Here is a 112,523-nt window from a genome sequence, read left to right on the forward strand (position 1 = left end):
GCCGCGCATTCTACAGCAGCCTTGTGTCTCGTCAAGCTGTTTTTGAAGAAGTTTTTCTTTCTTCTCAACCGCTTGCGCTTCCGATCAACCTAGCGCCTCTCGTTAGCGGGAGGCGAATCATACAGCGTCTAAAACCGCTGTCAACCACCTCTTTCAACCGCTTCCGATCAACCTGATCGAAGCCATCAACAGGACTCAACCACCACCCTGCCAACCCGGCGCATTCTACTCGAATTCACCATCCGTGCAACCCTTTATTTTCGCTAACTTCTTGATTTACAAGAGGTTTCGCTAAAGGCCTGCGCCGGAGAAGGTGCGCATTATAGGCACTCAGAAACTCAAGTCAACCTTTGTTTTGTCGTCTATTTGCCGCCGGCTCACCACGCCATACCGCGCTAATTCTGACCAACCGTTTTTCAACAGACGGCACACGTGCAGCGAGCAGAACCGCTGCGACTGTTGCGTAGAGGCTCCACTGGCCTGCATCGGACCTCACGACCCAAAGCATATGAAGCAATACGACTAGCAGCGTCGGATAGACGATGCGATGCAGCTTCTTCCAGCGCTTACCGAGTTTGCGCATGCTCCAGCGCGTCGAGGTCATTGCGAGCGTTAACAGGCCGACCAGCGCGATAGCACCCAAAGCGATATAAGGACGCTCAATCAGCTCAGCAGCAAACTCGCTGAATTCCAAACCCAACAGGAAATATAGATAAGCAGCTAAATGAAGCGCGGCGTAACCGAATGCCCACAGACCGATCTGCCGTCGAAGCGCGATCCAGCCAGACCATCCTGTCAGGGTTCGTAGAGGCGTCATCGCCAGTGAGGCTAGAAGAAGGACCAACGCGCCCTGCCCGAGATTATCAACCAACACTTTGCCGGGATCCGGACCCAACGCAGCGGCCGCGGCGAGATAGAGCCAATAGCACGGCACGCTGGCAACGGAGCAAAAAAGCAGCAACCTCAACCAGGGATAGCGCATTAATAGTTCTTTCTCAAATCCATCCCTGCATATAAGTGCGCGACTTCTTCCTCGTACCCATTGAACATCTGAGTCTCGCGTACATTCGGGCTAAACAGGCTCCCTGGCAAACGTCGCTCACGAGCTTGAGACCAGCGAGGGTGGGAAACGTTGGGATTGACGTTAGCGTAGAAACCATATTCTTGAGGAGCCATCGATTCCCACGTGTTCGCAGGCTGCTCACGAACGAAACTGATCCGAACGATAGACTTGATGCTTTTGAATCCATACTTCCAGGGCACTACAAGACGCAATGGCGCGCCATTCTGTTTTGGCAACACGCGTCCGTACATCCCAACAGCGATCAAGCTCAGCGGATGCATGGCCTCGTCCATTCTCAAACCTTCGACATAGGGCCAATCGATGAGGGAAAACCCAGTACGCATGCCAGGCATCTGTTCGGGGCGCGCCAAGGTTTCAAAACGAACATATTTAGCGTCGGAAGTGGGCTCCAACCGACTGATCAAGTCAGCCAGAGAAACGCCGAGCCAAGGTATAACCATCGACCAGGCTTCGACGCAACGCAGGCGGTAGATTCGCTCTTCAAGCGCGGCGTCTGAAACAAGGTCTTCGATCGAATACTTCCCCGGCTTCGCCACTTCTCCATCGACAGTTACTACCCAAGGCTCAGTAACAAGCTGTGACGCATGCCGCGCCGGATCGCCTTTATCCGGCCCGAACTCGTAGAAATTGTTGTAATGCGTAGCGTCTGGATAAGGGGTGATGGCTTCGTTTTTAACCGTGACCGCGCCCCAATTTGCTTGACGTAGCTTTTCGTCAAACCACGCGGGAGCATTAGCCGGCTCCACGTCTGCGTAGCGAGGGTCGGCTTGAGCGAACGCAGGCAGCCCAGCGGCCGCAGCGGAGAAAGCTGCTCCTTGCATGAACCGTCGACGGTTTAGATAGAGCGCTTCCGGGGTTACCTCTGATTCGAGACAATCACTGCGACGCGGCGTTCTGATAAGCATGATGTACTCCGCTGTCTGAGGCTGTATGAAGAAGCACTAGACAGCGGATCATTTCAAAAATCAACTTTCGGCGCGTTTGCGGCGACGCATCAGAAACTGTACCGGTCCAGAAATGGCATAGGCGAGGAAGATCAAAAGCAAAATACGCGGCGGATCACTGAACACCACGGCAAACACCAGGACTACGATCAGTATCGCCACAAAGGGCACCCGCCCTTTCAGATCGAGATCCTTGAAGCTGTAGTACTTGATATTGCTGACCATCAGCAGGCCCGCAGCAGCAACCAGCAGCGCAAACAACATGATCACCGCCAATGGCAGATCGAGACCGCGGACCCCTGGCTCATCAAGCGCCCAAACCGCCCAGACCGAGCCAGCCACGACCCCTGCAGCGGCAGGACTCGCCAAGCCAATGAACCACTTTTTATCAACCTTGCCTATTTGGGTGTTGAAGCGCGCAAGCCTTAAGGCTGCGCAGGCCACGTAAATGAAGGCGACGGTCAACCCGACATTTCCGAGACTGGAGAGTGCCCACTGATAGGCGAGTACGGCCGGAGCTAGCCCGAAAGCGACCATATCCGACAGCGAATCATACTCCGCACCGAATGCGCTCTGGGTGTTGGTCAGACGCGCGACTCGGCCGTCCAGGCTATCCAGCACCATCGCGACAAAGACGGTGGCAGCAGCGACATAGAAGTTGCCGTTGATTGCCGTGATGATGCAGAAAAAACCGGCAAACAGATTGGCCGTCGTGAACAAGTTGGGGAGCAGGTAGATACCACGATGGCGAACCTTACGACCTTCGGCGTCCTGGCTCTCTTCGATGTGCTCGTCAATTGGCAGAAGACTTTCCGGTTCGATGGGTTTGTTCGGCTCTTCGGGATGCTCACTCATGCAAATTCACCTTACAGCAGGTTTGAATAATTTCGACAGGCCCTGGCACAGCGGGTTCACCCCTCAGCCAAGCATCGGTTTATACCAGAGACACGCGCCATAACGAAAAAACGCGGCCTAGGCCGCGTTCTTTCAAGCAAAAACTAGGTATCAGTTCTTGCTCTTGTCGACAATCTTGTTCGCTGCGATCCACGGCATCATGGAACGCAGCTTCTCACCGACCACTTCGATGCCATGGGCAGCGTTGTTACGGCGATAGGCTGTCATCGACGGGTAGTTTGCAGCGCCTTCGGTGATGAACATTTTGGCGTACTCGCCGTCCTGAATACGCTTCAGCGCATTGCGCATCGCGGCGCGGGATTCGGCGTTGATGACTTCCGGGCCGGTCACATACTCGCCGTACTCCGCGTTGTTGGAGATGGAGTAGTTCATATTGGCGATACCGCCTTCGAACATGAGGTCGACGATCAGCTTCAGCTCATGCAAACACTCGAAATAAGCCATTTCCGGCGCGTAACCGGCTTCGACCAGTGTTTCGAAACCGGCCTTGACCAACTCGACGCAACCACCACACAGAACAGCCTGCTCACCGAACAGATCGGTTTCGGTCTCGTCCTTGAAGGTGGTTTCGATGATGCCGGTACGGCCGCCGCCGACGCCCGATGCGTACGAAAGAGCGACGTTCGTCGCGTTACCGGAAGCGTCCTGGTAGATCGCGATCAGATCAGGAATACCACCGCCCTTGACGAACTCGGAGCGAACGGTATGGCCCGGTGCCTTTGGTGCAATCATGATCACGTCGAGGTCGGCACGCGGTACGACCTGATTGTAGTGAATGGAGAAGCCGTGCGCGAAAGCAAGCGTAGCGCCCTTCTTCAGGTTCGGCTCGATCTCGTCGCGGTACAGGCGCCCCTGGAATTCGTCGGGTGTCAGAATCATAACGACGTCAGCAGCGGCAACAGCGGCGGCTACGTTATCCACTTTCAGGCCGTGGGCTTCGGCTTTGGCTACCGACGGGGAGCCGGCACGCAGGCCAACGGTTACATCTACACCGGAATCTTTAAGGTTGCATGCATGAGCATGGCCCTGGGAGCCGTAGCCGATAACAGCGACTTTCTTGCCCTGAATAATGGAAAGGTCGCAATCTTTATCGTAAAAAACTTTCATGGAATTACCCCTGTTGCTGGCCGGTTGGGCCATTCGATAAGTTGTATTAGATGCTCAGCACTTTGTCGCCGCGAGATATACCCGTAACACCGCTGCGCACCACTTCCAGAATCGATGTCGTACCGATGGCCTGGATGAAACTGTCCAGCTTGTCGGTCGTACCGGCCAGCTGGATGGTATAGACGTTGGAGGTCACGTCGACGATCTGCCCACGAAAGATGTCGGTCGTACGCTTGACTTCGGCGCGCTGGGCGCCGGTTGCCTTCACCTTGATCAACATGAGCTCGCGCTCGATGTGAGCGCTTTCGGATAGGTCGACCAGCTTGACGACCTCGACCAACTTGTTGAGGTTCTTGGTGATCTGCTCGATCACTTCCTCGTGGCCCGCCGTCGTCAGCGTTAGCCGGGACAGCGTTGGGTCTTCGGTTGGTGCTACGGTCAGGCTTTCGATGTTGTAGTTGCGCTGCGAGAACAGTCCGACCACGCGAGACAATGCACCTGGTTCGTTTTCCATCAGCAGAGAAATGATGTGTCTCATGATCAGGTCCGCTCCGTCTTGCTGAGCCACATATCGCGCATGGCGCCGTCTTTGATCTGCATCGGGTAGACGTGCTCGCTGGTATCGACCGCAATGTCCAAGAAGACCAAACGGTCTTTCAGGGCAAAGGCCTCTTCGATTTTTGGCTTTAGATCCTTCAGCTCAGTGATGCGCATCCCAACATGCCCATACGCCTCGACCAGCTTAACGAAGTCAGGCAGCGACTCCATGTAGGAGTGAGAGTAGCGGCTGTTGTACTGCATGTCCTGCCATTGGCGAACCATGCCCAACGCACCGTTGTTGAGATTGATGATCTTCACAGGAAGGTCGTATTGCAGGCAGGTCGACAGCTCCTGAATGTTCATCTGAATGCTGCCTTCACCCGTTACACAGGCGACATCGGCTTCAGGAAAGTTCAGCTTTGCGCCCATCGCAGCTGGAAATCCGAAGCCCATGGTTCCAAGGCCACCGGAGTTCAGCCAGCGGTTCGGCTTGTCGAACTTGTAGTACTGGCAGGCAAACATCTGGTGCTGACCCACGTCCGACGCCACGTAAGCGTCGCCCTTGGTTACGTCACACAGAGTTTCGATAACCGCCTGAGGCTTGATGATAGTGCCGTCGCCCTTGTCGTAGGGAAACAGGCCACGGCTGCCGCGCCATTCCTCGATCTGCTTCCACCAACTGGCGACCGTCTCGGCGTTTGGTGTCTGGCCGATCTCCTTGACGATAGCGACCATCTCGGTGAGCACGCTATCGACCGGACCGACGATCGGGATGTCGGCCTTGATGGTCTTGGAGATAGAAGCCGGATCGATGTCGATGTGAATAATTTTGGCGTTCGGGCAGAACTTGGTCGCGCCGTTGATCACGCGATCATCGAAGCGTGCACCCACGGCCAGGATGACATCGGAATGGTGCATCGCCAGGTTTGCCGTGTAGCTACCGTGCATACCCAGCATGCCGACGAACTGACGGTCGCTGCCTGGATAGCAGCCCAGCCCCATGAGCGTGTTGGTGACCGGAAGATTGAGCATCTTGGCCAGCTCAGTGAGCTGCGAAGATGCGCCACCCATGATTACGCCGCCACCGGCATAGATGATCGGTCGCTTGGCCGCCAGCAGGAGTTCGGCCGCCTTGCGAATCTGCCCTGAATGTCCACGAACCGCCGGGCTGTATGAGCGCAGCTTGGCTTTTTTCGGATAGACGTATTCGAACTTTTCGGCCGGGTTGGTCATGTCCTTAGGAATGTCGACAACGACAGGACCGGGACGGCCGGACTGAGCCAGGTAGAAGGCTTTCTTCATCACATCGGGAATTTCCGAAGGATGCTTGATCATGAAACTGTGCTTAACGATGGGGCGGGAAATACCGATCATGTCGGTTTCCTGGAACGCATCGGTGCCAACCATATTGCTGGCAACCTGCCCCGATATAACCACCATCGGGATCGAGTCCATATAGGCAGTTGCAATGCCGGTGATGGCATTGGTCGCGCCTGGACCAGAGGTAACCAGTACTACCCCGGCCTTACCAGTGGCACGCGCATAGCCATCGGCCATGTGAGTGGCAGCCTGCTCATGACGAACAAGGATATGCGTGACTTCCTTTTCCTTGAACAGCGCATCATAGATGTGCAGCAAGGCGCCGCCGGGATAACCGTAGATGTACTTAACGCCTTCGTCGCGCAAGAAGCGGACGACCATTTCAGCGCCGGATAAAAGTTCCACGTTGTTCACCTCTAGAACGCCAGATAGCCGCTCCGCGTCGGACCGGCCAGAATTAGGTTTACTGCCAAGCAGTGCGTGAGCGACGGTGGTCGCCGACTACGTCAGCTACTGTCAAAGCGAGTATTAGGGAAGCCCCAAAGTGTTGCGGGGCGCCCCTCCCAGCGCGAGGTAACGCGTTGCGGGTGTTGCAGGTCGGCGCGGGTATGCACCTCATAATTGAGCGAAGGGCTCGCTTGCGGCGGCCCCTCAGAACAGCAAGCATGGAATTGTTCGGATTAGGCTTGGCCAAGTCAAGTCTGCTGTTGCCCTTCGGCTGTATTCAGCTGTGATCCAGCGCAGAATGAAGCCCCCTATCTTTTGCGTATAGTACCGGCTTGGTTTTGCATCCACTGAAGGGAAAAGCATGCGTTTGACCATTCTCGCAGGCGGCCTGCTGCTTGCATTGAGCAGCAGCATCATGGCCGGCCAGGTTTACAAGTGGGTCGACGCTGAAGGCGTTACACATTTTGGAGCACAGCCGCCCCAAGGCCAGCCGGCCGAAACGCTCAATACGGCCGTCGCCCCGGCAAAGCCAGCCGTGACCGAAAGCGCCACGCTGGAACAATCAGGCGAGTCTGAACAGCGCGACATTGATCGCAAGGTGAAGCAACAGGTTGCAGAGCAGGAGGCCGAGCGGCAGCGATATTGCACTACGCTGCGCACCAACCTAGCGCAACTCCAGAACAATCCGCGCGTGCGTGTAGAAGAAGAAGGTGGCAATCGGCGCCTGAACGAAGAGGAGCGCCAGGCGCGCATTGGCGAAACAAAACAGAAAATTGCCGACAACTGCAACTGACCACAGCAATCAACGCCTGCCTATCAGCGGGCGTTGGTTAGCCTTCGCCCCCACTGATCAACCGATCGAAAGTTTCAAGCGCCTCAAACAACCCGACCACGCGCTGCGGCTGATCTTGATAAACCATTTCGGCCATCGCCAGAATCCCCGACACAGCCGGAAGCGGCTGGCCTTGCTCCAGAATGTGTTTCATGCGGGGCAGAAAAATCCACTGCAACCACTGATCGAACGCCAGTGTATCGACGCAGAACGGCTCCTGACTGGCGAGCGCCTCAGGCGCAGGCGGCGACGACGTCCAAACCCCAAGCACCCGAAGCTCGCGCTCGATCAGTAGCAACTGGTCAGCCAACGCCGGCACCCGATTGTCCATCACATCGAGACCTTGGCCCGCTCGCGCGCCTGAGCAGCACCAGCAGCATTTCCCTGACGCTCACGTGCCTGCGCGATCAGTTCCCAGAGACTGGCCTGCAGGGCTGGCCGGTCGCTCGCATAACTCAGCCCGCGCCGAGACAGCTGTTCAGCCTGAACGGCATCCCCTTGCGCCAGGCGTACCTGAGCCAGACGATAGAGCACCTGAGGTTCGCGCGGGGCGATTCGCTGAGCACGCTCGAGACTGGACGCAGCTCCGTTGAGGTCACCTCCGCCCTGTTGTTGCTGCGCAGTGGTGAGCAGTGCCAGCACCGGCCCATCAAGCTGCTCGTCTGCTGACAAGGTCCCACTGCTTGACGGGATTCCGCTGGGCATCGGCTGTCGCTGGACCGGGGCGGGCATCGGCGCGGACTGAGCGGGCGGCGTCCACTGGCCAGTCCCGCCTGCAGGCGGTTGCGCAGAGCCTCCAGAGAAGGCGCCATCAGGTGCACCAAAAGTTTGCAACGGCTCGGACCCTTGCTGCGGCACCATGACCATCACGCCCGAGTCCGCAGGGACAGATTGCGCGGTGGCCGCAGGTGCATTAGCCCGGCGGTGGGGCTGACGTGCAGAAGCCTCCTCCGATACCGGCGCCCCCGAATCAACGACGGGTATTGCGCCGCGCTTGACCGAGGCGCAGCCCGACAGTAGCACCGCCGCCGCCAAAACGATCATCCATTGCTTGTTCACAGTTCAAACCTCTTGATAAACCAACCGGCCAGCCGCCACCTATGGCAACCAGCCACGAACCCAATCCATGACCGATTCAGCCGGGGCCTGCATACCGCAACCCGGCCCCGGTGCAGGCTCGCTGCCGCGGATGTAGGGCATCTGTACGGCGCCCGGGCAGTTTTCCAACGTCCCCTCGCCGGTTTGTGCATCGACCCAAGCCATGGACACGTTATCCGGTACGGGCATTTGCAGGGGCAGTGGATCGGCACGACGCATGAAATCAGCCCACACCTGCAACGCGCCTGTGGCGCCGGTCAACGAGGTCTTGCCGTTGTCATCGCGCCCCAACCAGACTACCGCGAGCAAATCCTGACTGAAGCCCGCAAACCAGCTGTCACGCGAATCATTGGTGGTACCAGTCTTGCCTGCCAGTGCCAGCGATTTCGGGACCTGATTGTAGACAGAACGCCCTGTCCCTTCGAGCATCGTTCGCTGCATGGCGTATTGCGTCAGGTAGATAGCACCAGGATCGAATCGCTGTTCAATTTTGAACGGATAGCGGCTAAGGGGTTCGCCATCGGCCGCGACGACACTGCGAATAGCCCGCAACGGGGTGTTAAAGCCGCCGTTGGCTATCGTCTGGTAAACCCCGGCCACTTCGATCGGGCGCAATCCACCCGCGCCCAGCAACATCGAGGGGTAAGCCGGCCAGTCGGGCGACGCGCCCAGGCGCGCCAGCGTCTTGAGCACATGCGGCACGCCTAGATCCAAGCCAAGCCGCGCCGTCGATAGGTTGTAGGAGTTGGCCAGGGCCTGATAGAGATAGACCGTGCCATGAGCGGTACGCCCGTAATTCTGTGGTTTCCACACCTTGCCATCGGTTCCTTTGACCGAGAACGGCTCGTCCTCCAGCAGGCTAGTCAGGGTGTATTGGCTGGGCTTCTCCAGCGCAGCGAGATAGATCGCCGGCTTGATCAGCGAGCCAATCGGACGCGATGCGTCCAGCGCCCGATTGAAGCCGGCAAAGCCTGGATGGCGGCTACCCAGCATGGCCTGCAGCTCGCCGGTTTCCGGGTTGGTGACCAGCATCGCGCCTTCAACGCCCTCGGCTGCCTTGCCCAGACGCTTAAGCGTGTCCGTCATGGCCTTTTCAGCCTTGGATTGAATGATCGGATCAAAGCTGGTGAAAACCCTCAGCCCCTCCTCGGTAAGGTCCTCGTCGCGATAGTCCTCTCGCAATTGCCGCTTCACCAGATCGAGAAATGCCGGGTAGGAGCTGTCAGCCAGGCTGCCACGCTGCGTCACGCCAAGCGGCGCTTGCCGCGCTTGGGCAGCTTCATCCGGGCTGATTACCTGCTGCTCAGCCAACAGATCGATGATCAGATTACGCCGCTCCAAGGCACGCTCAGGATGGCGGCGAGGATTGTAGTAAGTCGGCCCCTTGACCATGCCGACCAACAGGGCCACATGTTGAAGCTTGAGCTCTGCCAGTGGCCTTCCAAAAAAATACTGGCTTGCCAAACCGAAGCCGTGAATGGCGCGACGACCATCCTGACCAAGAAAAACCTCGTTCAGATAGGCTTCGAGGATCTCTGGCTTGTCGTAGTGAAGCTCAAGCAGCACCGCCATCATGGCTTCGGTAGCCTTACGACTCAGGCTGCGCTCGTTGGTGAGATAGAAGTTCTTCACCAGCTGCTGTGTCAGTGTGCTGCCGCCCTGGCGAACCTCCCCAGCAGTAAGGTTTACCCAGACGGCACGCGCAATGGATTTAGGCGACACGCCTAAATGATCGAAGAACTCCCTGTCTTCGACAGCAACCAGCGTTTCAACCAGATATGGTGGCACTTGATCAAGCTTGATCAAAATGCGGTCTTCGTTGTGCGCGGGGTATAGCCCGCCCACGACCAGTGGTTCGAGACGTACTACCGGCAGCTCGCCACCGTCCATGTGCGCAAGCCCCGCGACGAAGTCTCCAGAAAACCGCACACGGATCCGCTGGGACTCTTCCGCCCCCTCATAGAAGCGGAAACCCCGTGTATGCATTTCGACCGCATTGCTGGCGACCGACACAGTTCCCGGTCCACTCACCGATTTCTCTCGGCGATAGCCCAGCGCATCGACCTCGTTGAGAAAGTCATCCTTGTCGAGTTTTTGCCCAACGAACAATTCCAGCGGCCTGGCATAAACCGTCGCCGGGATCGTCCAGCGCTTGCCGGAAAATTTCTCCTGCACCACCGCATCGAGATATACCGCGACGCCAGCCAGCAGTACCAGCGCGACGATGGAGAGTTTGATAATCCAGCCTAGCCAGGGGCGCGAAGCACCGGAACGGCGTTTGGAACGAGAGCGAGACGAGCGTGATTTAGTCATGGCGGCGCATTATACGCACTTTGATTTGCGCCGAAGACGGCCTCTTGGCGGTTTGCACGCTTACCGAGGATGGACATAATGGAGCGTTTTTTGACTGTGTGAACTGGCTCCCGAAGCGCTCACACGCCCGTCCAACAAACCTACAAGGAGTGACCGTGAGCCAAGCACTGATTGCTGCACTGCAGAATCCGGCCCTGTACCCCCACCCGGTCGACGGCTTTAAAGTCATCGAGACCCATATTTCCTGGGTCATCCTTACTGGCGCGTACGCATACAAGATGAAGAAGCCGGTTGACTTCGGCTTCCTCGACTTCACCAACCTCGCGGCACGCAAGCACTATTGCGAGGAAGAGCTGCGCCTGAACCAGCGTATGGCGCCCGATCTGTATCTCCAGGTTCTGCCTGTCACTGGCAGCGTCGAACAACCGGAAATCGGGGGGAATGGCGACCCCATCGAATACCTGTTGCAAATGCGTGAGTTCCCACAAACGCAGCTGATGGCGGAGGTACAGGCACGGGGTGAGCTGACGGACAATCACATTGATGCCCTCGCCGAGCAAATCGCCGGGTTCCACCTGAGCATTCCGCAGGTGGCTGCAGATCATGCGCTGAACAGCGCCGAAGGGATCGTCGCGCCGATGCGGCAGAACTTCGAGCAGATTCGCCCTTTGCTCACCGAGCAAGCAGACCTGCAGCAACTCGATGCCCTGCTGGACTGGACCGAAACCAGCATCACCCGCTTGCAGCCATTGCTCGAACAACGCAGCGAACAAGGCTTCATTCGTGAATGCCACGGCGATCTGCATTTGGGCAATGCCGCCATCATTAAAAACGAGGTGGTGCTGTTCGACTGCATCGAATTCAACGAGCCATTTCGCCTGATCGACATCGCTTCCGACGCCGCCTTCCTGGCGATGGACCTAGAAGATCGAGGGTTGAAGTGCCAGGCACGGCGCTTTATCAACGGCTGGCTGGAACGCACTGGCGACTACGCCGCGCTGCAACTGCTCAACCTCTATAAGGCTTACCGAGCGCTTGTTCGGGCGAAGGTCAGCCTATTTCGGCTGTACCAGGAAGAGGACGCCGTGCAGCGCCGGATCGTCCTGCGCCAGTATCGTAGTTACGCCAATCTGGCCGAAGGCTACAGCGCTATCCCCTCCCGCTTTCTCGCCATCACTCACGGCGTATCGGCGGTTGGCAAGAGCCAGGTTGCGCTGCGCCTGGTAGAGGCTCTGGGCGCTATCCGTATACGTTCAGATGTCGAACGCAAACGGCTCTACGGTCAGCAATCAGAGGCCCTGGCGTCCGAGGTAAATGCCGGCATCTACAATACCGAGGCTGGCGATGCCACCTATCAGCGTTTGCACTCGCTAGCCGAGACCGCGCTTAGCGCCGGCTTCTCGGTGGTCATTGATGCGACCTACCTGAAGCATCAGTATCGTCAAGCGGCCTGGCAAGTTGCAGAGTCTACCGGCGTACCCTTTATGATCCTGAGCTGCGAGGCGCCCGACGCCGTCATCGAACAGTGGCTCACCCAGCGCCAGGCCGAGGGCGGCGATCCGTCCGATGCCACGATGGCTGTGATCAAGGCTCAACAGTCATCTCGCGAGCCGCTGAGCGAGAGTGAGCAGTTGCTTAACCGGCAGATCAATACACCCGAAGCGGGGAGCCTTGACGCGTTGGTTAGCGCAATTCGGCAGCGCCTGCCGGGCCTCTGACACCCGGGAGGATAACGCTCCCTGTACGGAAAAGCGCCATCCAGGCACCACTGAAGGCAGAACCCAGCGGTGCTTCTATACTGAACATGTCTGTCAGCGGAAGTCGGCCATGTCTCACTGTGTTCTGCCATTGGTATCGCTGGACCGTTGCCATGGGTGATAGCGTCCAGCTCTTTTCAATTCGTTCTGACGACTACGCACAGTTCCGCCCCACGTATCCGAGCAGCCTGTTCAATTGGCTCGCCGAACAGTGCTCGGTACCCAGCTGCGCACTCGACGTTGCGTCTGGCACTGGCCAGGCTACACGGGGATTGATCGACCACTTCGACCGAGTTGTGGCGTGCGATGCCAGCCCTGGCCAACTGACCGGCAGTACCGACTGGCGATCTGCGGAGCGATTCGCTGCGCAAGCTGAGCAGTTGCCGCTGCGCGATAGCGTGGCCGACTTGATTGTGGTCGCACAGGCATTGCACTGGTTCGCTACTCCAGCCTTCTTTGACGAAGCGAAGCGAGTGCTGTCAGCAGATGGGCTGTTCTGCGCGTGGTGCTACAGCTTGCTTCGTATCGAACCGCCGCTTGATGCCATGATCGAGCAGCTGCATGGCGAAACCCTGAGCGGCTACTGGCCACCAGGACGCGCCAGCGTCGATGCGGGCTATCGAGATATCCAAGCACCATTCACAACCTTCCAACCTCCAGAATTTGCCCTCGAAGCCCACTGGAACCTGCCACAGCTGCTTGGCTACCTGCGCACTTGGTCGGCAGTGAAGCAGTGGCAGCAGATCCATGGCCAAGATCCGGTCACTTCACTCGAGTCTGAGTTCAAGCGTCTATGGGGGAATCCGGAACACCAGCGCCGGGTTCGCTGGCCGCTTCATTTCCTCGCCGGCTACCCAGGCCATTAGGAGCAATCATGCACGACGAACTGTTGACCTTGAGAAATCTTGGCAAGACATCCGCGCAATGGCTGCACGCCTCGGGCATCCACACGGCCGATGACCTGCGTCGACTCGGCGCGGTCAGTGCCTACCAGGCGGTTAAGTCACGGGGATTCAGCGCCTCGAGAGTGTTGCTCTATGCCATCGAAGGGGCCTTGCGAGACATTAATTGGAAGGAACTGCCGGACACCCTGAAAACCGAGCTGAACCAGCACCTGGCCCGGTGTGATTACCGAGACAAGAGCTAGCTCACAATGCCCGCTCGGCGCGATTTACTCTCGTCAGGCGCGGCCTTATGGTGAGCACGCGCATCGCTCCACCTCTGTGAGCCCGCTTGTCCAAGGATTGCCGACATGTATCTACTCGGGGAACAACCGGCCTATGCCGATCAACTGATCAACCGTTTGCAGGGGATCCCCGCGCAACTGCTTGAAGGGCTCACCCCTTCTGCACCACCTATCGAGATCAAGGGTTCCGACGACCTGGCGGAAGACCTACCCGAGCAGCACCTATTTGTCATCGAGAGCGGCCTGTTGCATGCACTGGTCGATGAAAGACCATTGTTCTACATGCAGGAAGGCGACCTTCTCGGACTACGCCAAGGAATCGAACTGCCGCTGTGCCGTTATCGCAGCGATGAATCGATTCGTCTGGTTCCCTATGCACGCAGTGCGGTGTTTCGCCATATTCATGCGGATCAGCGGCGGCAGGAGCTCTTCACCCAGTACCTGATTGGGCAGACAGCGCTGTTGTCAGATGCGTTGGCGCGACTGAAGCAACCCGAGATACACCCCACCACCGGCTTCCAGCATTTCGCCGCGGGCGAGGAATTGATTAGACAGGGCGATGATGCGGACAACGTGTTCATCATCATCGAAGGCCATGCCGACGCGCTTGTTGATGGACAGAAAGTCGGCGACGTACAGCGCGATGAGATCTTTGGGGCAATGGCCGTATTCACCCAAGAGAAGCGCAGCGCGACCGTCGTCGCCACTGTCGCCTGCACCGTTATGCTTATCCCCAAGGACCAGTTTCTCAGTCTGATGCAGAGCAACCCCAAGATTGCGCACAGCCTGATCGAAAGCATGGCCAGGCGCATCGATTTGCTGAACAAAGAGGTGACGCAGCTGCGCATGCCCCTCACCGCCAGCGCGTAGATCCCATTACCTTGGTAGAAAATTTTATTTGAGTTCGGCTGTTGACTAACGAATGAGAATTGTTATTATTAGCACCACTGATCGCGAGATCAGCCGGTAAGCTGAAAGGACGGGCAGTCGGCCTTTCAGGTTATCTCCTCATCAGGCTAATCACGGTTTTGACCCGGCTCTTGCCGGGTCTTTTTTTGCCCGCGAAACACTAGCTCCGCTGAGGCTTTATTCCCAGCTACTCGGTTGCCTTACGAAGTTCGGCGCAATGATCCTGCTGCGGCTGAGCCGGGGTAAACCAGACGAAATCGGCCTGATCGGCGGACACCCTGTCTCCCACGTCTGCGAACATCAATACCCGCGTCGCGGGATTGCCATCTCGACTCGAAAGATGCATAGGCACGCCGAGATCACGCCGGACATGAAAAGCACCTGCCACTAGCATTGCCGGCTTCGGCGCGGCATCCAGTTGCTCAGCCATTCGCAGGTCGCGTTGCTGCTGGACTGCCAGCATGGCGGGCAGCTGCTTCTCTGGCAGCAGGTCGCAGTGGGACGTTCGAATCTGTGCGAGCAAGACCCCCTGCACGTTCTTGTCAGCGGCCGGACCGGTGAGCGTGGGTATACGGCGGTAGACACGCATGATTTCCTCGCGGTCGAGATTGGCCGCCAGCAACGGATAGGGCTGCGCCAACGCATGCTTGACCAGCGGGGCGTACAACCTCCATTCCCAACCTTTTTGCCAGTCCAGCGCAGCAGGCAGGTCAGCTGGCCACTGCCCACGGTCAACCAATGCTCGCACCTTAGCGACCTTGTCCTGCTGATCCGGGTTGAGCATTTCCAGCAGCAAACTGCCCTGCGCCCGGCGCTGTGCCAATGCCTGGAGAAGCCAAAGCTGGAGCGCATGGTGGTCCGGGTTGTCATGGCGCTCCCCCACCAATACCTGATCGACCTTGGCTAGCTTGTCGAGCAATCGCCTCGGCGAAATCTGTTCGCCGCTTCGCAGATCGACGATCCGCCCCAGGTCGGGATGCTCGAGACCCTCTGGGCTTTGCCAGGCTGGCAAGGCTAATACTGACTGACAAGCGGCGGTGAGCAGGATCACGACCAGGGGCAATAGCAATCGCATACATCAATCCTCAGCGAGCAATAACGAGCGGGTGGTCTCTTTCCGGGTGGCGCTGGATCAGCACATCGAGGCCGAACACCGACTTCAGTGGCTCAGACTGCAACACCTGTTCGGGCGTACCGCTCAGATGTACACGTCCGTCAGCCAGCAGCACCAGACGATCGCAGTAGCGTGCTGCAAGGTTGAGATCATGCAGGATGACCAGGACCGCGCCGCCCAGCTTGGCGAACTGGCGGATCGCGTGCAGGATACTGTGCTGATGCAACGGATCGAGCATGGCCGTAGGCTCGTCGAGCAACAATACTTGCCCAGTACGCCCGGGCCATAGCTGCGCGAGTACCCGGGCAAGGTGCACGCGCTGCTGCTCGCCTCCCGAAAGCGACAGGTAACTGCGTTGGGCCAGATGCTGCGCATCTGCAGCACCCAGTGCAGCCGAGACGATAGCCCGGTCGGCTTCGAGACCGCTTTCATGTGGCAACCGACCTAAGCCGACCACTTCGTCGACGCGAAAACCGAAACTCAAGCTTGAACTTTGCGGCAGAACCGCTAGACAGCGTGCGCGCTCCGGACCACTCCAGCCGTGCAGCGGCTTCTGATGCAACAGCACCTCGCCAACACCTACTGGCAGCTCGCCACTCAACGCGGCCAGCAGGGTGCTCTTCCCTGCTCCGTTTGGCCCCAGCACCCCTAAGACTTCACCTGCATCCAAAGCCACGTTTACGTCAGCCAGGATGACGGAAGCGCCTCGTCGGACTGAGCCTCCGCAAATACTGAGCATCACTGTGGCTGCCGCAATAACAGGTAAAGAAAGAAAGGCGCGCCCAGCAATGCAGTGACGATGCCGATCGGCAACTCGGCAGGTGCCAGCAGAAGCCGAGCAAGGAGATCGGCAAGCAGCAACAGACTCCCCCCAGCCAACGCCGAAGCCGGCAACAGTAACCGGTGGTCGGGACCGATCATCAGCCGCACCAAATGGGGTACCACCAGCCCAACGAAGCCGATCATGCCCGCCGCCGCTACCGCAGCGCCGACACTGAGCGCTGTGCAGAACACCAGTTCGCGCTTGAGTCGTTCCACATCAAAGCCCAGGTGACGTGCCTCCGATTCGCCCAGCAGCAGCGCATTCAGTGCCCGCGCACGGCGAGGCAACCAGAACGTCACCGCCACAGTCACCAGCAATAGCGGCCAGAGCCGTGCATAGCTCGCCCCGTTGAGGCTACCGAGATTCCAGAAGGTCAACGTACGCAACGCTTTGTCATCCGCTACGTAGGTGAAGAGCCCTATCACCGCTCCAGCAAGAGCGGTCAGTGCAATGCCAGCGAGCAGCATCGTCGCGACATGGGTGCGCCCGTCTCGACGACCGAGCCGATAAACCAGCCAGGTGACACCCAGGCCACCGAGGAACGCACTGATTGACAGCAGATAAGGCTCCAGCAGCGGGGAGATTCCGCCAACGAGCTCACCACCAACGATGGTGGCGGCGGCGCCTAGTGCGGCACCACTGGAAACACCGACCAGCCCCGGGTCAGCTAACGGATTGCGAAATAACCCCTGCATGGCAACGCCGGACAATGCCAGTACCGTCCCCACACTCAACCCGAGCAAGGCGCGTGGCAAGCGTATCTGTCCGAGGATCAGAGCGGCTTGGTCAGCGCCCTCGCCCGCAATCGATAAGCCAAACAGTTGCAGCAAGGCTTTTAATGTATCGCCCAGCGGTAGAGTGACCGGCCCAAGCGACAGCGACAACCAGAAGGCGATCAGCCACACGAGTCCCAGCGAAATAAACAGCGGGCGTGCAGATAGCACTGGGCTCATCAAAAGTTTCGCCAGTTGAAATTTGAGCAGAAGAATAAAAGCCAGCCACCGGCTCCGCCAGCGCTATCAGCCGTTAGCCAACCCAGCGACTGCTGATTGAGTGATAATTCTCTCGAAATAAGGAGGTCCGGATGCTTCGACTGTGTGATGCCTCTGAGGTGACGGAGGGCCAGAGCAAGGGTTTCGAACGAGAAGGGCAGCGCCTGCTGGCAATACGCAAGGAGGGCACACTCTACGTTTATCAGAATCGTTGCCCACATCGCGGTATCCCTCTGGAATGGTTGCCGGACCAGTTCCTCGACAGCAGCGGCAGCCTGATCCAGTGCGCCACCCACGGCGCCCTGTTTCTCATCGATAGTGGCGAGTGCGTGGCCGGCCCCTGTGCAGGACAGGCATTGCGAGCGCTGCGATGCATCGAGCAGGACGGCACCATCTGGTTACAGAACGTGCGCTAGTGCGACGTTGCGTACGAGCGACGATTGGCCGCGTTGGGTATCATGCGGTCACTGCTTCCTGTGAGATGACCATGCGCCGTTTGCTGAGTCTGCTGCTCCTGTTCTTCGCCCTCCCTGCCGCCGCAGGCCTGTTTGACAGCCGCCCTAGCGTGACGCTTGGAGGCCTGAACAACAGCGCGGACTTCTTGCCGGTACGCGAGGCGTTTCGCCTGAATCTGATCGACGCCTCGCCGGAGCTGGTGAAACTGCGTTTCGTTGCGGCGGAAGGCTATTACCTCTACCGGCACCAGTTCAAATTCAGGACCGATACGCCTGGGGTTGTGATCGCCGAGGCGAATCTTCCAGCCGGCGAGCAGAAGACCGATGACTATTTCGGCGAAGTCGAAGTCTATTACGGCGTGCTCGACGTCGAGCTACCGATTCGCAACCCGCAGAACCAACCCTTTACCTTGCAGGTGACTTACCAAGGTTGCGCAGACAAAGGCTTGTGCTATCCGCCGGAAACCGAATCTCTCGACATTGGTGGCGCGCCGACAGGGCCGCCCAAAGCATCGACTCCAAACAGTCCGACCGATGCCAGTGCCGGTCTCTCCTGGCGCTCGGTGGCGTTATTCTTTCTCGCGGGTTTGGGGCTGACCTTCACACCATGCGTCTTGCCAATGCTGCCGATTCTGTCCGGGGTCGTTTTGCGCGGACAGATCGGCGGGATGCGCAGCTTTGGCCTATCGCTCGCCTACGTCTTGCCAATGGCGGCCGGCTTCGCCGTGCTCGGTGCGCTCATGGGCATGTTCGGAGCCGAGCTGAATCTGCAGGCACGCCTGCAATCTCCCTGGATCCTAGTGCCGTTCGCGCTATTTTTCGTCGCCTTTGCCCTGGCCATGTTCGGACTGTTCGAGCTGCGCGTCCCGCAGGCCATGGGCTACCGCCTCGAGCGTATTGCGGGTAACGCCAAGGGCGGCTCCTTCGTCGGTGCCGCACTGCTCGGCACTGTCTCCAGCCTGCTGGTTTCGCCATGCGTCTCGGCACCGCTTGCTGGCGCTCTGCTGTATATCAGCGCCAGTGGCGATGCGCTGGGTGGCGGACTCAAACTGTTTGCCCTCGGCCTGGGAATGGGGACACCGCTGATTCTGTTCGCCATTGGCGGCGGCGCCCTGCTCCCCAAGAGCGGACCATGGATGGTCACGGTGCGCAACGTGTTCGGTGTGCTGCTGCTGGCAGTCGCGGTATGGATGCTCGAGCGGGTTTTGCCAGGTCCGCTGGCGCTGGCACTGTGGGGTTTGCTCGCTGCCGGCACGGCATTGTTCCTTGGCACCTTGGAGTTCGGTCTCAAGACCCCCCAACAAAAACTGGCGCAATTACTGGGCTTGGTCCTGCTGGTCTATGCCCTGGCGGCTTGGGTCGGTGCGCTGCAAGGTGGCTCCGATCCGCTTCGCCCATTGCCCCGCTCGACGTCCGCCGTCGGCAACAGTTTGGCCAGCGAAACTGAAGCCTGGCGCACGATAACCACCCCAGATGAACTCGACGCCCAGCTCAAAGCGGCACAAGCAGCCGGCCAGCCGTTGATGCTCGACTGGTACGCCGATTGGTGCATCAGCTGTAAGGTGATAGAGCGCGAAGTGTTCGCCGCCCCTCAAATTGCACCCCGCTTGGAAGACTACCGCCTGGTTCGCTTCGATATTACGGACAGTAACCCGGAACAACGGGCCTTGCTGGATCGCTATAAGCTGTTCGGACCGCCTGCGGTTCTATTCTTCGATCGCGCCGGCAATGAACTGACCGACGTCAGGGTCGTTGGTGAAATCGATGCCAGCCAGTTTGCTGAACGACTGGACCGCGCAGAAGCCTCTCTCTAGACGATTCCCTGCGGCAATCTCCAGTCATAATGTCGGCATTTACGCCGATCAAGACATGACTGGACAGTCAGCCCTTGCTTCGGGCATAGTTTTTCCCCTCACCGACCGACGCGCTCCAAGCGGCTGGTTGGATAGAACAACAAGGAATACTCATGGCGACGTTTCTGGTCCTCCACGGCCCGAATCTGAATATGCTTGGCACTCGCGAACCTGGCGTTTATGGCGCCATAACACTGGCTCAGATCAATCAGGATCTGGAGCAGCGAGCCCGCGACGCCGGCCATCACCTGTTGCACCTACAATCTAATGCCGAGTACGAACTGATCGAGCGCATCCATGCCGCACGCGGTGAAGGCGTGGACTTCATCCTGATCAATCCCGCCGCTTTCACACATACCAGCGTCGCCTTACGTGACGCGCTGCTAGCGGTGAGCATCCCATTCATCGAAGTGCACCTGTCCAACGTGCACAAGCGTGAACCTTTCCGCCATCACTCCTACTTCTCGGATGTCGCGGTAGGGGTGATCTGCGGCCTTGGCGCCAGCGGCTACCGCCTGGCATTGGAGGCCGCCCTGGAACAACTCGCTGCTTCCTGACAGGACCGCGCGCGACACGCGCCCGGCCTCGAAGAAGCGAGCAGCAATGCCCTTTGAACCTACTTGGGAGTCACCGCTTCATGGATATTCGTAAAGTCAAGAAACTGATCGAACTGCTGGAAGAATCCGGTATCGACGAACTGGAAATTCACGAAGGCGAAGAGTCCGTTCGCATCAGCCGTCACAGCAAGCAGGTTGCAATGCAGCAGCCCTACTACGCCCAGGCACCGATGCCAGCACCGGCAGCCGCTCCTGCTGCTGCAGCGCCAGCCGCCGACGCCGCACCGGTGCAGCCGAAGCTAAACGGCACCGTGGTCCGTTCGCCGATGGTAGGCACCTTCTACCGCGCATCGTCGCCGGAATCGGCAAACTTCGTCGAAGTTGGCCAGAGCGTTAAGAAAGGCGACATCCTCTGCATCGTCGAAGCGATGAAAATGATGAACCACATCGAGGCCGAAACCAGCGGCACCATCGAATCCATCCTGGTGGAGAATGGTCAGCCGGTCGAATACGACCAGCCGCTGTTCACCATCGTTTGAACCGCGGAGAACCAGCGATGTTGGAAAAAGTACTAATCGCCAACCGCGGTGAAATTGCCCTGCGGATTCTGCGAGCCTGCAAAGAGCTGGGGATCAAGACCGTTGCAGTTCACTCGACCGCAGACAGAGAGCTGATGCACCTGGCCCTGGCCGACGAGTCCGTCTGCATCGGCCCGGCCCTCGCCACCAACTCCTACCTGCACATCCCCTCGATTATTGCCGCCGCAGAAGTGACCGGCGCCACCGCGATCCATCCCGGCTATGGCTTTCTGGCTGAGAACGCCGACTTTGCCGAGCAGGTGGAGAAATCCGGTTTTGCCTTCGTCGGTCCTAAAGCGGAAACCATTCGCCTGATGGGCGACAAGGTCTCTGCCAAGGAAGCCATGATCAAAGCAGGCGTGCCTGTGGTGCCGGGTTCAGAGGGACCGCTACCGGAAGATGAAACCGAAGCGCTGCGCATCGCACGCGAAGTCGGCTATCCAGTGATCATCAAGGCAGCAGGCGGCGGTGGCGGGCGCGGCATGCGCGTGGTCCACAAGGAAGAAGACCTGATCAAGTCGGCCAAGCTGACCCGTACCGAAGCGGGCGCGGCGTTCGGCAATCCGATGGTCTATCTCGAGAAATTCCTGGGCAATCCGCGCCACGTCGAAGTTCAGGTTCTGTCCGATGGACAGGGCAACGCTGTGCATCTGGGCGACCGCGACTGCTCGCTGCAGCGCCGCCATCAGAAGGTTCTGGAAGAAGCACCTGCCCCCTATATCGACGAAAAAGCACGTGCCGAAGTACTCAAGCGTTGTACCGATGCCTGCGTCGAGATCGGCTACCGCGGCGCCGGTACCTTCGAGTTCCTTTACGAAGACGGTCGCTTCTACTTCATCGAAATGAACACGCGCGTTCAGGTAGAGCATCCGGTAACCGAAATGGTCACTGGCATCGACATCGTCAAGGAGATGCTCAGCATCGCTGCCGGCAACAAATTGTCGATCAAGCAGGAAGACGTGGTCATTCGCGGGCACTCCCTGGAATGTCGGATCAACGCCGAAGATCCCTCGAACTTCCTGCCCAGCCCTGGCAAGGTGAAGCACTTCCACGCGCCTGGCGGCAATGGCGTCCGGGTCGATTCACACCTGTACAGCGGTTATTCGGTGCCACCGAACTACGATTCGCTGATCGGCAAGCTGATCACCTACGGCGCGACACGCGAAGAAGCCATGGCTCGCATGCGCAACGCTCTGGACGAAATCGTTGTCGACGGCATCAAGACCAACATCCCGCTGCACCGGGATCTGGTCCGTGATGACGGCTTCTGCAAAGGCGGCGTGAACATCCATTACCTGGAAAAGAAGCTGGGAATGGACAAGCACTGATCCAGTGCTGACATCGACAAGGGCTGCCGATTGGCAGCCCTTGTCGTTTCTGGCTTCAGCCGGATGGAAGCTGCACGCATGCTCCAGTAATATTTCGACTTTTCCCCGGCCGGCTATCCCGGCCGTTCGCTCCGAGAGGCCCCAATGCCCTGGCTACAACTTCGTCTCGCCATCTCACCGGAACAGGCAGAAGCCCTCGAAGACGCACTATTGGGCGTTGGCGCAGTGTCCGTAACCTTTATGGACGCCGAAGATCAACCAATATTCGAGCCCGATCTCAACACCACTCCGCTGTGGTCGCACACACATTTGCTGGCGCTATTCGAAGGCGATACCGACGAAACCAACCTCCTGGCCCACCTGCAGCTCCTAACGGGCGGCGCGTTGCCCGAGTACCAGCTTGAACGGATCGAGGACCAGGATTGGGAACGCAGCTGGATGGACAGCTTCCACCCAATGCGTTTCGGCAGTCGCCTGTGGATCGTGCCGAGCTGGCATGCTGCTCCAGAGCCGGACGCAGTGAATCTGTTGCTCGATCCCGGCCTGGCCTTTGGCACCGGCACTCACCCGACCACGGCGCTCTGTCTGGAGTGGCTGGACGCGCAGCCGCTAGATGGTTTGGACGTGCTGGATTTCGGCTGTGGCTCCGGCATTTTGGCCATTGCTGCCCTGCTTTTAGGGGCGAAGCAAGCGGTGGGAACCGACATCGACGTACAGGCGCTCGAGGCATCGCGTGACAATGCCGGGCGCAACGGCATCGACCCAGCACGCTTCCCGCTCTATCTGCCCGAGCAGCTTCCCGATGGCCAGGCTGACGTGGTGGTCGCCAACATCCTCGCCGGCCCGCTGGTGGCACTGGCACCGCGCATCATCGAAAGGGTCAAGCCCGGCGGCCGTCTGGCCCTGTCGGGAGTATTGGCCGAGCAGGCTGAAGAGGTCCGTGCCGCCTATGCAGATCAATTCGAGCTTGACGCGACCGCGCACAAGGACGGTTGGGTGCGAATTACCGGCACCCGTCGGCTGTGATTAAAGTCTCTGGCCGAGCAATCAACTCGGCCGTTCTCCACTGCAGCTCACTGGCGTGCATGCGCTAGACTACGGCCATTTAAGCCGGACCAACGCATGACCAGCTTCGTCACCCAGTGCCCCCATTGCCAGACCAGCTTCCGCGTCAGCCGCACCCAGCTCGCCGCTGCCCAGGGTGTGGTGCGGTGCGGTGCGTGCATGGAGCTCTTCAACGCCGCCCGCTATCTGCAAGAAGCTGACACGACTGGCAACAGCGACGCGAGCGCAGATGGCACTCGCCTCGCCGCCGCTAGCGACGCGCCAAAAGCGCGAGCGCTGCCAGACAAACCTGCAGATCAAGACGACACGTTTTGGATCCACGACGATCTGGATCTGGACAGCCTTGATCTTGATGAAGAGTTGGCAAAACTTGAGCGACAGGAGCTGGAACTGTCCCGCGAATTCCTGGAGCTTGAACCGCAACCTGGTGAACAGCAGCACCACGAACACACCGACCATTCAATTGATGACGACGAAGCGTGGGCCGAGCAGCTGTTGAGCGCGGAATCAGCGCCCCAAACACGCAACGAGCCGCTCAAGGCGGAGCCAGAACATACCGCCGAGCCCGGCACCGATATCTCGGATATTCACTTCACCCCAGTGAGCGCCGAACACCCTGCCCCGCCGAGCCCGCTGGCAAGCACTACTGATCCATTGATCAGCCAGCTCAACTCAGCGGGACGCACCGAGCCACTGCTCGACCGGCCGTTCGATTCCGATGAAGACAGTGCGCAGGCTGCGCTGGCGGGCCGAAACGGAGTCAGCACCGAGCGAGAATACGGCCGTGGGGAGCGGCTGTTCGAACTGGACGATGAGCCGTTGCAACTCGATTGGCAGGCGCGCCGGCGCCCCTGGGGCCGCTGGTTGGGTTGGGGCTTATTGAACCTGATCGCCCTGCTTGGGTTAGCAGCGCAGTATGCCGCCTATAACTTCGACGAGCTCGCGCGACAAGATGAGTACCGCCCTTGGCTGGAGAAAATCTGTCCTGCTCTTGGCTGCGAGTTGCCGCCCAGAGTCGACATCAGCCAGATCAAGAGCAGCAATCTAGTGGTACGCAGCCACCCGGACTTCGCGGGGGCGCTGGTTGTCGATGCGATCATCTACAACCGCGCGCCGTTTGCCCAGCCGTTCCCATTGCTGGAAGTGCGCTTCGCCGACATTCAGGGCCAGACACTTGCGCGGCGTACCTTCAAGCCCGGCGAATACCTCTCAGGAGAGCTCGCCGGACAGCGGGAAATGCCTTCGCAGATCCCTATCCACATTGCGCTGGATATTCTCGACCCGGGCATTACGGCAGTAAATTACAGCCTCGCGTTTCGCTCCCCCGATTAACGACCGCACAGCCTGAGACGATAAGCGGCCTCTGCCGCCCCCCTTTTTCGGGGCGGCATGCTACTGCTGGTTATAAGCTCGGAGCTGTTCAGATTTTGTTCAGAACAGCCTTTAACCCGTCATCCGTAGCGGGTATTATGCACACCCTTTTTTGCTGTCCCGATCGACCTAACAAGCAGGCTCCAAGCAGGGAATCTTCATGTCAGCGGTACGCATCGGCCCCTATATCCTTCCGAATCGATTGATCCTCGCGCCCATGGCCGGCGTGACCGATCAGCCGTTCCGCCAGTTATGCCGACGTCTGGGCGCTGGCATGGTGGTGTCAGAAATGGTGACCAGCGATTTGCGCCTGTGGAACAGCCGCAAATCGCGCCTGCGCTTGCTGCACGACGGGGATCCAGAACCGCGCTCAGTGCAGATCGCCGGCGGCGACCCACAAATGCTGGCCGAAGCGGCCGCTCGCAATGTCGAACTGGGCGCGCAGATTATTGACATCAACATGGGTTGCCCAGCCAAGAAAGTGTGCAACAAGGCCGCCGGCTCGGCGTTGATGAAAGATGAAAAGCTGGTCTCGGAAATACTCGAGGCTGTGGTCGCTGCGGTTGATGTGCCAGTGACCCTGAAAATTCGTACGGGGTGGGACAGGCAGAACAAGAACGGGCTCGCGGTGGCGAGAATTGCCGAGCAATCCGGGATCGCCGCGCTGGCCGTTCATGGCCGCACGCGTGCCGATCTCTACACAGGTGACGCGGAATACGAGACCGTCGCGGCGATCAAGCAGGCCGTCTCGATACCGGTATTTGCCAATGGCGACATCGATACACCAGAAAAAGCCCGCCAGGTACTCGACACGACGGGTGCGGACGGCCTGCTCATTGGCCGGGCCGCGCAGGGTAAGCCGTGGATCTTTCGTGAGATAAACCATTACCTCGCGACAGGCGAGCTGATGGCACCTCCGACGCTGGGTGAGATCGAGGGTATTCTGCTGCAGCATCTCGAGGCACTGCATGCGTTCTACGGCGATGTGATGGGTGTACGTATCGCCCGTAAGCACGTCAGTTGGTACCTGGCAACACTACCCGGCGCGCAGGAATACCGCGGCCGGTTCAACGGTTTGGAAGACAGGGATGCGCAATGCGCCAGCGTTCGGGGATTTTTCGCCGAACGCCGTACACGCCCTGATTCGGGGGAAGGAAAAGGGGTGGCTGCATGACGCTGTTGAACGAAACCTTGTTAACTGGAACAACATCCGTGAGCGACAACGTGAACCTCAAGCAACACCTTAATACGCCGAGCGAAGCAGGTCAGACCTTGCGAGGCAGTGTGGAGAAGGCGTTGCATAACTATTTCGCGCACCTAGAAGGCGCGGACGTTACGGACGTTTACAACCTGGTGCTTTCCGAGGTGGAAGCCCCACTGCTGGAAACCGTGATGAATTACGTCAAGGGCAACCAGACCAAGGCCTCGGAGTTGTTGGGCCTGAACCGTGGCACCTTGCGTAAGAAACTCAAGCAGTACGACCTTCTCTGATTAGCGGTGAGCTCCGATGGAACGGTGCAAGCCGTCTTCCAAAGAGCTATCCGCTTGCAGCCTGTAGCTCTTAGGAAATGTCCATGACCGACCAAAGCACCCGCCTTCCCGTCCGCCGCGCGCTGATCAGCGTGTCCGACAAGACCGGCGTCGTTGATTTTGCCCGCGCACTCGTCACTCTGGGCGTCGAGGTCCTGTCCACCGGCGGCACCTTTAAGCTGCTGCGCGACAACGACATCGCCGCCGTCGAAGTAGCCGACTACACCGGCTATCCGGAGATGATGGACGGTCGGGTCAAGACACTGCATCCAAAGATTCACGGCGGCATCCTTGGCCGCCGTGACATGGATGGCGCAGTCATGGCCGAGCATGGCATCAACCCGATCGACCTGGTCGCAGTCAACCTGTATCCCTTCGCCGCTACCGTCGCCAAGCCTGGCTGTACGCTGCCGGACGCCATCGAGAACATCGACATCGGTGGTCCAACCATGGTCCGCAGCGCCGCTAAGAACCATAAGGACGTCGCCATCGTCGTCAACGTCGACGATTACGCTCAGGTCATCGACAACCTGAAAAACGGCGGCCTGACCTATGCACAGCGTTTCGACCTGGCGCTCAAGGCCTTCGAACACACCGCCTCCTATGACGGCATGATCGCGAATTACCTGGGGACCGTCGACCAGAGTACTGAGACGCTGTCGACTGAGGGACGCAGCCTGCTTCCGCGGACGTTCACCACCCAGTTCGTCAAGGCGCAGGACATGCGCTACGGTGAGAACCCCCATCAGATTGCGGCCTTCTACGTCGAGACCGCTGACGAAGCCTGCGTCGCCACTGCCCGCCAGCTGCAGGGCAAGGAATTGTCGTTCAACAACGTCGCCGATACCGACGCGGCGCTTGAGTGCGTGAAGAGCTTCGTCAAGCCAGCCTGCGTAATCGTCAAACACGCGAACCCGTGCGGCGTCGCCGTCGTTCCGGATGCTGAGGGCGGCATCCGTCAGGCCTATGAACTGGCTTATGCGACCGACAGCGAGTCGGCATTCGGCGGCATCATTGCCTTCAACCGGGAGCTGGATGGCGAAACGGCAAAAGCCATCGTCGAACGGCAGTTCGTCGAGGTGATCATTGCACCAAGCATATCGGCCGAAGCCCGCCAAGTGGTCGCAAGCAAAGCCAACGTACGCCTGCTCGAATGCGGCCAGTGGCCGGCTGATCGTGCACCGGGCTGGGACTTCAAGCGCGTCAACGGTGGTCTTTTGGTACAGAGCCGCGACATTGGGATGATCAGCGAAGCCGACCTGAAGGTCGTCACTCAGCGCGCCCCGACCGAACAGGAAATCCACGACCTGATTTTCGCCTGGAAAGTAGCCAAGTTCGTCAAGTCCAATGCCATCGTCTACGCCAAGAATCGGCAGACAGTCGGGGTCGGTGCCGGACAAATGAGCCGGGTCAACTCCGCACGGATCGCAGCGATCAAGGCCGAGCATGCCGGCCTGCAGGTGCCCGGTGCGGTGATGGCCAGCGATGCGTTTTTCCCGTTCCGGGATGGCATCGATAACGCCGCCAAAGCCGGTATTACCGCGGTAATCCAGCCAGGTGGTTCGATGCGCGACGCCGAGGTGATTGCTGCTGCAGACGAAGCCGGCATTGCCATGGTGTTCACCGGCATGCGCCATTTCAGGCACTAAAAGCTCGAAGTCTGAAGCTGGAAGACTGAAGCCTACTGCTTCCTGCTTCCTGCTTCGGCTTCCTGCTCTCAGACGAGAGACTTGAGTATGAACGTTTTAATCATCGGCAGCGGCGGCCGCGAGCACGCCCTGGCCTGGAAGGTCGCGCAGGATCCACGCGTAGAGAAAGTTTTCGTCGCGCCTGGCAATGCTGGTACGGCAACTGAAGCGAAGTGTGAAAACGTCGCGATCGACGTACTCGCCATCGAACAACTGGCAGACTTCGCCGAGCAGAACGTGCAGCTCACCATCGTTGGTCCCGAGGCGCCACTGGTCAAAGGTGTCGTCGATCTGTTCCGTTCGCGCGGGCTCGACTGCTTCGGCCCAACCGCTGCTGCAGCACAACTGGAAGGGTCCAAGGCGTTCACCAAAGACTTCCTTGCCCGTCACAACATTCCTACCGCCGACTACCAGAATTTCACCGAAGTCCAACCGGCACTTGCCTATCTGCAAGAAAAAGGCGCGCCGATTGTGATCAAGGCCGATGGCCTGGCGGCCGGTAAAGGCGTGATCGTCGCCATGACCCTGGCCGAAGCGGAAGAAGCCGTGCGCGACATGCTCTCCGGCAACGCATTCGGTGATGCTGGCGCACGGGTAGTGATCGAAGAATTTCTCGACGGCGAGGAAGCCAGCTTCATCGTCATGGTCGATGGCACCAATGTGTTGCCAATGGCCACCAGCCAGGACCATAAGCGTGTCGGCGATGGCGACACCGGCCCAAACACGGGTGGAATGGGCGCTTATTCTCCGGCGCCGGTGGTGACCGCTGACGTCCATCAACGTGTGATGGACGAGGTGATCTGGCCGACCGTTAAAGGCATGGCTGCCGAGGGCAACGTCTATACCGGCTTCCTCTACGCCGGCTTGATGATCGACCGCAACGGCGCGCCCAAAGTCATCGAATTCAATTGCCGCTTTGGCGATCCGGAAACACAGCCGATCATGCTGCGCCTGCAGTCGAGCCTGGTGCTGCTGGTCGAAGCAGCTTTGGCCAAGGCGCTGAACAAGATCGAAGCGCAGTGGGATCCGCGCCCGAGCCTGGGCGTAGTACTGGCTGCGGGAGGCTATCCCGGTGACTACAGTAAAGGCGCCGCGATCCGCGGCCTGGACGCTGCTGCTCAACTGGAGGGAAAGGTGTTCCATGCCGGGACCGTATTGGTGGACGGAGCGGTGACCACTGCAGGCGGCCGCGTGCTCTGCGCTACAGCCCTTGGCGATACGGTCTCCGCAGCTCAGCAAAATGCTTATGCACTGGCCGCTCGCATTGAGTGGGACGGGCATTTTTACCGCCATGACATCGGTTATCGTGCAATTGCACGTGAGCAGGGCGGAAGCTAAGCGCGAAATTCGCGGCAATGTGCGCGACGGCAGCTCCTATTGGTCGTTGCGCGCATCACTGAGCGCCAGTACGGTGGTTATAATCCACCGTCACACACATGAAGGGACTTCAATCGTGCGTCGACTCTGGGTCGCCATTGCTTTTACCTTCAGTCTGTTGTTGGCTGCGCTGGTCGCATGGCCTGCATTCGCCGCCATTAGCGAGCCGGCTCCCCTTCCCGTATCGCCCGAGGCTCTAACGGCGACAGAGCCCAACTGGCGTTTGCTCATCGACCAATCCGGTCTACTCACCCTTGACGAGGTTCTGGCTCAGCGCAGCCTGTTCCAGCGAATCGACAAACATGCCTATGCCGCACCCGCCAGTGAAAACGCCGTCTGGTTGCAGGTGACCCTTCCGGCGTTCGTCGATCCGAACTGGTTGTGGATCTTCGCGCCACGCGTGCAATACCTCGATTTTTACTTGCTGCGCGATGGCCAACTGGAACGCCATATTCAAACAGGCGAGCTCAGGCCTCTCGAGTCGCGCCCCCTGCCTACTCGTGCATATCTGTTTTCGCTTCCCAATGACGACACGCCTCGCGAGGCCTACATCCGCCTGCAATCGTCCCACCCGATCATGGCCTGGTTCAGCACCGTGGATGAGATAGGGCTTGTCGGGCTGGCGCAACCGGCTTACCTATTTGGTGCATTGTTTGGTGCCCTGGCCCTACTGACCATCTACAACCTACTGCGCTTTGCCTACACCTTGAGCTACAGCCATGTATGGCTTGCCTTGCTACACAGCGCCCTCCTGACCTCTGCGATCGCGAATCTGGGTCTGCTTGCAGTCTGGTCGCCGAAGCTGATCTATAGCCAGCCGCTGATCGCCGATATGGCCGCATTGCTGACCTGTATTTCCTTGCTAGCCTTCACATACGGCTTCTTCCATAACCGCAAGGTTCCCTGGATAACCGGGGTGCTAGCGCTGGAAGCAGGCCTCGTCAGCGCACTCGGAGCAACCATACTGTTCACCGGCCATCTCTGGTTCAGCTGGTTGATATATGCGCTGGTGCTCGGCACCGCCGCCACCGTTACCGTCGTGGCAATTCATCATTGGCGGCAGCGCTACGAACCCGCCCGATTGCTGGTTGCTGGCATGCTGTTGTTCGATGGCGGTTTCGTCCTCGTCCTGCCCGTTCTGCTGGGCTTCAATCAATTCGACCCGGATTGGCTGACCGGGATCATGTTCAGCGTGGCTACCTGCTCTGGGTTGATCCTCAGCTTCGCGCTGCTCGAGCGGCAGCGACAAATTCAGTCGGACAACCGCAATCAACATACAGCCGAAGCCGTTAATAGCGCGGAATTGCGGACCAAAGCGGACTTCCTGGCAAAGATCAGCCACGAGATTCGTACTCCGATGAACGGTGTGCTTGGCATGAGTGAACTGCTACTCAGCACCTCGCTATCAGCCAAACAACGTGACTACGTCCAGACCATTCACAGCTCCGGTAACGAGTTGCTCAATTTGATCAACGAGATACTGGACATTTCCAAGCTGGAGTCCGGACAGATCGAACTGGACGACGTACAGTTTGATCTCAACGCCCTGATCGAAGATTGCCTCAGTATTTTCCGCGCCAAGGCCGAACAGCAGCGAGTCGAGCTGATCAGCTTTGTCCAGCCTCAGATGCCGCATGTGGTTGCCGGGGACCCGACTCGCTTGCGCCAGGCATTGTTGAATCTGCTCGAGAACGCCTTCAAGCAAACCGAAGAAGGCGAGGTGTTACTGACCGCAGCGGTGGACGACCGCGAGGGCCAGCCCCGCCTGCGCATCACCGTGCAGGACAGTGGAAGACCGCTGGAAACAGAGGAGCGGGATGCTCTGCTCAACGCTGCGTTGGATAGCCGCGACTTTCTCGCCGCGACGCGCCATGGTGGCCGCCTCGGCCTGATCATCGCTCGACAGCTGATACACCTAATGGATGGCGAGTTCGGCATTCAGACCGGCGGCATCGCCGGTAACACGCTGTGGATGAGTTTGCCACTGTCGGCCGAGATCGCCGAACCCGCCAGCGATCTCGACAATCAGCTCAAAGGCGCCCGGCTGCTGGTGGTGGATGACAACGATACCTGCCGAAAAGTGCTCGGCCAACAGTGCAGCAGCTGGGGCATGGAGGTCAGTGCGGTTGCCTCAGGCAAAGAGGCGTTGGCGCTGCTGCGAACCAAGGCGCACCTACGCGACTATTTCGACGTGGTTTTGCTTGATCAGGACATGCCCGGTATGACGGGCATGCAGCTGGCCAGTAGAATCAAGGAAGACTTCAGCCTTAACCACGACATCCTGTTGATTATGCTGACCGGCATGAGCAGCGCGCCGAGCAAGATCATTGCACGCAACGCTGGCATCAAACGCATCCTGGCTAAACCCGTCGCCGGCTACACACTGAAAACCACCTTAGCGGACGAGCTTGCTCGCCGCACCAGCGCGATCACGCAGTCCTCGGTGACCCAAGCCAACGCACCGCTTACGGTGCCTGACGATTTTCGCATCTTGGTCGCAGAGGACAACAGCATATCCACCAAAGTCATCCGCGGCATGCTGAGCAAACTCAACCTCAAACCGGATACCGCCAGCAATGGAGCGGAGGCGCTTGCACTGATCAAAACGCACCCCTACGACCTGGTGCTCATGGACTGTGAGATGCCGGTGATGGACGGCTTCGAGGCAACCGCACAGCTACGCGCTTGGGAAACCTCCGAGGCCAGGCCGCGGACACCGGTGGTGGCGCTGACTGCGCATATTCTCAGCGAGCACCGAGAGCGCGCCCGCGAAGCCGGGATGGATGGGCACATGGCCAAACCAGTCGAAATGTCCCAGCTACGCGAGCTGATCGAGCACTGGGCCCGGACCCGAGCAGCCACGGCGGATCGCTAGGCTTTGGTCATGCCTAGCGGGTTGGCGGCACATACCTAACATCGCTGATGATCAGCAGGCTTTCAGGTTGGGCAGGCATCCGAGACGCTTTGATCTCAAGGTCTTGGGCCGGCACCGCATAGCTCATGCGCCGAGTCAGCATCCGCAGGGCATTCACCAGCAAAGCAATTGCCAGTGGTTCCCCTGGACAACGATGGCCCGTCGCAGCGTCGCCGCCGCCTTGAGTAATGAAGTTAAAGGCACTTCCATCCCAGGTCGCAAAACGTTCGGGCCGAAACGCTTCGGGCTCCTCCCAGAGCCTGGCATCGCGATTGGTACCGTAGATATCCAGCAAGACTCGCGTGCCCTTCGGAAAGAAAAAGCCCCTCCACTCGAAATCCTTTCGCACCCGAGCGGCTGTAAACGGGAAGAAGGCATACAACCGGCGAACTTCCTGAGCGAAAGGCTCCAACGCCGAATCCTCTTGCTGCAGGCGCTGCCGCCACTGGGGGTGAGCCAGCAGTTCCACAGCGGCAAAGATTACAAAGCGTGCTACCGCGACGGTGGGGCGCAACAGATTAAGCATTTCGACCGCCGCCACTCGCTCGTTCAGCAAAGCCCCATCTATATCGCGATGCCGGGCGATAACCGCCAGGGGCCGGTCCTTATCGACCTTCAACGCCCCAGCTCGCCATTGCCTGATCAGCTCGACCATCCAGGTCTCGGCTTCTTTGCGGGCTCGTCGGGCATGCCAATGACGGGCCCCAATGCCACCCGCGCCGTCAATCATGGCGGCCAACTGGTCACGACGTTGAGTCACTTCGTCTTCGGCGAGCGGCACGCCAGCCCACTCGCATACGGTACGGGTAAGGATCGTCTGTACCTCAGTCATCAGAACCAGGCGATCACGGTGTTGCCACGTCTCGATGGCCGCTTGCCAATAGGCCTCGCTCACACGGACCAGCTCTACCACGGCCTCGTCGGATAGCAGCGACATGAACAATGCCTTTCGATGCCGGTGGGCTTCGTCATCCAAGCCCTGCACACCACCCTCACCGAACAGTGTTTTCTGCAACATGCGCGGCGCTGCGCGCTGACGCTGGAAAAGCCGCTCGTCATAGAACAGCTTCGCCGCTTCTTTACCACTCATGCAGATAGTGTTCTGCATAAGCAGCCGAACCTGGAAAATATCTGTTCCAAGCCTGTGGCAGCGACTGGGGATAAATGAATAGCCTTCGCCAAGTAACGAAAGCGAGCTTTCTGCCTGGGAAACGCGGGGAATATCTGGCATGAGCACACCTTTGTAGTTGCTCCACGATGGACTCCACCGCGGTACAGGGGTGCCCCAGTTAGGTACCTTTCGTCCAACAATGAACAAAACGCCCGGTCCGCTGCCGATAAAAGACCGGCCGAATTATTCAGCGACGTAGCATTACCCATTGTCCGAACCTTCGCTTCGAGGCATGAGCCGTCGCCAAGGAGCCCACGCAATGATGAAGAGGAGCGATGTCGCCTGGACCCTTGTGGGTATCACGGCGGTAGTGCTGTCCGGTTATCTGCTCTATCAGGAAATACGTGATCTTTCACTGGCCGAACTGACGGACAGCCTCGCCGCGATCAGCGCCCGTAATTGGATGCTGGCCGGACTGGCAACGCTGGGAGCCTACTTTGCATTGGCCTGGTACGACCGAATCGCCATAGCCCACCTGGGTAAGCACATATCATGGTGGTTCATCACGCTCTGCTCGTTCACTACCTACGCCCTCGCCCATAACGTTGGCGCGTCCGTATTTTCTGGTGCAGTCGTGCGTTACCGTGCATACCGCAGCAAAGGACTGACGCCTCATGAGATCGGCGTACTGATCGTGTTCTGCTCGTTAACCTTTCTACTTGGTACGCTGTCGGCCAGCGGCATCGTGTTGATCTGCAGACCGGAATTGCTCAACAGACTCGTCGATGCCGAGCCATGGCTGTCGATTGCAATAGGCGTTTCGCTGCTATGCCTTGTCGGGCTTTACGTGATCGGCGCCTGGCGACATTTTCCGCCAATGCAGCTAGGCAAATGGCGAATCACTTACCCGCGGCTGCCTATTGTCGGGAGGCAGCTGATTGCTGCGCCGCTGGAGCTCGCATGTGCCGCGGCAATCATCTATTTTGCGCTGCCCGAGACAGGCAATCCCGGCTATCTGGTGGTGCTCGGCGTATTCCTTGCCTCATTCTCGCTGGCGTTGTTGTCACACGCACCCGGTGGACTTGGGGTGCTCGAAGTGACTTTCCTGGCCGCCATGCCGGAGCTGCCTACGGCTGATGTGCTAGCCGCGCTAATCGTATTCAGGGGTTTCTACCTGCTTCTGCCGCTTGCCCTGGCAATCTTGGTAGTCGCGTTGTTTGAAGCGGGACAGTGGTCGCTGCGGCGACGCGCCGGCCCTGCGAGGCGCTGAGCGAGTCACGAAACGACACCATTGCCCTATGGCTATGCGCGCTTTGCCGCGCGATCATTCGCCCTCTTACGAGACGAAATCGAATCACATGACCAATACCCGCACTAACCGACCCAGCTCCGAGCAACCGGCCGCGCACAAGCCACGCCCTTTAATGGACCTGGCCATCAGCATCGTCATCCCATCGCTGATCCTGATGAAACTCAGCGGCGAAGACCGCCTCGGCGCGGATGGCGCACTTTTGCTGGCGCTGGCCTTCCCACTCGGCTGGGGGTTGTTCGAGCTGGTGAAATACCGCAAGTTCAATTGGATAGCCCTGCTGGGCCTGGTCAGCGTGCTGCTTACCGGCGGCATCGGCTTGCTGCAGCTCGATCCGAAATGGCTGGCGATCAAGGAAGCGGCAATTCCCGGCATCATTGGTGTCGCCGTACTGGCCTCGACCCGCACACGTTTTCCGTTGATTCGCACCTTGCTCTACAACCCCAAGGTGCTGAACGTCGACAAGGTCCATGAGCAACTTGAGCGCAACGGGCAAACCGCTCACTTCGAGACGCGATTGCTGCGCGCGACCTACTTTCTCAGCGTCACCTTCTTCTTTTCGTCGTTCATGAACTACGTACTAGCCAAATGGATCGTCAATAGCCCCGCCGGTAGCGAGGCATTCAACGCAGAACTCGGCCGTATGACATTGCTCAGCTATCCGATGATTGCAATACCGAGCATGGTGATGATGATGGCGATCTTCTACTACCTCTGGAAGACCATCCACGGCCTGACCGGCCTGCGCCTGGAAGACATCGTCGCCAACCATGCGCGTACCGACAAGCAGACCTGACCAACGCAGTCAGGCCGACAGTAGCAGCATCCACAGCGGCAGGCTGATCACCGCCAAAAGTGTCGAGAGAAACACCGTCGAACTGACTGCGCGGGTGTCTTCCTGATTGACCACGAAGGCCAGCACGTTGACACCGCTCGGGCACGCGGCCAGCAATACCAACACGCTCAAGGCGTCATGACTGAGGCCCGGCAACCATCTGCCGATATACCAGACCAGCAGCGGAAACAGAGCTAGCTTCACCAGCGTCAGCCCGAGAGCCGTGGCGCTAGGCCGCAACCGATAACGCGACAGACTGATGCCCAGCACCATCAGCGCACAAGGCAACGCAGCCTGGGCGAGCCAATCAGCGACACGCCAGATCGGCAGCGGCAGGTCCCAGCCGGATATGTTCAACAACGCACCGAGCAACAGGCCAACAATGAGCGGGTTGGCCAAATTCTTCAGCAACGCCACGGCATTGACCTTTTGTCCCGAGCCAAACGCGTTGTAAAAGCTTTGTAGCGAGAACAGGACCAGGCTGTGAAACACCAGAATGGCGAACACGTACACCAGGCTCGCCGGCCCGAGCAACGTGGTCACCAGAGGGATCCCGACCAACACGTTATTCGAGTAGGCCGCGGTCAAGCCTAGGGGCGACGCTCGCCCGAGCAGACGGTGAACAATCAGCGCCACCACCACGAAAACGGTGAGTACCGGCCCGAAATAGGCCAATAACAGTGTCACTGACATCCCGTCGCTAAGCTGCGCACGGGCAATGCCGGTGAACAAGACTGCCGGCATGAACAATTTGAAGGTGATATTGGCGAGCCCAGCTGCCGCCTCCCCCGCCAGCCAGCCACGCCAGCCCAACAGGTAGCCGAGCATGATCAAGCCGAAGATCGGCAATATTGCCTGAAACACCACCACGCGGCTTCTCCAGCAATCGTTGCGACTTCATGTCGCCCCGCAAAAGACCGCGCAGAATACCCGAGTCTCGCGTCAGATCACCACATCACGCCTAGGCCGATGCGCCCCAGCGTAGATATCGCCACGCTAGGCGCTCAGGCCTGGGTGTGCTGCGCGACACCCGCGGCTGCAACAGCTGCGGCCTCGGCGAGCGCATCGAGCACAATGGAAAGGTCGTCATGCCAGTCGTGGGTTTCGATGCCAAAGGTCGTCTCGAACTTCGAGCAATCGAGTACCGACCAAGCCGGTCGGCGCGCGGGGGTGGGGTATTGAGCGGTGCTAATAGGCGATACCTTGGGGCGGGTAGCAAGCATGCCCTTGGCTTCCGCCTGACGGAAAACTTCCACGGCGAAATCGAACCAGGTACACGGGGAGCGCCCACTGTAATGGTAGAGGCCCCACGCCAAAACGCCGTTCTGGGCATAACGCTGCGCCAGTTCCAGCAACGCATCGGCAATGCTACCAGCCTGAGTGGGGCAGCCATACTGATCGGCAACCACCGATAGGGCGTCGCGCTGGCAGCCAAGGCGTAGCATGGTTTTCACGAAATTGTGGCCATGCACCCCATAGACCCAGCTGGTCCTCAAAATAAGATGCTCGTCCAGCACGGCTTGAATGGCCGCTTCACCCGCCAGCTTGCTAGCACCATAAACACCGGTTGGCGCGACTTCATCTTCCTCTCCATAAGGCGCTTGAGCATTTCCGGAAAACACATAATCAGTGGAGATGTGCAGCAGAGGAATGGAGGCTTGACGAGCCGCTTGCGCCAGCCGTTCTGCACCGTCGCGGTTTACGCTATAGGCCCTCTCACTGTGCGTCTCGGCGTTGTCGACATGCGTGTAAGCGGCCGCATTGATGATGAGCCCCGGCTTGAGCCGGCTAACCAGATCAGCCACCTGCCCCGCGTCCGTGATGTCAAGATTGTCGCGAGTCATGCCGAGCGCTTCGAGACCGTACCCGCTGGCACGGTTTATCAATTCGTGACCGACCTGGCCACCGGCTCCGCATACTAGGATTCGCATCTGGTTAGCGCCTCGTTCAAGGCCTGCCGTAAAACGGCAGGCATGGATTCGTAACAAACTCGATACACGCATCAGTCTGCAGCTACCGAGATAGCGCGGCCCGCGCTTGGTTCAGGCCAGCATAAATGCGTTTTGTTCCGCCCGATCGAGGCGTAGCAAGAATTATTGTGCTCGTGCTGACCTAACGCGTCGCCTCGGGCCGTGAGCAGGATGCCTCATCCATGCCGTCGGCGGGCCGTTGCGCCAGCCGGTAATGCTAACACGAGTGAAACTCGAGGCCGGCGACAGGGACCAAACAGAATAGGCGGCGCGGCAAATAGTCAGACGCCACCGCCAGTAGGTCCGAATTGCTACCCCACCAGGAGGACGCCGTCATGCCTAGAGGCGAGAAATCCAAATACACCGATAAACAACAACGTAAAGCCGAACATATCGAAGACAGCTATGAAGAGCGCGGCGTACCAGCTAAAGAAGCAGAAGCGCGAGCTTGGGCCACTGTCAACAAACAATCCGGTGGGGGCGAACGCAAAGGCGGTTCGGGACAAGAGAAAAGCGAGACAGCCAAGCGAGCCGACCGCAAGGATTCAGCACATCGAGCGGCAGAGGCTCGCTCCGGCGATTCACCCAACAAGAGCTCGACACGTAGCGACCGTTCAGGTAGCACATCCCTTACTGATCTCACCCGCGACGAACTGATGCATAAAGCGCAGGAGCGTGATGTGCACGGTCGTTCGAAGATGCGCAAGGACGAGCTGATAAAGGCGCTCAGTTGATGAGATATAGAATGCAGGAACCCGACCCTCGCGACGACGGGACACCAAGCCCGATTCCCGAGCCGGAACGCAAAGAACCCGGTGAGCCAATTCCTATTGAAGAGCCGGGCAAGCCGGAACGCCCCAGTGACGGACGCGGCTAAACTTTCCGCATCCCTGCCTATCACAGCTTAGGGCCCAGCGAGACGCCGACAGGCGCGACGCCCACCCGGCTGCGCATATCGCGCGCCACAGACCCAGGAGACCGTGATGAGTTACGTGCAATTGAGCGATAAACAGACTTTGCGCGAGCGCGCGCGCCAGCATGTCGAGAACGGCGCGGTGACCGAAAGCTATTCGGCCGATCGCGATACGGTGATCAACCTGCTCAATGAGGCGCTGGCGACCGAGCTAGTCTGCTACCTGCGCTACAAGCGCCACTACTATATGGCCACAGGCTTGAAATCGAGCGTCGCCGCTGAGGAGTTTCTCGAGCACGCCAATGAAGAACAAGAGCATGCCGACCGTCTGGCCGAACGCATCGTTCAGCTCGGTGGTGCCCCGGACTTCAACCCGGACGGTCTCACTGAGCGCGCCCATGCGCAATATGCTGAGGGAAACGGCCTGCGTGACATGGTGTTCGAGAATCTAGTGGCGGAGCGCATCGCGATCGACAGCTACCGCGAGATCGTCCAATACATCGGAGATAAAGACCCAACTACGCGACGCATCTTCGAGGACATCCTCGCTCAGGAAGAAGAGCACGCCGATGACATGGCCGGTTTGCTAGATGGTATGAACTGACCGAATCGTACGCACCTGTCGCTGCCCCCCAAAAAAAAGGCCACCCAAAAGGTGGCCTCAAAAAAAGGAAAGAGAGTACAGCTCAGCCGGCAGCCGCCGGACGCATGTAGGAGATCGGTGCGGTCTGGGACTCTTCGAACGTCACCACTTCCCACGCATCCTTTTGTTCCATCAGGGTGCGCAGCAAAAGGTTGTTCAAGGCATGTCCGGATTTAAAGCCGCGGAATTCGCCGATCAGGCTAGTGCCCAGTAAGTAAAGATCACCAATTGCATCGAGAATCTTGTGTTTCACGAACTCGTCCTCATACCGCAGGCCGTCTTCGTTAAGCACATGGTCTTCATCGACCACGATGGCGTTTTCGACGCTTCCACCCAGGGCCAGGTTGTGCGAGCGAAGGAACTCGATGTCGCGCATGAAACCGAACGTGCGCGCTCGACTGACCTCCTTGACAAAGGAGGTACTGGAGAAATCCACGCTGGCAGTCTGGGTTCGGCCTCGGAAAACCGGATGATCGAAATCGATCTCGAAACTCACCTTGAAGCCTTCGAATGGCAGGAATGTGGCGCGCTTGTCGCCATCCTCCACCGAAACCTCGCGGATGATGCGGATGAACTTCTTGGGCGCGTCCTGCTCCTGCAGTCCGGCCGATTGAATCAGGAATACGAAGGGCCCAGCGCTACCGTCCATGATCGGCACTTCCGAAGCGGAAAGCTCAACATAGGCATTGTCGATGCCCAGCCCAGCCATCGCTGAAAGCAAATGCTCCACCGTATCGACTTTGACGTCACCGCTGACCAGCGTAGTCGACATGGTCGTCTCGCCAACGTTCTCGGCCCGTGCGGCGATGTGCACAGGCGGATTGAGATCGGTGCGACAGAACACGATTCCGGTATCCACGGGAGCCGGCTTCAGGGTGAGGTAAACCTTCTCCCCCGAGTGCAGGCCGACGCCAGTGGCGCGAATGATGTTCTTCAAGGTGCGTTGTCTGATCATGGCTCGTTTTCGCTAGTGCGCTGTTGCGAATGGTTTCCAACAAAGGTGGCGATCATAGCAGAACCCAACTTTGCTGAATACCAATCACCCCGATAGTCCTGATACATCCAATCAATCAGCCTGACGACGCAAGAACGCCGGGATGTCCAGGTAATCCAAGTCCTCCTGAGGATTCATCTTCGCCGCGGTAGCCGCTGCATGCGCCTGATTACGCATCACGGTCGGGCGGTCCAGGTCACGATAGTTCACCGCTGCCTGATCCTGACGCGCAACAGGGGCGGTCTGCGGCGCAACGGCTGCAGTCTGCAGGGTATTGTCTACAACCTTGACCGGCTTCTCATTGCGCGGTCCGAGACCAGTGGCCACCACCGTCACGTGCAGTTCGTCCAGCATATCGGGGTCGATTACTGCACCCACCTTTACAGTCGCTTCGTCGGAGGCGAACGCCTCGATGATCTCACCCACCGCAGCGTACTCGCCCAGCGAAAGATCCAGACCAGCGGTAATGTTAACCAGAATGCCACGCGCGCCCTGCAGGTTGACGTCTTCCAGCAGTGGGTTGCGGATCGCGGCCTCGGTGGCCTCGCGAGCGCGGTTCGGACCGGTAGCACAACCAGTCCCCATCATGGCCATGCCCATCTCGCCCATGACCGTTTTAACGTCAGCGAAGTCGACGTTCATCAGGCCTGGACGCTGCATGATGTCGGAGATGCCGCGCACGGCACCGGTCAGCACATCGTCAGCCTTGGCGAAGGCGGAAAGCAGGCTCGCATCCTTGCCGAGGATGGTCAGCAGCTTTTCGTTGGGGATGGTGATCAGCGAGTCGACGCACTCGGACAGCTGGCGAATGCCTTCGTCGGCGACCTGCATGCGACGACGCCCTTCGAACGGGAACGGACGGGTCACGACTGCAACGGTGAGAATGCCCATTTCCTTGGCCACCGAAGCGATGACCGGCGCGGCGCCGGTGCCGGTACCGCCGCCCATGCCGGTGGTGATGAATACCATGTCGGCGCCCTGCAGCACCTCGGCAATGCGCTCGCGGTCATCCATCGCGGCCTGACGACCGATATCAGGATTGGTACCGGCGCCCAGCCCCTTGGTAATGGCCGACCCCAACTGCAGTACGGTCCGCGCTTCGATTTTCTTCAGCGCCTGAGCATCGGTGTTGGCGCAGATGAATTCCACACCTTCAACGTTGTTGCGCACCATGTGATTGACGGCGTTGCCGCCGCCTCCGCCTACGCCAATGACCTTAATCACTGCACTTTGCGGGGTATGATCTACGAGTTCGAACATTTCCCTCTCTCCTTCCAGCTTTCTAGTTTTAGATACAGCCGCACTGCTCAGAAATTGCCCTGGACCCAGCTCTTGAGCCGGTCCACGACAGATGTTTTGGGTTCTTCGGCGAAATTGCCGAGACCGGACATGGATGCGCCGTCGGTCTGCTTGCGCATTCCGTAAAGCAACAGGCCCACACCCGTTGAATAGATGGGATTGCGGACCACGTCCGCGAGTCCTTTGACGCTATGGGGTACGCCTAGGCGCACCGGCATGTGGAAGATTTCTTCTGCGAGTTCGACGGCGCCTTCCATCTTGGCTGTACCGCCGGTGAGAACGATCCCTGCTGGAACCAGATCCTCGTAGCCGCTGCGACGCAGCTCAGCCTGAATCAAGGTGAAGAGTTCGTCATAGCGCGGCTCCACGACTTCGGCCAGAGCCTGACGTGAGAGTTCCCGCGGCGGACGCTCGCCGACGCTCGGTACCTTGATGGTCTCGCCGGGCCCAGCCAACTTGGCCAGTGCGCAGGCGTAGCGGATCTTGATCTCCTCCGCATACTGAGTCGGAGTGCGCAGCGCCATGGCGATGTCGTTGGTGACTTGGTCACCTGCGATCGGAATGACAGCGGTATGCCGGATAGCGCCTTCGGTGAAGATGCAAATGTCGGTGGTCCCGCCACCGATATCGACCAGGCAGACGCCCAACTCTTTCTCGTCATCGGTCAGCACAGCATGGGCCGAGGCGAGCTGTTCCAAGATGATGTCGTCAACCTCTAGACCACAACGGCGCACGCACTTTTCGATGTTCTGCGCTGCATTGACCGCACAGGTGACCACATGGACCTTGGCTTCCAGGCGTACCCCGGACATGCCCAGTGGTTCTCGCACACCTTCCTGGTTATCGATCACGTAATCCTGCGGCAGCGTGTGCAGAACCCTTTGATCAGCCGGGATCGCCACAGCCTGTGCAGCGTCGAGCACACGTTCGAGGTCGGCGGTGCTGACTTCACGATCACGGATGGCAACGATGCCGTGCGAATTGAGGCTGCGGATATGGTTGCCAGCCAGACCGACGAACGCAGAATGGATGCGGCAGCCCGCCATCAGCTGAGCCTCTTCAACTGCGCGCTGGATCGACTGAACGGTGGACTCGATATTGACCACCACGCCTTTTTTCAATCCACGCGACGGATGGGTCCCGATCCCGACGATCTCGAGCTCGCCATCCGGCGTCACTTCGCCGACCAGCGCCACCACCTTGGAGGTGCCGATATCGAGACCGACGATCATCTTGCCGCTTTGCACGCTAGACATGTGTTTCATTCCTCAATTCTTCGCTACGACGGATTCGTCCGTCGTGGTCGGGCTCGGCTCCCGCCACGCAACGGCGAGGCCATTGGCGTAGCGAAGGTCGATCCGCGCAATTTTGTCGCTCTCCTGCGCCAGCTCTTGCTGGTAGATGGCAGTGAAGCGCCGCATTTTTTCGATTATCTGATCCCTTCCCAGTAGCAGCTCGACGCCCTGCCCGGTCGTCACAAACCAGCTGCCCCGTGCTCGCAGTTCCAGGCGAGCAATGGAGAAACCGAGGGGCCGCAGCATCTGGCTGAGCACCTGGTACTGCTGCATCACCCGCTGCTGGGCCCGCTTCGGACCATATAACTGCGGCAAGTGTTCATACCGAGCCAAATTGTCCGGCGCGAAGGCCTGACCGTTGTTGTTCAGCAGCGATTCGTCGCCCCAGCGGGCAATGGGCAATTGCTCGTCAAGACGCACCATGACCTCGTCTGGCCAGATTCGGCGCGCTTCGACATGGGCTATCCACGGCATCTGTTCAAGGTCGCGACGCAAAGCGTCGAGATCAACCTTAAAGAAACTGGCCTCGACAAACGGCGCCATGCGCGCCTGCACCGCTTGCTGATCGACGTAGGTCAGTTCGCCCCGAACGCTTACCTTGGCAATCGGCCGATCGGCATAGGGCGCGAGATAGTCACCCAGCTGGTAAAGCCCCACAGCCAGCCCCACAAGCAATACCGGCCACAGTGCACGCTTGAGCGAACCCAGGCTCGGCCGCGGCAAGCGCGCCGAAAGCGGTTCGCGCTGCACCAGGCGGCTCGCACCCCGCTGTACCGGCTTGCGCGAGGTGCGGCCGGTGGCGGGTTGAGAGTGACGCAGCGTGGTGATCATCGATCAGTTCTCCGTCGCCAGGCTGGCGTCCAGAATTGCAAGTACCAGCTGCTGGAAATCCAGCCCTGCTGCCCGCGCAGCCATCGGCACCAGGCTGTGATCGGTCATGCCCGGTACGGTATTGACTTCCAGTAGCCAGAAAGCCCCCGCGTCATCCTGCATAACATCGACACGCGCCCAGCCCTGGATACCCACTGCTTCGCAGGCGCGAGCGGACAAGTCCTTCAGCTCCTGTTCTTTGGCCGCATCCAGCCCGCAAGGGATCCGGTACTGGGTGTCATTGGCGACATACTTCGCGTCGTAGTCGTAGAAGGTGTGCGGCGTACCCAGACCAATCGGTGGGAGCACGGTGCCGCGCAGAGTGGCGATAGTGAACTCCGGCCCCTGGATCCATTGCTCGACCAGCACCTGCGAGTCGTAAGCACTCGCGCCGCGCCAGGCAGCGATAAGTTCAGCGACACCGCCGACCTTCGCCATGCCGATGCTCGAGCCCTCATGCGCCGGTTTGACGATCAGCGGAAAACCCAGACTCTCGGCCGCGGCCCGACAATCGGCCTCGCTGGCCAGCACGGCATGCCGCGGGGTCGGCAGACCTAGACTCTGCCACACCTGCTTAGTGCGCAGCTTGTCCATGGCCAGGGCCGATGCAAGGATACCGCTCCCGGTATAAGGAATTCCGGCGCACTCGAGCAGGCCTTGCATGCTGCCATCTTCACCGCCACGCCCATGCAGCACGATAAAGGCGCGATCAATGCGTTCGCTGCTCAGCCGAGCCAACAGATTATCGTCAACGTCGATGCCGAACGCGTCGACACCGGCCGATTGCAGAGCCGCGAGCACTGCCGCTCCAGACTTCAGCGACACCTCGCGCTCGGCACTCTTGCCACCGTAGAGCACGGCGACCCGGCCGAACGCCTGGGGGTCACGGGTCGATTGCAGGGCCGTCATTCGCTCTTCCTCGTGGCGCTTGCAGCACCAGCAAACAGGGGACTATTGATGAGTTGCGGGGCCAACCCGCCTATGTCGCCAGCGCCCTGGCAAAGCAGAATGTCGCCCGGACGCAGCAGCGGTTTGACCAACGGAGCCAAGTCGACACCGCGCTCGATGTAGATCGGGTCGAGTTGGCCGCGCTGGCGGATGCTGTGGCAAAGATGGCGGCTGTCGGCGCCAGGAATAGGTTCCTCGCCGGCTGGATACACTTCCATCACGAGCAACACATTCGCGTCGTTCAACACCTGCACGAAGTCGTCGTAGAGATCACGTGTCCGGCTGAAGCGGTGCGGCTGATAGACCATGACCAAGCGACGCTCGGGCCACCCGCCCCGGACGGCCTGGATCACAGCGGCCACTTCACGCGGGTGATGGCCATAATCATCGACGAGCATCACACTGCCGTCTTCGACTGGTAACTCGCCGTAAACCTGGAAACGCCGGCCGACCCCACCAAACTGAGACAAGCCCTGGACGATCGCCTCGTCGTCGATGCCCTCGTCAGTGGCAATCGCGATAGTTGCCAGGGCGTTGAGCACATTATGGTTGCCGGGCATGTTGACCGATACATCGAGCGCGTCGAAGCCGTCCCGCAGCACAGTGAAATAGGTGCGCATCCCTTCCTGACGAACATTGATCGCCCTTACGTCAGCATCTTCATGCATGCCGTACGTAGTGATTGGGCGCCCGACCTGTGGAATGATTTCGCGCACTACCGGGTCGTCGACACACAGCACCGCCAGCCCGTAAAACGGCAGGTTGTGCAAGAACTCGACGAACGTCTTCTTTAGCTTGCCGAAATCGCCGCCATAGGTGCTCATGTGGTCGGCGTCGATGTTAGTGACGACAGCGACCATCGGCTGCAAATGCAGGAAGCTGGCGTCGCTTTCATCGGCCTCGGCAATCAGATACCGGCTGGAACCCAGCTGGGCATTGGTGCCTGCCGCGGTCAGGCGGCCGCCGATCACAAAGGTCGGATCCAACCCACCCGCAGCAAACACAGACGCCAGCAAGCTGGTAGTGGTGGTCTTGCCATGGGTACCTGCAACGGCAATGCCATGGCGATAGCGCATCAGCTCGGCGAGCATCTCAGCGCGCGGCACGACCGGTATTCGCTGCTCGAGCGCAAAGGCCACTTCCGGATTGGAAGCGTTGACCGCGCTGGAAACCACCAGTACATCAGCCCCAGCGACGTTCCCAGCCTGATGACCGATGAAAATGTGCGCGCCGAAATTCTGCAGGCGCTCGGTACTGGCCGAGGTTTTGAGATCCGAACCGGAAACGTCGTAACCGAGGTTCAACAGCACTTCGGCGATGCCGCACATGCCAACGCCACCCACTCCGACGAAGTGAATCCGGCGGATGCGGCGCATGCGCCGTACTTCGGCTTTGACCGCAGCTGGGGACTTAGCCATGCGCCACCTCCAGACAGATATCGACGACGGTTCGGGTGGCGTCCGGCCGAGCCAGGCGACGTGCCGTGGCTCCCATGGCCTTGAGTTTTTCCGGCTGCATCATTACCTCGGTCAACTGCGCGGCCAGTGCGGCAGCATCGGTCTTTGCTTGGGGAAGAAGAACGGCGGCGCCTTCCTTCGCCAGATATTCGGCGTTACGGGTCTGGTGGTCGTCGATCGCGTGGGGCAGCGGCACCAGAAACGAAGGCAGCCCGGCAGCTGCCAGCTCGCACACCGTCAGCGCGCCGGAGCGGCAGATCACCAGATCGGCCCAGGCATAAGCCCGCGCCATATCCTTTATGAACGGGGCGACCTCAGCGTCGACACCCGCCGCGCCATAGCGCTCTTGAGTAATCTCGGCGTGCTGCTTGCCCGCCTGATGGAAGACCTCAGGACGCAGCTCGCTAGGTAACTGGGCAAGCGCCTCCGGCAACAGCTTGTTCAGCGGTTCAGCACCCAGGCTGCCGCCTAGCACCAGCAGCCGTGGGCGGCGTCCAAGCAACGTCTGTCTCGGCGTCTCGAGAAACAACTCATGGCGCACGGGATTACCGGTGGTGCGGCGCTTCGAGCTTGCGCCAAATGTATTCGGAAACGCCTCGCAGACGCGCTGCGCAAAGGGCACTAGGCTGCGATTGGCAGTTCCAGCGACAGCGTTCTGCTCGTGGATCACCAGAGGGACCCCTGCCAACTTAGCGGCCAGCCCGCCGGGGCCCGTCACGTAGCCACCAAGCCCAAGCACACAAACCGGTCGGAGTTCGCGGATCACGCGCCGCGCCTGACCAAGCGAGCGCAGCAGCTGGAACGGCGCCTTGAGCAACGACGCCAGTCCCTTACCACGCAATCCGCTTACCTGAATCAGGTGCAGCGGCAATCCAGCAGCAGGAACTACTTCGTTTTCGATGCCTCGCGGCGTGCCCAGCCAGTGCACGCAATAGCCACGGTTCTGGAACTCGTGAGCGCAGGCCAACGCTGGGAATACATGTCCCCCGGTTCCGCCCGCCATGATCAAAACATTACCGCCCATACGCGGCCCCCTTGCTCTGGGGTGCAGGCGCCTCGGCAAAATCCTCTTCGCTGAATTCGGCATCTTCACTGCCCAGCACCGTGCGGCTTTCCCACTCGATGCGCAGCAGCAAGGCCATGCTGGCGCAGGTCACCACCAGCGAGCTGCCGCCATAACTCAGGAACGGCAAGGTCAGACCTTTGGTCGGCAACAACCCGATATTCACGCCAACGTTAATCAGGAACTGACCGAGCCAAAGGAACGCAACGCCCCAGGCGATGTAAGCAGCGAAGAACTGCCGCGCCCGCTCGGCCGCAAGCCCGATGTACAAGGCGCGAACACCAACGAAAGCGAACAGCAGGATCGTCAGCAGCGCCCCCACCATGCCCAGCTCTTCGGCGAGCACGGAAAAGACGAAATCGGTATGCGCCTCAGGCAGGTAGAACTGCTTTTGCACGCTGTTGCCGAGACCAACACCCAGCCATTCACCACGCCCAAATGCGATCAAGGCCTGCGTGAGCTGGTAGCCCGCACCGTACTGATCAGCCCAGGGATCGGTGAAGGTGATCAACCGCTGCAGTCGGTACTCCTGCGTCTGTACCAGAACGAACACTGCGCCCACAGCGAGCAGAACCAGCAGGCTGAATCGAACCAGGCCGACGCCCCCCAGGAACAGCATGGCGACCGCCGCGCCCATCATCACCACGGTTGCACCAAAGTCCGGCTCAAGCAGGAGCAGCATGGCCATAGGAAGCAAAACCAGAAACGGCTTGAGGAAGCCCCATAGGCTTTCGCGCACCTCTTGTTGGCGGCGCACCAGATAACCGGCGAGGTAAACCACGACGAACAGCTTGGCCAATTCCGACGGCTGTACGTTGAAGGCGCCGAAGCCGATCCAGCGCATGGAACCGTTCACCTCGCGACCGATGCCTGGAATCAACACCAGGATCAACAGCACGAATGCACCGATCAGCAGCATCCAGTCCAGCCGCTGCCAGACTGAGAGGGGCACCAACAGAACCAAGGCTGCGGCGCCAAGTCCGAGCAGGACGTACACCAGGTGGCGGATCATGTAATACATGGGATTGCCGACGTTCACCGCTGCGACTTCGGAGGACGCGGAAGTGATCATGACCAAGCCAAGGCCCAACAACGCCAGGCAGCCTGCGAGCATCGGGAAGTCGAGGTCCAGACCGCGACGGCTGAACAGGGGCGAAGGCGCACTACGCAAGAATGCGAGCATCAGCTGAGCGCCCCCACCGCGGCGGCGAACTGACGTCCGCGATCTTCGAAATTCTCGAACATATCGAGGCTGGCACAGGCTGGCGACAGTAGGACCGCATCGCCGGGCTGGGCCAGCTTGGCGGCCAGCTCTACGGCATCTTGGAGTGTCTGGACGCGGTGGATGGGTGCAGCTCCGTCAAGCGCAGCCGCTAGCTGCTGAGCATCGCGCCCCAGCAAAACAACCGCGCGGCATTGATGCGAGACCGGACTGTGCAAGGCCGAGAAATCGGCACCCTTGCCATCGCCACCGGCGATGAGCACCAACTCGCCCGTGATGTCGCTACCCAGCCCATCGATTGCGGCCAGAGCAGCTCCGACGTTAGTCGCCTTCGAATCGTCGTAGTAGGTAACGCCTTTGCGTTCTCCGACCCACTGGCAGCGATGGGCCAGCCCACTGAAGTTTCGCAGGGTCGTGAGCATCGGCTCGAACGCGAGGCCGACAGCGTGACCGAGAGCCAAGGCCGCTAGCGCATTGGACTGGTTATGCGCCCCACGCATCTTCAATTGGTTGGCCGGCATAAGCGCATCGAACTGGAAGGCGAGATACTTCTCGCCATTTTCCTCGAACAACCCGAAGCCCTTGAAATCAGGCTTGCCGAGGCCGAAGGACCAGGTGGGTAGGTCATCTGCAATCAGCGGCCGACTGAGGCGATCATCACGGTTGATCACAACCTGACGTGCACCACGGAATATACGATGCTTGGCTTGGTGGTAGGCCGGCAGCCCGTCGTAGCGATCCATGTGGTCTTCGCTGATATTCAGACAGGTTGCGACCTCGGCATTCAGCTGGTCTGTGGTTTCCAACTGGAAGCTCGACAGTTCCAACACGTAGAGCTCGACATCGTCATCCAGCAGATCCAGCGCTGGCGTACCCAGGTTCCCTCCCACGGCCACCTTGCGACCGGCCGCAACAGCCATTTCGCCGACCAGGCTGGTCACCGTGCTTTTCGCGTTCGATCCGGTGATAGCCACGATTGGCGCCTTGGCTTCTCGTGCGAATAGTTCGATGTCACCGGACAGCTTCACTCCGTTGGCCGCTGCAGCCTGCAATGCCGGCGTGCTGATTGGCAAACCCGGACTTACCAACAGCTCGCTGGCGCGGCTGAGGAACTGCGGATCGAGCTCGCCACACCGAACCTCGACATTCGGATACTGCGCTTGCAGAGTGGCCAGCTCCGGTGGGTTCGCACGCGTATCGGCGACGGCAAACGGCACACCGCGGCTGGCCAGATGGCGAACCAAGGACATGCCGCTCTTGCCGAGACCTACGACGATGCGGAACTGATCGGAAGCGATGAGCACTCTTTATTACCTCAATTTCAGCGTGGCGAGACCGACCAGCACCAGGATCACCGTGATGATCCAGAAGCGCACGATCACTCGGGGCTCTGGCCAGCCCTTGAGCTCGAAATGGTGATGAATCGGCGCCATGCGGAACACGCGCTTACCGGTCAGCTTGAACGAGGCGACCTGGATCATCACCGACAGGGTTTCCATCACGAAGACCCCGCCCATGATGAACAGCACCACCTCCTGCCGGACGATCACGGCAATGGTGCCCAGGGCTGCGCCAAGCGCGAGCGCGCCGACATCGCCCATAAACACCTGCGCTGGATAGGTGTTGAACCAGAGAAAGCCGAGCCCGGCGCCGATCAGCGCACCACAAAACACGATCAGCTCACCGGCTCCTGGGATGTATGGAATCAGTAGGTAATCGGCGAAATTCACGTTGCCCGACAGGTAGCAGAAGATGCCCAGACCACCACCAACCATCACAGTCGGCATGATCGCCAGGCCGTCCAGCCCATCGGTGAGATTTACCGCATTGCTTGAGCCGACGATGACGAAATAGGTCAGCACGATGAAGCCGATCCCCAGCGGGATCTCGATGTCCTTCAGCAGCGGCAATATCAAGGTGGTTTCGACCGGGGTCTGTGCGGTCATATAAAGGAAGATCGCAGCGCCGACACCGAAGACAGACTGCCAGAAGTACTTCCAGCGACTCGGGAGGCCGCGAGAATTCTTCTCGATCACCTTGCGGTAGTCGTCAACCCAACCTATCGCGCCAAACAGCAAGGTCACAGCCAGCACTACCCAAACATAGCGATTAGACAGATCGGCCCAGAGCAATGTGCTGATGGCGATCGCGCTGAGGATCAGTGCCCCGCCCATGGTTGGCGTGCCGGATTTCGACAGGTGCGTTTGTGGCCCATCAGTGCGTACCGCCTGGCCAATTTGGCGCAGCTGAAGCGTACGGATCAACCAGGGTCCCAACCATAGAGACAGGACCAGCGCAGTCAGTACGCCAAGAATTCCACGCAGGGATAGGTATTGAAAGACCGCGAAGCCCGTGTGGAACTGTTGCAGGTACTCCGCGAGTAGCAGCAGCATTAATGTTTCTCCATGCCGGACGCGGAAAGCGCTGCGACGACTTTGTCCATCGCAGCGCTCCGTGATCCCTTGATCAAAATGGTGGTCGCATTGCCTTGCTCCAGTCGCAAAGACTCGATCAGGCTCTGCTGATCGGCGAAATGGCGTGCGCCATGGCCGAAGGCATCGACGGCGTGCTTCATTAGCGGCCCGACCGCAAACAAGGTGTCCACTTTACCTACGGCATAACTGCCGACGTCTCGGTGCCCCTGCTCGGCCCACGAGCCCAGCTCGCCCATGTCACCCAGTACCAGCACTGTGCGTCCGGCAAAGCCCGCCAGCACGTCAATAGCTGCGCAGACCGAGGCCGGATTGGCGTTGTAGGTGTCGTCTATGAGGCGAACGCCATTACTCAGCATTTGCGCGACGCCTCGCCCCTTCACCGGCTGCAGGCTCTCGAGCCCGGCGACGATATGTTCCCGCGAAACGCCCAACGCGCTGGCGGCGGCGGCGGCGGCTAGGGCATTGGCTACGCTGTGGCGTCCGAGCAAGTTCAGCTGGACGCGCGCCGACCCGGTCGGTCCAGTCAGGACGAAATTGGGACAGCCGCGAAGGTCGTAGGCAATCGAAGCGGGGTGGATGTCGGCCAGCGGACTCGTTAACGCAAAGCTCACGACGTGTTTGCCTGCTACTCGGCGCTCCCAAACTGAATAGGCGCGGTCGTCTCGATTGAGCACGGCAACGCCCTTTGGGCCGAGGCCATCGAGAATCTCGCCCTTGGCCTCGACGATTTTCTCCGGACCACCAAATTCGCCAACATGAGCCGTGCCCGCGTTGGTAATCAAGCTGACATCTGGCCGAGTCAGGCTGACGGTATAGGCAATTTCGCCGACACGTGAAGCGCCTAGCTCAATCACCGCAGCCTTGTGCTGTGCGCCCAACTCCAGCAGCGTGAGCGGTGCGCCCAGATCGTTGTTTAGATTGCCGCGGGTAGCGAGAACCGCATCGTCGCCATAGGCAGCGCGCAGGATGCTGGCAAGCAGCTCCTTGACGCTGGTCTTGCCGCTGGAGCCGGTAATGGCCGCGACCGGACCGCTGAACGCGTTGCGGTTCAATGCGCCCAGCTGGCCTAGGGCGATACGGCTATCAGCAACAACAAGCTGAGGCAACGAAACCTCTGGCACATGGCGCTCAACCAGCGCAGCGACGGCGCCCTTGGCCGCAACTTCTGCAAGGTAGGTATGGCCGTCGAAGCGAGGCCCGGTGAGCGCGACGAAAAGCTGCCCAGGCTCGATTGCGCGGCTGTCGGTGCTGACAGAGCTAAACGCTGCATCGGCATTGATCAACTTGGCTGACAACGGCTCGACCAGAGCACTAAGACGCTTGGCTTCAAGCATGAGAACCCCTCCAGGCAGCCAGGGCCGTCAAGGCCTGTTCGAGATCGGAGAATGGCAGGCGCTCGCCTTTTATTTCCTGGTAGTCCTCATGCCCCTTGCCGGCCAGCAGCACCACATCGTCAATGCTGGCGCTCTCAATACAGCGGGCAATGGCTGCGGCGCGCCCCGGCACAAACAGGACTTGTTCGGGTGCACTGAAACCTGCACGAATCTCATCGAGGATCTGTAGCGGATCTTCATTGCGCGGATTGTCATCAGTGACCGTGACATGATCTGCCAAACGCTCGGCAACCTGAGCCATCAGCGTGCGCTTGCCACGGTCGCGGTCGCCACCGCAGCCGAACAGACACAACAACTTGCCGCGAGTATGCGGGCGTAGGGCGCCAAGCACCTTTTCCAGCGCATCGGGCGTATGGGCGTAATCGACCACGACCAACGGGCGATCACCGCCACCTAGCCGCTGCATCCGACCGGCAGGGCCGTCTACTTCCCGCAGTGCCACGAGAATTTCGTCCAGCGGATAATCCATTCCCAGCAAAGCGCCTACCGCAGCGAGCACATTGCTGACGTTAAACCGACCGAGCAGCGGGCTACGCAGCGAACGTTCACCCTGGGGCGTCACCAAGCGTGCATGGATTCCGCTATCGTCTAGCCGCGCTTCGGGGCAGTACAGATAAGCCGACGCATCTTCAAGACTGTACGTGATCAGTCGTGAATCAGCGTGCTGTGCCGCGAGCGAACGGCCCAAGGTGTCGTCCAGATTAATCACCCGACAGCTGAGCCCTGGCCTGGTGAACAACCGCGCCTTGACCTCACCGTAGGCTTCCATGGAGCCGTGATAATCAAGATGATCTCGGGAAAGATTGGTAAACACAGCCACATCGAACGCCAGGGCGGCCACTCGTCCCTGCGCCAGGCCATGCGAGGACACCTCCATCGCAACGGCGCGCGCGCCCTGTTTCCTCAGGCTCGCCAGGTTGGCCTGTACGCCGATCGCATCAGGCGTGGTGTGTTGGCCGAGGACCAACTCTCCGTGAAAGCCAGTACCGAGGGTGCCGATGATCCCGCAACGCTCACCCAAGCGGTCCAGAGCCTGGGCAATCAGGTAGGTCACGCTGGTCTTGCCATTGGTCCCGGTAACCCCGACCAGGTGCAGGCTGCGGCTTGGCTCGCCATAGAACCGCCCTGCGATCGCCGATAGCTGCCCCGCCAGATTGCGAACCGGCACCAACTCGGCGCTTGCCGCAGTCATTTTCGCAGCACCTTCGGCTTCGTAGGCGATAGCGGCTGCGCCGTGGGCAATCGCATCGGCAATGTGCACGCGGCCGTCTTGCTGGTAACCGGGCACAGCCAGAAACAAATCGCCCGGACGGACCTTGCGGCTGTCCAGCGTCAGCTCTCGAATGAGGGTATCGCTGGCAGCTTGAGGCAGTAACTGATTCAGCGGCATCGGCATCAGATACGCCCTCCCTTGCTCTTGTCAGCGTCGGCGGTTTTGACGTCTTCGGGCGGTAAGTTGTCAGGAGCAACATTCATCAGGCGCAGCGCGCCTGACATCACACGACTGAACACCGGGGCCGAAACCAGTCCACCGTAATAGCCGCTCTTGCTGGGCTCATCGATGACCACTGCGATGGCAATACGCGGATCACTCATGGGCCCGAAACCTGCAAACATCGAACGGTAGGCATTTTCCTGATAACCCCGACTGTCGGTCGAAGCTTTGCGCGCGGTACCGCTCTTGCCAGCTACGTGATAACCCGGCACCTGGGCGCGGAACACTCCACGCGGGGCCTCGATGACCTCCTGCAGCATGCCTTGGAGGGTTTTCGCGACTTCCGGCGACACCACCTCTACGCCTTCCGGCTTGTGATCGACCCTGGTCAATGACATCGGCACCAAGCGGCCATCGTTGGCTAGCGCGCCATAGGCGTGAGCCAGTTGCACGGCGGTTACCGACAGGCCATAACCATATGAAAGCGTGGCAGTTTCGGCCTGGCGCCATTCACGATGTGTTGGAAGATTACCGACTCGCTCGCCAGGGAAGCCCAAACCGGTGTCCTGTCCAAAACCGATCTTGCGCATGACCTCATGAATCGCAGCGCCGCCGATATCGAAAGCAACCTTGCTCATACCGACGTTGGAAGAATTGATGAGGATGCCCGTCAGGCTAAGCTCACGGCCTTCTGTTCTGGAGACGTCGCGGATTGTGTAGCGACCGATGCGCAGCGAACCTGGCCATACCTCAACCAGGTCGCTGGGCTTCCACCGGCCCGTTTCAAGGGCCGCGCTCATAGAGATGGGTTTCATCGTCGAACCCGGTTCAAACAGGTCCGTCAATGCCCGGTTACGCATCGCCGCTGGCTGCAGATTCCGGCGATTGTTCGGGTTATAGGTCGGCTGGTTGACCATGGCCAGCACTTCGCCCGTTTTCACGTCGAGCACGACCAAACTGCCGGCCTTTGCGCCGAACTCCAGCAACGCGTTACGCAGCTCGCGATGCGCCAGATACTGCAGGCGCAGGTCAAGGGACAGCGCAAGCGCCTTGCCGGCCTTGGCATTCTTGACGACCTGAACATCTTTGATCAGACGGCCACGACGGTCCTTGAGCACCTGTCGCTTGCCCGGAACACCGGCCAGCCACTCGTTATAGGCCAGCTCCATGCCTTCACGACCGCGGTCATCGATATCGGTAAAACCCACCACGTGAGCGGCCACTTCGCCAGCGGGGTAGAAACGGCGAAACTCTTCTTGCGCGTAAACGCCCGGTATCTCCAGATCCAGAACTCGCTGCCCCTGCTCAGGTGTCAGGCCGCGTACCAGGTACATGAACTCTCGCTCGGCCTGATCCTTGAGGCGCCGATGCAGCTCAGCAGTGTCCTGGCCCAGCGCTTCAGCCAGTTCGGGCCAGCGGGCCTGTGCACTTTGCATTTCGCGTGGGTTCGCCCAAAGCGTGGTGACCGGAGTACTCACCGCCAGGGGCTCGCCATGACGATCAGTCATGAGGCCACGGTGTGCGGGAATTGGAATATGCCGCACGCTGCGCGCATCTCCCTGCCCTTTTAGAAACCCCTGATCCAGCACCTGCAAGTCGACAATTCGCCAAGCAATGGCCCCTACCATCAGTGCCAGCAGAGCGAGCACGATGCGAAAACGCCATGGATAGAGCGCGCCCTGGAGTTTCATGGCGCCACCAACCTGACAGCGCCCGCTTCAGGGATGTGCATCTTCAACTGCTCGGAAGCCAAGGTCTCGATGCGGCTGTGAGCAGTCCAAGTGCTCTGCTCAAGTATCAGGCGGCCCCATTCAGCCTGCGCCTTGTCACGCACACTGAGTTCGCCGTACAGCTCATTGAGCAACTGGCGGTTCCAGTGCGCGCTATAGGCGACAGCAATCGCCGACATCAGCACAGCAATAAACAACACCAGCATCAGCAGGCTGCCGTTGGGCATGGCGCGGCGCAGCTGATTCACCGCAACTTCTCCGCCACACGCATCACTGCACTGCGCGAACGGGGGTTCGCCTTGACCTCTTCGGCGGACGCGTATTGCGGTTTGCCCAGCAGCTTCAGGCGCGGCACGAATTTTTCAGGGATGATCGGGAGGTCGCGCGGCAAGGTATCGGCCTCGCCTTTCGCATGCCGGCGCATGAACTGTTTGACGATGCGGTCTTCCAGCGAGTGAAAGCTGATGACCACCAACCGGCCGCCGACGTCCAGCGCTTCAAGAGCGGCTTCAAGCCCAACTTCCAGGTCGCCAAGCTCGTTATTGATAAAAATGCGCAGCCCCTGAAAGGCGCGTGTCGCTGGGTTCTTGCCTTTCTCCCAAGCGGGATTGGCCACCGTCAACACTTGGGCGAGATCCGCCGTACGCTCGAAAGGCTGCACAGCCCGACGCTGTACCACGGCGCGGGCCATGCGCTTGGCAAAGCGCTCCTCACCGTACTCCCTGAGCACTCGGACGATATCGTCTTCGTCGGCCGTTGCGATCCACTGGGCAGCGCTGATCCCTCGACTTGGGTCCATGCGCATGTCCAATGGGCCATCGTGCAGGAAGCTGAAACCGCGCCCGGGGTCGTCCAGCTGCGGCGAAGACACGCCAAGATCTAGCAGCACGCCGCTCAATGTGCCAGTCCAGCCGCGCTGCGCGAGCTCTGCGCCAAGCTCCGCAAAACTTCTCTGCACAACGACAAAGCGGCCATCCTCGGCCGCCAGTGCTTGCCCCGTAGCGATTGCTAGCGGGTCTTTATCGAATCCTAGCAAACAGCCATCAGGCCCAAGCTGCCGCAACAGCAGACGGCTATGCCCGCCGCGCCCAAAGGTCCCGTCCAGATAGCGGCCATCCGGGCGAACGCCGAGTGCCGCGACGGCCTCGTCGAGCAAAACGGTCACATGGTTATAGCTGCTGGTCTGGCTCACAGGATTAGATCACGCAATTCTTCCGGCAAAGCACCGGGTTGTTTGATGGCCGCCAGGTCCGCATCTGCTTGCGCGTTCCAGTCGTCCTCGTTCCACAGGCTGAACTTGTTCAGCTGACCGACCAGCATGGCCCGCTTGTCCAGACCGGCGTATTCGCGCAAACGCGGTGGCACCAGTACGCGACCATTGCCATCCATCTCAAGATCGACCGCATTACCAATGAGCAAGCGCTGCAGCCGGCGACTTTCTTCTCTGAGAGAGGGCAACTCGCGCAACTTGGCTTCGATCTGCTCCCATTCCGGCAACGGGTAAATTCCGAGACAACGGTCGACGGCATCAATGGTGATGATCAGCTGCCCCTCGCAACGCGAAACGAGCTCGTCACGATACCGGCTGGGCATGGCTAGCCGGCCTTTGGCATCGAGACTGATGGCGTTTGCTCCGCGAAACACGGTTGCGCTTCCCCTGATTTAGCTTTCCATGCCCATAAATACCCACTTCGTTCCACTTTCTACCACTTGTGCGCACTATAGAAATGCAGCAGCCCCACCGTCAAGGTACGCCTGACGGGAAAAACCCTTATGTGACGGGAATTTAGCAACCGAAACGGAGATAAACGGTAAACCGGAAGGGATAGCTGATAGAGATATTCAGCAAACGCAGAAGCCTGCACTTCGAAGTTAAAGTACTTTGTGAAGAGCAAGAATTTTTTGGACTAAGAAAGGCGGGATATTTCAAGAAAAGTCGGAGAGTCGATCTGTAAGCCGGGTTCTGTCGAGGACAGTCATTCCTCTACGACAGCCATCACTGACTGCCTCTAGCAACCTACCCGGATCCAGCGCGGGCCACGCCAATGGACCCCTATTTGGTCTTGCTCCAAGTGGGGTTTACCTAGCCACGGACTGTTGCCAGCCGCGCGGTGCGCTCTTACCGCACCTTTTCACCCTTACCGGCGCCGAAACGCTTAGGCGGTTATTTTCTGTGGCACTTTCCGTAGGCTCACGCCTCCCAGGCGTTACCTGGCACTTCGCCCTATGGAGCCCGGACTTTCCTCCCTCCCTTCTTGCGGAACAAAAAGAGACAGCGACTGTCCGATCGACTCTCCGGCGGCCAGGGTACTTGTCTACGCCGACACCCGCAAGCTTGATAGTTGGCCGCCTTAGCATCAGAAGCACTCGAACTGGCCACCAGTGCACTTACTGACTCGCACCCTTTTCTTGCAAGGCCAGCTGATAAAGCAGGTTCTTTCTGACTCCAGTAATTTCAGAAGCAAGCGCCGCGGCTCGCTTGACCGGAAGCTCAGCCAAGAGCAGATCCAAAATTCGGCGCGCATCCGCATCGACCGCCTCGTCTTGATTCGGCGCTTGCCAGCCCCCCACTACAAGCACGCACTCGCCGCGCTGCTGATTGGCATCGGACTCTACCCAAGCGCGCAATGCACCCAAAGGAAGGTCTTTCAGCGTCTCGAACGTCTTGGTCAACTCCCGCCCCAACACCGCAGGCCGATCGGAACCGAACACTGATTCGAGGTCAGCAAGCGCAGCAAGAATACGATGCGGCGCCTCGTAGAAGATCAACGTACGCGGCTCAGCCCGAAGATGCTCTAGGCGAGCAAGGCGTGCAGCCTGCTTAGCAGGCAGAAACCCCTCAAAGATAAAACGATCGGACGGCAGCCCGGCGGCGCAAAGCGCGGCAATAAGCGCACACGCACCGGGCAGCGGAACGACCCGGACACCTGCGGCGCGAGACAGCCTGACGAGGTGGTAACCCGGGTCGGATATCAACGGCGTGCCAGCATCGGAGATCAAGGCCACATCTTCGCCAGCCAACAGCCGCCGGATGAAACGCCCTCCCTCGTCTCGCTCGTTATGCTCATGACATGCAGCCAAGGGTGTGGTGATGCCAAAGTGCTGCAGCAGGCGAGATGAATGCCGGGTATCTTCCGCCGCAATCAGCGCGACCTCGGATAACACGCGCAAAGCCCGCGCGCTTATATCTTCGAGATTGCCGATAGGTGTGGCGACGACATAGAGCGTTCCCGCCGCGGAATTCACATCATCTGTCGCAGTCACAAGGCTTACCTCAGTCACTAAAACGCGCATTGTAGCCCGTTTACGGGCCGCGACATCGCGACCCCGCCAACGCTTGGGTACAATCCACCGACACCCGCCAGCGCCTTTTCAGGAATGAACACATGACGGCCCGCTTTCGCCCGCTAATCTTCTTATGCATTGCTGCCTTGCTGTCGGCCTGCGCCAGCTCACCATCCTCCACCCTCGGCGAACTGCCTCGCACCCCACAGGCATCGACGCAACAATTGCTGAAAGATGCCGATGCCAGTGATCCAGGCAAGGCTGCGTTGCTGCGGCTGTCAGCGGCCGACCAGAGCATCCAGCAAGACAACCTGACCCAAGCGCGCCAGATACTGGAACAAGTCGCCATTGACCAGTTGATGCCAGCCCAGCAGATGTTCGCCAAAACGCTGGAAGCCGAGCTGGCCCTAGCCGCTGGAAAGCCCGAAAGTGCGCTCCAGGCGTTACAGCATCCAGCCTTTGAACGTCTCGCCGAACTCCCTGTAGAGCAACAACTTCGCACCCAACTGGCTCGCGCCGAGGCGTTCGAAGCAAACAACCAGCCGCTCGATGCAGCGCGCGAGCGCACCTTCATCGCACCCCTACTCAGCGGTGAAGCGGCTGAGCAGAATCATGAGACGATCTGGTCTCTGGTCTCGAGTCTCGCGCCGGAGCAACTGCAACAAACCGCCGACACCGACCTCGCAGGCTGGATATCGCTGGCCACAGCCGTTAAGCAGGCCGGCACGCTCGGCCAGCAAAAACGCGCCATCGAGGCCTGGCAGCAGCAAAACCCTAATCACCCAGCCGCACGGCGCCTGCCCGACCCGCTGTTAAAGCTCAAGCAGCTGGCAGACAAACCCTTATCGCACGTAGCGCTTCTGCTGCCGATGGATGGGCCGCTGGCCAGCGTTGCACGCGCCTTGCGCGACGGATTCCTAGCAGCCCATCTTGCAGGGCAACAGGACCTGAAAATCGAACTGTTCGACAGCACCCGCCTGTCTTCTCTAGACGACTTTTACCGGCAAGCGTCTGCCTCGGGTGTTGAATTGGTGATCGGCCCATTGGAAAAGGATATGGTCCGCCAACTGGCCGATCGCGAACAGCTGCCCATTACGACCCTGGCCCTGAACTACAGCGATGCGAACCAACAGGTGCCGCCGCAACTGTTCCAATTCGGGCTGGCGGCAGAAGACGAAGCTCGTGAAGTCGCGCGCCGCGCCTGGGCCGATGGGCACCGCCGCGCAGTGGCGTTGACGCCTCGCGGCGACTGGGGCAATCGGGTGTTTGAAGCTTTCCGCCAGGAATGGCAAACGCTAGGTGGCACAGTGGTTGCCGCTGAACCCCTGGCCGAACCCATCGAGCTGGCAAACCAGATTGCCGATATGTTGCAGATACGCAGCAACGGAGGCAGCGATGAGTCGCAGCCTTCGCGTCGCCAAGATATTGATTTCCTTTTTCTTGCCGCCACGCCGCAACAGGCGCAACAAGTCAAACCCACCCTGATTTTCCAGTACGCCGGCGACCTCCCGGTCTATGCGACTTCGCACCTTCATGCCGCCACTGATAACCGCACGCAATACCTGGATCTCGAAGGCATTCGCTTTACCGAAACCCCCTGGCTGCTTGACCCGCAACTACCCCTGCGCCAGGAGATCGAGCGCAAGTGGCCGCAAGCCCGCGGCAGCCTCGGCAGGCTGTATGCGATGGGCGCTGACGCCTACCAACTGGCGCCGCGCCTGAATCAACTTCTTGCGCTACCTGACACACGGATTGATGGCCTTTCGGGCACGCTCAGCCTGACTCCGCAGCAGCGGATCGAACGGCGCTTGCCGTGGGCCGAGTTCCGGGACGGGGAAGTCCAACCGCTCCCGGATATTCCAGATTGATAGCGACCAGCAAACAGCTCAGTGGAAAGCGCGCAGAAGATTTTTCACTGCAGCACCTCCAGGCGCACGGTCTACGCCTGCTCTGCCGCAACTGGAGCTGCCGTAGTGGCGAGCTTGATCTGGTCATGCTCGATGGCGATACAGTAGTATTCGTCGAGGTTCGGTACAGGCGCCATGCCGCATGGGGCGGCGCACTCGAGAGTGTAGACCTGCGCAAACAGCAGAAGCTGATCAAGGCGGCCCAGCTCTTCCTGCTAAAGGAGAGTCGCTGGGCAAAGCATCCCTGTCGCTTCGATGTCGTTGCCATAGACTCGACCGAGAGCGGAGCGAAGCCCAGCTGGATTCGAAATGCCTTCGATAGCTAAAAACGCGCCATGCGGGTTTCGCAGCATCTCGTGGCATCACATCTGCACCAAAGATTCCTTGCGGCACGGCTAAAGCAGCCCAGCCCGTCACCTGAAGGTTTATTTCCGATGGACATGCAATCCCGTATACGTCAGCTCTTCCTCGCCAGCATCGAAACCAAACAAAGCGCGATGGAAGTGCTCGCACCCAGCATCGAGCAGGCCGGGCAAGTGATGGTCAATACCTTGCTCAGTGAAGGAAAAATCCTGACCTGCGGAAATGGCGGCTCCGCAGGCGATGCTCAGCATTTCTCCTCAGAGCTACTCAACCGTTTCGAGCGGGAGCGCCCTAGCCTGCCGGCAATCGCGCTGACCACGGACAGTTCGACACTGACCTCCATCGCCAACGACTACAGCTACAACGAGGTGTTTTCCAAGCAGATCCGCGCACTGGGTCAGCCGGGCGATGTGCTGCTGGCAATTTCAACCAGCGGCAACTCTGCCAATGTCATCCAGGCGATACAGGCCGCGCACGACCGGGAAATGGTGGTGGTCGCCCTCACCGGTCGCGACGGTGGTGGAATGGCTTCGCTACTGCTACCGGAAGACGTTGAAATCCGAGTGCCAGCCAAGGTGACCGCACGCATTCAAGAGGTCCATCTGCTGACCATTCATTGCCTATGCGACCTGATCGACAACCAACTCTTTGGGAGCGAAGAATGACTTCAGTTCACCTGCATGCGCTTACGCTCGCGCTGTGCCTCGCCGTCACTGGCTGCAGTTCCGTGCTTACCGCCACACGCGACGACCCAATTGACGATAATCGGGGAACCCGCACGATCGGCAGCACCATTGACGACTCGCTAATCGAAACGAAAGCAGCCGTGAATATTGCCAAGGCCCACCCGGACCTCGATCAGGCATCCCATGTCATCGTTGCCAGCTACAACGGCGTGGTTCTGCTGGCAGGCCAAACACCACGTGCAGAATTGAAGCAGCTAGCCGAACAGGCCGCCAGCTCAGTTCAGCGCGTCAAACGTGTACACAACGAAATTCAGGTTCTGAAACCTTCATCCGCCCTGGCTCGCAGCAACGATTCCTGGCTGACAACCAAGATCAAGGCACAGATGCTGGCAGACGCTAGCGTTCCTGGCTCACGCATAAAAGTCATTACCGAGAACGGCATTGTTTACCTGCTTGGCCTCGTCACGAGACAGGAAGGCAATCGTGCAACGAGCGTGGTGCAAGGCGTTTCCGGCGTGCAGCGCATCGTCAAACTGTTCGAATATATCGATTAAAGGCCCGGAGGCGGCAAGCGCACAGGTGGATGCAGCCTTGCATACCACCGCCTTGCCTTTCAGCCTCAAGCGCCTATCGATTTCTATTATTTAACTACTTTCAAGCTAGGACGCCCACCTGGGGCTGGACGTGACGGCGCGCTGGTGCCGGCCGAGGCATCATCGGATGGAGTCTCGTCATCCGGCGGAGTAGGCTCAACCTCGAATACCATCCCCTGCCCATTCTCCCTTGCGTAGATAGCCATGACCGCTGCAGCCGGGACGTGCAAGCTATGCGGAACACCGCCGAAGCGCCCTTCGAAGCTGATCGCCTGGTTATCCATCTTCAATTGACGCACCGCACTGGGTGCCACATTCAAGACGATCTGGCCATCACTGGCAAAACCATCCGGCACCTGAACGCCTGCATGATCAGCGTTGACCAGCAGATGCGGAGTGCAGTCATTGTCGACGATCCACTCGTACAACGCCCGTACCAGATAAGGTCGACTCGATGTCATATACAACCCCCTCTTTAGCGCATGTCGCGCTCAACGGTGGATAAACTGACCTGGAATGCCTCGCGAGCAAAGTTGATCTCCATGTAGTCGAGAAGCGGTTTCGCCGCCCGCGGCAACTCAATCCCCAGTTTCGGTAAACGCCAAAGGATAGGCAACAGGCAACAATCCACAAGACTAATCTCATCACTCATGAAGAACGGCTTTTCGGCGAAGACAGGGGAAACGCCGGTGAGGCTTTCACGCAATTCCTTGCGCGCCTGCGCTCGCGAAGCATCGGCAGTACGGCGATCAGCGATCCTGTCCACCAGGCTGCACCAATCCCGCTGAACCCGGTGCACCAGAAGACGAGTGTTCGCTCTGGCCACGGGATAAACCGGTAGCAGGGGCGGATGAGGGTAACGCTCCTCGAGATACTCAGTGATCACGCTCGGCTCGTAGAGCGCTAGATCACGATCCACCAACGTGGGCACGCTCGCGTAGGGATTTACTTCGGTCAACCTTACTGGGCAATGCGCTGCGTCGACGTCGATGATTTCGACACTGACGCCCTTCTCGGCCAGGACGAATCGCACACGATGCGAATAGTGGTCGGCGGGATCGGAATAGCAGGCCAACCGATTGGTAGCGGCCATAGGGTCCCTCCTCATTGGAATTATGTAATGGCAGAAAAAAACGCGCGCCCATCAGGGCGCGCGCAGGGTAACGCAAAACAGCACAGGATCAGTGAATGTCTTTCCAGTATTCCCGCTTGAGCAGATAAGCGAATACGAAGAAGAACGCCAGGAACAACAACACATAGGTACCGATGCGCTGGCTTTCCAGCTTGACCGGGTTGGCCGAGTAAGCGAGGAAGGTCACCAGGTTCTTGATCTTCTCGTCGTATTCGGCTTCGGTGAGCTCACCACTACCCGGCACAACCGTCATGGCATGGCAGTCTTCGTGCGTAATCGGAGTACCGGTCAGCGGATCGAATTGCTTACGACCGTCTTCGACGATCTGAACCTGCTTGCACGCTACCGACTCACCTTCAGGCAGCTTGCTTGGCAACACCTGACGCCCCTGCAGCGGCGCCAGAACATGCGGCATGCCGACATTAGGGAACACCGTATTGTTGACCCCATACGGACGCGTAGGATCTTCATAGAAACTGCGCAGGTAGGTATATAGCCAGTCGTTCCCACGCACTCGCGCTACCAGCGTCAGGTCCGGCGGAGCGGCACCAAACCAGGTCTTTGCATCGTCCGGCGTCATGCCGATCTTCATGTGGTCGCCGATCTTGGCGCCAGTGAACACGATGTTGTCGAGCATAATCTCTTCGGGGATACCCAAATCTGTCGCAACACGCTCGTACCGCTGGTACTTCGCGCTGTGGCAGCCCATGCAGTAGTTTGTAAAGGTCTGTAAACCGTCCTGCAGGGCCACCTTATCGGTTAGGTCAATATCGACCGGATCAAGATGAACATCAGTACCAGCGGCGAAACCAAATGCCGGCACGAGAGCAAGAATCAATGCAGCAAATTGCTTTTTCATCAGCCAGCCACCCTTTGCGGAACCACTTTGGTCTTCTCGAGCTTGGTATAGAACGGCATCAGGATGAAGTAGCCGAAGTAGATAGCAGTACAGATCCGCGCGAGAAGCGTGCGCTCAGGAGTCGGAGCCAGTACGCCAAGCACACCGAGAATGATGAAGGAGATGCAGAACGCCAGCAGCGCGATCTTGCTCATCCAGCCCTTGTACTTCATGGACTTAACTGGACTGCGATCAAGCCATGGCAACACAAACAGCACGGCAATCGAGGCACCCATGGCAATCACGCCAAGCAGCTTGTCCGGTACGGCACGTAGAATTGCGTAGAACGGAGTGAAGTACCAAACCGGAGCGATGTGAGCAGGCGTCTTAAAGGCGTTCGCCACTTCGAAGTTCGGCTTCTCGAGGAAATAGCCGCCCATTTCCGGGAAGAAGAACACGATGGCGCAGAACACGAAGAGGAACACCACCACACCCACGATATCTTTAACCGTGTAGTACGGATGGAACGGAATGCCATCGAGCGGCACGCCAGCTTCGTTCTTGGTCTTCTTGATGTCGACACCCATCGGGTTGTTCGACCCCACCTCATGCAGCGCGAGGATGTGCAGCACGACCAGCCCGAGGATCACGATCGGCAGTGCGATGACATGCAGCGCAAAGAAGCGATTCAGGGTGATGCCGGAAATTAGGTAGTCACCACGGATCCACTGAGTCAGATCGCCGCCGATAACCGGGATGGCACCGAACAGCGAGATAATCACCTGGGCGCCCCAGTAGGACATCTGACCCCACGGCAGGAGGTAGCCCATGAAGGCCTCAGCCATCAACGCCAGATAGATCATCATGCCGAAGATCCAAACCAGTTCGCGCGGCTTCTGATAGGAGCCATACAGGATCCCACGAAACATGTGCAGATAGACCACGACGAAGAATGCCGACGCCCCCGTGGAATGTAGGTAGCGAATGATCCAGCCGTATTCGACGTCCCGCATGATGTATTCGACGGAGGCGAATGCGCCCTCTGCAGACGGCTCGAAGCTCATCGTCAACCAAATGCCGGTCAGGATCTGATTCACCAGAACCAACAAGGCGAGGGAGCCGAAGAAATACAGAACGTTGAAGTTCTTCGGCGCGTAGTACTTGCTTAGATGGTCTTCCCACATCTTGGTCGCGGGGAAGCGCGCATCGACCCATTCCATGAATTTGCTCATCACGCGCTCTCCTGATCCACGCCAATAATGACCACAGAGTCAGTTTCGTAGGTGTGTGGGGGAACCGGCAGATTCAATGGCGCAGGTTGACCCTTGTAGACACGGCCAGCCATATCGTATTTCGAACCATGGCACGGACAGAAATAGCCACCAAGCCAATCAGCTCCGAGGTCAGCCGCCGCCACTTCCGGACGGAACGATGGAGCACAACCAAGGTGCGTACAGAGCCCGACGACAATCAGAACTTCCGGCTTGATCGAGCGAACCTGCGGATCCACATAGGCAGGCTGCACCGAGGCCTCGGACTTGGGATCGGCTACCGTATCGGTGAGCTTATCCAGATTCGCCAGCGCCTCATCGGTACGACGAACGATAAACACCGGCTGACCGCGCCACTCTGCCACCATTTGCTGGCCTGGCTCGATCTTGCTGATATTAACCCTAACCGGTGCACCGGCTGCCTTGGCCTTGGCACTTGGGAACCACGATCCCACAAACGGGACCGCCGCACCCACCGCTCCTGCAGCACCTACTACCGAAGTAGCGGCTACGAGGAAGCGACGCCGGCCAGCATTCACGCCGTCATTGCTCATTCAGTCGTCTCCCATCAGTTTCTTATGGCCTACCGAAAGCAGGCGTCTACTACGTGCGTCTACTGTAAAACGAGGCCGCTAAAAATTCGCCAAATGGTAAAGAAAACCCCCTCGCATGACAAGGTAATAACAGGATACAACCTTACGTCAGGCCCCGAAAATCGGGGCCTGACGCGTGACAAGCTGTCGCAGCAGCGAAACGGCAGCCATAAAAAAACGCCCAGCTCCGTGAGAAGCTGGGCGTTCTTTTTGAGAAGCCTGAATTAGCGCTTCGAGTACTGCGGACGCTTACGCGCCTTACGCAGACCGACTTTCTTACGTTCAACTTCGCGAGCATCGCGAGTGACGAAGCCAGCCTTGCGCAGAGCAGGACGCAGAGTCTCGTCATACTCCATCAGCGCACGGGTGATACCGTGACGGATCGCACCGGCCTGACCACTCACACCACCACCCAGAACGGTTACGTAGATGTCGAACTTTTCGACAGTCTCGGTCAGTTCCAGAGGCTGACGAACGACCATGCGAGCGGTTTCACGCCCGAAGAAGTTGTCCAGCTCACGGTTGTTGATGGAGATTTTGCCAGTACCCGGACGCAGGAATACGCGCGCGGTTGCAGTCTTACGACGGCCAGTGCCGTAGTTTTGAGTCGCCGACATAATGAACTATTCCGTTAAATCTTCAGTTCTTGGGGCTGCTGAGCGGTATGCGGATGATTGGCACCCTTATACACCTTCAGCTTACGGTACATGTCGCGACCCAGCGGGTTCTTAGGCAGCATGCCCTTGACCGCGGTCTCGATCACACGCTCTGGCGCCTTGGCGATCAGCTTCTCGAAGTTGATCGACTTGATGCCACCCGGGAAACCGGAGTGAGAGTAGTACATCTTGTCGGTGGTTTTCGCACCGGTAACACGCACTTGCTCGGCATTGATAACGACGATGTAATCACCGGTATCGACGTGAGGGGTATATTCCGCCTTGTGCTTGCCACGCAGGCGGCTAGCGATTTCGGTTGCCAGACGACCCAGGGTCTGGCCGGCAGCGTCGACGACGAACCAGTCGCGCTTGACGGTTTCCGGTTTAGCAGTAAAAGTCTTCATTCGTTATAGCCTCAGGGGCCGCCCTGAAAATAAGACGGCGAATCTTACTGAATGGTGCTCGCCCTGGCAAGACCAGGACAGCCGGAAACAGACGCTATCGGGGGCTCGGGTCAGCGCGTCCGCTACGGCAGTGTTCGGTAGGCTAGGCATCCCCTACCTTGTTTTTGCGTCAACGGGCTAGGCATCCCCGGCGACAGGCTGCGGAATTATCCGGATTACCAGCCAAATAGCAAGCAGCTTCTCGCCGTTCTGAGCAGACGGCGTGCCGCGGCGAAATCAGGGAGCTGCTGCCAGTAGCCGCCTACCGCGACAAATACCCCCGCGCCACTGCGAAGCAGGAAACTTATCGCCTGCGCTACCATCCCAACCGAGATCTCTTCAAACGCAAGGACACTGCATGGAAAAGCGCCAACTAGGCCGTACTGATCTTGACGTCACGGCGCTCTGCCTGGGCACCATGACTTGGGGCGAGCAGAATAATGAAAGTGAAGCTTTCGCCCAAATGGATTGCGCGAAAGCTGCAGGCATCAATTTCGTCGACACCGCCGAAATGTACCCGGTACCGCCGAAGCCGGACACCTATGCCACCACTGAGCGCTACATAGGTAACTACTTCAAGGCACGCGGTAATCGTGCCGACTGGATCCTGGCCAGCAAGATCGCCGGCCCCGGCAACGGCATCAGCCACATCCGCGACGGCCAACTGAAAATGAATCGTCAGCACATCGTTGCCGCACTGGATGCGAGCCTTCAGCGCCTGCAAACGGATTGGATAGATCTTTATCAGCTGCATTGGCCGGAGCGCAGCACAAACTTCTTCGGCCAGCTCGGCTACCGTCACCAGGATCATGACTTCACGCCGATCGAGGAAACGCTAGAGGTGCTCGACGAGCAAGTAACAGCCGGCAAGATCCGCCATATCGGTCTGTCGAACGAAACGCCATGGGGCACCATGAAGTTTCTGCAACTCGCCGAATCCCGAGGCTGGCCCCGCGCCGTTTCGATCCAGAACCCCTACAACCTGCTTAACCGGACCTTTGAAGTCGGCCTCGCCGAAATAGCCGTGCGCGAGCAATGCGGACTCCTCGCTTACTCGCCGCTGGCCTTCGGCATGCTCAGCGGCAAATACGAGCAAGGTGCACGACCAGCCGGAGCACGACTGACCCTATTCAGTCGCTTCGCGCGCTACGCCAAGCCGGAATCGCAAGCGGCTTGCTCACGGTATGTGGCGCTTGCCAAGGAGTACGGACTGGACCCTGCACAAATGGCCCTGGCCTATGTAACCCAACAGCCTTTCGTAACCAGCAACATCATCGGCGCAACTTCAATCGAACAGCTAGAAAGCAATCTCGCAAGCTCGGAACTGCATTTATCAGCCGAGGTGCTCGAAGCCATAGAAGCCATTCACACTGCGCAACCCAATCCCGCACCCTGAGGGATAATGGACCAACTACCCGGCAATGGCAGCACTGCGCAAACCTTGCCGGCGCCACCACTCATACCCTTTGGCGCAAGGAGCGCATAGATGATCGCTGCCGAATTGCTTGCCCCGACCAGCCTAGTGCTGGGCTGGCTGCTCTATGCCGCCGGACTGATATGGGCCTGCATGCGTGCACCCTGGGTCGAGCTGTTTAGCGATACGCGGCGCCAGCACCTGCTGTTCGGCGCGGTCCTTGCGGTCTTTCTGCTTTGGCTGGTCCGCCGAGACTTCGATTCGGGTTTGTCTTTCCACTTCATTGGACTGACTGCGGTCACGCTACTGCTCGACTGGCCCTTGGCGATTCTCGCTGCCTTTGTCGCCCAACTTGGATTGACGGTCACAGGCCACCAGCAATTGGTTGCCCTCGGCCTGAATGGCGTGCTGCTGGTATTGATACCCGTGACGGTCACCGAAGCTTGCGCGATCGCCGTGGAGCGCACCCAGCCTCGCAACCTATTCGTCTATATATTCTTTTCGGGTTTTTTTGCGGCCGGCCTTGCGACCCTGATCTGCATCCTGGCAGGGCTCGGAATCTTACTAATCGACGGCCTCTATCCAATGCCGCCCTGGCTGGATGATTTCGCCGGGTACATCTGGTTGGTGATGTTTCCCGAGGCTTTTATCAACGGCGCGGTCGTTAGTGCATTAGTGGTGTTCTATCCGGACTGGATGGAAACCTTCAACCGCAGTCGCTACTTGCAAGCTCCTTGGAAAGACGACAGCAACGATGATATGTGAGTAAGCCGTAGCGCTAGCCAGCCGCACAATCAAGCCGCGACGCGAACGCGCCCTCAGTGCTGGCGCGGCGGCATATCGTCGGAAAACAGATCATCCTCAAGCTCATTACCCGGGATCGCATGCTCTTCCGATGCCCAGGCACCTAAGTCGATCAGCTTGCACCGCTCCGAACAAAAAGGTCGATTCGCACTTTTGACACTCCACTCGACCGGCGCGCCGCATGTCGGGCAATCGACAACAGGAATACTCATTCCTGACCTCCTCTTAGCGTCAGATAAAAATCATGTAAACGTTTAACCTCACTCTCCAGCCAGGCCCGGTCCCGATCATTGACCAGCACATCATCAGCATGACGCAAACGCTCTTCGCGGCTGGTCTGTGCGTCGAGAATGGCGCGGATCTGCGCTTCGCTGGATTGATCGCGCTGGATGGCGCGCTCCAACTGCAGCGCCTCTGGCACATCGACAACCAGCACGCGCGCAACCTGCTGGTGTTGACCGGACTCCACCAATAATGGCGATACCATGATCGCGTACGGCGAGGTCGCCCGAGCAAGATGCTCAGCGACTTCCTGGCGTATCAGCGGATGCAACAGTTGCTCAAGCCATTTGCGCTGTTCAGGCTCGCGAAACACCAGCTCGCGCAGTGCCGCTCTATCCAGCCCCCCGTCGAACGCAAGAACACCCTCACCGAACCGATCGACAATCAGCCCCAGGGCCGGGCGGCCTGGCTCGACAACCCAGCGTGCAGCATGGTCGGCATCAACCCAGTGCACCCCCAGCCGGCCGAAAGCCTCCACCACGGCACTCTTGCCGCTGCCGATCCCGCCAGTCAAACCCAGTACCCAAGGTTTCATCACGCACCGTCCAGGCTTCAAAACAACGCGCAGTAGTAACGCTTGAAAAGCGAGGATGCAAGAGCGAGACAAACCTGGCCGAAGGACCCACAGCGCGGATCAACCCGCTCCAGCAAACAACCCGCCGTTAGAACCGGGCAAATTGAAGATACGCCGAGGTGATCTGGTCGCCCCAGAGCAAAGCGACCCATCCCGCAATGGCGAGGTAGGGACCAAAGGGAATTGTCGTCCCGCTATCGGCCTTCTGCATGCGCAGCATGATAGTGCCTAGCACCGCACCCACGACCGAAGAGAGAAGAATGGTCAGCGGCAAAACTTGCCAACCACCCCAAGCCCCCAGCATCGCCAGCAGCTTGAAGTCGCCGTAGCCCATGCCCTCCTTGCCAGTCACAAGCTTGAACAGCCAGTACACCGACCACAGGCAGAGATATCCAGCAACCGCCCCCCACACCGCATCAGGCAACGGAGCGAACAAACCAAAATAGTTAGCAATCAAACCCAGCCAAAGCAGCGGCAACACAAGTGAGTCAGGCAGCAACTGGTGATCGACATCGATCATGCTCATTGCCAGCAGGCCCCAGGTCAGCAACAGCATCGCCCCAGCCTGCCAGGAGAAGCCGAAGTGCCAGGCCACATAGCCAGACAAAACACCGCACAGCAGTTCGACCAAGGGGTAGCGACTGCTGATCGGCGCACGGCACGACGAGCATTTGCCACGCAGCGCTAGCCAGCTGACCAAGGGAATATTTTCCCACGGGCGTATTTCATGATCGCACTGCGGACAGTGAGAGTTGGGCAGAACCAAATTGAAGGTCGCAGTCGGCTCGATCGGCAAATCAAGATATTCACGCGCCTGAGCACGCCAGTCCCGCTGCATCATGATCGGAAGACGGTGGATAACAACGTTGAGAAAACTGCCCACCAGCAAACCCAGCACCAGTGCACATAAAACAAAGGCCAGCGTGCTGCTGGCCAGAACGTCGAGAATCATTGCTTTATCCGACCACACTGCCGAGCTGGAAAATGGGCAGGTACATGGCAATGATCAGACCGCCAACAAGCACACCCAGCACCGCCATGATTAGAGGCTCCATCAAAGTGGTCAGGTTGTCGACCATGTTGTCGACCTCCTCCTCGTAGAAGCTGGCAACTTTATCTAGCATCTCATCCAGCGACCCGGATTCTTCGCCGATTGCGGTCATCTGAATCGCCATGGACGGGAATACGCCTGTGGTACGCATCGAAAAATTGAGCTGCACACCCGAAGACACATCGTTGCGAATCTTGCCGACGGCATTGCGGAAGACCACGTTACCAGTGGCACCGGCAACCGAATCCAACGCGTCAACCAGCGGCACACCGGCAGCGAAGGTTGTCGATAAGGTCCGCGCGTAGCGGGCCACCACCGCCTTGTACATGATGTCACCGACGATTGGTGTCTTGAGAAGAACTCGATCCAACGTATCGCGAAATTTCTCTGAACGCTTGTAGCTGTGCTTAAAGAGGAACGCTGCAGTGAACAGGCCGATTAACACTAGATACCACCACTCCTGCAGCCACCGGGACAACCCGACCACCATCATAGTAAAAGCAGGCAGTTCGGCACCAAATCCCTCGAACACACTTTCGAATTGAGGCACGACCTTTATAAGGAGGATGGCTGAAACGATGATCGCCACCACAATCACCGCGATCGGGTAGGTCATTGCCTTTTTGATCTTGGCCTTTAGCTGCTCGGTTTTCTCCTTATAGGTCGCAACCCGGTCCAGCAGGGTTTCCAGCGCACCGGATTGCTCACCGGACTCCACCAGGTTGCAGTAGAGATCATCGAAATATTGCGGCTTCTTGCGCAGCGAGCCAGCGAAGCTGTTACCCGCCGCCACCTCCTGCTTAACCTCGTCCACCAACTTGCGCATGTTGGGGTTGTCGAAACCTTCTCCGATGATGTCGAAGGACTGCAGTAGTGGCACACCCGCCTTCATCATGGTGGCCATCTGTCGCGTAAAAAGGGCGATGTCCATCGGCTTGATTTTCTTGCCGGCGCCAAACAGGGAGACAGCCTTCTTGCGCACCTTTAGCGGATTGATGCCCTGCTTGCGGAGTTGCGCCTTGATCAGCGCCGGGCTTTGACCGGAGAGCTCACCCTTGATTTTACTGCCCTTGCGGTCAGTCCCTTCCCAGGTGAAAACACTGGTTTTCAACGCTTTTTCCGCCATGGTTAATCCTTGGTCACGCGGTTGACTTCTTCCAGGCTGGTAATGCCATTCATGGCTTTGACCAGACCGGAAATGCGCAAATCATTGAATCCATCTTTGCGCGCCTGAATGGCGATATCGATGGAGTTGCCTTCTTCCATGATAAGCCGCTGCAGGGCAGGCGTGATTTTAACCACTTCATAAATACCGACACGACCCTTGTATCCGCCATTGCAATTCTCACAGCCCACCGGCCCGTAGAGCTGAAAGGTGCCAATTCTGTCTTCTGGTATCCCTTCCTTCAAAAGCGCCTCGCGTGGCACCTCCACTTCCTTTTTACAGCTAGAGCAAAGCTTACGAGCGAGCCGCTGGGCAATGATCAGGTTGACTGAGGTAGCGATGTTAAAGGCCGGTACGCCCATGTTACGCAGACGAGTGAGCGTCTCCGCAGCACTGTTGGTGTGAAGGGTCGACATGACCATATGGCCGGTTTGGGCGGCCTTGACGGCAATCTCCGCAGTCTCCAGGTCTCGAATTTCCCCTACCATGATGATGTCCGGATCCTGACGCAGAAAGGCGCGTAGCGCCTGGGCGAAATCCATGCCCTGACGCGGATTGACGTTGACCTGATTAATACCCTCCAGGTTGATCTCCACCGGGTCTTCGGCCGTAGAAATGTTCACGTCCACGGTATTCAGAATGTTCAGCCCGGTGTACAGCGAAACCGTCTTGCCCGAACCGGTCGGGCCCGTCACCAAAATCATCCCTTGCGGCTGTTTCAGCGCGGCCATGTACAGCGCCTTTTGATCCTCCTCATAACCCAGCGCGTCGATTCCCATCTTGGCACTGGAGGAATCGAGGATACGCATCACGATCTTCTCGCCCCACAGCGTGGGCAGACTGTTCACCCGGAAATCAATGGACTTGGTCTTGGAGACTTTCATCTTGATTCGCCCGTCCTGGGGCTTGCGCCGCTCGGCAATGTCCAACGCCGCCATGACCTTGAGGCGAGCCGAAATCCGACTGACCAGCTGCACCGGCGGCCTCGCCACCTCATGCAACACCCCATCGGTACGAAACCGCACGCGATAGGACTTTTCGTAGGGCTCGAAGTGCAAGTCGGAGGAGCCCCGCTTGATCGCATCCAGCAGCATCTTGTTGACGAAGCGTACAACCGGGGCGTCATCCGCCTCGTTGTGCTCACCTTCTTCCTTGGCGGCAGCCCCGCCACCCACCTCGATATCCAGATCGTCCAGATCGGAATCGGACAGGCCATCCAGCGCGGTATTGGCCGACTCGAACAGCTTTTCGATGGCTTCGCCAAGTTTGTCGTCTTCCACCAGCACCGACTCGACCGAGAGTCCGGTATTGAACTGAATATCGCTGATGGCCTGGTGATTGGTCGGGTCGGAAACGGCCACATACAGCTTGTTGCCGCGCCGCTGCAGTGGAAGCACGCGATGCTGGCGGACCAGCTTTTCGCTAATCAGATCTTGAGGCTGGGTTTCTTTATCCAGCGTGGTGAGATCGAAGTACGGAACGCCGAACTGCTCTCCCGCGACCTCCGCCACCGCCCGGCTTTTCACCAGTTTGTTCTGCACCAGCCATGAAACCAGCGGCACCTGATTGCGCTGGGCCTGCTGCTGCGCCTGCAGCGCGATCTTTTCATCAAGCTGACCGACCAATACTAGCTGGCGAGCCAAACCACCGAGGGGAGCGTTTTCGTTCATTGAACTGCCTATAAAGGCCAGGGGAATGTCGCGCCCTTATAACGTAGTTCCAAAGACCTGCCAAACACGCTTAGGAGAGGTGGCAATTTTTGTCACTTGTTGACTGGGGGCGCTGTTCTCTAACCGAGCTACACCGCCAACAACTACTAGCTCAACTGCTCTCACCCGCAGCACAAACTGTAGGAGGCGCGCCCTCGCGGCTAAACGCTGCCGAGCATCTCTTATATAAGCCGAGGCATTTGGCCGAGGCCCAGCGCCTAAGCGCCCACAGCCCAAGCCCAGCGGGGCCTCAGACTAGGCTCACACTCCTGTAGGAGGCGCGCCCCGCGACGCAGCTTGGCTCCACAAGCTAAAGCCCGGCGCCTACCACCGACCCAGCACAACTCCGAAAAAGTGAGCCACCGCACAACACCGACTATCTTCCAAACCCCACCGCCCCGCCTGGCACAGAAGCTGCTCTTGTCTCCTCAGGTCCAACGACCTCACCAACAAGGAGCTTTGTATGAAATCCATCAAGAAGCAAAAAGGTTTCACTCTGATCGAGCTGATGATTGTGGTAGCGATTATCGGCATTCTGGCGGCCATCGCGATTCCTCAGTTCAACGAGTATCGCGCCAAGGCGAATGATTCGACTGCGCAAGCAGATGTTAAGAACAGCATCAGCGTTATGACTGCGGCTCAGCTCTGACCTTTATCCAATTCAAGGAAAAGAAAATGAAGAAGAATATTTTGGCCCTTCTGTTCATCTCAGCCGCGGGCATCTCTACACTTGCTGGCGCAGCAGAAATCAAGTCAGGTACAGCCATTACAACTGCTGACTGCAAACTGCTTGGTGAGCAAGTAACACTAAACCTGTCTAACAATGTTAGCGGAGCTTACTCTTGCAACGAAATAACCAGCACAATTAACGTTGCAGCGTGCCATAAGGCGGGCAGCCGCAAGTCGATGGACGTTAAATGTGCAATCGTAACACCAGCAGACGGCACGACCCCGGCAGTCTGGAACAATGGCTCATGCAAGGCGACTACCGATACCTTTGAAAGCAGTGACTACAGAGGCTATGTGGCGAGCAGCAAAGGCGGATCAGTTGCGCAGAAAGAACTTGGTGGAAATTGCACTGCCGCAACGGCAGAAACGCTAATCACCAAGTAAAACATGAGCCAAAGAAGGTTTCTTGCCTTCTTTGGCTCTCTTATGGCACGCGAAAAAGCTCATTGCGAAATCGACGAACCAAAACATGGATACCGAAATCAGTTATACATGCGGATTTACTATAATAGAACTACTTATAGTTATTTCCATTATTGGAATTCTCACCGCCATCGCGTTGCCGCAGTTTAGCGAATATCGAGCCAAAGCGAATGACACTAGCGCTAAAGCTGACACTCGCGCAGCTGCCGCCTTAATGTCTAGCAACCTAGCCCGATAATCATATACAAATTAATCCGCACCACTTACGCAATCAGAAGATAACCAATAAATTAGAGCGTGCACTTTCCACGACTTTTGAATCGCGGCCATCTCCGCCTGTTCCTAGCGATACATAATTTCATGCCGATTTGCAGGATATTCCGATCAGGTTCTGCCTAGCGCAAGGCGCCCGCTTCGGTTGGCTGGCTGGCCGTCACCCTATTTACATTTTTACCCTTGGGAGTCACTTTCCCCTGCATCAGGGCTGTAGGTCGGGTGTAGTCCGTGCGAACAAAGCCTCTGCACCCAATCCCTCGCCGCACATCGCACATCGTGTGGGGCACAAGTCTAGACCGGACTGCAATTCCTACCCGCACGCTTAACCTCTATGGCTAGAGAATATCTCATGTTGTTTTCACCAACCCTGTCAACCGGGTTCCGCGTCGCGTTTCGCTCCCGCTTTAGCTGGCGGGCAGGCGGCTCTCTACTCGTGCTTGCGCTCGCCGCACTTCTAGCCGCGCAATTCAGCGGGCGACAACCCGCTACGGTCGCAATGGATATCGGTCTATCTGTGATCCGTCTACTGTTGCCCTTGGTGCTAGTATTGACGACCCAAGAGCTGCTATCACGCGAATTCGATAGGCGCTATTTCCTGAACACCCTGTCCTATCCGCACCCACGCCATAGCCTGTTGCTCGGCCGCTTCATGGCCGTAGCCAGCCTGACGCTCGGCCTACTGCTGTTGCTCGCCGGCGCGCTGGCGCTGCTGGTCTGGTCGATTGGTCTGGGCTACGCTCAAAATACCCCGGTTGCGCTGGAGCTCCATTATCTGGTCACCGTTGCTTTTATCGGCCTCGATCTGCTGCTGCTGACCGCCGTTGCCACCCTCCTCGCGGTGATAGCATCTACGCCTAGCTTCGTACTGATCGGCACGTTCGGCTTTATGCTGATTGCTCGCTCATTTGGTGCAATATTTGAACTGCTCACCCGCGACGCGTTAGTGGTAACAGATGGCGAAACCTACCGTTCCGGTGTCGGCCTGCTGAGCTATCTGCTGCCGGACCTGGGTTTGCTGGACGTGCGCATGGTCACCCTCTACGGGCGAATGGAATTGCTGCCGGCTGACTGGCCCTGGCTGGTGCTATCGACCCTGAGCTATACAGTAGGCTTGCTGGCCGTGGCGGTATGGGCCTTGCAACGTAAGCGTTTCGCCTGATATGCGCGCGCTCCACTCGTTACTGTCCGCCCTGCTGAGCTTCGCTCTATTCGCTGGGATTGCTACCTGGCGCGCCCAGCAGCCTTTAGCAATGACACCGTTATTCTTCGCCGATCGCGTGGTCATTCCTGCGCCGCTGCTGATCGCGCTCCACGGCGGCGACCGTTTTCTGGCCGCGGATCTAGAAACCATGCGCCTGGCCGCCACTGGCATGGATGACCGAGGCGTCGACACTGGCTACCTGGTCCGCGCCCAGCGCGAGGTCGCTCGGCTCAACCCTTGCCACGAAGACAACTATTATCTAGCCAACGGTTTGCTGACCTGGGGCGGTGCGGTAGAAGAAGGGAATGAGGTATTGCGCGCAGCCGTCAAGTGCCGCTACTGGGATGAAATCCCACCTTTCTTCTATGGCATCAACCTCTCGTTCTTCCAGCACAACAATGAAGAAGCGGCTCGCGTGTTGGAAATTGGCGCAGAACGCTCATCGCAGAACGCCGCTCCCATGCGCAAATTAGCAGTGATGCTGCGCGCCGAGCAGTTCGCCGACGAACGCCTGGCACTCAACTACCTGATTCAACAACGTGACAGCGCAGCCGACCCAAAGCTGCGAGATATGCTCGACAAGCGCGTTGTTCGCCTTCAGGGTCTGATCGCGCTGCGCGAGGCGCAACGCCGCTATGAAGACAAACATGGTTCGCTGATAGCGCTTGAGCAACTGGTCGAACAGCACCTGATCGACAATTTGCCAGCCGACCCTTTGCGCCTCGGCTACGAGCTGCGTGACGGGCGCATTGAACTGAAAAAACTGAAGATTGCCGGACTGGAGGAACAGCCTTGAGCGCAGCCGTTGAGTTTCAGGGTGTCAGCCATACCTACCGAGCTAAAGGCAAACAGGTCCAGGCGGTGCGGGATGTCAGCTTCAGTCTGGCCGAAGGCGAGGTGTTCGGCTTTGTCGGCCCCAACGGTGCCGGTAAGTCCACGACGATCAAGATCATGCTGGACATCATCAACGACTACCAGGGTCAGGTGACGCTTTACGGCATTGATGCCCGCCGGGCCGAAGCCCGCCAGGGCATGGCCTATGTGCCGGAAGCGCCGGCGCTGTACGACCAATTCACGCCGCTGGAAATACTGCGCATGGGCCTGTCGATGTACGGCATCAAGCGCAGCGACGCGGATGCCTGGTGTTTGCAGTGGCTGGAGCGATTCTCCGTGGACGGCACCGGTAAGCGGCGGATGCGCGAGCTCTCCAAAGGCAACGCACAGCGGGTCGCGCTGGCCCATGCCATGGCTGTCGAGCCACGCCTGCTGATTCTCGACGAGCCGCTGTCCGGCCTTGACCCGGTGGGCCGCAAGGATGTGGTCGAGATCCTCAATGAGTACAAGAAACAAGGTGGCGCGATCTTCTTCACTTCTCACGTGCTGCATGACGTGGAGCGCATTGCCGACCGTTTCGGCTTTATCAACAAGGGCCAGCTGGTCACGGTTCGCTCACCGCGCGAATTGGCTGCTGAGCGCGCTGACTGTTTTATCCTGCGTTACCAGGCGGATCAGTCGCTTACGCCAGCGTGTGTCGCGCTTCGCCCCGGCGAGTTCGAGTGCGAGCTTGCACAAAGCGAGCTACCGGCTGCCATCGCGCAGCTGGGCAACACCGGCGGCCACCTGCTGACCGTCAAGCCCGCAGTATCACTAGAGACTGTGTTTTTCCGCATTCTCGCCGAGGCTGCCCAGGCGTAATCGTCAGACGCCTTTTGCGGGATGCACCTGATTGCGCCGGCCTCTAGAGCAGCATCCGCCGCGACGGCGCGCTCCCTACAAAAGCATGATCACCCGCTGAGCTTCCGCCAGTGGCTGGCCTTGAGGCGCCTACCGGGCTAGCATCGAACCCTCTTTGCCAAAGCGCAGCGCAGCCCAAATCTTAGGAGAATTCATGAGCTTTACCGTTTATCTGTCCGGCGAAATTCACACCGACTGGCGCGACGAGATCAAGCGCGGCACCGCCGCAGCCGGATTGGATGTGCGATTCACCTCAGCCGTAACTAATCACGAAGCCAGCGATGCCGCCGGTGATTGCCTAGGCGCCGAGCCCAACGCCTTCTGGCGCGACCACAAGTCGTCCAAGGTCAATGCAATCCGCACCAAGACGCTGATCCAGCAAGCGGACCTCGTGGTGGTGCGTTTCGGCGACAAGTACAAGCAGTGGAACGCGGCGTTTGATGCTGGCTATTGCGCGGCGCGGGGCAAGCCTTATGTCACGCTGCATGACGACGACATTGTGCACCCGCTGAAGGAAGTGGATGCGGCTGCCATGGCTTGGGCCACCACCAGCGAACAGGTCGTGGAAATTTTAAAATACGTGGTGCAGTAAGTGCCGGATGAGTTGCAACTGGCACACATCAAATGCGAGATCCACTCTTAAAGCTATTTGCCGGCCCCCAAAAGAAACCCCGCCACATGGGCGGGGTTGATCATCAGCCTGAACGCCCTGGCTACCCAAGGCGGAATGTCTCACTTCATCGATCAGATAGCGCAACGCTTGCGCAGTAGATCGATAACCTGCTTGGCACTCTCCTCGACCGTAAGCGACTCGGTGTCGATCACCAGATCAGCGTTCACCGGTACATCGTAGGGGAAGGACTCACCCGGGATGTTGTCACCGCCAGCTGTGTACAACCCCTGCGGATCGCGCTGCTGGCAGGCCTGCGGTGAAGCCTGAACATAAACGGTGATAGCCCGATCGGTGCCGATCAGCGCCTTGGCCTGTTCGCGACCTTCGGCATCTGGAGCGACGAACGCGGCGAGGGTCAGCAAACCGGCTTCGTTGAACTGACGCGCCACATGCGCAGCACGGCGCCAGTTCTCGGTGCGACCGGCGCGATCCTGCGGCAGACCCTTGTTCAAATCGTGGCGTAGGTTTTGGCCATCCAGCACATAGACAGCGCGGCCCATGTCGAACAGCTTGCGCTCGACCGCATAGGCCAGGGTGCTTTTGCCTGCGCCGGACAAGCCGGTGAACAGCACGGTTGCTGGCTGTTGACCGAAACGGCTTGCACGCTCTTCGGTGGATACATGAGCCAGCGCACCGTGATGACCTGAGGAGCCATGACCGACCGGGTCGGCAATGATCATACCCGCACCAACGGTGCCGTTGGTCAGGCGGTCAATGATGATAAACGAGCCGGTAGCTGGATTCCTCGCATATCCATCCAGCGCAATCGCAGCGTCCAGGCTGACCTTGACCCGCCCAATCTCGTTCAGCTGCAGGCTACTGGCCGGGCCATGCTCCAACGTGTTCACGTCCACACGATGGGTGATGCTGGCAACAGAGCCGGGCACGTAGCTGGTGGCACGTTTGATGTCGTATTTCTTGCCGGGCAGCATCGGTTCCTCGGCCATCCAAACCAGCATGGCGTCGAAACTATCAGTGATGCGCGGCAGGTTGTCGGCATGCACGAGCATGTCACCACGGGAGACGTCGATCTCGTCTTCCAGCGTCAGAGTGATCGCTTCGCCTGGTGTCGCCTGCTCCAGCTCCCCGTCGTAGGTCACGATGGATTTGACCGTGCTGCGCTTGCCGGACGGCAGCACAACGATTTCATCGCCCTTGCGCACGATGCCGCTTGCCAGCGTGCCAGCGAAGCCGCGGAAGTTGAGGTTGGGACGGTTGACGTACTGAACAGGAAAGCGCAAGTCGTCGAAATTGCGGTCGCCAGCGATCTCGACGCTCTCGAGAATCTCCATCAGCGACTGCCCTTCATACCAAGGCGCGCGCTCGGAACGGTTGACCACGTTATCGCCCTTGAGCGCGGACATCGGCACAAAATGCAGAGACGACGGCTTGAGCTCGATACGTTCGGCAAAGGCCAGGTAATCGGCCTTGATTCGCTCGAACACCGACTGGTCGAAGTCCATCAGGTCCATCTTGTTGATGGCCACGACGATGTGCTTGATGCCCAGCAACGAGGTGATGAAGCTGTGGCGCTTGGTCTGGGTCTGCACGCCGTAGCGGGCGTCGACCAGGATGATCGCCAGGTCGCAGGTCGAGGCGCCGGTCGCCATGTTGCGCGTGTACTGCTCATGGCCGGGGGTGTCGGCAATGATGAACTTGCGCTTGGCAGTGGAGAAATAGCGGTAGGCAACATCGATGGTAATGCCCTGCTCGCGCTCGGCCTGCAGGCCGTCGACCAGCAGCGCTAGGTCGACATCATCGCCCGTGGTGCCGGATTTCTTCGAATCGCGGGTAATTGCTTCAAGGTGATCTTCATAGATCATCTTCGAGTCGTGCAGCAGGCGCCCGATCAGGGTGCTCTTGCCGTCGTCGACGTTGCCGCAAGTGAGAAAGCGCAGGAGCTCTTTGCGCTCGTGCTGCGCCAGGTACGCGAGGATGTCCTCGCTGATCAAATCAGACTGATGAGACATGGTGCGGAATCCTTAGAAGTAGCCCTGACGTTTCTTTTCTTCCATCGAACCTGCGCCATCGTGGTCGATGACACGGCCCTGACGTTCGGAAGTACGCGTCAGGAGCATTTCCTGGATGATCTCGGGAAGGCTTGACGCCGTAGATTCCACCGCACCGGTCAATGGGTAGCAGCCAAGGGTACGGAAGCGGACCATGCGCTTCTCGATGCGTCCCTTCTCCTCGTCGGTGAGGTGCTCGAGGATGCGCTCGTCGTCGATCATGATCAGCGTACCGTTCTTCTCGATAACCTCGCGCTCGGCGGCGTAATACAAGGGCACGATCGGGATCTGTTCCAGATAGATGTACTGCCAGATATCCAGCTCGGTCCAGTTCGACAAGGGGAAGACGCGGATGGACTCGCCCTTCTTCACGTTGCCGTTATAGACGTTCCAGAGTTCCGGGCGCTGATTCTTTGGGTCCCAGCGGTGCTTGCTGTCGCGGAAGGAGTAGACGCGCTCCTTGGCACGAGACTTCTCTTCGTCGCGGCGGGCGCCGCCGAAAGCTGCATCGAAGCCGTGCTTGTCGAGCGCCTGCTTGAGGCCCTCGGTCTTCATGATGTCGGTGTGCTTGGCGCTGCCGTGAGTGAACGGATTGATGTTCTGCGCCACGCCATCCGGGTTGATGTGCGTGATCAGGTCCAGATCCATCTCGTTGACCATCTGCTCGCGGAACCGGTACATCTCCTGAAATTTCCAGCGCGTATCCACATGCATCACCGGGAACGGCAGACGCCCGGGGAAGAATGCCTTGCGCGCCAGATGCAGCATCACCGCCGAATCCTTGCCGATGGAATAGAGCATCACCGGGTTGTCGAACTCGGCGGCCACCTCACGGATGATGTGGATGCTTTCCGCCTCCAGCTGTTTCAGATGCGTCAGTTTGTCGACCATGGCTACTCACGAATTTGCAGATGGGACGGCCGGCACGGCCGGAACGAGGCGCAACTTTAGCACGGCATTAGATTCTAATCAGGACGCCTGTTAGATCTAAATGCTCTAGCTTTATGCCGGGCGAACCCTTCCCTACTTTCCGAATCACACAGCGCTGCAGCCTTCGAAGGCGCCGCGTCACGCGGGATTTGGGCAATCGATGAACAGATGCTCGATGGCAAACTGCTTCGCAAGATGTTCACCCAGGGCCTGAACGCCATACCGCTCCGTGGCGTGATGACCGGCGGCAAAAAAGCTCAGTCCGTTTTCGCGTGCGATATGCACCGTGGGCTCCGAAATTTCTCCCGTCAGGTAGGCATCGACGCCTGCGGTTACCGCTTGATCGATATAGCCCTGTGCACCGCCAGTGCACCAGGCAATCCGCCTGATCAAGCCAGGGCCTTCGACCATCAGCGGCTCACGCCCAAGCGCAGCGTGAACTCGACGCATGAAATCAGCCGGCATAAGCGGCGTATCGAGGGCGCCTACAAGCCCGACCGAACGAGGATTATCCGGCTCCAAAGCGCCCTCAATGGTCAACCCGAGCAGGCGCGCCAATTGCACGTTGTTACCCACCTCGGGATGGACGTCGAGTGGCAGGTGATAGGCAAGCAAACTGATGTCATTGCTGAGCAGTGTTTTCAGCCGGCGCTGCTTGATTCCAACTACACGCGGATCTTCGTTCTTCCAGAAATAGCCGTGGTGCACCAGCACCACATCGGCTTGCGCCTCGACGGCTGCATCCAGCAACGCCTGGCTAGCGGTGACGCCGCTGACGATGCGCTGTACCTGCGGGCGCCCCTCTACTTGCAAGCCGTTAGGACAATAGTCGGGAATCTTCGCAGCATTCAGGAAGCGGTCGGATTCATCGACCAGAGTGGTCAGCGCGACGGCCATGCAGCATCCTCCTACGGAATCAGTGACTAGAAAGCGGCGTTATTTACGAAATAACAGACGAGACAAACATCAGAAAATGTTGCGGATTAACCGTTCTAGACGGTGCGTTGCAGTTTTGCCGCCGGCAAGGCTGCATTTCACGGCCAGCTTCGTATAATGCCGCCACCTTAAGAGGCGCTCTCGCCTTCCGCAACCTGCTCGGACGTCCCATCGCGATGATCAATGCCCTGCGTTTTTTTGGCTGGCCGTTGCTGGTAGGCCTGCTAGTGGCCCTGCTGATCATTCAGCGCTACCCGCATCTGGTAGGGCTCGGCGCCGAGCCGGAGTACAGCCTGCAGCAAGCGCCGCTGATCGGCATCCCCCAGCAAGGCCCTTACTCCTATGCCAACGCAGTCAGCAGCGCTGCGCCCGCAGTGGCTAATCTCTACACCACCAAGGTGATCGATAGCGCCAGCCAGCCGCCCATGCTTAAGGACGATCCGCTGTTCCGGCGCTTCTATGGGGACAACCTGCCGCGTCAACGCCGCATGGAATCGAGCCTGGGCTCGGCGGTGATCATGAGCCCGGAAGGCTACCTGCTGACCAACAACCACGTCACGGCGAATGCGGAACAGATCGTCGTGGCGTTGCGCGATGGTCGGGAAACCTTGGCACGGGTAATCGGCAGCGACCCTGAAACCGATCTAGCAGTGCTCAAGATCGACCTGGCGGACCTACCTGCAATCACCATCGGCCGCTCGGATGGCATTCGCATCGGGGACGTGACGCTGGCGATCGGTAATCCGTTCGGCGTGGGCCAAACCGTGACGATGGGCATCATCAGCGCAACCGGCCGTAACCAGCTGGGTCTGAATACCTACGAGGACTTCATCCAGACCGACGCGGCGATCAACCGCGGTAACTCGGGTGGTGCGCTGGTGGATACTGCCGGCCACCTGATCGGCATAAACACGGCAATCATCTCCGAGTCCGGCGGATCACAGGGCATCGGCTTCGCCATCCCGGTGAAGCTCGCCATGGACGTGATGAAATCCATCATCGAGCATGGCCAGGTCATTCGCGGCTGGCTAGGTGTCGAGGTGCAATCGCTCACACCGGAACTAGCAGAGTCCTTCGGCCAAGCCGGTCGGCCCGGAATCGTTGTTGCTGGTGTCTACCGCGATGGGCCGGCTGAACGCGCTGGTCTGCTGCCGGGCGACCTCATCCTCAGCATCGATGGTGCGCAGGCAAGCGATGGTCGCAGTTCAATGAATCAGGTTGCCCAGGTGCGACCGGGGGACAAAATAGACATCGACATTCTGCGTAACGGCAAGCCGCTGACGCTGACAGCCGAGGTGGGCATGCGGCCACTGGTGGAGAAAGCTCCGCAATAGCCCGCTCGTTCGGCCAAGCAATCAAGCGGGGGGGCGTACTCGACGCTCGAGCAGGCCCGGGCTTTGCGTCCTCCAGTGAGGCGAAAACCGTAGCGGTAATTCAACTGAGCAGAGAGACCGCTGTAGGAACGAAACACTCCTGCCCGGTCTATGCCGAGCAGGGTGTCCGGAGAACGGCGACACGATCAAACTGGCCGCTGCTATCACCGACCGGAGATAGCAGCGGCATGTAACAGGACGCTTAGCGCGCCGGATTAGCTGATGTGCTTTAGCGCATCGAGCAATGCCTGATTCTGCTCCGGCGCCCCGATACTGATCCGCAGAAACTGCTCGATGCGCCCCTGCTTGAAGTGCCGCACGATAACGCCGTGTTCGCGAAGCCCGGCTGCCAGCGCAGCAGCGTCGCGCTGCGGATGCCGGGCGAAGATGAAGTTCGCTGCCGAGGGCAGCACCTCAAAGCCTAACTCCTGCATCGCAACCGTCACGGCTTCGCGGCTGGCGATCACCTGCTGGCAGGTTTGCTCGAAATATGCGCGGTCTTCGAACGCAGCCGCAGCGCCGGCAATGGCGATGCGGTCCAGCGGGTAGGAGTTGAAACTGTTCTTGATGCGCTCCAGAGCCTCAATCAGATCCGGATGCCCTACCGCCAGACCGACACGCAGCCCTGCCAGCGAGCGAGATTTGGATAATGTCTGGGTAACCAGCAGGTTCGGGTAACGATCCACTAATGCGATTGCCGACTCACCGCCGAAGTCGATATAGGCTTCATCAACCACAACGACCGAATCGGGGTTTTTCTGCAGCAGCCGCTCGATGGCCTCAAGCGGCAGCAGGCAACCTGTCGGCGCGTTGGGATTGGGAAAAATTATTCCCCCGTTTGGCCGAGCGTAATCGGCCGCCTCGATCTGAAACTTGTCATCCAGCGCGATAGCCTCATAGGCGATGCCATACAGGGCGCAATAGACCGGGTAGAAGCTGTAGGTTACGTCGGGAAACAGCAGCGGCTTGCCATGCTGGAAGAGCCCGTGAAAGACGTGGGCCAGTACCTCGTCCGAACCATTGCCGACGAAAACCTGGTCCGGCCGGACGTGATAGTAATCAGCGACGGCGCGCTTGAGTCGCTCACCGTTCGGATCTGGATACAGGCGCAGGTTGTCGGTCAGCTCGGCCTGCATCGCTGCGAGCGCCTTGGGCGAAGGGCCGTAGGGGTTCTCATTGGTGTTGAGCTTGACCAAATTGGTCAGCTTCGGCTGCTCACCGGGCACATAGGGAACTAGCTCTTTTACGAAGGGGCTCCAGAATTTGCTCATCCGCCCTTCTCTCCTCAGAAAATGATCGATTGCCGCCGGTGGAATCGGTGAGGCGCTCCCTACCGGTCGGGTGGCAAGACAGAACAAGCGAAGCCTCATCCGCTCCGCTTGGTTATAGTTACCCCTTGATTCGGTACTCGGCGCTGCGTGCGTGAGCGGTGAGAGACTCACCGCGCGCCAGTACCGAGGCGACCTTGCCCAGCTCGGATGCACCTTCAGCCGAACAGTTGATGATCGAGGAGCGTTTCTGGAAATCGTACACGCCCAAGGGTGACGAGAATCGCGCAGTGCCCGAGGTTGGCAAGACATGATTCGGCCCAGCGCAGTAATCGCCCAACGCCTCGGCTGTGTAACGCCCCATGAAAATCGCTCCCGCATGTCGAATCTGCGGCAGCCACGCATCGGGATCAGCCACTGATAGCTCGAGGTGCTCGGGCGCGATGCGATTAGCGACATCAATCGCCTGCTGCATGTCAGCAACCTGAATCAATGCCCCACGCCCCTGCAGCGAGGCGCGAGCGATTTCGCTACGTTCAAGGGTCGGCAGCAAACGGGAGATGCTTTCAGCGACCCGGTCGAGGAAAGCTGCATCCGGGCTGACCAGAATCGACTGCGCATCTTCGTCGTGCTCGGCCTGGGAAAACAGATCCATGGCGATCCAGTCGGGATCGGTCTGGCCGTCGCACACCACCAGAATCTCGGAGGGGCCGGCGATCATGTCGATACCGACTTTGCCGAACACGTGGCGCTTGGCCGTCGCGACATAGATGTTGCCTGGCCCGACAATCTTGTCGACTGGCGGGACGCTTTCGGTTCCGTAGGCCAGCGCAGCGACAGCCTGAGCCCCACCGATGGTGAATACCCGATCGACGCCAGCGATGCACGCGGCAGCCAGCACCAGCTCGTTGATTTCACCGCGCGGAGTGGGGACCACCATCACGACCTCCGGCACCCCTGCAACCTTCGCAGGGATGGCGTTCATCAGCACTGACGATGGATACGATGCCTTGCCACCTGGCACGTACAGGCCCGCGCGATCAAGTGGCGTGACTTTCTGACCAAGCACGGTGCCGTCAGCTTCGGTGTAGGTCCAGGAGTCCTGCTTTTGCCTTTCATGATAGAGGCGGACACGTTCGGCGGCAGCTTCCAGCGCTTGGCGCTGGGCCGAGCTGATCCGTGTAAGCGCCAGCTCAAGCCGCTCACGCGGTAGGATCAGGTCAGCCATGGAGGCGACTTCAAGGCCATCAAAACGCTGGGTCAGCTCCACCAGTGCGGCATCGCCACGCTCGCGAACGGCCTTGATAATCTCCAGCACCCGCTGATTGACACCATCATCGGACACGCTTTCCCAGCTCAACAGATGATCCAGGTGTCGCGCGAAATCGGGATCAGCTGCATTGAGTCGGCGGATGTCGATGGGAGCGGTCATAACGGGCCTCATGAAGGGATGAGTACAGCGATAGTCAGGCGCCCTAGACTAACAAGCCGACCGCGCGGGCACCTGGATATTTAGGCTATGACGCGGATAGGCTGGCCGGCCGTGTACCGCCCGGCTGTTGATCACTCGTGGTGCGCAATGGCGCTCTGGAGCGCATCGATCAGGGCCTGGATGCGCGCATGCTGCATCTTCATTGAGGCCTTGTTGACCACCAGGCGCGAGCTGATCATGGCGATCAGTTCCTGGGGCTCCAACCCATTGGCGCGCAGCGTATTACCGGTGTCGACGACGTCGATAATCTTGTCTGCCAGCCCTACCAGAGGCGCAAGCTCCATTGAGCCGTAGAGCTTAATGATATCGACCTGCCGCCCCTGCTCGGCGTAGTAGCGCTTGGCGACGTTGACGAATTTGGTCGCAACCCGCAGACGCCCCTTGGGCTCTGCTGCACCGACCTTTCCGGCCGTCATCAACTTGCAGTTGGCGATCCGCAGGTCCAGCGGCTCGTACAGCCCTTGCCCGCCGTACTCCATCAGCACGTCCTTGCCCGCGACGCCAAGGTCCGCGGCGCCGTGCTCGACATATGTCGGTACATCCGTGGCACGCACGATCAGCAGACGCACATCGTCTTGCGTAGTCGGGATGATCAGCTTACGGCTTTTTTCCGGATTCTCGGTGGGGACGATACCGGCGGCGGCGAGCAGCGGCAGCGTATCGTCGAGGATGCGGCCTTTGGACAGGGCGATGGTGAGCATGAACGGTTTATTCCTTGAAGCCTATTGATGGCGACCTTGGCATCGGCCCGGGCAATTGCAGACCTCGGCGGTGGGCTGCCAACATCGAGCCGGCAACCCTAGCCTATTCCCTAAGTTAGCCCGGTACGCGGCGAATCTTGGCGCCCAGCAATTGCAGCTTTTCCTCGATGCACTCGTAACCGCGGTCGATGTGGTAGATGCGGTCGATCAATGTATCGCCCTCAGCCACCAAGCCCGCGATGACCAGGCTCGCTGACGCTCGCAGGTCGGTCGCCATGACCGGAGCACCCTTAAGCTTGGGCACGCCGGTCACGATAGCGGTATTGCCCTCGACAAGAATCTGCGAACCCATGCGATTCATTTCGTAAACGTGCATGAAGCGGTTCTCGAACACCGTCTCGATAACCGTCCCAGTGCCTTCAGCGATCGCGTTCATGGCAATGAACTGCGCCTGCATATCGGTCGGAAACGCAGGATACGGCGCTGTGCGAATATTTACCGCTCTGGGCCGATTGCCCTTCATGTCCAGCTCGATCCAGTTGCTCCCGGTGTCGATGTGGGCACCGGCCTCTTCGAGCTTGTGCAACACCGCCTCGAGCAGCGTCGCATCGGTGTCCTTGAGCTTTACGCGTCCGCCAGTGGCGGCAGCGGCCACCAGATAGGTGCCCGTCTCGATGCGGTCGGGCATCACGCTATAACGACCGCCGCCCAGGCGCTTCACACCGTCGATGGTGATGGTGTCGGTTCCGGCGCCGGAAACTTGTGCACCCATGGCGTTGAGGAAGTTGGCCAGGTCGACCACCTCCGGCTCACGCGCGGCGTTCTCCAGCACGGAGCGGCCCTTGGCCAATGCCGCCGCCATCATGATGTTCTCGGTACCGGTCACGCTGACGATATCGAAGAAGAAATGTGCACCGCGCAGGCCGCCAGCTGGCGCCTTGGCCTTGATATAGCCGCCTTCGACGTCGATCTTCGCGCCCATTGCCTCCAGACCACGTATATGCAGATCCACCGGACGCGAGCCGATGGCACAGCCGCCGGGCAGGGCAACCTCGGCTTCGCCGAACCGAGCCACCATTGGCCCCAGAACGAGAATCGAAGCACGCATGGTCTTGACCAGCTCGTAGGGCGCGACCAGCGTCTGGATGCTGCTGGCGTCGACTTCAACGCTGAGTTTTTCGTCGATGACCGGTTGCACGCCCATACGGCCGAACAGCTCGATCATGGTGGTAATGTCGTGCAAGTGCGGCAGATTGCAGACGGTCACTGGAGTATCGGCCAGCAAGGTAGCGGCCAGAATCGGAAGGGCCGAGTTCTTGGCGCCGGAGATGCGGATCTCGCCGTTGAGGCGGGCACCGCCGGTGATGATCAGTTTATCCATGAATGTTCCCGTAACCCGCAGGCTCGAAGCACTGGCGAAGAAGAGCCGTGCACGACTTTGTCGGTCGCGCAAGGACTGAGAGATGCCTGTTATGACCGGCGATCAGCCACGCGCGAGCCAGTCGGCACGACTGAAGAATTTCATCGTAACGGCGTGGATGCTGCCGTCGGCGATCCACGGATTCAGATGAGCATAAATCTGTTGCTGACGCTTGACCGGACTCATGCCCGCCAACTCGTCGCTGATCACATTCAATTGGAAGTTGCAGCCCTCGCCTTCGACTTCCACCTGAGCGCCTGAAAGCTTCTCTTCCAGAAAATTCTTAACTTCTACGGCCTGCATGTTCAACCTCGATCGGCGCCGGACGCGCACGGCCGGTCATCATACAAAAAAGCCCGGAGGCTGCGAACCCCGAAGCCGCGCTGACTGACGAAGCTGCATTCAGTCGAGCGTTTCGGCATCCGCGTCGCGGCGCTGCGGATGTCGGCTGCTGGGCGCCACCGCGGGGAAACGAGATGACGCGAAGCGCACCACCAGAATAGCCACCGCCAGTAGCAGGATCGCGCCGGAAATATAGACGACACCCATATCCGGACGGTGGTGGTGCGAGACGTCGGAGATCAGCAGCCGGGTCAACGCGGTGATTGCGACATAGATCAAAAAGCGCACCGGCATATGGTTGGTCTTGACCAACTGGGGCCCCGCAACCCGTTTCTAACACACCGCCAAGTTTAAAACACAAAGAAAAACTAATTTTTCACATCCGGATACCATGCCGGCTCCAATCTTTGAGCAACGTTATCCGCCACCACCCCCTGCTCCCAGTCCAATCGGCCGTTCTCAGTAATCACTACCACATGCTCGGCTTGTGAAGTTTCGTAATAGCCGCAAGCCTGATGACGGACACGCATACGGCGAGCCCCAACCACACTCCAAGAATCCCAAAATCCATCAGTTTTCACTGCGAAATTTATTGCCCCATATTGCCTTACACTCGGATAAGCAACAGTCGAGATTTGCCTATTTTTCTCAAAAATTGACTTAGCGACGAACGATGAAACCGTATATTTTTCGTCATCTTCAACTAAACATTTGAACAGAAAAGCATCCGCAATCAGCAACGACCTTGCCTGTTCCAAATCACATGCATTCAGCATATTATTGATTACAGCAGAGGCATCTCCACTTAAGAACCCTCTACCTGTGCGTTGAATTTGTTGAAATTCACCTACTGGTGCGATCCTGCACTTCGTACCTTCTCGAAGCCTTAACTCCGAGAGCAGAACAGTTTCATCATTGACATGAATTTCGCTGAACGCCGTTTCTGGCCTATCGGCCAAATACAAAACAGGAAAACCTTCAGGATTCGCCCTACCAACACTCGGAGCACCTTCAGCTCTCCAAAGCAGATCTTGAACCGAGGACGGGTATTCGTATTCGCCAATCTTTCTGGCCCGCCTAAATATTGAACCCGCACTGAAATCCATACTAACCAAGGGATGAACCTTGACCAAGTCAGATATCAGTAAGTGCTTTCAGCCAGAGTAGCGGTGGGAAACCGGTTAATCCTATGTATTAAATTACCAAGAGGCATCGGCGGGAATTTATCTGTAATAGCAGCCATCACACCTAATCATCTCTCTAAACTGTTATCCCCTATTAAATCGCCAGACGCATCTATAGATTTACTGGAAGGAAACTTGTATGACGCAAATCTAACAGCCAGCACTGAAAGGGAAAGGAAAAATATCCCACCACACAGATAAAGCAACCCCACATCTGGGGCCTTATGATGTGATACATCACCAATCAAATAGCGAGTCAAGGCAGTTATTGCTATATAAAGCAAAAACCTTATAGGTAGATGATTCGTTTTGAAATAAATCCCTACCATTGCCCCCAGCTCTAAATAGATAAAGAGCAATAAAATATCATCTATACTTGCATGACCTTTGTTAAACATTGCCACAAAGGCCGCCACCGATGCCCACGCAGTGGCTGCACCAATCGCAAACAAGCCAAGATAATGGAATCCTTCTACCAACAGATTTCCTAGCGAGTTCGCCCGGTCATGCATTCGCATACGACTGTTATCAGCCCACTTCATATCAATCACCAAAGACGCAATTGGATCTCAGCGAGCACTAGGCTAGCAAGCCGACCGCACGGAAACGTGTGTTAGAAATAGCCTTGTTGGTCTTGAAGTAGATACCCACCATCGCACCGAGCTCGAGATAGATGAACAGCAGCAGAATGTCATCAACGCTGATGCTGCCTTTCTCGACCATGCCCAGAAACGCAACCAACCCAGCCCAGGCGGTGACGGCACCGATCGCGAACAGCGACAGGTAATGAAAGGTCTCGACCAGAAGATTACCCAACGACTCAGCGGCCAAGTGCACCTTGGCCCGCGTCGATTCCGCCCAGCGCAGCAACATTACACAGCTCCTTCTGTTTCGTTCGCCAGCGAAAGGACATCCAGCAAACCGGATACCCGCGCTAGCTCCCGCATGTCAGCGGGCAAACCAGTAATAACAAGCTCATCGCCCTGTTTCTGTACATCCCGGGTGAAGGCCAAAAGCAAAGACAAGCCGACGCTACTGGATCGTTCAACCTCGGAGCAATTGACCGACACGCGCGTGCCCTTGGCCTGACGAATCAGCGCCTGTCCCTGCCGACGCAAGGCTGGGCCGGACTGATAGTCGAGCACGCCCGACAGGCGAATCTCGCCGTCAGCGCCCCGCTCAACCCGTCCGTCACTCATCGCCCGCCGCCCGTTGACCCGCCTCGGTGTCCTTGGCTCGCGCCACTACCTCGGCCCAACCATCGATGGTCTTATCCAGATCGTCATTGTTCTTCTGCATCGAATCGGCAAATTGATCTCGGAACAGCTTGCCGATATTGATTCCATTGATGATGACGTTGCGAACCATCCAAACCCCATCATGATTGACCATGGTGTAGGACACGGGATAAATCTCGCCCTGACGACCCGTCACTTCCATACCGACACTGGTGCGCTCCGGGTCCTGCTTGCCACTGGCGGGAAGGACCTTGATCTGCTGATTGTTGTATTCCAGCAGCGCATTTCCGTAGAACTGCATCAGGCTGCGTTTGAAGTTTTCTTGGAAACGAGTCATCTGGGCAGGGCTCGCATTACGCGAGTACTTCACGGTCATGATGCTCCGTGAAATTCCTTCGGCATCCACCACCGGCCCCAGAATATTGTTGAGCGACTCGTAAAACGCGCTCGGATCCTGCCGGTATTGCTCCTTGTTCGCCTTGAGATCAGCAAGCAATTCATCAGTGGTGCGCTCGATCACTTCATGGGCGCTGGGCGCCGCCTGAACCAGGAAGGGAAAGGCAGCCAGCAGCACCAGCAAGCCGCGACGCAGGGCAGTCATCATGGGTTGCACCTCACTCTCTATTAACCGAATTGAGTAGAAACTTGCCGATCAGCTCTTCCAGCACCAACGACGACTGGGTATCGCGGATCGTGTCGCCGTCGCCGAGTGTTTGCTCTTCGCCACCGACGCTGATGCCAATGTATTTCTCGCCGAGCAACCCGGCAGTCAGGATAGAAGCGGTGGAGTCGGTCGGCAGGATGTCGACGTCTTTCTGAACTTCCAGGGTGACACGGCCGGTATAGCTTTCGCGATCCAGATCGATCGCCGTCACCTTGCCGATGGTCACACCAGCCATGGTGACCTTGGATCGGACACTCAAACCGGCAATATTGTCGAAATAGGCGTACAGCTTGTAGGTATCGGTACTGGCGACGTTCAGACCGCTGACCCGCAGCGAAAGCAGCAGCAAGGCCAGAACGCCCGCCAGCAGAAACAGACCAACACCTATTTCCAGGGTGCGGATACGCATCAGAAATCTCCAAACATCAAGGCGGTCAGAATAAAGTCGAGACCGAGTACTGCCAACGAGGCGTAAACCACGGTTCGGGTGGTGGCGCGACTGATCCCTTCGGACGTCGGTTCGCAGTCGTAGCCCTGAAATACCGCGATCCAGGTCACCACGACGGCAAACACCATGCTTTTGATGACGCCGTTCAACACGTCGGTAGAGAAGGTGACACTGTTCTGCATGTTGGCCCAGAACGAGCCTTCATAGACGCCGAGCCAGTCCACCGCAACCATGGCGCCACCCCAGATCCCGACGACGTTGAAGATTACGGTGAGCAATGGAAGCGATATGAAGCCGGCCCATAACCGCGGCGCAACGATGTACTTCAACGGGTCGACACCGATCATCTCCAAGCTGGACAGCTGCTCGGTGGACTTCATGTTGCCGATCTCGGCCGCCAGCGCCGAGCCCGCACGACCGGCAAACAGCAATGCTGTGACCACTGGTCCCAATTCGCGCAACAGTGTCAGCGCCACCATCTGCCCCACAGCCTGCTCGGAGCCGTAGCTGCTGAGAATGCTATAGCCCTGAAGCGCAAGCACCATGCCGATGAATACTCCCGATACCACTACGATCGCGAGAGACAGCACGCCAACCGAATACAACTGCCTGATCAGTAGAGAGAATCGACCGTCCAGCCCGCTGGGGCCGAACAATGCGTGAAAAAGAAACAGCGTCGCGCGCCCCTGAGCCGCGACTACGTTCATTCCAGCCTCACCTACCAGGCGGACACGCTCGATCAAAGAACGCTTACGCATCTGAGCCTCGCAAAAGATCCTCGGCATAGGCCGGCGCCGGAAAATGGAACGGTACCGGACCATCCGCGGCCCCTTTCATGAATTGCCGAATCCGCGGATTGGTCGATTCATGAAGTTCCGCTGGCGTCCCCTGCCCCAATACCTGGGCGTCGCCCACCACATAGATGTAGTCAGCGATGCTCGCGGTTTCAGCCAGGTCGTGGGAAACGACGATACTGGTGATTCCCAGCGCGTCGGTTAGCAATCGAATCAGCTGTACCAGAACGCCCATTGCAATGGGGTCCTGACCCGCGAACGGCTCGTCGTACATCAGGATCTGCGGGTCGAGCGCGATCGCACGCGCCAGCGCCACCCGCCGTTTCATTCCTCCAGACAGCTCTTCTGGCATCAGTTCGACGGCCCCACGCAAGCCAACCGCCTGCAGTTTCATCAGCACGATGTCGCGAATCATCTCTTCGGGCAGCTTAGTGTGAACGCGTAGCGGGAAGGCGACGTTCTCGAACACATCAAGGTCCGTGAACAAGGCGCCGCTCTGGAACAGCACGCCCATCTGCTTGCGCATGTCGAACAACTCGCGACGCGACAGCGTCGGCAAATTAGTTCCAGACACCCATACTTCACCGTGGGTCGGTTTGAGTTGGGCGGCGATCAGGCGCAGCAAAGTCGTCTTGCCACAGCCGGAAGGGCCCATGATGGCCGTCACCTTGCCGCGGGGAATGACAATGTCGATGTTGTTGAAAATGCTCCGCTCACCGCGCTTGAAGGTCACACCCTTCAGCTCGACGGCGTTAGCGTTGGCGGCGCTCATCGGATCTCCTCGGATACAGCTTGCGAATCAGACGCCCCCCGTTCTTTAGGAGATACTTCGCAGAGCCGTTTTTGGCGGCGCGAACTATAGCACCGCGCCATGGGCGCCCCAAGCTGGTCTCTGTATCGTTGCATGAACGAGCGCACATTCGTTCAGCCTGGGTTCAGCTTCAAACGCGACGATCCGCGCCACGCTTTTCAGTGAGCGGCGTCCGGTTTACCGCTATAATCCCGCGTTTTCATTCAGGCGATGACCCAGACATGAGCCAGAGCAGCCAGTTGATCGAGACTGCCCAGCGCACCATCCGCATGGAAATGGAGGCGGTGGAACAGCTCAGCACACGCATCGATGAGCATTTCGTCAAAGCCTGCGAACTGATCCTTCGGAGTAAGGGCCGAGTCGTCGTCGTCGGCATGGGTAAGTCCGGGCACATCGGTAACAAGATCGCCGCCACGCTCGCCAGCACCGGCACCACGGCGTTCTTCGTCCATCCGGCCGAGGCCAGCCATGGCGACATGGGAATGATCACGCATGATGACGTGGTGCTGGCGCTTTCCAATTCGGGAACCACCAGCGAGATCGTCACCTTGCTGCCACTGATCAAGCGCCTCGGCATTACCCTGATCAGCATGACGGGGAATCCCGAGTCAGTGCTCGCAAAGGCGGCGGAGGTCAACATCGACGCGAGCGTCGCCATCGAGGCCTGCCCCCTGAACCTGGCACCGACTTCATCGACGACCGTCAGCCTGGTATTGGGTGACGCGCTGGCGATTGCGCTGCTGGAAGCGCGCGGCTTTACTGCCGAGGATTTCGCCTTCTCACATCCGGGCGGCGCTTTGGGCAGACGCCTACTGCTGAAGGTCGAGCATGTGATGCACGCCGGTGATCGCCTGCCGCTGATCAATCGTGGCACACCCCTCCGCGAGGCCCTGCTGGAAATGACCCAGAAAGGACTTGGGATGACAGCCGTGGTAGAGGCAGACGGTCGCCTGGCGGGGATATTCACTGACGGCGACTTGCGTCGCACGCTGGACAAGGGCATCGATGTTCGCCAGGCCAGCATCGATCAGGTCATGACACTGCACGGTAAGACCGCTCACGCCGACATGCTTGCGGCCGAAGCACTGAAAATCATGGAAGACAACAAGATCAACGCGCTCGTGGTGGTTGATGAAAACGACCGACCGATCGGCGCGTTGAACATGCACGATCTGTTGCGCGCAGGAGTGATGTAAGTGAACGACTTGTTACGACGTGCCCGCGACATTCGCCTGGCCATATTCGATGTGGACGGCGTGCTAACGGACGGCAAGCTGTACTTTCTTGTCGACGGCAGCGAATTCAAGACCTTCAATACCCTGGACGGCCACGGCATCAAGATGCTGATCAATTCCGGCGTACACACCGCGATCATCAGCGGCCGCAAGACGCCGGTGGTTGAACGCAGGGCGAAAAACCTGGGCATCCAGCACCTTTATCAGGGGCGTGAGGACAAGCTCGTGGTGCTCGATGAATTGCTCGGCGAACTCGGCCTGGGCTACGCCGAGGTCGCCTATCTCGGCGATGACCTGCCAGACCTGCCAGTGATTCGCCGGGTAGGCCTTGGCATGGCGGTCGCCAGTGCCGACGCGTTCGTTCGTCAGCATGCTCACGGCGTCACCACCGCCCGTGGTGGCGAGGGCGCGGCGCGAGAATTCTGCGAACTGATCATGCGGGCCCAGGGCAGCCTCGACGCCGCTCAGACCGCTTACCTCTAGAGGCACCCATGCTAAGCAGACTCCGCTTCCCCGTCATTCTGCTATTGATCGCTCTGCTTCTGATCGCGATTGGCTACTGGAACATTCGCCCCGAGAGCTTCATGCAGGACGCACCAGCGACCCTTGGCAAAGAGTCGCCCATCGACTTCTACGTCACCAACTCCCGTACCGTGCAATACCAGCCGGACGGCAAGCGCAACTATGAGCTGACTGCCGAAAAGGTGGAGCATATCAAGGCCAGCGATATCAGCTTGCTGACCCGCCCCGACCTTCGTTCCTTTCGAGGTTCCGAGCTGCCGTGGCATGTCACCAGCGAGCGCGGCGAAGTGGGCCCGCAAGGCGAGGAAGTCGAGCTGATCGATAACGTCAGGATCGAACGCAATGACGCCAAGGGCCGTCCGACGATCATTACCACCAGCAGGATGACGGTGCTCCCCGAGAAGGATTATGCCGAGACCCGCCAACCCGTTAGAATCGTCGCCGCAAACGGTGTAACGACCGCTACGGGCATGAAAGCGTATCTAGATGAAGGCAGGATGCTCCTGCTATCCAACGTAAGAGGCCAGCATGAGCTGCGTTAAGACCCTCCCCCTTTTGATCGGTTTGACTATCTTCCTGCTCGGTTCGAACGCCCATGCGCTCCCAGAGGACCGCAACCAGCCTATCCGTGTACAGGCCGACACCGCCGAATTGGACGACCGACAGGGCGTCGCCGTTTATCGCGGCGATGTGGTCATCACCCAGGGCACCATGAAAATTACCGGCGACACGGTCACCATCACCCAGGACGAAAACGGTGATGTCGAGGTTTTCACCGCCATCGGCAAGCCGGCCTACTACGAGCAAAAACCAGCGGTAGACAAGGAAATCGTCAAGGCGTACGGGCTAACCATCCAGTATTTCGCCGCGAACGAAAGGATCGTGTTGATCGACCAGGCCAAGGTCGTACAGGAAGGCAACACTTTCGAAGGCGAAAAGATCGTCTATGACACCCAGCGGCAGATCGTCAATGCTGGTCGCGCCACCAATACCGACGTCACCACGCCACGCCCTCGTGTGGACATGGTCATCCAGCCGCGTAACAAAGATCAGCCGGCAACGGAGCAGACCGAGTAATGGCAATTCTCAAGGCCCAGCATTTAGCAAAGAGCTATAAGAGTCGTCAGGTCGTGCGTGATGTCAGTCTGTCCATCGAAAGCGGACAGATCGTTGGCCTGCTGGGCCCAAATGGTGCCGGCAAGACCACCTGCTTCTACATGATTGTCGGTTTGGTAAAAGCGGATCAGGGCCGGGTCTTGATCGACGACCAGGACGTGACGCACCTCCCCATGCACGGCCGAGCCCGAGCCGGTATTGGCTATCTGCCGCAGGAAGCCTCGATCTTTCGCAAGCTGTCGGTAGCCGACAACATTATGGCGATTCTGGAAACGCGCAAGGACCTTGATCGCAGCGGTCGGCAACAAGCCTTAGAAGGCCTGCTGCAGGAGTTTCACATTCACCACATCCGCGACAGCCTCGGCATGAGCCTGTCCGGTGGCGAACGACGCCGCGTCGAGATAGCCCGCGCCCTGGCCACGGCACCCAAGTTCATTCTTCTTGACGAACCCTTCGCTGGCGTCGACCCGATCTCGGTCGGCGACATCAAGCAGATCATTCATCACCTGAAGGCCAAGGGCATCGGCGTACTGATCACCGATCACAACGTCCGCGAAACGCTGGATATCTGCGAAACCGCTTACATCGTTAATGACGGTCAACTGATCGCCGAGGGCGACGCAGAGACCATCCTGGCCAACCAGCTGGTCAAGGAAGTCTATCTGGGGCACGAATTCCGACTTTGAAGTTGTTTTTTCTGCCCGGACGAACCTACAGGGCTAGGCAAAGGCTTCATTGGCAGGCATATAATTTGCTTACACGGGCGCGCGGCGCCAGCGAAATCGGAACAGGCGCGGTTGCGCCGGCAAAAAAGGTTCGAAGTCCTCTGCCATGAAACCATCGCTAGTCCTGAAGATGGGCCAGCAGCTGACGATGACACCGCAGCTGCAACAAGCCATACGATTGCTCCAGCTATCCACGCTAGATCTCCAACAAGAGATTCAGGAGGCGCTGGATTCCAATCCCATGCTCGAGCGCGAAGAAGACGGGGATGATTTCGACAACTCCGATCCGATGGCCGAGTCGATCGAAAAGAAAAGCGAAAGCCCTTCAGCCGACTCGCCCGAGCAGAGCGAGCCGGACAATCGCTATGACGAGCCCATCAATACCGTTGAGAACCTCGAAGAAGGCGACTGGGGCGACCGCATCCCCAATGAGCTGCCGGTAGACACCGCTTGGGAAGACATCTATCAGACCAGCGCCAGCAGCTTGCCGAGCAGCGATGACGATGAGTGGGATTTCACCAGCCGCACGTCCAGCGGCGAAAGCCTGCAAAGCCACCTGCTTTGGCAACTCAACCTCGCCCCGATGAGCGATACCGACCGTCTCATCGCGGCCACCCTGATCGATTGCATCAATCCACAGGGTTATCTCGACGAAACGCTTGAAGAAGTCCTCGAATCCTTCGATCCAGAACTTGAAATCGAACTCGATGAGATCGAAGTGGTTCTGCGCCGCATCCAACAGTTCGAGCCCGCAGGTATCGGTGCACGGGATCTACGCGAATGCTTGTTGTTGCAGCTTCGTCAACTGCCCGAACGCACCGAGTGGCTGAGTGAGGCCATCCGCCTGGTGAGCGATCACCTGGATATTCTTGGCGGGCGCGATTACAGCTTGCTGATGCGCAGGATGAAGCTCAAAGAAGACGAACTGCGGCAGATCATCGACTTGATCCAAACGCTCAATCCACGCCCCGGCTCGCAGATCGAAGCGGGCGAGCCCGAATATGTGGTGCCTGACGTGATCGTGCGCAAGCACAATGGCCGCTGGCTGGTGGAACTAAATCAGGAGGCAATGCCGCGCCTGAGGGTAAACGCGCAATACGCCGGGTTCGTCAAACGTGCGGACTCCAGCGCGGATAACACCTTCATGCGAAACCAGTTGCAAGAAGCACGCTGGTTCATCAAAAGCCTGCTCAGCCGCAACGAAACGCTGATGAAGGTGGCAACCCAGATCGTCGAACATCAGCGGGGCTTTTTCGAGCACGGCGACGAGGCCATGAAGCCGCTAGTTCTGCACGACATCGCCGAAGCGGTGGGCATGCATGAGTCGACCATTTCGCGTGTCACGACGCAAAAGTTCATGCACACGCCCCGCGGCATCTACGAACTCAAGTACTTCTTTTCGAGCCATGTGAGCACTGCCGAAGGCGGCGAGTGCTCGTCTACCGCCATCCGCGCAATCATCAAGAAACTGGTGGCTGCGGAAAACCAGAAAAAGCCATTGAGCGACAGCAAGATCGCTGGTCTACTGGAAGAACAGGGGATTCAGGTCGCACGCCGCACCGTCGCAAAGTACCGCGAGTCACTCGGTATCGCGCCATCCAGCGAGCGCAAGCGGCTGATGTAACGCCAGAGCACTGGTCGAATTCTTCCGATGGCGGGCTTGCTGCCCACCAATCCGCATGTGGCAAAAAGGAGATGCAGTATGCAAGTCAACATCACTGGCCTTCACCTGGAAATCACAGAACCCCTGCGTGACTACGTCGAGGAGAAATTCGAGCGGTTAGAACGGCATTTCGATCGCATCATTGCCATTCAAGTCATTCTTCAAGTCGAGAAGCTGAGGCAAAAGGCCGAAGCGACGTTGCATGTAGCTGGCCGCGAAGTTGTTGCCAACGCCGAGCACAGTGACATGTACGCCGCGATCGATCTGCTTGCGGACAAGCTCGACCGGCAGCTCATCAAACACAAAGAAAAACAGCTCGACCACCATCAGGGCGCCCTGGCTCGCTAACCCATCATGATCCGAATCGAAAATATCCTAACCCCCGGCCGCGCCCTAGTGGGCGTACCGGGCGGCAGCAAGAAGCGCGTCCTGGAGCAGATCGCCAAGGTGCTTGGTGGGGATCTGCCAGATCTTGATAGCCAAGCGATCTTTGAAAGCTTCATCGCCCGCGAAAAGCTTGGCTCAACCGGGTTCGGCAATGGCATTGCGATCCCGCACTGCCGTATGCCCGGCTGCACTTCGCCGCTCAGTGCAGTGCTGAGGCTCAATACGCCAGTAGATTTCGATGCAATCGACGGCGCTCCCGTCGATCTATTGTTCGTACTGCTGGTGCCAGAAGCAGCCACCGATGAACATCTGGAGCTGCTTCGCCAGATTGCCAGCATGCTGGATCGCGAAGAGGTCCGTGAACGGCTGCGCGGGACCACGTCGGGCCAGCAACTGTATCAGGCTGTGGTGGATATTCAGAACGGTCGTTAGTTGGCCGCCCGGTACAACATAAGCGGTGGTTGGCAAGCCCAACCGCCGGGTTCCGTGAAACAAAGCCGAAGGCTGGACCGAGGTTAACAGACCGAAAAAACGCACCTTGATTGGCTAAAGATGCGTTCTGACTGGGGTCGCGGCCGTGGCTGTTTTAACGAGACATGTCTGCTCGAGTGGTTTTCCAACAGCCTGCTAGGACAGAGCAATGCTCTGTCGCCCTACGCTGAGTGAGGAAAGAAACGTGCCCCTTATCTGCCAAAACACACCCTGCCGGCCCGACGCGATAAAAGCTTTTCAAGGCCAAGGCCTGCTGAATGGAACAGCTCGATGCGGTTAATCATCGTCAGTGGGCGCTCTGGATCGGGCAAGAGCACTGCGCTAAATGTCCTTGAAGACAATGGTTTCTACTGTATCGACAACCTTCCCGCCGGCCTTCTGCCAGAGCTGGCAGAAAGGGCACTGTTGCACACAGAGCTGCTGCAGCCACAAGTCGCGGTATCTATCGATGCGCGCAACCTGCCGAGTCAACTAAAACGCTTTCCCGAGCTGCTAGAAGATGTCCGTGCCCGATATATCCAGTGCGATGTACTGTATCTCGATGCCGCCGACGAGACATTGCTTAAGCGCTTTTCGGAGACCCGTAGGCGGCATCCGCTGACCAACCAGAACCGCTCCCTGGCCGAAGCCATCCGTGACGAAGAACTGCTTCTGGCGCCTATCATCGATCACGCCGACCTGAAGATCGACACCACACACCTGAATCTTTATCAGCTACGAGACACGCTGAAGCTGCGCTTGCTGGACAAGCCAGAGCCGGGTACGGCTTTTCTCTTCGAGTCCTTTGGCTTTAAACGTGGTATGCCGGTGGACGCCGATCTGGTATTCGATGTGCGCTGCCTGCCCAATCCCTACTGGAAGGCCGATCTCCGCGATTTCTCCGGACTGGATCAGCCTGTTGTCGATTATCTCGCTGCACAAACGGACGTCGAGGAAATGTTCCAAGACATCCTGGCCTACTTGAGCAAATGGCTTCCCCGCTTCGCCGCCAGCAACCGCGCCTATGTCACGGTCGCCATTGGCTGCACCGGTGGACACCACCGCTCGGTCTATCTGGCCGAGCGGCTCGGTCATGCGCTGCGCGCACCTCTAAAGAACGTCCAGGTCCGCCACCGCGACCTGGCTTAGGAATACACATGCCGTCGTGCGAAATCACCATCATCAACAAGCTCGGTCTGCATGCCCGGGCAGCTGCCAAGTTTGTCGGAGTCGCTAATCGCTTCCCTTGCGACATCCGGTTGGGGCGCTGCCCGTCCAGCCTCATAGATGGCAAAAGCATCATGGCGGTGATGATGCTCGCTGCCAGCAAAGGCACCCGTTTGCACATGCAGACAGAGGGCGAGCAGGAGCATGAAGCGCTCCAGGCGCTGATCGCCCTGATCGAAGACTATTTCGAAGAAGGCGAATAGCAAGCGGCAAGCGCGGCCGAAAAAGGGGCTTCAGTCCAGATAACGCCAAGTGTTTCCCTGTACGTTATCTTTTCGCTTTGCTTGCTACTGATTACCTACTGACCCGCCACCTTCATGCGCTCGATCAGCACCGACCCAGTGTGAATGCTGCTGCGCGACTCGACATCACAGCCAACCGCAACGATCTGCCGGAACATGTCCCGCAGGTTTCCCGCGATGGTGACCTCCTGCACCGGAAACTGAATCTCGCCGTTCTCGACCCAATAACCCCCGGCGCCGCGCGAATAGTCACCAGTCACCAGGTTCAAGCCCTGCCCCATCAGTTCGGTGACCAATAGCCCGCGCCCCATACGGCGGATCAATGCGGCCTGGTCTTCATCACCTTGGGTGACGAAGAGGTTGTGTACCCCACCCGCATTGGCAGTGCTGGGCATGCCCAGCTTGCGCCCGGAATAGGTGCCAAGCACATAAGAGACCAGTTTGCCATTCTCGACGAACGGCTTGGCATAGGTCGCCAGGCCATCGCCGTCATAAGCCGAACTGGCCAGCCCGCGAGGCAGATGCGGACGTTCATCGAGATTTAGCCATTCCGGAAACAGCGTCTGCCCCAGTGCGCCTTCCAGATAGGACGAGTTTCGATAGAGATTTCCACCGGAGATCGCCGCGAGAAAATGTCCAAATAGCCCCGTCGCGAGGTCCGCAGAAAACAGCACTGGCACATCGCAGGTCGGTACAGGGCGCGCACCCAGTCGGCGAACGGCACGCTCGGCGGCACGCCGGCCAATCGACTCAGCAGGAGCCAGGTCGGCTGCAACACGCGAGACATCGTAGTGATAATCCCGCTGCATCTGCCCGTCGGCTTCGGCAATCATCACGCTGCTGAGGCTGTGACGAGAACTGCAGTAAGCACCGATGAAACCATTGCTGTTGCCATAACCGCGGCACCCCTGGTGGGTACTCAGGCTGGTGCCGTCGGCGTTGAGAATGCGTTTGTCCGTGGCGAAAGCCGCCGCCTCGCAACTGAGCGCCAGCTCGATGGCTTCGTCAGGGGAGATCCCCCAAGGATGATAGAGATCCAGGTCCGGCACGTCCTTCGCCATCAACGCCGGATCAGCAAGCCCGGCAAACTCGTCGGCAGACGCGTGTTTGGCGATCGCCAAAGCAGCCGCTACGGTTTCGCGGACCGCTTCGTCGCCGCTGCCAGTCGTGCTCGCCGAGCCTTTGCGCTGGCCGACGTAAAGCGTGATACCGAAGCCCTGATCGCGGTTGAATTCGACCGTTTCCACTTCCCGCTGGCGGACCGTTGTGGACAGGCCCTGCTCCATCGAGACGGAGACTTCGCAGGCACTGGCACCCTGTCGGCTGGCCTCCTCTAAGATCTTCGCGACCTTTTCGCGCAAGCCTGGCAACGCATGCGGACCGATCCCCTCGACTTCACTCATACATACTCCAACAACTGATTCGATCAAGTTGCAGCCAGCGGTGCTCGGCTGAGCTCCGTCGCTAGGCTACTGTTATCATGGCGGCATTACCTACTGGACCAGCCCCATGTCTGATATTTCCGATCTCGACGGTTTCGAGGAAAAAAGCAAAACCCAGGTCAAGCGCGAACTGCATGCTCTCCAGGATCTGGGTGAACGCCTCGCTACCCTAAAACCCGATGTGCTAGACCGCCTGCCACTTACCGATGCACTGCGCAAGGCGCTTGCTGACGCACCGAAACACACTGCGCATATCGCGCGCAAACGCCACCTGCAATACATCGGCAAACTGATGCGTGATCAGGATGTCGATGCCATCCTCGCCCTGGTCGACCAGCTCGATGCCTCAACCCGCCAGTACAACGAACGCTTCCACGCCCTTGAGCGCTGGCGCGACCGTTTGATCGCTGGCAATGACGAGACACTCGAAGCCTTCATCATCGAATATCCCGAAACAGACCGTCAGCACCTGCGCGGCCTGATCCGCCATGCCCAACACGAAGCTGCGCGGGACAAGCCGCCGGCCGCCAGCCGCAAGATCTTCAAGTACATCCGCGAGCTGGACGAAACCCAACGGGGATTGCGTTAAACCAGCAGCAGGCCGCAAGCCCCGATCCGTAAGCACCGCGGCGCCGCAGGTCTTTAGCCTGCGGCTGCCTTTCAGGCCCCGGTTCCTCCGACCGTAATCCCGTCGATTTTCACGGTCGGCTGACCTACGCCGACCGGTACCGACTGGCCGTCCTTTCCGCAGGTACCGACGCCGCTGTCCAGGGCCAGATCGGTACCCACCATCGACACTCTATTCATCACCTCCGGCCCGTTACCGATCAGGGTCGCCCCCTTCACTGGCGCGGTAATCTTGCCGTCCTCGATCAGATACGCCTCGCTGGTCGAGAACACGAACTTACCGCTGGTGATGTCCACCTGCCCGCCACCGAGGCTCGCGCAGTAGATACCCTTCTTTACCGAGCGAATGATTTCCTCGGGGTCGCTTTCGCCCGCCAACATGTAGGTATTGGTCATCCGCGGCATTGGCAGGTGAGCATAGGATTCGCGCCGTCCGTTGCCGGTGGGTGCAACCCCCATCAAGCGTGCGTTGAGCTTGTCCTGAATGTAGCCCTTGAGTATTCCGTTCTCGATCAGCGTAGTGCACTGCGTTGGCGTGCCTTCGTCATCAACGCTCAATGAGCCACGCCGATTGGCCAGTGTGCCGTCATCGACGATGGTGCACAGCTTGGAGGCGACCTGCTGACCTATCCGTCCGCTGTAGGCCGAGCTACCCTTGCGATTGAAGTCGCCTTCCAGGCCATGCCCGACTGCCTCGTGCAGTAATACGCCGGACCAGCCCGGCGCCAACACTACCGGGAGCGTCCCGGCGGGTGCGGCAACGGCATCCAGATTCACCAGCGCTTGACGCAACGCCTCGCGGGCATAGCCCATTGCCCGGTCCTCGCTGAGAAAATATTCGTAGCCGGTACGTCCGCCGCCCCCCTGGCCACCGCGCTCACGACGTCCGTTCTGCTCGACGATAACGCTGACGTTGAAGCGCACCAACGGACGTATGTCGGCCGCCATTCCGCCATCCAGGCCAGCCACCAGAATGTGTTCCCATACGCCCGCCAGGCTTACGGTGACTTGCTTGATACGCGGATCCAGCGCCCGTGTGGCGACATCGATACGCTTGAGCAGCTCGACCTTTTCTGCTCGACCGAGCCCGTCCAGCGGATTGTCCTGACCGTACAGCGGCGAAAAAGCTGCTTTGGACAGCACTTTGACACGCCCCTGCTGACCGTTTCTGGCAATCGAACGAGCCGCTTCGGCGGCCTGGCGTAGCGCCTCGGCAGTGATCGCATTGCTGTAGGCGAAGCCGGTCTTTTCACCGGACAGCGCGCGGACACCTACGCCTTGCTCCAGATGGAAACCGCCTTCCTTGACGATCCCATCTTCCAACACCCAGGACTCGGTCACCTGATCTTGAAAATAAAGGTCGGCGGCGTCGATCCCGGGGCCCGCCAACTCGCCAAGCAACTCAGGCAAGTCATCGAGGCCCAACCCGCCCGGGGTTAGCAAACGCTCGGTGACAGGTAACAACAGTTCACTCATATCTACTCCAATGTCCCCGAAACGATACGGGGCGCGGAAAAACGACGATGATCCAGCACCGGCATACGTTGGCGCGTCTCGGCCTGACCAGCCGCGTCTCGACCAACGACCAAAGCAGCCTCGCCGGTGGTTTGCTCGCGCATCACGCGCCCCCAGTAATCAACAATAGATGAATGGCCGTGGGTCAACCGCCCGCCTGGGTGTTCGCCACCCTGCGCTGCCGCCAGCATATAGCATTGCGTCTCGATGGCCCGCGCGCGCAACAACATCTCCCAATGCGCCTGGCCGGTCACTTCAGTAAATGCCGACGGAACACTGATCAGCTCGGCTCCAGCCAGGCGCAGAGCCGTGTACAACTCAGCGAATCGCAGGTCGTAACAGACACTCATGCCCAGCCGACCAACCGGTGTGTTGACCACCACCAAGCGGTCGCCCGCCGCATAGTCATTCGACTCCTGATAGCGGCCACGCGCATCGCTGACTTGCGCATCGAACAGATGCAACTTGTCGTAGCGTGCTACTCGCTGCCCCTGATCATCCACTAGCAGCGAGCACGCCCGAACCTTGGACAGCGGCTGGCCATCCGCCGGCAGCGGTAGCGTACCGGCGACTATCCATAACCTGAGGTCGATGGCAGTCCGTTTCAACCAGGGCAGTATCGGCCCGCCCCCTTCAGCTTCAGCACGCCCGACCGCCGGCAGATCGGTGCGGCCCATAGCTGCGAAGTTCTCTGGCAGCACCGCAAGCTGTGCGCCCGCCTCAGCGGCCCGTTCCAGCAGCCGTCTGGCGTTGGCGAGGTTCGCCCGGATGTCGGCCTGGCTGGCCATCTGGATAACCGCTAGGGTCATATTGGGACTCTCTCTGCAGCACGCCTCCATCTGTCGGCACGCGGATCAGTTGGGCTTTTCGAAGGGCTTATCAAAACTGATTTTCGGTGCCTGCCAAGGCCCCTCGACGCTGTATTGAACCGTCGCAAAGCGTGCGACCTTGTCGCCCAGCAATTTATCGACGACGAACAGGGCGCCACCGATGGCCGGTGCGCCGACAATCAGCGCAGCCAACGGTAAGTTGTTGCTCACCGGGAGTGTCACCAACAGCTTGGCGTCGATGCGATCCTCGACCAGATCCAGGCGGCCATCCAGCTCGAGGTTGCTGGAGGGCCCTGCGACTGTCAGCGGCTCGGTCGTCACGTAGACGCCGTTCGTCGCACGCAACTCGGCCTTGATTCGGTCGTAGCTCAGGCCCTTGCTGAACAGGTCCGAGAAATCCAGCCGCAGCCGCCGCCCGATCGAATCGAAATTCAGCAAGCCAAATACCCGTAGCGCCTGCGCACCGCCGTCTACTTCACGGAGCTGGCCCTTGCGTAACCGAGCGTCGAGCCGGCCGGAGAAGCGATTTAGCGCGAAGACCGCCGGTGAGCCGGACCAGCCGCCATCCACGTCCAGCCGGAAATCCTCGCTGGTGGTCGAGGGCGCGAAGCCCCAAGCCAGCAAAACATCGGCAAGATCCCCACCCTCCAACCGACCCTTGTACCAGGTCCGCGAACCGTTCCATCCGCCAGTACCACCGATCTTCAGCCCCCTGAGATTCAGGTCGAGGTCAAGGAATGTGACCCCCTCTGCGCTGGGTCGCATCTTCAATGCGCCCGCCCCCAGCAGCTCATCGCCCCGCAGCAGTTCGGCTACGGCAATATCAACCGCAGGCAGAGCCTTCGGATCGACGCCAGCCAGGGGATCCTGAAGCGGCGCCTCAGGGTCCTTTGGTTCGGCGCCAGGAAAGCGCAAGCGCGACAGGTCAACCGCGATCGGCTCGCCCTCGGCATCTGGCAAGCGAACGGTCCCCGCCACCGTGTCGCTCTGCAAGCCAAGCCGCCAGCCTGCTCGCCGGCGCTGCAGGTCGACGTGAAGATTTTCGACCTCTGCACCAAGTCCAGAAAAGACACCGATTTCGAGTTGAGCTCGCCGTAACATCGAACCGCCTGGAGCCGTAGCCGCTCCGCCATATTGATCCAGCAAGGTCTGCCACTCGCTCAGATCGAAGCGCGGCACGCTGCCGCGCACATAGAAGCCCTCATCGGTGCGCAGGTTCGCCGCAGCGCCACCGAGCACCAACTCACCGCCGCCCTCGCGCCAGTCGTTGTTCGGCGCGACGAAGGTCAGTGCTGCCAGCGCGTCATATCGGAGCGTATAGCGCTGCCGCTCACCACCGAAAGTCATACGTAACGTCGTGTCGCGCCGCTCCCCGGCCGTTTTGCCGAACGGCACAGGAAGCGCCAACGTGGTACCCAACAGAGAAGAGTCCACCTGCAGGTGGTTGTCCGTACTGCTCAGAAAAAGGCTCAGCCGCAGGGGCAGCGTCCCTGAGGCAGGCAAGGGTTGTTCAATGTTGCGCCAGGCCAGAAGTGGAGACACGCCGACCGTCCCAGTCGCTTCGATCCGCGTGGATGGGCTGCCCGATTCGCCGGACGCAAATGCCCGCCCCTTGATCGCACTGCCCAGCGCGCGGCCCTGAAAAGCCTTTGCACTGAAGCCACGTTCGCTGTCGTAGCGAAAGGCGCCGTCCAGCGCCGCGATTTGCAGATCCGCCTGTGCGATGTATAGAGAGGCATCGGCCGTCGAAAACTCGGCATCGACCTGAGGTTGCCCGCCTTTGGCTAGAGGAATGCCCAGCCTGAGCGTGCCGCTCAACGGCCCATCGCCGTGCCAGCCGGCGAATAATGTATTCGTGCCGATTGGCGCCACCTGCATCAGGGTCAATGCATCCCGAACATAGCCGTCGACCTGCCCGTTGATTTTCAGCATTGGCGCCTGGGCATCGTGGTTGCGAAGGATCTCAGCCGTCGCGTCGTGCACACGGCTGTCGAGCATCCGTGCATCGGCCAGGCGCACGCGTACCCCGCTGTTCTCGATGAGCACCTCTGCGCGACCTTCACGCAACACCGGCCAGCCCGGCTGGAACGCTAACTCGGCATCTTTCACCTTGAAGTACAGGCTCAGGCTGCGCGCTGTAACCGCAGCGTCCTTGTTCAGCGAGCCCTGATACTGAAAATAACCCTGCTCGACGGTGCCGCCGCGAATCGCGGTGTTCAGCCACTCGGTCAATGCCGGGCTCAGTGCTGGCGAGCGTGTTGGTAAATACTTCTCCGTGTAGCGCGCGTCCCCATCTGAGAGTCCAACACGCAAATCCATGTAGTCCTCAGCCGCTGGATCGCGCATCAGACGGATGAGGAAATCGCCAGCGATATGGCCCTCCTCGCCTTCCACCTGCAGGTAGGGCGCGGCGAGGGTGAACGCCTGATCGTCGAGGGTCCAACGCAGGCTTCCACGGGCACGTTGATAATCCCAGGGGCGCGGAAACAGTTTAGCCAGATGCAGCGCGAAATCCCGATTGTCGAAGCGCAACTCGCCCCCGCCCAGATTGCCCCGCACCGCGCCGCTGACGTTGCGCACAGCCGGCACCCACTGATGAGCAGCGATGCTGACTGCATCGAGGTTGGCAGTGAAGGCCAGGCGCTCGTCACTGGTCGCTGCGGGCCGGTAATCGACTTGCAGATTGCGCAGCGTTCCGCTGGGAGCAAGACCTCGCAGATACTCGCTGGCCAACTCGGGCAGTGGCAGTATCGCCTCAACCAGTTTTGCCACCGGCGCGACAGCGATGCGATCAGCCTGCAATCGCCAGCTCTCTTCAGCAAGATTCTGCTGAGCAACCAGTGTTGTATCCCGCCAACGATCATCGTCGAAGGTGAACGCCAGCCCGTCGAGCTGGAGCCGGTAGCCCTCGCTCGCTCGGTCAAGGTAGGCATTTATCACGAGATCCTCGATCGTTAGCGGACCATCGGGCTGCCGGCCCAACCGCACCGCGGGCGCATTCAGCCGAGCAACTGCTCGAAAAAGTCCGCGCTCGCGCCAGTCGAGCCACACCTCGCCGCCCGCCTGGAGCTGCTTGAGGTTCCAGCTTCCAGTCAGGCTCGCAGGCAACCAGGCCGCCCAGTCACTTTGCGGCAAGCTGAGGTAAAGCTCAGCGTCGCTGGCCAGCCAATCCGTCGGCTGCACCTGCGCCTCGGCATGCAGGCTCAGCGGCTGCCCATCGGGAAGCAACAGGCGACCATCCAGCGCTAGACGCTGTCCCAGGCTGTGCAATTCGAGATTGGCATAAGTCAACGTCAGAGGCGCTTCGTCGAGCGCCTCAACGGTAATCTGACTATCCAGCAATCGAAGATGCCCGATACTCTGCAATCGAGTTATCAACTTCGACAGGTTCAGAGGCGGTTGGTCAGCACGCTCGGGCAGGCCATCGACACGCCATTTACCTTCAGCCGTCTGCACCAGACCGAGGTGTAGGCCGGCCAATTCAACGGTATCCAGTTTCAGCTGTCGCGCCAGAAGACTGCCCGAAACGTCAGGCACCAGAGCCAGACGGTCCAGGCGCACCGCCCCGTCGCCCTCACCGAGAATCACGTTGTGGGCCACCAGTTGCGGAGCAAAACCCTCCCAGCGGCCTTCCAGCTGGCCGAGCGTAACCGGCATATTGAGCAGGTCGCGCGCTTTGTCCTGAACCTCAAGGCGATATTCAGCCACCAGCGGCACCGACTGCCTCCCGAGGCTCACATAGAGCGCAAGCAATATCAGGCCCATTGCACCCAGCCAGAGGCTGCGGCGCAAAACGGCCAGCACGATAGCCAAGAGCCGACTCATACGGATACGCCCCGCACGCCCAGGCCCGAGCGGCCAGGCTTGCATCTATTCAGAGCAGCACCACGTCGTACTGTTCCTGGGAATACATGGTCTCCACCTGGAATTTGATCGAGCGGCCGATGAAGCTCTCGAGGTCAGCGACGTTGCCCGACTCCTCGTCCAGCAGCCGGTCAATGACCTTCTGATTCGCCAGTACCCTATAGCCTTCAGGCTGGTACGCACGCGCTTCACGGAGGATTTCCCGGAAGATCTCGTAACAGACGGTTTCCGGGGTTTTCAATTTGCCCCGTCCTTGGCAACACATACAGGGCTCGCACAACACCTGCTCGAGGCTTTCGCGGGTGCGTTTGCGGGTCATCTGCACCAGGCCCAACTCAGTGATGCCGATGATGTTGGTTTTGGCGTGATCGCGTTCAAGCTGCTTTTCCAGCGTACGCAATACCTGGCGCCGGTGTTCTTCATCTTCCATGTCGATGAAATCGATGATGATGATGCCGCCGATGTTGCGCAGTCGCAGCTGGCGTGCAATCGCGGTGGCCGACTCGAGGTTGGTCTTGAAAATGGTTTCTTCGAGGGTGCGATGACCGACGAAGGCACCGGTGTTGACGTCGATGGTGGTCATCGCTTCGGCCGGATCAATGATCAGATAACCGCCAGACTTGAGCATAACCTTGCGCTCGAGCGCTTTCTGGATCTCGTCCTCGACGCTGTACAGGTCGAAGATCGGCCGCTCACCGGGGTAATGCTCAAGATGCTCGCCGAGCTCGGGCATCAGCTCACCGACGAACTGGCTGACTTTTTGAAAGTTTTCCCGCGAGTCGATGCGAATCTTCTCGATACGCGGATTGACCAGGTCACGCAGCGTGCGCATGGCCAGAGACAAGTCCTCGTAGATGACCGAGGGCGCGCCGGCCGTTTTCATTTGCCCGTCGATTTGCTCCCATAAGCGGCGCAGGTAGCGGATGTCCATCAGAATCTCATCGCTGCCGGCGCCCTCCGCTGCGGTGCGCAGAATGAAGCCACCGGTTTCCTTGATGCCTTCGGCCGCAACGCACTCAGCAACCACTTGCTTGAGACGTTCGCGCTCGCCTTCATCCTCGATACGCAGAGAAATCCCGACATGGCTGGTTTTGGGCATGTACACGAGGTAGCGCGAAGGTATCGATAACTGAGTCGTCAGCCGCGCGCCCTTGGTGCCGATCGGGTCCTTGGTCACCTGCACGATCAGAGCCTGCCCATCATGGACCAAGGCGCTGATCGGTTCGACAGCATTGCCTTCACGGCTGGAGATCTCCGAGGCATGGATGAAAGCCGCTCGTTCCAGCCCGATGTCGACGAAAGCTGCCTGCATGCCGGGCAGGACCCGCACCACCTTGCCTTTGTAGATGTTGCCGACGATGCCCCGACGCTGGGTGCGCTCAACGTGCACTTCCTGCAGGACACCGTTTTCCACCACCGCCACCCGCGACTCCATGGGGGTGATGTTCATCAGGATTTCTTCGCTCATTATTGTTCTCGGCCGATGGCGGTGGGTATAGCAGCCGAAGCTGACGAGTTGGCTCGATTCTAACGGCATAAGCCGCCAAGCCCCAGGCTCTATACCGAGCTTTTACACCAGTAACGGAGCCCATACGCGTCGAGCAGCTGGGCCGTTTCACACAACGGCAGCCCAACCACTGCCGAATAGCTGCCTTCCAGCGCGCTTACGAAGACCGCACCCCAGCCCTGAATCGCGTAACTGCCAGCCTTGTCCTGCGGCTCGCCGCTGGCCCAGTAGGCTTCGGCTTCGTCGACACTGATCGGACGGAAGCGCACCCGACTGGTAACCAGACGCACCTCGCAACCCGACCGGTTAGCCAATGCAACGGACGTCATCACCTCGTGCTCACGCCCAGAGAGGGCGCGCAGCATTGCCAGCGCATCCGCTCTATCGGCTGGCTTGCCCAGAATTTGCTGATCCAGCACAACCGTCGTGTCTGCGCCCATCACGCAAGCCGACTCATCGCTGACGAGCGACAGGCCAGCCAAGGCCTTCTCCCGCGCCAGGCGCTTGACATAGACGTCAGGCCCTTCCGCCGCGCCGGGCGTTTCGTCGATAGCAACGGAAAGAAGGGAGAATGGAACGCCGATCTGAGTCAGCAATTCACGGCGTCGTGGCGACGCGGAGGCAAGAAACAAAATGGGCATGCCGGCTCCTTGGTGGACGAGCGCAGCAGATTCACACATCCGAACAACGATCGAAAGCCGTCTGGAGGCTCAATAGA

General features: G+C 59.0%; 114 protein-coding genes, 1 other RNA gene and 1 pseudogene (1 of these 116 running past the window's edge). 47 read left to right on the top strand and 69 right to left on the bottom strand.

The window, feature by feature from the left end:
- Positions 1–343 precede the first annotated feature (343 nt).
- The 6 genes from msrQ to ACQKIK_RS06300 form a co-directional block, all read right to left on the bottom strand.
- On the bottom strand, positions 344–982 hold the full coding sequence (msrQ, locus tag ACQKIK_RS06275; protein WP_499135216.1) for a protein-methionine-sulfoxide reductase heme-binding subunit MsrQ: 639 nt from the start codon (positions 980–982) through the stop codon (positions 344–346).
- On the bottom strand, positions 982–1,989 hold the full coding sequence (gene msrP, locus ACQKIK_RS06280; protein WP_499135217.1) for a protein-methionine-sulfoxide reductase catalytic subunit MsrP: 1,008 nt from the start codon (positions 1,987–1,989) through the stop codon (positions 982–984). The genes msrQ and msrP overlap by 1 nt, the downstream gene beginning before the upstream one ends.
- A gap of 60 nt (positions 1,990–2,049) precedes the next feature.
- On the bottom strand, positions 2,050–2,883 hold the full coding sequence (pssA, locus tag ACQKIK_RS06285) for a CDP-diacylglycerol--serine O-phosphatidyltransferase (RefSeq protein WP_046164282.1): 834 nt from the start codon (positions 2,881–2,883) through the stop codon (positions 2,050–2,052).
- Between the two features lie 150 nt (positions 2,884–3,033).
- Complete coding sequence (gene ilvC / locus ACQKIK_RS06290) at positions 3,034–4,050, bottom strand: ketol-acid reductoisomerase (protein WP_045424915.1); 1,017 nt, start codon at positions 4,048–4,050, stop codon at positions 3,034–3,036.
- Between the two features lie 46 nt (positions 4,051–4,096).
- Positions 4,097–4,588 carry an acetolactate synthase small subunit gene (gene ilvN, locus ACQKIK_RS06295; protein WP_045424913.1) on the bottom strand — a complete coding sequence of 164 codons (492 nt, stop codon included), beginning with the start codon at positions 4,586–4,588 and terminating at the stop codon, positions 4,097–4,099.
- A 2-nt stretch (positions 4,589–4,590) separates the two neighbouring features.
- Entirely contained in the window at positions 4,591–6,315 is a 1,725-nt protein-coding gene (locus ACQKIK_RS06300; RefSeq protein WP_499135220.1) for an acetolactate synthase 3 large subunit, read from the bottom strand.
- A 403-nt stretch (positions 6,316–6,718) separates the two neighbouring features.
- Between ACQKIK_RS06300 and ACQKIK_RS06305 the strand changes: the two genes are divergently transcribed.
- Positions 6,719–7,150: a DUF4124 domain-containing protein gene (locus ACQKIK_RS06305; protein ID WP_499135222.1), complete on the top strand. Its 432-nt coding sequence runs from the start codon at positions 6,719–6,721 to the stop codon at positions 7,148–7,150.
- A gap of 37 nt (positions 7,151–7,187) precedes the next feature.
- On the opposite strand, the gene ACQKIK_RS06310 is transcribed toward ACQKIK_RS06305, so the two are convergent.
- From ACQKIK_RS06310 to mrcB, 3 genes are read right to left on the bottom strand one after another with little or no spacing between them, the layout of a single operon-like run.
- On the bottom strand, positions 7,188–7,520 hold the full coding sequence (locus ACQKIK_RS06310) for a YqcC family protein (protein WP_499135223.1): 333 nt from the start codon (positions 7,518–7,520) through the stop codon (positions 7,188–7,190).
- Positions 7,520–8,233, bottom strand: a complete 714-nt coding sequence (locus ACQKIK_RS06315; RefSeq protein ID WP_499135874.1) for a tetratricopeptide repeat protein — start codon at positions 8,231–8,233, stop codon at positions 7,520–7,522. The genes ACQKIK_RS06310 and ACQKIK_RS06315 overlap by 1 nt, the downstream gene beginning before the upstream one ends.
- 54 nt (positions 8,234–8,287) lie before the next feature.
- The gene (gene mrcB / locus ACQKIK_RS06320) at positions 8,288–10,600 is read right to left on the bottom strand and encodes a penicillin-binding protein 1B (protein ID WP_499135225.1); all 2,313 of its coding nucleotides are present in this window, start codon (positions 10,598–10,600) and stop codon (positions 8,288–8,290) included.
- Positions 10,601–10,755: 155 nt separating this feature from the next.
- On the opposite strand from mrcB, the gene ACQKIK_RS06325 reads away from it, so the two are divergent.
- The 4 genes from ACQKIK_RS06325 (at position 10,756) to ACQKIK_RS06340 (ending at position 14,413) form a co-directional block, all read left to right on the top strand.
- On the top strand, positions 10,756–12,318 hold the full coding sequence (locus ACQKIK_RS06325; protein ID WP_499135227.1) for a bifunctional aminoglycoside phosphotransferase/ATP-binding protein: 1,563 nt from the start codon (positions 10,756–10,758) through the stop codon (positions 12,316–12,318).
- Between the two features lie 152 nt (positions 12,319–12,470).
- Positions 12,471–13,223, top strand: coding sequence for a class I SAM-dependent methyltransferase (locus tag ACQKIK_RS06330; RefSeq protein WP_499135229.1), 753 nt, complete (start codon positions 12,471–12,473; stop codon positions 13,221–13,223).
- A gap of 8 nt (positions 13,224–13,231) precedes the next feature.
- Positions 13,232–13,504, top strand: coding sequence for a TfoX/Sxy family protein (locus ACQKIK_RS06335; RefSeq protein ID WP_045424905.1), 273 nt, complete (start codon positions 13,232–13,234; stop codon positions 13,502–13,504).
- 105 nt (positions 13,505–13,609) lie between these two features.
- Positions 13,610–14,413, top strand: a complete 804-nt coding sequence (locus ACQKIK_RS06340; RefSeq protein WP_045424903.1) for a cyclic nucleotide-binding domain-containing protein — start codon at positions 13,610–13,612, stop codon at positions 14,411–14,413.
- 226 nt (positions 14,414–14,639) lie between these two features.
- On the opposite strand, the gene ACQKIK_RS06345 is transcribed toward ACQKIK_RS06340, so the two are convergent.
- The 3 genes from ACQKIK_RS06345 to ACQKIK_RS06355 are packed head-to-tail and all read right to left on the bottom strand — an operon-like array spanning position 14,640 to position 17,288.
- On the bottom strand, positions 14,640–15,527 hold the full coding sequence (locus tag ACQKIK_RS06345; protein ID WP_499135231.1) for a ChaN family lipoprotein: 888 nt from the start codon (positions 15,525–15,527) through the stop codon (positions 14,640–14,642).
- 10 nt (positions 15,528–15,537) lie between these two features.
- Entirely contained in the window at positions 15,538–16,305 is a 768-nt protein-coding gene (locus tag ACQKIK_RS06350) for a heme ABC transporter ATP-binding protein (protein WP_499135233.1), read from the bottom strand.
- On the bottom strand, positions 16,305–17,288 hold the full coding sequence (locus tag ACQKIK_RS06355; protein ID WP_241531198.1) for a FecCD family ABC transporter permease: 984 nt from the start codon (positions 17,286–17,288) through the stop codon (positions 16,305–16,307). Before ACQKIK_RS06355 ends, ACQKIK_RS06350 begins: the two co-directional genes overlap by 1 nt.
- A gap of 185 nt (positions 17,289–17,473) precedes the next feature.
- On the opposite strand from ACQKIK_RS06355, the gene ACQKIK_RS06360 reads away from it, so the two are divergent.
- From ACQKIK_RS06360 to ACQKIK_RS06415, 12 genes are all read left to right on the top strand, one after another.
- Positions 17,474–17,797, top strand: coding sequence for a Rieske (2Fe-2S) protein (locus ACQKIK_RS06360; protein WP_499135235.1), 324 nt, complete (start codon positions 17,474–17,476; stop codon positions 17,795–17,797).
- 71 nt (positions 17,798–17,868) lie between these two features.
- Positions 17,869–19,650, top strand: coding sequence for a protein-disulfide reductase DsbD (locus ACQKIK_RS06365; protein WP_499135236.1), 1,782 nt, complete (start codon positions 17,869–17,871; stop codon positions 19,648–19,650).
- A gap of 152 nt (positions 19,651–19,802) precedes the next feature.
- Positions 19,803–20,246, top strand: coding sequence for a type II 3-dehydroquinate dehydratase (aroQ, locus tag ACQKIK_RS06370; RefSeq protein WP_045424891.1), 444 nt, complete (start codon positions 19,803–19,805; stop codon positions 20,244–20,246).
- An 80-nt stretch (positions 20,247–20,326) separates the two neighbouring features.
- Positions 20,327–20,785 carry an acetyl-CoA carboxylase biotin carboxyl carrier protein gene (gene accB, locus ACQKIK_RS06375; RefSeq protein WP_045424890.1) on the top strand — a complete coding sequence of 153 codons (459 nt, stop codon included), beginning with the start codon at positions 20,327–20,329 and terminating at the stop codon, positions 20,783–20,785.
- A 17-nt stretch (positions 20,786–20,802) separates the two neighbouring features.
- Positions 20,803–22,152, top strand: a complete 1,350-nt coding sequence (gene accC / locus ACQKIK_RS06380) for an acetyl-CoA carboxylase biotin carboxylase subunit (protein WP_045424888.1) — start codon at positions 20,803–20,805, stop codon at positions 22,150–22,152.
- Positions 22,153–22,296: 144 nt separating this feature from the next.
- Positions 22,297–23,178, top strand: a complete 882-nt coding sequence (gene prmA / locus ACQKIK_RS06385; protein WP_127839994.1) for a 50S ribosomal protein L11 methyltransferase — start codon at positions 22,297–22,299, stop codon at positions 23,176–23,178.
- 96 nt (positions 23,179–23,274) lie between these two features.
- Positions 23,275–24,549, top strand: a complete 1,275-nt coding sequence (locus ACQKIK_RS06390; protein WP_499135239.1) for a DUF3426 domain-containing protein — start codon at positions 23,275–23,277, stop codon at positions 24,547–24,549.
- Positions 24,550–24,748: 199 nt separating this feature from the next.
- Complete coding sequence (gene dusB, locus ACQKIK_RS06395) at positions 24,749–25,762, top strand: tRNA dihydrouridine synthase DusB (RefSeq protein WP_499135241.1); 1,014 nt, start codon at positions 24,749–24,751, stop codon at positions 25,760–25,762.
- A complete protein-coding gene (gene fis, locus ACQKIK_RS06400) occupies positions 25,759–26,079 on the top strand; it encodes a DNA-binding transcriptional regulator Fis (protein ID WP_021208373.1) in 321 nt (106 codons plus the stop codon). Before dusB ends, fis begins: the two co-directional genes overlap by 4 nt.
- 83 nt (positions 26,080–26,162) lie before the next feature.
- The gene (gene purH, locus ACQKIK_RS06405) at positions 26,163–27,767 is read left to right on the top strand and encodes a bifunctional phosphoribosylaminoimidazolecarboxamide formyltransferase/IMP cyclohydrolase (protein ID WP_499135244.1); all 1,605 of its coding nucleotides are present in this window, start codon (positions 26,163–26,165) and stop codon (positions 27,765–27,767) included.
- A gap of 87 nt (positions 27,768–27,854) precedes the next feature.
- Positions 27,855–29,144 carry a phosphoribosylamine--glycine ligase gene (gene purD / locus ACQKIK_RS06410; RefSeq protein ID WP_499135246.1) on the top strand — a complete coding sequence of 430 codons (1,290 nt, stop codon included), beginning with the start codon at positions 27,855–27,857 and terminating at the stop codon, positions 29,142–29,144.
- 115 nt (positions 29,145–29,259) lie between these two features.
- Entirely contained in the window at positions 29,260–32,058 is a 2,799-nt protein-coding gene (locus ACQKIK_RS06415; protein ID WP_499135248.1) for a hybrid sensor histidine kinase/response regulator, read from the top strand.
- 13 nt (positions 32,059–32,071) lie between these two features.
- Here ACQKIK_RS06415 and ACQKIK_RS06420 read toward each other — a convergent pair whose 3' ends face one another.
- Positions 32,072–33,205, bottom strand: a complete 1,134-nt coding sequence (locus ACQKIK_RS06420; protein WP_499135249.1) for a cytochrome P450 — start codon at positions 33,203–33,205, stop codon at positions 32,072–32,074.
- 322 nt (positions 33,206–33,527) lie between these two features.
- Here ACQKIK_RS06420 and ACQKIK_RS06425 point away from each other — a divergent pair, with 322 nt between their 5' ends.
- Both ACQKIK_RS06425 and ACQKIK_RS06430 read left to right on the top strand, forming a co-directional pair.
- Positions 33,528–34,478: a lysylphosphatidylglycerol synthase transmembrane domain-containing protein gene (locus ACQKIK_RS06425; protein WP_046164264.1), complete on the top strand. Its 951-nt coding sequence runs from the start codon at positions 33,528–33,530 to the stop codon at positions 34,476–34,478.
- 88 nt (positions 34,479–34,566) lie between these two features.
- Positions 34,567–35,313: a VC0807 family protein gene (locus ACQKIK_RS06430; RefSeq protein WP_045431606.1), complete on the top strand. Its 747-nt coding sequence runs from the start codon at positions 34,567–34,569 to the stop codon at positions 35,311–35,313.
- 9 nt (positions 35,314–35,322) lie between these two features.
- Here the strand turns inward: ACQKIK_RS06430 and ACQKIK_RS06435 are convergent, their stop codons facing one another.
- Positions 35,323–36,222: an AEC family transporter gene (locus ACQKIK_RS06435; protein WP_499135251.1), complete on the bottom strand. Its 900-nt coding sequence runs from the start codon at positions 36,220–36,222 to the stop codon at positions 35,323–35,325.
- A gap of 134 nt (positions 36,223–36,356) precedes the next feature.
- Positions 36,357–37,283 (bottom strand): dTDP-4-dehydrorhamnose reductase, encoded by a 927-nt coding sequence (gene rfbD / locus ACQKIK_RS06440; RefSeq protein ID WP_499135252.1) that lies wholly within the window; start codon positions 37,281–37,283, stop codon positions 36,357–36,359.
- Positions 37,284–37,657: 374 nt separating this feature from the next.
- Between rfbD and ACQKIK_RS06445 the strand changes: the two genes are divergently transcribed.
- From ACQKIK_RS06445 to ACQKIK_RS06455, 3 genes are all read left to right on the top strand, one after another.
- Positions 37,658–38,056: a Rho termination factor N-terminal domain-containing protein gene (locus tag ACQKIK_RS06445; protein WP_499135253.1), complete on the top strand. Its 399-nt coding sequence runs from the start codon at positions 37,658–37,660 to the stop codon at positions 38,054–38,056.
- An 11-nt stretch (positions 38,057–38,067) separates the two neighbouring features.
- Positions 38,068–38,199 (top strand): hypothetical protein, encoded by a 132-nt coding sequence (locus tag ACQKIK_RS06450; RefSeq protein WP_256203910.1) that lies wholly within the window; start codon positions 38,068–38,070, stop codon positions 38,197–38,199.
- Positions 38,200–38,305: 106 nt separating this feature from the next.
- A complete protein-coding gene (locus tag ACQKIK_RS06455; protein WP_046164260.1) occupies positions 38,306–38,839 on the top strand; it encodes a ferritin-like domain-containing protein in 534 nt (177 codons plus the stop codon).
- 82 nt (positions 38,840–38,921) lie between these two features.
- On the opposite strand, the gene lpxC is transcribed toward ACQKIK_RS06455, so the two are convergent.
- The 18 genes from lpxC to rsmI form a co-directional block, all read right to left on the bottom strand.
- Positions 38,922–39,833: a UDP-3-O-acyl-N-acetylglucosamine deacetylase gene (lpxC, locus tag ACQKIK_RS06460; protein WP_046164259.1), complete on the bottom strand. Its 912-nt coding sequence runs from the start codon at positions 39,831–39,833 to the stop codon at positions 38,922–38,924.
- Between the two features lie 111 nt (positions 39,834–39,944).
- On the bottom strand, positions 39,945–41,132 hold the full coding sequence (ftsZ, locus tag ACQKIK_RS06465; protein WP_499135254.1) for a cell division protein FtsZ: 1,188 nt from the start codon (positions 41,130–41,132) through the stop codon (positions 39,945–39,947).
- Between the two features lie 47 nt (positions 41,133–41,179).
- Positions 41,180–42,427 (bottom strand): cell division protein FtsA, encoded by a 1,248-nt coding sequence (gene ftsA, locus ACQKIK_RS06470; RefSeq protein ID WP_499135255.1) that lies wholly within the window; start codon positions 42,425–42,427, stop codon positions 41,180–41,182.
- Between the two features lie 12 nt (positions 42,428–42,439).
- Positions 42,440–43,297: a cell division protein FtsQ/DivIB gene (locus ACQKIK_RS06475; protein ID WP_127840006.1), complete on the bottom strand. Its 858-nt coding sequence runs from the start codon at positions 43,295–43,297 to the stop codon at positions 42,440–42,442.
- A 3-nt stretch (positions 43,298–43,300) separates the two neighbouring features.
- Positions 43,301–44,245, bottom strand: coding sequence for a D-alanine--D-alanine ligase (locus ACQKIK_RS06480; protein WP_463308550.1), 945 nt, complete (start codon positions 44,243–44,245; stop codon positions 43,301–43,303).
- Positions 44,242–45,702 (bottom strand): UDP-N-acetylmuramate--L-alanine ligase, encoded by a 1,461-nt coding sequence (gene murC, locus ACQKIK_RS06485; protein WP_045424848.1) that lies wholly within the window; start codon positions 45,700–45,702, stop codon positions 44,242–44,244. Before murC ends, ACQKIK_RS06480 begins: the two co-directional genes overlap by 4 nt.
- A complete protein-coding gene (gene murG, locus ACQKIK_RS06490; protein ID WP_499135256.1) occupies positions 45,695–46,765 on the bottom strand; it encodes an undecaprenyldiphospho-muramoylpentapeptide beta-N-acetylglucosaminyltransferase in 1,071 nt (356 codons plus the stop codon). Before murG ends, murC begins: the two co-directional genes overlap by 8 nt.
- Positions 46,755–47,987: a putative lipid II flippase FtsW gene (gene ftsW, locus ACQKIK_RS06495; protein WP_045424843.1), complete on the bottom strand. Its 1,233-nt coding sequence runs from the start codon at positions 47,985–47,987 to the stop codon at positions 46,755–46,757. The genes murG and ftsW overlap by 11 nt, the downstream gene beginning before the upstream one ends.
- Positions 47,987–49,330, bottom strand: coding sequence for a UDP-N-acetylmuramoyl-L-alanine--D-glutamate ligase (gene murD, locus ACQKIK_RS06500; protein WP_499135257.1), 1,344 nt, complete (start codon positions 49,328–49,330; stop codon positions 47,987–47,989). Before murD ends, ftsW begins: the two co-directional genes overlap by 1 nt.
- A gap of 6 nt (positions 49,331–49,336) precedes the next feature.
- The gene (mraY, locus tag ACQKIK_RS06505) at positions 49,337–50,419 is read right to left on the bottom strand and encodes a phospho-N-acetylmuramoyl-pentapeptide-transferase (RefSeq protein WP_046164252.1); all 1,083 of its coding nucleotides are present in this window, start codon (positions 50,417–50,419) and stop codon (positions 49,337–49,339) included.
- The gene (locus tag ACQKIK_RS06510; RefSeq protein ID WP_499135259.1) at positions 50,419–51,795 is read right to left on the bottom strand and encodes a UDP-N-acetylmuramoyl-tripeptide--D-alanyl-D-alanine ligase; all 1,377 of its coding nucleotides are present in this window, start codon (positions 51,793–51,795) and stop codon (positions 50,419–50,421) included. The genes mraY and ACQKIK_RS06510 overlap by 1 nt, the downstream gene beginning before the upstream one ends.
- The gene (locus ACQKIK_RS06515; RefSeq protein ID WP_499135260.1) at positions 51,788–53,251 is read right to left on the bottom strand and encodes a UDP-N-acetylmuramoyl-L-alanyl-D-glutamate--2,6-diaminopimelate ligase; all 1,464 of its coding nucleotides are present in this window, start codon (positions 53,249–53,251) and stop codon (positions 51,788–51,790) included. Before ACQKIK_RS06515 ends, ACQKIK_RS06510 begins: the two co-directional genes overlap by 8 nt.
- Entirely contained in the window at positions 53,251–54,981 is a 1,731-nt protein-coding gene (locus ACQKIK_RS06520; RefSeq protein ID WP_499135261.1) for a peptidoglycan D,D-transpeptidase FtsI family protein, read from the bottom strand. The genes ACQKIK_RS06515 and ACQKIK_RS06520 overlap by 1 nt, the downstream gene beginning before the upstream one ends.
- Complete coding sequence (ftsL, locus tag ACQKIK_RS06525) at positions 54,978–55,247, bottom strand: cell division protein FtsL (RefSeq protein WP_499135876.1); 270 nt, start codon at positions 55,245–55,247, stop codon at positions 54,978–54,980. The genes ACQKIK_RS06520 and ftsL overlap by 4 nt, the downstream gene beginning before the upstream one ends.
- A gap of 17 nt (positions 55,248–55,264) precedes the next feature.
- Entirely contained in the window at positions 55,265–56,212 is a 948-nt protein-coding gene (gene rsmH / locus ACQKIK_RS06530; protein WP_499135262.1) for a 16S rRNA (cytosine(1402)-N(4))-methyltransferase RsmH, read from the bottom strand.
- Positions 56,209–56,664 carry a division/cell wall cluster transcriptional repressor MraZ gene (gene mraZ, locus ACQKIK_RS06535; protein ID WP_046164246.1) on the bottom strand — a complete coding sequence of 152 codons (456 nt, stop codon included), beginning with the start codon at positions 56,662–56,664 and terminating at the stop codon, positions 56,209–56,211. The genes rsmH and mraZ overlap by 4 nt, the downstream gene beginning before the upstream one ends.
- A 292-nt stretch (positions 56,665–56,956) precedes the next feature.
- An RNA gene (rnpB, locus tag ACQKIK_RS06540) (RNase P RNA component class A) lies at positions 56,957–57,315 on the bottom strand.
- A 93-nt stretch (positions 57,316–57,408) separates the two neighbouring features.
- Positions 57,409–58,314: a 16S rRNA (cytidine(1402)-2'-O)-methyltransferase gene (rsmI, locus tag ACQKIK_RS06545; RefSeq protein ID WP_241529087.1), complete on the bottom strand. Its 906-nt coding sequence runs from the start codon at positions 58,312–58,314 to the stop codon at positions 57,409–57,411.
- 92 nt (positions 58,315–58,406) lie between these two features.
- On the opposite strand from rsmI, the gene ACQKIK_RS06550 reads away from it, so the two are divergent.
- From ACQKIK_RS06550 to ACQKIK_RS06565, 4 genes are all read left to right on the top strand, one after another.
- The gene (locus ACQKIK_RS06550; protein ID WP_499135263.1) at positions 58,407–60,173 is read left to right on the top strand and encodes a penicillin-binding protein activator; all 1,767 of its coding nucleotides are present in this window, start codon (positions 58,407–58,409) and stop codon (positions 60,171–60,173) included.
- Positions 60,170–60,538 (top strand): YraN family protein, encoded by a 369-nt coding sequence (locus ACQKIK_RS06555; protein ID WP_127840018.1) that lies wholly within the window; start codon positions 60,170–60,172, stop codon positions 60,536–60,538. Before ACQKIK_RS06550 ends, ACQKIK_RS06555 begins: the two co-directional genes overlap by 4 nt.
- A 108-nt stretch (positions 60,539–60,646) precedes the next feature.
- Complete coding sequence (locus ACQKIK_RS06560; protein WP_045424810.1) at positions 60,647–61,240, top strand: phosphoheptose isomerase; 594 nt, start codon at positions 60,647–60,649, stop codon at positions 61,238–61,240.
- The gene (locus tag ACQKIK_RS06565) at positions 61,237–61,815 is read left to right on the top strand and encodes a BON domain-containing protein (RefSeq protein ID WP_045424807.1); all 579 of its coding nucleotides are present in this window, start codon (positions 61,237–61,239) and stop codon (positions 61,813–61,815) included. Before ACQKIK_RS06560 ends, ACQKIK_RS06565 begins: the two co-directional genes overlap by 4 nt.
- An 86-nt stretch (positions 61,816–61,901) precedes the next feature.
- Here ACQKIK_RS06565 and ACQKIK_RS06570 read toward each other — a convergent pair whose 3' ends face one another.
- The 7 genes from ACQKIK_RS06570 to rplM all read right to left on the bottom strand — a co-directional run bounded on the left by ACQKIK_RS06570 (position 61,902) and on the right by rplM (position 66,748).
- Entirely contained in the window at positions 61,902–62,315 is a 414-nt protein-coding gene (locus ACQKIK_RS06570; protein WP_045424804.1) for a ClpXP protease specificity-enhancing factor, read from the bottom strand.
- A 14-nt stretch (positions 62,316–62,329) separates the two neighbouring features.
- Complete coding sequence (locus ACQKIK_RS06575) at positions 62,330–62,947, bottom strand: glutathione S-transferase N-terminal domain-containing protein (RefSeq protein WP_045424802.1); 618 nt, start codon at positions 62,945–62,947, stop codon at positions 62,330–62,332.
- Between the two features lie 88 nt (positions 62,948–63,035).
- Positions 63,036–63,845, bottom strand: a complete 810-nt coding sequence (locus tag ACQKIK_RS06580) for a cytochrome c1 (protein WP_046164240.1) — start codon at positions 63,843–63,845, stop codon at positions 63,036–63,038.
- Positions 63,845–65,056 (bottom strand): cytochrome b, encoded by a 1,212-nt coding sequence (locus ACQKIK_RS06585; RefSeq protein WP_499135264.1) that lies wholly within the window; start codon positions 65,054–65,056, stop codon positions 63,845–63,847. The genes ACQKIK_RS06580 and ACQKIK_RS06585 overlap by 1 nt, the downstream gene beginning before the upstream one ends.
- Positions 65,056–65,649, bottom strand: a complete 594-nt coding sequence (gene petA, locus ACQKIK_RS06590; protein ID WP_045424793.1) for a ubiquinol-cytochrome c reductase iron-sulfur subunit — start codon at positions 65,647–65,649, stop codon at positions 65,056–65,058. The genes ACQKIK_RS06585 and petA overlap by 1 nt, the downstream gene beginning before the upstream one ends.
- A gap of 263 nt (positions 65,650–65,912) precedes the next feature.
- On the bottom strand, positions 65,913–66,305 hold the full coding sequence (rpsI, locus tag ACQKIK_RS06595) for a 30S ribosomal protein S9 (RefSeq protein WP_021209313.1): 393 nt from the start codon (positions 66,303–66,305) through the stop codon (positions 65,913–65,915).
- A gap of 14 nt (positions 66,306–66,319) precedes the next feature.
- Positions 66,320–66,748, bottom strand: a complete 429-nt coding sequence (rplM, locus tag ACQKIK_RS06600; RefSeq protein WP_019342644.1) for a 50S ribosomal protein L13 — start codon at positions 66,746–66,748, stop codon at positions 66,320–66,322.
- A 397-nt stretch (positions 66,749–67,145) separates the two neighbouring features.
- Between rplM and ACQKIK_RS06605 the strand changes: the two genes are divergently transcribed.
- Together ACQKIK_RS06605 and ACQKIK_RS06610 are read left to right on the top strand one after the other, a co-directional pair.
- Positions 67,146–68,183, top strand: coding sequence for an NADP(H)-dependent aldo-keto reductase (locus ACQKIK_RS06605; protein WP_499135265.1), 1,038 nt, complete (start codon positions 67,146–67,148; stop codon positions 68,181–68,183).
- Positions 68,184–68,273: 90 nt separating this feature from the next.
- On the top strand, positions 68,274–68,966 hold the full coding sequence (locus tag ACQKIK_RS06610; RefSeq protein ID WP_499135267.1) for an energy-coupling factor ABC transporter permease: 693 nt from the start codon (positions 68,274–68,276) through the stop codon (positions 68,964–68,966).
- A 53-nt stretch (positions 68,967–69,019) separates the two neighbouring features.
- Here ACQKIK_RS06610 and yacG read toward each other — a convergent pair whose 3' ends face one another.
- The 5 genes from yacG to pilB all read right to left on the bottom strand — a co-directional run bounded on the left by yacG (position 69,020) and on the right by pilB (position 73,747).
- Positions 69,020–69,217 (bottom strand): DNA gyrase inhibitor YacG, encoded by a 198-nt coding sequence (gene yacG / locus ACQKIK_RS06615; protein ID WP_499135268.1) that lies wholly within the window; start codon positions 69,215–69,217, stop codon positions 69,020–69,022.
- Positions 69,214–69,822, bottom strand: a complete 609-nt coding sequence (gene coaE / locus ACQKIK_RS06620; protein WP_499135269.1) for a dephospho-CoA kinase — start codon at positions 69,820–69,822, stop codon at positions 69,214–69,216. The genes yacG and coaE overlap by 4 nt, the downstream gene beginning before the upstream one ends.
- A gap of 127 nt (positions 69,823–69,949) precedes the next feature.
- Positions 69,950–70,813, bottom strand: coding sequence for a prepilin peptidase (locus ACQKIK_RS06625; protein ID WP_499135271.1), 864 nt, complete (start codon positions 70,811–70,813; stop codon positions 69,950–69,952).
- Between the two features lie 4 nt (positions 70,814–70,817).
- Complete coding sequence (locus tag ACQKIK_RS06630; RefSeq protein ID WP_499135272.1) at positions 70,818–72,038, bottom strand: type II secretion system F family protein; 1,221 nt, start codon at positions 72,036–72,038, stop codon at positions 70,818–70,820.
- A 2-nt stretch (positions 72,039–72,040) separates the two neighbouring features.
- On the bottom strand, positions 72,041–73,747 hold the full coding sequence (pilB, locus tag ACQKIK_RS06635; protein ID WP_499135274.1) for a type IV-A pilus assembly ATPase PilB: 1,707 nt from the start codon (positions 73,745–73,747) through the stop codon (positions 72,041–72,043).
- Between the two features lie 502 nt (positions 73,748–74,249).
- Here pilB and ACQKIK_RS06640 point away from each other — a divergent pair.
- From ACQKIK_RS06640 to ACQKIK_RS06670, 7 genes are all read left to right on the top strand, one after another.
- Complete coding sequence (locus tag ACQKIK_RS06640; RefSeq protein WP_009867989.1) at positions 74,250–74,435, top strand: type IV pilin protein; 186 nt, start codon at positions 74,250–74,252, stop codon at positions 74,433–74,435.
- A gap of 26 nt (positions 74,436–74,461) precedes the next feature.
- A complete protein-coding gene (locus ACQKIK_RS06645; protein WP_499135276.1) occupies positions 74,462–74,899 on the top strand; it encodes a hypothetical protein in 438 nt (145 codons plus the stop codon).
- An 85-nt stretch (positions 74,900–74,984) separates the two neighbouring features.
- Complete coding sequence (locus ACQKIK_RS06650; RefSeq protein ID WP_499135277.1) at positions 74,985–75,176, top strand: type IV pilin protein; 192 nt, start codon at positions 74,985–74,987, stop codon at positions 75,174–75,176.
- Between the two features lie 387 nt (positions 75,177–75,563).
- On the top strand, positions 75,564–76,373 hold the full coding sequence (locus ACQKIK_RS06655) for an ABC transporter permease (RefSeq protein ID WP_499135278.1): 810 nt from the start codon (positions 75,564–75,566) through the stop codon (positions 76,371–76,373).
- A gap of 91 nt (positions 76,374–76,464) precedes the next feature.
- Positions 76,465–77,211 carry a hypothetical protein gene (locus tag ACQKIK_RS06660; RefSeq protein ID WP_499135280.1) on the top strand — a complete coding sequence of 249 codons (747 nt, stop codon included), beginning with the start codon at positions 76,465–76,467 and terminating at the stop codon, positions 77,209–77,211.
- A complete protein-coding gene (locus tag ACQKIK_RS06665; RefSeq protein ID WP_499135282.1) occupies positions 77,208–78,110 on the top strand; it encodes an ABC transporter ATP-binding protein in 903 nt (300 codons plus the stop codon). Before ACQKIK_RS06660 ends, ACQKIK_RS06665 begins: the two co-directional genes overlap by 4 nt.
- 193 nt (positions 78,111–78,303) lie before the next feature.
- Complete coding sequence (locus ACQKIK_RS06670) at positions 78,304–78,741, top strand: YtoQ family protein (protein WP_499135283.1); 438 nt, start codon at positions 78,304–78,306, stop codon at positions 78,739–78,741.
- Positions 78,742–78,893: 152 nt separating this feature from the next.
- On the opposite strand, the gene cysN is transcribed toward ACQKIK_RS06670, so the two are convergent.
- The 3 genes from cysN to ACQKIK_RS06685 form a co-directional block, all read right to left on the bottom strand.
- Positions 78,894–80,792, bottom strand: a complete 1,899-nt coding sequence (gene cysN, locus ACQKIK_RS06675) for a sulfate adenylyltransferase subunit CysN (RefSeq protein ID WP_499135285.1) — start codon at positions 80,790–80,792, stop codon at positions 78,894–78,896.
- 12 nt (positions 80,793–80,804) lie between these two features.
- Positions 80,805–81,722, bottom strand: a complete 918-nt coding sequence (gene cysD, locus ACQKIK_RS06680; RefSeq protein WP_463287431.1) for a sulfate adenylyltransferase subunit CysD — start codon at positions 81,720–81,722, stop codon at positions 80,805–80,807.
- A gap of 177 nt (positions 81,723–81,899) precedes the next feature.
- Positions 81,900–82,658, bottom strand: a complete 759-nt coding sequence (locus ACQKIK_RS06685) for a Nif3-like dinuclear metal center hexameric protein (RefSeq protein WP_499135288.1) — start codon at positions 82,656–82,658, stop codon at positions 81,900–81,902.
- A gap of 215 nt (positions 82,659–82,873) precedes the next feature.
- Between ACQKIK_RS06685 and algW the strand changes: the two genes are divergently transcribed.
- Entirely contained in the window at positions 82,874–84,031 is a 1,158-nt protein-coding gene (gene algW, locus ACQKIK_RS06690; protein ID WP_045424755.1) for a Do family serine endopeptidase AlgW, read from the top strand.
- Positions 84,032–84,285: 254 nt separating this feature from the next.
- Here algW and hisC read toward each other — a convergent pair whose 3' ends face one another.
- The 14 genes and pseudogenes from hisC to ACQKIK_RS06760 all read right to left on the bottom strand — a co-directional run bounded on the left by hisC (position 84,286) and on the right by ACQKIK_RS06760 (position 94,393).
- Entirely contained in the window at positions 84,286–85,341 is a 1,056-nt protein-coding gene (gene hisC, locus ACQKIK_RS06695) for a histidinol-phosphate transaminase (RefSeq protein WP_499135291.1), read from the bottom strand.
- 118 nt (positions 85,342–85,459) lie between these two features.
- Positions 85,460–86,770, bottom strand: coding sequence for a histidinol dehydrogenase (gene hisD, locus ACQKIK_RS06700; RefSeq protein WP_256044780.1), 1,311 nt, complete (start codon positions 86,768–86,770; stop codon positions 85,460–85,462).
- Between the two features lie 131 nt (positions 86,771–86,901).
- The gene (hisG, locus tag ACQKIK_RS06705; protein ID WP_045424748.1) at positions 86,902–87,531 is read right to left on the bottom strand and encodes an ATP phosphoribosyltransferase; all 630 of its coding nucleotides are present in this window, start codon (positions 87,529–87,531) and stop codon (positions 86,902–86,904) included.
- Between the two features lie 115 nt (positions 87,532–87,646).
- Positions 87,647–88,912, bottom strand: coding sequence for a UDP-N-acetylglucosamine 1-carboxyvinyltransferase (gene murA / locus ACQKIK_RS06710; RefSeq protein WP_499135294.1), 1,266 nt, complete (start codon positions 88,910–88,912; stop codon positions 87,647–87,649).
- Positions 88,913–89,014: 102 nt separating this feature from the next.
- Positions 89,015–89,254, bottom strand: a complete 240-nt coding sequence (locus ACQKIK_RS06715) for a BolA family protein (protein WP_045424742.1) — start codon at positions 89,252–89,254, stop codon at positions 89,015–89,017.
- 99 nt (positions 89,255–89,353) lie between these two features.
- Positions 89,354–89,599, bottom strand: a pseudogene (locus ACQKIK_RS06720) (phosphate-starvation-inducible protein PsiE); the annotation flags it as partial.
- A gap of 62 nt (positions 89,600–89,661) precedes the next feature.
- A complete protein-coding gene (locus tag ACQKIK_RS06725; RefSeq protein ID WP_499135296.1) occupies positions 89,662–90,426 on the bottom strand; it encodes an RES domain-containing protein in 765 nt (254 codons plus the stop codon).
- Positions 90,427–90,545: 119 nt separating this feature from the next.
- On the bottom strand, positions 90,546–91,025 hold the full coding sequence (locus tag ACQKIK_RS06730) for a phosphate-starvation-inducible protein PsiE (RefSeq protein ID WP_499135877.1): 480 nt from the start codon (positions 91,023–91,025) through the stop codon (positions 90,546–90,548).
- A 31-nt stretch (positions 91,026–91,056) separates the two neighbouring features.
- A complete protein-coding gene (locus ACQKIK_RS06735; protein WP_499135298.1) occupies positions 91,057–91,350 on the bottom strand; it encodes a phosphate-starvation-inducible PsiE family protein in 294 nt (97 codons plus the stop codon).
- Positions 91,350–91,676, bottom strand: a complete 327-nt coding sequence (locus ACQKIK_RS06740; protein WP_499135299.1) for an STAS domain-containing protein — start codon at positions 91,674–91,676, stop codon at positions 91,350–91,352. Before ACQKIK_RS06740 ends, ACQKIK_RS06735 begins: the two co-directional genes overlap by 1 nt.
- Complete coding sequence (locus tag ACQKIK_RS06745) at positions 91,669–92,319, bottom strand: MlaC/ttg2D family ABC transporter substrate-binding protein (RefSeq protein ID WP_046163220.1); 651 nt, start codon at positions 92,317–92,319, stop codon at positions 91,669–91,671. Before ACQKIK_RS06745 ends, ACQKIK_RS06740 begins: the two co-directional genes overlap by 8 nt.
- Positions 92,320–92,329: 10 nt before the next feature.
- Positions 92,330–92,788: an outer membrane lipid asymmetry maintenance protein MlaD gene (gene mlaD / locus ACQKIK_RS06750; protein ID WP_499135301.1), complete on the bottom strand. Its 459-nt coding sequence runs from the start codon at positions 92,786–92,788 to the stop codon at positions 92,330–92,332.
- Positions 92,788–93,585, bottom strand: coding sequence for a lipid asymmetry maintenance ABC transporter permease subunit MlaE (mlaE, locus tag ACQKIK_RS06755; RefSeq protein WP_499135303.1), 798 nt, complete (start codon positions 93,583–93,585; stop codon positions 92,788–92,790). The genes mlaD and mlaE overlap by 1 nt, the downstream gene beginning before the upstream one ends.
- A complete protein-coding gene (locus ACQKIK_RS06760) occupies positions 93,578–94,393 on the bottom strand; it encodes an ATP-binding cassette domain-containing protein (protein ID WP_064480516.1) in 816 nt (271 codons plus the stop codon). Before ACQKIK_RS06760 ends, mlaE begins: the two co-directional genes overlap by 8 nt.
- Before the next feature lie 260 nt (positions 94,394–94,653).
- Between ACQKIK_RS06760 and ACQKIK_RS06765 the strand changes: the two genes are divergently transcribed.
- The 10 genes from ACQKIK_RS06765 (at position 94,654) to ACQKIK_RS06810 (ending at position 101,981) form a co-directional block, all read left to right on the top strand.
- Complete coding sequence (locus ACQKIK_RS06765) at positions 94,654–95,628, top strand: KpsF/GutQ family sugar-phosphate isomerase (RefSeq protein ID WP_499135305.1); 975 nt, start codon at positions 94,654–94,656, stop codon at positions 95,626–95,628.
- Positions 95,629–96,150: a KdsC family phosphatase gene (locus ACQKIK_RS06770; protein ID WP_499135307.1), complete on the top strand. Its 522-nt coding sequence runs from the start codon at positions 95,629–95,631 to the stop codon at positions 96,148–96,150.
- Positions 96,151–96,158: 8 nt separating this feature from the next.
- Complete coding sequence (lptC, locus tag ACQKIK_RS06775) at positions 96,159–96,731, top strand: LPS export ABC transporter periplasmic protein LptC (RefSeq protein WP_241529111.1); 573 nt, start codon at positions 96,159–96,161, stop codon at positions 96,729–96,731.
- On the top strand, positions 96,718–97,266 hold the full coding sequence (gene lptA, locus ACQKIK_RS06780; protein ID WP_045424716.1) for a lipopolysaccharide transport periplasmic protein LptA: 549 nt from the start codon (positions 96,718–96,720) through the stop codon (positions 97,264–97,266). The genes lptC and lptA overlap by 14 nt, the downstream gene beginning before the upstream one ends.
- Positions 97,266–97,991 carry an LPS export ABC transporter ATP-binding protein gene (gene lptB / locus ACQKIK_RS06785; RefSeq protein WP_045424713.1) on the top strand — a complete coding sequence of 242 codons (726 nt, stop codon included), beginning with the start codon at positions 97,266–97,268 and terminating at the stop codon, positions 97,989–97,991. The genes lptA and lptB overlap by 1 nt, the downstream gene beginning before the upstream one ends.
- Before the next feature lie 145 nt (positions 97,992–98,136).
- Complete coding sequence (locus ACQKIK_RS06790) at positions 98,137–99,654, top strand: RNA polymerase factor sigma-54 (RefSeq protein WP_499135311.1); 1,518 nt, start codon at positions 98,137–98,139, stop codon at positions 99,652–99,654.
- A 78-nt stretch (positions 99,655–99,732) separates the two neighbouring features.
- A complete protein-coding gene (gene hpf, locus ACQKIK_RS06795) occupies positions 99,733–100,041 on the top strand; it encodes a ribosome hibernation-promoting factor, HPF/YfiA family (protein WP_046163084.1) in 309 nt (102 codons plus the stop codon).
- A gap of 6 nt (positions 100,042–100,047) precedes the next feature.
- Positions 100,048–100,512 carry a PTS IIA-like nitrogen regulatory protein PtsN gene (ptsN, locus tag ACQKIK_RS06800; protein ID WP_499135312.1) on the top strand — a complete coding sequence of 155 codons (465 nt, stop codon included), beginning with the start codon at positions 100,048–100,050 and terminating at the stop codon, positions 100,510–100,512.
- A 330-nt stretch (positions 100,513–100,842) separates the two neighbouring features.
- Positions 100,843–101,700, top strand: a complete 858-nt coding sequence (gene rapZ, locus ACQKIK_RS06805) for an RNase adapter RapZ (RefSeq protein WP_064480521.1) — start codon at positions 100,843–100,845, stop codon at positions 101,698–101,700.
- Between the two features lie 8 nt (positions 101,701–101,708).
- Entirely contained in the window at positions 101,709–101,981 is a 273-nt protein-coding gene (locus tag ACQKIK_RS06810; RefSeq protein WP_046163087.1) for an HPr family phosphocarrier protein, read from the top strand.
- A gap of 95 nt (positions 101,982–102,076) precedes the next feature.
- Here ACQKIK_RS06810 and pmbA read toward each other — a convergent pair whose 3' ends face one another.
- The gene (pmbA, locus tag ACQKIK_RS06815; RefSeq protein WP_499135313.1) at positions 102,077–103,423 is read right to left on the bottom strand and encodes a metalloprotease PmbA; all 1,347 of its coding nucleotides are present in this window, start codon (positions 103,421–103,423) and stop codon (positions 102,077–102,079) included.
- Positions 103,424–103,529: 106 nt separating this feature from the next.
- Here pmbA and yjgA point away from each other — a divergent pair, with 106 nt between their 5' ends.
- Complete coding sequence (gene yjgA / locus ACQKIK_RS06820; RefSeq protein WP_046163089.1) at positions 103,530–104,051, top strand: ribosome biogenesis factor YjgA; 522 nt, start codon at positions 103,530–103,532, stop codon at positions 104,049–104,051.
- A 71-nt stretch (positions 104,052–104,122) separates the two neighbouring features.
- Here the strand turns inward: yjgA and tldD are convergent, their stop codons facing one another.
- The 6 genes from tldD to mreD all read right to left on the bottom strand — a co-directional run.
- Positions 104,123–105,565, bottom strand: coding sequence for a metalloprotease TldD (gene tldD / locus ACQKIK_RS06825; protein WP_045424688.1), 1,443 nt, complete (start codon positions 105,563–105,565; stop codon positions 104,123–104,125).
- Positions 105,566–105,567: 2 nt separating this feature from the next.
- Entirely contained in the window at positions 105,568–106,413 is an 846-nt protein-coding gene (locus ACQKIK_RS06830; RefSeq protein WP_499135314.1) for a carbon-nitrogen hydrolase family protein, read from the bottom strand.
- Between the two features lie 45 nt (positions 106,414–106,458).
- Positions 106,459–110,259 (bottom strand): YhdP family protein, encoded by a 3,801-nt coding sequence (locus ACQKIK_RS06835; RefSeq protein ID WP_499135316.1) that lies wholly within the window; start codon positions 110,257–110,259, stop codon positions 106,459–106,461.
- A 49-nt stretch (positions 110,260–110,308) separates the two neighbouring features.
- Positions 110,309–111,766, bottom strand: a complete 1,458-nt coding sequence (gene rng / locus ACQKIK_RS06840; protein ID WP_045424684.1) for a ribonuclease G — start codon at positions 111,764–111,766, stop codon at positions 110,309–110,311.
- Between the two features lie 89 nt (positions 111,767–111,855).
- Entirely contained in the window at positions 111,856–112,446 is a 591-nt protein-coding gene (locus ACQKIK_RS06845; protein ID WP_499135318.1) for a Maf family protein, read from the bottom strand.
- 69 nt (positions 112,447–112,515) lie between these two features.
- On the bottom strand, positions 112,516–112,523 hold the 3' portion of the coding sequence (gene mreD, locus ACQKIK_RS06850; RefSeq protein WP_045424678.1) for a rod shape-determining protein MreD. Its footprint extends 481 nt past the window's final position; only the last 8 of its 489 coding nucleotides appear in the window; its start codon lies off the right edge, out of view; the stop codon is at positions 112,516–112,518.

The sequence above is a fragment of the Pseudomonas sp. NPDC047961 genome (assembly GCF_050272435.1).
In the GTDB taxonomy this organism is placed as follows: Bacteria; Pseudomonadota; Gammaproteobacteria; order Pseudomonadales; family Pseudomonadaceae; genus Stutzerimonas.

Excerpts from the sequence above, each read along its gene's own strand:
- msrQ (WP_499135216.1), bottom strand. The coding sequence starts at position 982 with ATGCGCTATCCCTGGTTGAGGTTGCTGCTTTTTTGCTCCGTTGCCAGC.
- msrP (WP_499135217.1), bottom strand. The coding sequence starts at position 1,989 with ATGCTTATCAGAACGCCGCGTCGCAGTGATTGTCTCGAATCAGAGGTA.
- pssA (WP_046164282.1), bottom strand. The coding sequence starts at position 2,883 with ATGAGTGAGCATCCCGAAGAGCCGAACAAACCCATCGAACCGGAAAGT.
- ilvC (WP_045424915.1), bottom strand. The coding sequence starts at position 4,050 with ATGAAAGTTTTTTACGATAAAGATTGCGACCTTTCCATTATTCAGGGC.
- ilvN (WP_045424913.1), bottom strand. The coding sequence starts at position 4,588 with ATGAGACACATCATTTCTCTGCTGATGGAAAACGAACCAGGTGCATTG.
- ACQKIK_RS06305 (WP_499135222.1), top strand. The coding sequence starts at position 6,719 with ATGCGTTTGACCATTCTCGCAGGCGGCCTGCTGCTTGCATTGAGCAGC.
- ACQKIK_RS06310 (WP_499135223.1), bottom strand. The coding sequence starts at position 7,520 with ATGGACAATCGGGTGCCGGCGTTGGCTGACCAGTTGCTACTGATCGAG.
- ACQKIK_RS06315 (WP_499135874.1), bottom strand. The coding sequence starts at position 8,233 with ATGATCGTTTTGGCGGCGGCGGTGCTACTGTCGGGCTGCGCCTCGGTC.
- mrcB (WP_499135225.1), bottom strand. The coding sequence starts at position 10,600 with ATGACTAAATCACGCTCGTCTCGCTCTCGTTCCAAACGCCGTTCCGGT.
- ACQKIK_RS06330 (WP_499135229.1), top strand. The coding sequence starts at position 12,471 with ATGGGTGATAGCGTCCAGCTCTTTTCAATTCGTTCTGACGACTACGCA.
- ACQKIK_RS06335 (WP_045424905.1), top strand. The coding sequence starts at position 13,232 with ATGCACGACGAACTGTTGACCTTGAGAAATCTTGGCAAGACATCCGCG.
- ACQKIK_RS06340 (WP_045424903.1), top strand. The coding sequence starts at position 13,610 with ATGTATCTACTCGGGGAACAACCGGCCTATGCCGATCAACTGATCAAC.
- ACQKIK_RS06345 (WP_499135231.1), bottom strand. The coding sequence starts at position 15,527 with ATGCGATTGCTATTGCCCCTGGTCGTGATCCTGCTCACCGCCGCTTGT.
- ACQKIK_RS06350 (WP_499135233.1), bottom strand. The coding sequence starts at position 16,305 with ATGCTCAGTATTTGCGGAGGCTCAGTCCGACGAGGCGCTTCCGTCATC.
- ACQKIK_RS06360 (WP_499135235.1), top strand. The coding sequence starts at position 17,474 with ATGCTTCGACTGTGTGATGCCTCTGAGGTGACGGAGGGCCAGAGCAAG.
- ACQKIK_RS06365 (WP_499135236.1), top strand. The coding sequence starts at position 17,869 with ATGCGCCGTTTGCTGAGTCTGCTGCTCCTGTTCTTCGCCCTCCCTGCC.
- aroQ (WP_045424891.1), top strand. The coding sequence starts at position 19,803 with ATGGCGACGTTTCTGGTCCTCCACGGCCCGAATCTGAATATGCTTGGC.
- accB (WP_045424890.1), top strand. The coding sequence starts at position 20,327 with ATGGATATTCGTAAAGTCAAGAAACTGATCGAACTGCTGGAAGAATCC.
- accC (WP_045424888.1), top strand. The coding sequence starts at position 20,803 with ATGTTGGAAAAAGTACTAATCGCCAACCGCGGTGAAATTGCCCTGCGG.
- prmA (WP_127839994.1), top strand. The coding sequence starts at position 22,297 with ATGCCCTGGCTACAACTTCGTCTCGCCATCTCACCGGAACAGGCAGAA.
- ACQKIK_RS06390 (WP_499135239.1), top strand. The coding sequence starts at position 23,275 with ATGACCAGCTTCGTCACCCAGTGCCCCCATTGCCAGACCAGCTTCCGC.
- dusB (WP_499135241.1), top strand. The coding sequence starts at position 24,749 with ATGTCAGCGGTACGCATCGGCCCCTATATCCTTCCGAATCGATTGATC.
- fis (WP_021208373.1), top strand. The coding sequence starts at position 25,759 with ATGACGCTGTTGAACGAAACCTTGTTAACTGGAACAACATCCGTGAGC.
- purH (WP_499135244.1), top strand. The coding sequence starts at position 26,163 with ATGACCGACCAAAGCACCCGCCTTCCCGTCCGCCGCGCGCTGATCAGC.
- purD (WP_499135246.1), top strand. The coding sequence starts at position 27,855 with ATGAACGTTTTAATCATCGGCAGCGGCGGCCGCGAGCACGCCCTGGCC.
- ACQKIK_RS06420 (WP_499135249.1), bottom strand. The coding sequence starts at position 33,205 with ATGCAGAACACTATCTGCATGAGTGGTAAAGAAGCGGCGAAGCTGTTC.
- ACQKIK_RS06425 (WP_046164264.1), top strand. The coding sequence starts at position 33,528 with ATGATGAAGAGGAGCGATGTCGCCTGGACCCTTGTGGGTATCACGGCG.
- ACQKIK_RS06430 (WP_045431606.1), top strand. The coding sequence starts at position 34,567 with ATGACCAATACCCGCACTAACCGACCCAGCTCCGAGCAACCGGCCGCG.
- rfbD (WP_499135252.1), bottom strand. The coding sequence starts at position 37,283 with ATGCGAATCCTAGTATGCGGAGCCGGTGGCCAGGTCGGTCACGAATTG.
- ACQKIK_RS06445 (WP_499135253.1), top strand. The coding sequence starts at position 37,658 with ATGCCTAGAGGCGAGAAATCCAAATACACCGATAAACAACAACGTAAA.
- ACQKIK_RS06450 (WP_256203910.1), top strand. The coding sequence starts at position 38,068 with ATGCAGGAACCCGACCCTCGCGACGACGGGACACCAAGCCCGATTCCC.
- ACQKIK_RS06455 (WP_046164260.1), top strand. The coding sequence starts at position 38,306 with ATGAGTTACGTGCAATTGAGCGATAAACAGACTTTGCGCGAGCGCGCG.
- lpxC (WP_046164259.1), bottom strand. The coding sequence starts at position 39,833 with ATGATCAGACAACGCACCTTGAAGAACATCATTCGCGCCACTGGCGTC.
- ftsZ (WP_499135254.1), bottom strand. The coding sequence starts at position 41,132 with ATGTTCGAACTCGTAGATCATACCCCGCAAAGTGCAGTGATTAAGGTC.
- ftsA (WP_499135255.1), bottom strand. The coding sequence starts at position 42,427 with ATGTCTAGCGTGCAAAGCGGCAAGATGATCGTCGGTCTCGATATCGGC.
- ACQKIK_RS06475 (WP_127840006.1), bottom strand. The coding sequence starts at position 43,297 with ATGATCACCACGCTGCGTCACTCTCAACCCGCCACCGGCCGCACCTCG.
- ACQKIK_RS06480 (WP_463308550.1), bottom strand. The coding sequence starts at position 44,245 with ATGACGGCCCTGCAATCGACCCGTGACCCCCAGGCGTTCGGCCGGGTC.
- murC (WP_045424848.1), bottom strand. The coding sequence starts at position 45,702 with ATGGCTAAGTCCCCAGCTGCGGTCAAAGCCGAAGTACGGCGCATGCGC.
- murG (WP_499135256.1), bottom strand. The coding sequence starts at position 46,765 with ATGGGCGGTAATGTTTTGATCATGGCGGGCGGAACCGGGGGACATGTA.
- ftsW (WP_045424843.1), bottom strand. The coding sequence starts at position 47,987 with ATGCTCGCATTCTTGCGTAGTGCGCCTTCGCCCCTGTTCAGCCGTCGC.
- mraY (WP_046164252.1), bottom strand. The coding sequence starts at position 50,419 with ATGCTGCTGCTACTCGCGGAGTACCTGCAACAGTTCCACACGGGCTTC.
- ACQKIK_RS06510 (WP_499135259.1), bottom strand. The coding sequence starts at position 51,795 with ATGCTTGAAGCCAAGCGTCTTAGTGCTCTGGTCGAGCCGTTGTCAGCC.
- ACQKIK_RS06515 (WP_499135260.1), bottom strand. The coding sequence starts at position 53,251 with ATGCCGATGCCGCTGAATCAGTTACTGCCTCAAGCTGCCAGCGATACC.
- ACQKIK_RS06520 (WP_499135261.1), bottom strand. The coding sequence starts at position 54,981 with ATGAAACTCCAGGGCGCGCTCTATCCATGGCGTTTTCGCATCGTGCTC.
- ftsL (WP_499135876.1), bottom strand. The coding sequence starts at position 55,247 with ATGCCCAACGGCAGCCTGCTGATGCTGGTGTTGTTTATTGCTGTGCTG.
- rsmI (WP_241529087.1), bottom strand. The coding sequence starts at position 58,314 with ATGCGCGTTTTAGTGACTGAGGTAAGCCTTGTGACTGCGACAGATGAT.
- ACQKIK_RS06550 (WP_499135263.1), top strand. The coding sequence starts at position 58,407 with ATGACGGCCCGCTTTCGCCCGCTAATCTTCTTATGCATTGCTGCCTTG.
- ACQKIK_RS06560 (WP_045424810.1), top strand. The coding sequence starts at position 60,647 with ATGGACATGCAATCCCGTATACGTCAGCTCTTCCTCGCCAGCATCGAA.
- ACQKIK_RS06565 (WP_045424807.1), top strand. The coding sequence starts at position 61,237 with ATGACTTCAGTTCACCTGCATGCGCTTACGCTCGCGCTGTGCCTCGCC.
- ACQKIK_RS06570 (WP_045424804.1), bottom strand. The coding sequence starts at position 62,315 with ATGACATCGAGTCGACCTTATCTGGTACGGGCGTTGTACGAGTGGATC.
- ACQKIK_RS06575 (WP_045424802.1), bottom strand. The coding sequence starts at position 62,947 with ATGGCCGCTACCAATCGGTTGGCCTGCTATTCCGATCCCGCCGACCAC.
- ACQKIK_RS06580 (WP_046164240.1), bottom strand. The coding sequence starts at position 63,845 with ATGAAAAAGCAATTTGCTGCATTGATTCTTGCTCTCGTGCCGGCATTT.
- ACQKIK_RS06585 (WP_499135264.1), bottom strand. The coding sequence starts at position 65,056 with ATGAGCAAATTCATGGAATGGGTCGATGCGCGCTTCCCCGCGACCAAG.
- petA (WP_045424793.1), bottom strand. The coding sequence starts at position 65,649 with ATGAGCAATGACGGCGTGAATGCTGGCCGGCGTCGCTTCCTCGTAGCC.
- rpsI (WP_021209313.1), bottom strand. The coding sequence starts at position 66,305 with ATGTCGGCGACTCAAAACTACGGCACTGGCCGTCGTAAGACTGCAACC.
- rplM (WP_019342644.1), bottom strand. The coding sequence starts at position 66,748 with ATGAAGACTTTTACTGCTAAACCGGAAACCGTCAAGCGCGACTGGTTC.
- ACQKIK_RS06605 (WP_499135265.1), top strand. The coding sequence starts at position 67,146 with ATGGAAAAGCGCCAACTAGGCCGTACTGATCTTGACGTCACGGCGCTC.
- ACQKIK_RS06610 (WP_499135267.1), top strand. The coding sequence starts at position 68,274 with ATGATCGCTGCCGAATTGCTTGCCCCGACCAGCCTAGTGCTGGGCTGG.
- yacG (WP_499135268.1), bottom strand. The coding sequence starts at position 69,217 with ATGAGTATTCCTGTTGTCGATTGCCCGACATGCGGCGCGCCGGTCGAG.
- coaE (WP_499135269.1), bottom strand. The coding sequence starts at position 69,822 with ATGAAACCTTGGGTACTGGGTTTGACTGGCGGGATCGGCAGCGGCAAG.
- ACQKIK_RS06625 (WP_499135271.1), bottom strand. The coding sequence starts at position 70,813 with ATGATTCTCGACGTTCTGGCCAGCAGCACGCTGGCCTTTGTTTTATGT.
- ACQKIK_RS06630 (WP_499135272.1), bottom strand. The coding sequence starts at position 72,038 with ATGGCGGAAAAAGCGTTGAAAACCAGTGTTTTCACCTGGGAAGGGACT.
- pilB (WP_499135274.1), bottom strand. The coding sequence starts at position 73,747 with ATGAACGAAAACGCTCCCCTCGGTGGTTTGGCTCGCCAGCTAGTATTG.
- ACQKIK_RS06640 (WP_009867989.1), top strand. The coding sequence starts at position 74,250 with ATGAAATCCATCAAGAAGCAAAAAGGTTTCACTCTGATCGAGCTGATG.
- ACQKIK_RS06645 (WP_499135276.1), top strand. The coding sequence starts at position 74,462 with ATGAAGAAGAATATTTTGGCCCTTCTGTTCATCTCAGCCGCGGGCATC.
- ACQKIK_RS06650 (WP_499135277.1), top strand. The coding sequence starts at position 74,985 with ATGGATACCGAAATCAGTTATACATGCGGATTTACTATAATAGAACTA.
- ACQKIK_RS06655 (WP_499135278.1), top strand. The coding sequence starts at position 75,564 with ATGTTGTTTTCACCAACCCTGTCAACCGGGTTCCGCGTCGCGTTTCGC.
- ACQKIK_RS06660 (WP_499135280.1), top strand. The coding sequence starts at position 76,465 with ATGACACCGTTATTCTTCGCCGATCGCGTGGTCATTCCTGCGCCGCTG.
- ACQKIK_RS06670 (WP_499135283.1), top strand. The coding sequence starts at position 78,304 with ATGAGCTTTACCGTTTATCTGTCCGGCGAAATTCACACCGACTGGCGC.
- cysN (WP_499135285.1), bottom strand. The coding sequence starts at position 80,792 with ATGTCTCATCAGTCTGATTTGATCAGCGAGGACATCCTCGCGTACCTG.
- cysD (WP_463287431.1), bottom strand. The coding sequence starts at position 81,722 with ATGGTCGACAAACTGACGCATCTGAAACAGCTGGAGGCGGAAAGCATC.
- ACQKIK_RS06685 (WP_499135288.1), bottom strand. The coding sequence starts at position 82,658 with ATGGCCGTCGCGCTGACCACTCTGGTCGATGAATCCGACCGCTTCCTG.
- algW (WP_045424755.1), top strand. The coding sequence starts at position 82,874 with ATGATCAATGCCCTGCGTTTTTTTGGCTGGCCGTTGCTGGTAGGCCTG.
- hisC (WP_499135291.1), bottom strand. The coding sequence starts at position 85,341 with ATGAGCAAATTCTGGAGCCCCTTCGTAAAAGAGCTAGTTCCCTATGTG.
- hisD (WP_256044780.1), bottom strand. The coding sequence starts at position 86,770 with ATGACCGCTCCCATCGACATCCGCCGACTCAATGCAGCTGATCCCGAT.
- hisG (WP_045424748.1), bottom strand. The coding sequence starts at position 87,531 with ATGCTCACCATCGCCCTGTCCAAAGGCCGCATCCTCGACGATACGCTG.
- murA (WP_499135294.1), bottom strand. The coding sequence starts at position 88,912 with ATGGATAAACTGATCATCACCGGCGGTGCCCGCCTCAACGGCGAGATC.
- ACQKIK_RS06715 (WP_045424742.1), bottom strand. The coding sequence starts at position 89,254 with ATGCAGGCCGTAGAAGTTAAGAATTTTCTGGAAGAGAAGCTTTCAGGC.
- ACQKIK_RS06735 (WP_499135298.1), bottom strand. The coding sequence starts at position 91,350 with ATGTTGCTGCGCTGGGCGGAATCGACGCGGGCCAAGGTGCACTTGGCC.
- ACQKIK_RS06740 (WP_499135299.1), bottom strand. The coding sequence starts at position 91,676 with ATGAGTGACGGACGGGTTGAGCGGGGCGCTGACGGCGAGATTCGCCTG.
- ACQKIK_RS06745 (WP_046163220.1), bottom strand. The coding sequence starts at position 92,319 with ATGATGACTGCCCTGCGTCGCGGCTTGCTGGTGCTGCTGGCTGCCTTT.
- mlaD (WP_499135301.1), bottom strand. The coding sequence starts at position 92,788 with ATGCGTATCCGCACCCTGGAAATAGGTGTTGGTCTGTTTCTGCTGGCG.
- mlaE (WP_499135303.1), bottom strand. The coding sequence starts at position 93,585 with ATGCGTAAGCGTTCTTTGATCGAGCGTGTCCGCCTGGTAGGTGAGGCT.
- ACQKIK_RS06760 (WP_064480516.1), bottom strand. The coding sequence starts at position 94,393 with ATGAGCGCCGCCAACGCTAACGCCGTCGAGCTGAAGGGTGTGACCTTC.
- ACQKIK_RS06765 (WP_499135305.1), top strand. The coding sequence starts at position 94,654 with ATGAGCCAGAGCAGCCAGTTGATCGAGACTGCCCAGCGCACCATCCGC.
- lptC (WP_241529111.1), top strand. The coding sequence starts at position 96,159 with ATGCTAAGCAGACTCCGCTTCCCCGTCATTCTGCTATTGATCGCTCTG.
- lptA (WP_045424716.1), top strand. The coding sequence starts at position 96,718 with ATGAGCTGCGTTAAGACCCTCCCCCTTTTGATCGGTTTGACTATCTTC.
- lptB (WP_045424713.1), top strand. The coding sequence starts at position 97,266 with ATGGCAATTCTCAAGGCCCAGCATTTAGCAAAGAGCTATAAGAGTCGT.
- ACQKIK_RS06790 (WP_499135311.1), top strand. The coding sequence starts at position 98,137 with ATGAAACCATCGCTAGTCCTGAAGATGGGCCAGCAGCTGACGATGACA.
- hpf (WP_046163084.1), top strand. The coding sequence starts at position 99,733 with ATGCAAGTCAACATCACTGGCCTTCACCTGGAAATCACAGAACCCCTG.
- ptsN (WP_499135312.1), top strand. The coding sequence starts at position 100,048 with ATGATCCGAATCGAAAATATCCTAACCCCCGGCCGCGCCCTAGTGGGC.
- rapZ (WP_064480521.1), top strand. The coding sequence starts at position 100,843 with ATGCGGTTAATCATCGTCAGTGGGCGCTCTGGATCGGGCAAGAGCACT.
- ACQKIK_RS06810 (WP_046163087.1), top strand. The coding sequence starts at position 101,709 with ATGCCGTCGTGCGAAATCACCATCATCAACAAGCTCGGTCTGCATGCC.
- pmbA (WP_499135313.1), bottom strand. The coding sequence starts at position 103,423 with ATGAGTGAAGTCGAGGGGATCGGTCCGCATGCGTTGCCAGGCTTGCGC.
- yjgA (WP_046163089.1), top strand. The coding sequence starts at position 103,530 with ATGTCTGATATTTCCGATCTCGACGGTTTCGAGGAAAAAAGCAAAACC.
- tldD (WP_045424688.1), bottom strand. The coding sequence starts at position 105,565 with ATGAGTGAACTGTTGTTACCTGTCACCGAGCGTTTGCTAACCCCGGGC.
- ACQKIK_RS06830 (WP_499135314.1), bottom strand. The coding sequence starts at position 106,413 with ATGACCCTAGCGGTTATCCAGATGGCCAGCCAGGCCGACATCCGGGCG.
- ACQKIK_RS06835 (WP_499135316.1), bottom strand. The coding sequence starts at position 110,259 with ATGAGTCGGCTCTTGGCTATCGTGCTGGCCGTTTTGCGCCGCAGCCTC.
- rng (WP_045424684.1), bottom strand. The coding sequence starts at position 111,766 with ATGAGCGAAGAAATCCTGATGAACATCACCCCCATGGAGTCGCGGGTG.
- ACQKIK_RS06845 (WP_499135318.1), bottom strand. The coding sequence starts at position 112,446 with ATGCCCATTTTGTTTCTTGCCTCCGCGTCGCCACGACGCCGTGAATTG.